We start from the raw sequence: 112,844 nt of genomic DNA, 5'->3' as shown, positions 1-112,844 counted from the left end.
GCCGGCGGTCTTGCCGTCCACGGGCGTGCTGACCTTCGCCAGCATCGGCCCGGTGTCGAGACCCTTGGCCATCGCCATGATGGTGACTCCGATGCGCTCGTCGCCTGCGAGGATGGCACGCTGGATCGGTGCAGCGCCGCGCCAGCGGGGGAGCAGGGAGGCGTGGACGTTGAGGCTGCCGAGCCGCGGGGCATGGAGGACCGGGATCGGCAGGATCAGCCCGTAGGCGGCGACCACGGCGACGTCCGCCTCGAAAGCATCGAAGACGTCCTGTTCCGCCGCGTCATTCAGGGAGAGGGGCGTTCGCACCGGCAGGCCCAGCGCCTCCGCTCTGGCTTGCACCGGGCTCGGGCGAGGCGCCTTGCCCCGACCTGCCGGCCGGGGTGGCTGCGTATACACCGCCACGACGGAATGGCCGGCCGCGGTCAGCGCATCGAGCGTCGGTACCGCGAAATCCGGCGTTCCCATGAAGACGATCCGCAAAGGCTCTTTCATGCGGCCCTCTGAAACGCTTGTATCATCGCAGCGCAAGCCCTTATTTGGCAGTCATGTCCTCGCCAGAGATCGACGCGCTCACGCAGGCGCTTGCCCGGCTGCCCGGCCTTGGCCCCCGTTCGGCACGGCGGGCGGTGCTGCATCTGCTGCAGCGGCGCGATGCGGCGATGGTGCCGCTGCTGCGCGCGCTGGAAAGCGTGAGCGAGCGGATGGTGCATTGTTCGGTCTGCGGCAATGTCGACACCATCGATCCCTGCGCCATCTGCGCCGATCCCCGCCGCGATGCCCGCGCTTTGTGCGTGGTGGAGGATGTGGCGGACCTCTGGGCGCTGGAAAAGTCGCGCCTGTTTCCGGGGCGGTTCCATGTGCTGGGTGGCCGGCTCTCCGCGCTGGATGGCGTGCGGCCGGAAGACCTGTCGATCGCCAGCCTTGTCCAACGCGTCGCCGATGGCGGCATCGATGAAGTGGTGCTGGCGATGAACGCCACGCTGGAGGGGCAGACGACGGCCCATTACATCGCAGAGCGGCTGGAGTCCTATCCGGTGCGGCTGACGCAACTGGCCCATGGCGTGCCCGTCGGGGGCGAACTCGATTATCTCGATGAGGGCACCCTGGCGCAGGCGCTGCGGGCGCGGCGGCCGATCAGTTGAGGGGCGGATACGCGGGCAGATCCTGCCGCGTTCGATCAGCCTGATCGGAACAAAGCGTTAACAACGGCTTGATCTCGCGCCTTGGCTTCCATATCTGGACAGCATGGCCATTAGACCGATCCTTGAGACCCCGGACCCGATTCTGCGGACGATTTCGACGCCTGTCGAGGCGATCGACGATGATTTGCAGACGCTGATCGATGACATGTTCGACACCATGTACGATGCGCCGGGTATCGGGCTGGCGGCTATACAGGTCGGCGTGCCCAAACGGGTGCTGGTCATCGATCTGCAGGAGCCCGAGTCCGATGAGGAAGGCGCACCGCCGGTCAAGAATCCGCTGGTGTTCATCAATCCGGAGATCCTTGATGGGTCTCCGGAAAGCTCGGTCTATAATGAGGGCTGTCTCTCCGTGCCGGATCAATATGCCGAGGTCGAGCGGCCAGCGCGCATCCGCGCCAGCTGGATGGATCGGCAGGGGCGGATTCATGAGGAAGAGCTGGAAGGGCTGCTCGCGACCTGCCTGCAGCACGAGATGGACCATCTCGAAGGCATTCTGTTCATCGACCATCTGTCTCGCCTGAAGCGGGACATGCTGCTCAAGAAGCTTGCCAAGACCCGCAAAGCCGCCTGAGCTTCCGCGCCCATTGCGGCGCGGCTTGGTTTTCGAAATTGACCGGCAAGAAAAAAAGGGGCGCTTCGGGCGCCCCTTTTACTAATCCGTGAATAAGCCAGCTGAGGCTCAGCGCTTGTCCATCGGGACATAATCGCGCTGCGTCGGGCCGGTGTAGAGCTGACGGGGACGGCCGATCTTCTGCTCTGGGTCCGAGATCATCTCGTTCCACTGCGCGACCCAGCCGACGGTGCGGGCGAGGGCGAAGAGCACCGTGAACATGTCCGTCGGGAAGCCGATCGCCGACAGGATCACACCCGAGTAGAAGTCCACATTCGGGTAGAGCTTCTTCTCGATGAAATATTCGTCGTGCAGCGCGATCTGCTCCAGCTCGCGGGCGACGTCGAAGATAGGGTCGCTGACGCCAAGCTTGTCCAGCACTTCCTTGGCGGTCGCCTGCATCACCTTCGCGCGGGGATCGTAGTTCTTGTACACGCGGTGGCCGAAGCCCATCAGGCGGAACGGATCGTCCTTGTTCTTGGCGCGTGCGATGTAGGACGGGATGCGATCCACGGTGCCGATCTCGCGGAGCATGTTGAGCGCCGCTTCGTTGGCGCCGCCATGCGCCGGGCCCCACAGGCAGGCGATGCCCGCCGCAATGCATGCAAACGGATTGGCGCCCGAGGAGCCGGCCAGGCGCACGGTCGAGGTGGAGGCGTTCTGCTCGTGATCGGCATGCAGGATGAAGATCTTGTCCATCGCCGCCTCTACGACGGGATCGACCACATATTCCTCAGCCGGGACCGAGAAGGTCATGCGCAGGAAGTTGCCGGTGTAGCTCAGGTCATTGCTCGGATAGACGAAAGGCTGACCGACCGAATATTTGTAGGCCATGGCCGCGAGCGTCGGCATCTTGGCGATGAGACGGTGGCTTGCGATCATCCGCTGGTGCGGATCGGTGATGTCCGTGGAGTCGTGGTAGAAGGCCGACAGCGCGCCGACCACGCCGCACATGATCGCCATGGGGTGCGCATCGCGACGGAAGCCGCGGAAGAAGGTGGAGAGCTGCTCGTGCACCATCGTGTGGCGGGTGATCGTCCGCTCGAACAGCTCGAACTCGTCCTTTGAGGGGAGCGAGCCGCGCAGCAGCAGATAGGCCACTTCCATGAAGCTCGACTGCTCGGCGAGCTGATCGATGGGATAGCCGCGGTGAAGGAGCACGCCCTCATCACCATCGATATAGGTCAGCGCCGAATCGCAGCTCGCCGTAGAGGTGAAGCCGGGATCATATGTGAACATGCCCGTTTGGGCATAGAGCTTGCGAATGTCGATGACCTTAGGGCCGACGGAACCTTCGACGACCTTACATTCGAGATCCTTGCCCTCGACGGTCATTTTGACTGTGCTGTCGCTCATTCCTTCACCCCTTATTGCTCAAATTTGTGGTCCGGACCCGGAAGCCTGGAGGAGTCCGGCCTGATCCTGCAGGCGGCCCAAGGTTTCGTCCCGACCAAGATGGAGTAGCACGTCGAAAATACCGGGCGACGTCGTGCGACCCGTTAACGCAACGCGCAGTGGCTGTGCAATCTTTCCAAGGCCAAGGCCAGCCTCTTCCGCGATTGCGCGGATGGCGGCCTCAAGCGCCTCAAGCGACCAATCGGGCAGCGCATCCAGCCGCTCGACCACAGTGCCGAGCAGGGCGCGGGCATTCTCGTCGAGCAGTTTGGCGGCAGCCTCTTCGACCGTGAGCGGGCGCTTGGCGAAGAGGAAGGCGGCGCCGTCGGTCAGTTCCACCAGCGTCTTGGCGCGGGGCTTGAGCGCGGGCATGATCGCCGCAAGCTGGTGCAGCCGGGCCTGGGCCGCCGCATCGTCGTCCAGCGGATCCATCCGCTCGGCGACGAGCAGAGCGAGGCGACCGTCATCGGCCTCGCGAATGTAATGGCCGTTCAGATTTTCGAGCTTCTTGAGGTCGAATCGCGACGGCGAGCGACCCACGCCCGGCAGATCGAACCACTCGACGGCCTGCTCGCGGCTGATGATCTCATCATCGCCATGACCCCAGCCGAGTCGCAGCAGATAGTTGTTCACCGCCTCGGGCAGCATGCCCAGCTCGTCACGATAGGCATCGACGCCCATGGCGCCATGCCGCTTGGATAACTTGGCACCATCCTGCCCGTGAATCAGCGGGATGTGCGCATAGACCGGCTCGGGCCAGTCCATCGCGCGGATGATGCCGAGCTGGCGGAAGGCGTTGTTGAGATGGTCATCGCCACGGATCACATGAGTGACGCCCATGTCATGATCGTCCACGACGACGGCCAGCATATAGGTGGGCGTGCCGTCCGAGCGGAGCAGGATCATGTCGTCCAGCTCGGCATTCTGCACGACCACACGGCCCTGCACGGCATCTTCGATGACGGTTTCGCCCTCGCGGGCCGCCTTCAGGCGAATGACATAGGGGGCATCACCGCCTTCGGAGGGATCGCGGTCGCGCCAGCGCCCGTCATAGCGCATCGGCTGACGCGCGGCGCGTTGCTGCTCGCGCAGGGCTGCCAGCTCTTCGGGAGTCGCGAAGCATTTATAGGCATGGCCGGCATCGAGCAGGGCGTTGGCGACCTCGGCATGGCGTGCCGCACGCGCGAACTGGAAGACCGGTTCGTCATCGCCTGCAAGGCCCAGCCAGCTCAAGCCATCGAAGATCGCCTCGATTGCGGATTCGGTCGAGCGGGCGCGGTCGGTATCCTCGACGCGCAGTAGGAACTTGCCGCCGTGGTGACGGGCGAAAAGATAGTTGAACAGCGCCGTGCGTGCGCCGCCAATGTGGAGATATCCCGTAGGCGAGGGGGCAAAGCGGGTGACGACCGTGCCTGTTTGTTTCCGTCCTTCTGCCACGCTATGCCTGCTTTTCCCTTATGTCGCGGGTGGGTTTCCTAGTGAACGAGAATGCCCCTAGCACGCCTTTTCCGGCTCGACAAATACCGTTGTTGCGCCGCAGCAGTGTCTGGTTGGGACGGCTTCATGCCCGAGCGGAATCGGTGCTGGAGGCTGAGCGGGCGCAACTCCCACTGTGGGTGCCGATCCTGCTGGGCGCCGGGATTATCGCCTGGTTCACCCTGCCTGCGCCACCGCAGTGGATGGCGTGGATCGCCTTCTGGCTGGGCGTCGCCGCCGCCTTTGGCGCCGTGGGGCGCGGAGGACGCTTGCCCGCTGCGCTCGCCGTTGGCGCGGTGCTGCTGGCGGCGGGCTGTCTGCTGATCTGGGCCAAAGCGCTTCTTGTTGCGCAGCCGCCACTTGCGCGCGCCGCGGTGGTGGAGATGGAGGCTCGAGTCCTCTCGGCAACGCCCTTGGCTGCCCGGGGACTGGTGCGGCTGGAGGTCGCGCCGCTGTCGCGGCCCGATCTGCCGGCGCGGGTCCGCATCAACGCGGCGCCCGATCAGATGGCAGAGGAGATTGCCGCAGGGGACCGCATTGCCGTCCGAGCGCGGCTAATGCCGCCTGCACCGGCTGCCCTGCCGGGCGCTTATGATTTTGCGCGGACGGCCTATTTTTCCGGCCTCGGCGCTACCGGGCGGGCACTCGGCAAAGTGCAGCGCCTCGATGCGGCAACCGCTGGCGGGGATGCGCGCGCGACTCTCGCCCACCACATCGCCGTGCGGTTGCCGGGACCGGAAGGGACGATCGCGATCACGCTCGCCACGGGCAATCAGAACTGGATCAGCGAGGCGGATGCGGACGCGATGCGGCGCAGCGGGCTTGCCCATCTGCTCTCGATCAGTGGCTTGCACGTCTCCGCGCTGATCGGCGGCGTGATTCTCATCATGGTCAGTCTGCTTGCGCTGTCGCCGGCCCTCGCGCTGCGCTGGCCGGTGCTGATGATCGCCGCCTGCGTGGGCGGCGCGGCGGGCATCGGCTACACTGTGTTCACCGGGGCGCAGGTGCCGACGATCCGCTCCTGCATTGCCGCCTTGCTGGTGATCGCGGGCATGGCTCTGGGCCGCGAGGCAATCGGGCTGCGCTTGATCGCGACCGGCGCGCTGATCGTGATGATCTTTTGGCCTGAGGCTGTCATCGGCCCCAGCTTCCAGATGAGCTTCGTTGCCGTGACCGCAATCGTGGCGCTTTACGAATATCCCCCCGCACGGCGGCTGTTCGAGCGACGCGACGAGGGGCGGATAAAGCGCTGGACCCGCAGCCTCGGCGCCTTGCTGGCGACCGGGCTGCTGGTCGAGCTGGTGCTGACGCCGATTGCCTTTGCCCATTTTCATCGCTCGGGCCTGCTTGGCGCGGCGGCCAATATGATCGCCATTCCGCTCACAAGTTTCGTGGTGATGCCGGCTGAGGTGCTCGCGCTGGTGCTCGACGCTGTGGGGCTGGGGGCGCCGGTCTGGTGGGTGGTCGGTGTGGCGCTCAAGTTCCTGCTGTGGATTGCGCATACTATCGCCAGTCAGCCCTTTGCGACGCTATCGCTGCCCGTCTCCAGCGGACTGGCCTTTGCGCTCGCCATGATCGGCCTCTTGTGGCTGATGCTCTGGCACACGGCGCTGCGTTGGTGGGGCCTGCCTCTGACGGCGCTAGGCTTTTTCCTGACATTTCTGGCACCGTCCGCCGACGTGCTCGTCACCGCCGACGGCCATCATGTGGCGGTGCGCCTGCGCGATGGGCGCATGGCACTGCTGCGGGACCGAAGCGGGGACTATGTTCGCACGACTCTGGCTGAAGCGAGCGCCTATGACGGTGAGTTTGCGTCCCTCGCGCAGGCGCCGGACACGGGATGCACGCGGGACATGTGCGCGATGACATTGCCGGGCCGTGCTGACCAGCCGCCGGTTCACCTGCTGATCAGTCGCTCGCGCCTGCTCGTTCCCTATCCCGAGTTGGTGGCCGCCTGCGCGCAGGCCGATCTTGTGATCGCTGACCGGCCCCTGCCGCCGGGATGTGTGCCGCGCTGGGCAAAGCTGGATCGGCCTGCGCTGAATGCCATGGGCGGTGCACTGATCCTGCTCGACAGTCGGGAGATCGTGCCGGGCCACGACCCGCGCAGCCGCCATCCCTGGATCGCGGGCACCGGCTCGCGCTAGAGCCGGCGTCCCATATCGCCCGCCTCAGTTATAGCGCCGCAAGAGCCCTGCGAGCCGGCCCTGAATGCGCACCTGCCGCGCCTCATAGGTTTGGGGCTCATGGTCGCGATTGGCAGGATCGAGCCGCACCTTGCGGCCGTCATGATGGAAATATTTGAGCGTCGCTTCATTCTCGTCGATGAGGGCCACGACGATCTGGCCATCGCGCGCCGTTTCGGTCCGCTGGATCAGCGCGAAGTCACCGTCAAAAATCCCTGCTTCGATCATCGAGTCACCGGAGACTTCTAGCGCGTAATGATCGCCGGCGCCCAGCAACGCGGCCGGGACCGGCAACATGGTGTCGCTCTCCATCGCCTCGATGGGAAGACCGGCAGCGATGCGCCCATGCAGCGGAATTTCGATCACGTCATTGGCGGCGATGGAGATCGTCCGCGCCGGCGCGGTGGCCGCCTTGCGCAGCGGGGTCACGTTGGTGGCCGCCGCCGGCTCTTCCGTCCGCTCTGCCACGGGCATACCATCCGGCAGTTTGAGGATTTCGAGCGCCCGCGCGCGATTGGGCAGCCTGCGGATGAAGCCGCGCTCTTCCAGCGCGCTGATCAGCCGATGGATGCCGGACTTCGACTTGAGGTCCAGCGCCTCCTTCATCTCCTCGAAACTGGGCGAGACGCCACCCTGATCGAGATGCTGCTTGATGTAGCTGAGCAGTTGCTGTTGCTTGGCGGTCAACATGAGTGGTTCCCCAATATGGAACGGACGGAGAACGTTTAGGAAACGAATCGAGCCACGTCAACACGGATCGGCCAAATATCTCAGGTCTCGGTGGCTGGCGTGTCGTCCCACGCACGGGCGAGCGATCAGGTCAGGATGTGCTGGTCAGGCGCGATGGGTGCGGGAAGATCGGTCGCGCCGAGGCGGGCGAGCATTTCGCGTTCGACCGTCCGTGTCATCGCATCGAGCGGCAAGTCGTTGGGATCATAGCCGAACGGGTCTTCCAGCTGATCGCCCAAGGCGTCCAGCCCGAAGAAGGTATAGCTCGCCACCAGCACCGGAATGAGGGCCCACCAGCCCAGCGAGCCCGCCAGCGCGAAGGGCAGCAACAGGCAGAAGACGTAGGTCGTGCGGTGGAGAATGAGCGAATAGGTGAACGGAACCGGCGTGCTGGCGATCCGCTCACAGGCCGCCTGCACATCGCTGAGCGCCTTGAGTTGGCCCTCGATGAGCGAATGATGGATCGGGTTGATCCGCCCGTCTGCGGACAGGCGCAGGCAGTGCGCGCCCATCTCGTAGAGTACGGTGTCGGTCGGGTTCGGGGAGGTGCGCCACGGTCCATCGTTCACCCACCGGCCGATCGCGGCAGCCTCGTCGTGCTGACGCAGGCGGGCAGCAAGACCGTTGGTGAAGCCGCAGACGCCGCGGAGCAGCGGGGCGCGCTCCTCCTCAGGCAGCGAGGACGTGAGCCGTGCGAAGGAGCGGCTCGCGATGATCAGCGCCCCCCATTGCTTGCGGCCCTCCCACCAGCGATCATAACAGGCACTGTTGCGGAAACTCATGAAGATGGAGAGCGACAGGCCGATCAGGGCGAATGGAATGCCGCTGATCTGCGCGAATAGCCCTGGCCAGGCGCGCGCTGCCAGAATGGCCGCCACGCTGGCCACGGCGATGCCTGCCAGCCGATGCTGGATATGCGGCATGATCGTGCCGCGATAGGCGAACAGCACTTCGAGCAAGCCAAGGCGGTTGCGAACGATCACGGGCGGACATCTCCTGCCAGGGCACGCGGCCACCGGACATGGGCCGGGCACCGGGCGCGCTCGCCATGCGGAGGATGCGCGCGCAGATCAAGGATTAAGTGGCCGCAAGGGGAAGCGCGCAATGGGCGCTGAGGGAACCGGCGGGGAGGGCAGCGGTTCAGCTTGACAGACGATCACTACAAGAGGACCGTGCCATGCCCCTCAAGCTCGAAGGTTCCTGCCGATGCGGCGCCGTGCGCTTTTCCGTCGACAGCCATGCGCCGGTGCCCTTTCTGCGCTGTTATTGCTCGATCTGCCGCAAGACCGCCGGCGGTGGCGGCTATGCCATCAATCTCCACGCCGACAAGCGCACGCACAAGGTGGAAGGCGAGACCGCCGTCTATCACGCTGCGCTGGACGATGGCGGCGGTGGGGGCGAGGGCGGATGCCGCGTCAGCACCGGCGAGCGGCACTTCTGCCCGGCCTGCGCGAGCGCGCTCTGGGTGTTCAGCCCAGAGTATCCCGACCTGCTCCACCCTTTCGCTTCCGCGATCGACAGCGATTTGCCCAAGCCGCCGTCGCTGGTGCACATGATGCTCGGATCAAAGGCGAATTGGGTCGAGCCGCAGATCGGGTCGGATGACCAGTGCTTCGACGGCTATCCAGACGAGGGGCTGGAAGACTGGCACCGGGCGCATGGGCTATGGATTGAGTAGGACGGCTCGGGCGGGACGCTTCCAGGGGCGGCCGTGAAGTGGGTTGGTGGCAAGAACGTCAGCTATCATCGGCAATCTTAAAACCTGCCTGTCCAGATACCATGTCATTGCAGTCAATATTGAATCCCTTATTTGACGTTAAATGCACTCTGCACCTCGCCCTCTTAAGCCTGAAGAGCGGGCGTTGGTTGCCTACCTTTGGGAGGTGAACGAGTGCAGTAACGCCCTACCGCCTGAGCTTCTCGTTGAGGAGATGGATGATGGCGGGATGGGAAGCCTGTCATTTGTATCGCAAAAGCTCGAACGCACATATGGAGGCGAGGCTGGCTCTTGCGGCTTTTACGACGAAGATGGGATGCAAGTTAGGGTTGGGTTGATTCTGGACCAAGACGGGGATCTGTACGAACTTGATCTTTGGACGGTTGATTTCAGCCCACTTATCAAAATCCCTGAGCCTTGTTCATTCTTCGACAAACGCGCTCCGGCTTGAGCGGCCGCTTCCCACGCTAGAACATGTCGTTCACCGATCCTTCGTCACCGCTTCAAAGCGGCTACGGCTGTGGTCCGACGTTGGTGTTGAACACGGACTAATCAGGCGCGACGCCATTGTCGGAATTCCCTCCGTTCGTCCTGAGTAGCTGCTGAGCTTGTCGAAGCGGCGTATCGAAGGACCGGCCCGTGCACTGGGATGCTTCGATACGGCTCTTCGATACGCGCCTGCTGCGCACCTCGGATCCTACTCAGCAGGAACGGTGAAGCTAGAAGAAGGCCGGCATCTGCAGCTTTTTTCTATCGATAGGAGCCATGATGACTCCTCAGCGTCGAGGAAAGCTGCCCAGCCGGTGTCTCTGCTTCGACCCTCCGGCGCCGTCCCGTTACATGCCCCACATCGCGCGCTTTCGCGCTAATCCGCCCTTCACCCAATACTCTTTGCCAACCCCTGGCTCAGCTTCAGCGCCCCATTCAGCCGTGCCTTGGGGTCGCCCCAGGCGCGCTGGATGACGAGTTTGCTGTCGGGCCGCAGCTTGGCGATGACGCCGAGTTTCTGAACGTAGCCGATGAGGCCCGGGAGATTGCGGCACTGGTCGTTCTGGAAGCTCACCAGCGCGCCGCGCGGGCCGATGTCGATCTTGGCGATGCCCGCCTTGCGGCAATTGAGCTTCACGTCGATCAGCGTCAGCAGATTCTGGGTCGGGTCCGGTAGGGGGCCGAAGCGGTCGATCAGTTCGGCGGCGAAGGCCTCGATGGCGCCCTTGTCCTCCAGCTCGTTGATGCGGCGATAGAGGCCCATGCGCAGGTCGAGATCCGGCACATAATCCTCCGGGATCATGATCGGCGCCTCGACATTGATCTGCGGTGAGGACTTGTCCGGTGCCGGGGCGAGCGCGGCACCGCCCGCCTTGGCTTCCATGATCGCCTCTTCCAGCATCGACTGGTAAAGCTCGAAGCCGACCTCCTTGATGTGGCCGCTCTGCTCGTCACCGACGAGATTGCCCGCGCCGCGAATGTCGAGATCATGGCTGGCGAGCTGGAAGCCGGCGCCCAGCGTATCGAGATCGGACAGGACTTTCAGCCGCTTTTCGGCGGTTTCCGTCGTCAGCCGGTCGGCCGGGGTTGTCATATAAGCATAGGCGCGCGTCTTGGATCGGCCCACGCGGCCGCGCAACTGGTAGAGCTGGGCGAGGCCGAAACGGTCCGCGCGATGGATGATGATGGTGTTGGCGCTCGGGATGTCGAGACCGGATTCAACGATGGTCGTTGAGAGCAGCACATCATATTTGCGCTCGTAGAAGGCGGACATGCGCTCCTCGACCTCGCTGGCCGACATCTGGCCATGGGCGGAAATGGCGCGCACTTCGGGCACCTTTTCTCGGAGGAAATCCTCCATGTCCGGCATGTCCGAGATGCGCGGCACGACGAAATAGGTCTGCCCGCCGCGATAATGCTCGCGCAGCAGCGCCTCGCGAAGCACCACGTCATCCCACGGCATGACATAGGTGCGCACGGCGAGGCGATCCACCGGCGGCGTCTGGATGACGGACAGCTCGCGCAATCCGCTCATCGCCATTTGCAGCGTGCGTGGGATCGGCGTGGCGGTGAGGGTGAGGACGTGGACGTCCGCCTTGAGCTGCTTGAGCCGCTCCTTGTGAACGACGCCAAAGCGCTGCTCCTCATCCACGATCACCAGCCCGAGCCGCTCGAACTCCAGCCCCTTGGTCAGCAGGGCATGGGTGCCGATCACGATGTCAATGGTGCCGTCGGCCAGGCCATCCTTTGTCGCTTTGGTCTCGGTGGTGCCGACAAGGCGGGAGAGGCGCCCGACCTTGAGCGGGAAGCCGCGGAACCGCTCCTCGAAATTGAGGTGATGCTGGCGGGCGAGCAGGGTTGTGGGGCAAATGAGCGCGACCTGCGCGCCGGCCATCGCGGCGACGAACGCGGCGCGCAGCGCGACCTCCGTCTTGCCGAAGCCGACATCGCCGCAGACCAGCCGGTCCATCGGCTTGCCGGCGGCCAGATCGTCCAGCACATCGCTGATCGCGCGATCCTGATCTTCGGTTTCCTCATAGGGGAAGCGGTCGACGAAGGCGGGATAGCCGGCGCTCTCCGCCTCATAGGCAGGGGCGGCCCGCAAGGCGCGCTGGGCGGCGGTGGCGAGCAGCTCTCCGGCGATCTCCCGGATGCGCTCCTTCATCCGCGCCTTGCGGCGTTGCCAGGCCTCGCCGCCAAGCTTGTCGAGCGACACCGCATCCTCGCCCGAACCGTAGCGCGAGAGCACGTCGAGATTCTCGACCGGCACGTAGAGCTTGTCGCCGCCGGCATAAGCCAGCGCCACGCAGTCATGCGGCGATTTGCCGACCGGGATCGAGGTCAGGCCCTCATAGCGCCCGATGCCATGATCGACATGGACGACAAGATCGCCTGGGGTGAGCGTGGCGAGTTCCGCGAGGAAGGCGTCCGCGCTCTTGCGCCGCTTCTGACGCCGCACCAGACGATCGCCGAGCATGTCCTGCTCGGTCAGCACTTCCAGTTCGGTATTGGCAAAGCCGTGATCGAGCGGCAGCACGGCCAGCGCCACGCGGCCCGCGGGCGCGCCGAGCGCTTCCTGCCAGCTATCGACCAGTGTGACCCCCCGCACGCCGTGGTCTTCCAGCAAGCCCTTCAGCCGCTCGCGCGCGCCGATGGAGTAGCTGGCGATGATGCGCTTGCGGCCCTTGCGCTGGCTTTGTTCCAGATGCTTGGCCACCGCCTCATAGACATTGCCGCCCTGCGCCCGCTCCGGCGCGAAGTCGCGGGCGCTGTCCACGCCGAAATCGAGCACATGGGCGCTCTCGGGCTCGTGGAAGCTGGAGGTGAGGTGGATCGGTAGCGCCTCGATACTTTGCGCCCATTGATCGGCAGTCAGATAGAGCTGGTCGGGCTGCAGCGGGCGATAGCTGCCCGGCGAGGCCGCCGCGGCGGTTGTGCGATTGGCGTGATAATCACGGATCGCCTCGAAGCGAGCCTCGGCCGCGCCAGCAGTGCCGGCCTCGCGAATCCACAGCGTGCCCTCCGGCAGATGTTCGGCGAGCGGGACGAGCCGCTCCTCGAACAGCGGCAGCCAATGCTCCATGCCGGCTAGACGTCGGCCATCGCTCACCGCCTGATACAGCGGGTCACCCGTGGCGGTCGCGCCGAACATCTCGCGATAGCGGCTGCGGAAGCGCTTGATGCTCTCCTCATCGAGCAGCGCTTCGGAGGCGGGCAGCAGCATGAAGCCATCGACCGCCCCGGTGGTGCGCTGGGTCGCGGGATCGAACCGGCGCAGCGTCTCGATCTCGTCGCCGAAGAAATCGAGCCGCAGCGGGCCGGGTTCGCCCGAGGGATAGAGATCGACGATGCCGCCGCGCACCGCATATTCGCCGGCATCATGCACCGTATCGGTGCGGACATAACCGTTGGATTGAAGCAGGCTGACCAGCCGGTCGATGGCGATCCGCTCGTTCGGAGCCAGGCGGGCGACCATCTGGCGGATGCGGAAAGGCGTCAGCGTCTTCTGCGTGACAGCGTTGACGGTGGTGATGACCAGCTGCGGCCCTTTAGGCGTGCCCTGCAGGGCGTGCAGGCCGGCCAGCCGCTCGGATGCCGCGCGCAGCGAAGGCGAGGCGCGGTCGTAAGGCAGGCAATCCCAGGCCGGAATGCTCACCACCTCCAGCTCTGGCGCGAAATAATGCACGGTCTGCGCTATCGCGTCCGCCATCTGGCCATCGGCGGCGATGAAGCAGGTGCGCTCCTTCGCCGCGCGGGCGAGGTCCGCCAGCAGAACCGGCAGGAACCCCGCAGGCACGCCGGACAGGGTGAGCGGCGCCTTGGCCGAGAGGATGCGGGATATGTCAGTCATTAGTGTGTTCGACTCTGCCTTCCGTTCGTGTCGAGCCCTTCGACTGCCCGCAGGGCGGGCGCTCAGGATAAACTTCAGCCAGAGGCTGAAGTCGAGACACGGGTAGCACTATAGGGGCGGTATTATCCTGGGGGTTCTCGACTACGCTCGAACCGAACGGAGGTGGCGGGGCATGAGAGAAATCTCACTTCGCAATCGGAACATAATCAAGCCTGCGCATCGCTTCCATCATCGCGCCTTCGTAACGCGCGGGGCAGGGAAGAGTGCCGATGGCCCAGGCCATGATGTCGACATCCTCTTCCTCGAGCAGCGCCTCGAACAGATCGGCCTGCGCCTGCGTGAAGCTGGCGGCGTGGGCATCGAAGAACCCGCCGATCATCAGATCCGCTTCCTTCGTGCCTCGGTGCCAGGCGCGGAATTTGAGGCGGCGCAGGCGGGTCTCGTCGATCATGTCCGGTCCTTTTCGCGCGGCGCTCGGGTGCGCGTTTTATCATGATTGGCCGGCGGGGACTTTTCCGGCCCTCCAGCTTCGACTAGGGCAGATAGCGATGCGGCCCGACATTCTCAATCCGCTGTTCACGGAAAGCACGGCGCTTAAGGGCGTGGGGATCGCTTCGGCCAAGCCGCTGGAGCGCTTGGGCCTGAAGCGCGTGGTCGACCTTGCCTTCCACCTGCCGGTGAGCTGGATCGAGCGGCAACGCGTGCGGCGGCTCGCGGAAGCCGAGACGGGGCGTATGGTCGCCCTGGTGCTGACGGCGCAGGACTATCGCGCCTCGGGCACGGCACGGGCGCCGTTTCGCATCCGCGCCGTGGATATGGCCGGCGATCCGGTGAGCATCGTCTATTTCGGCAAGAACAGCGGATGGCCGCGCAAGCTCTTCCCGCTCGGGGAGCCGCGCTTTGTCTCCGGCCGCCTCGATCAGTTCGGGGACGAGTTGCAGATCGTCCACCCCGATCATGTCGTGCCGGTGGAAGAGGCGGGGCAGATTGCCGATTGCGAGCCGGTCTACGGGCTTTCGGAAGGCATCACCAATGGCCGGCTGCGCGATCTTGTCGCGCAATCGGTCGAGCGCGGGCCGGCTCTGGATGAGTGGATCGAACCGGGGCTGCGCGCCCACAAGGGCTGGCCGAGCTGGCAGGAAGCGCTCAAGGCCACGCACGAGACGCCCGGCGCAAAGCCCGCGCGCGAGCGGCTGGCCTATGACGAGGTGTTCGCAAGCCAGCTTGCGCTGATGCTGCTGCGGGCCTCGACCCGTCGCCGGCGCGGGCTTCCCCTGGCCGGAGACGGACATTTGCGCGACGCCTTGCGCCTGCCATTCGCCCCCACCGGTGCTCAGCGCCGGGCTTCTGCCGAGATCGAGGGGGATATGGCGCAGGCCGTGCCGATGCTCCGGCTGCTGCAAGGCGATGTCGGCTCCGGCAAGACGCTGGTGGCGCTGATGGCGTTGCTCAATGCGGTGGAAGCCGGCGCGCAGGCGACCTTTCTGGCGCCGACGGAAATTCTCGCCCGCCAACATTATGCCAGCCTCCAGACGATGCTGGCCGGCCTGCCGGTGAATGTCGCGATCCTGACCGGGCGGGACAAGGGCAAGGCGCGCGAATCGACGCTGATGGGGCTGGCCGATGGCAGCATCCATATCCTCGTGGGCACCCATGCGATCTTTCAGGAGGCCGTGACCTATCGCAACCTCGGCCTCGCGGTCATTGACGAGCAGCATCGCTTCGGCGTGTCGCAGCGGCTGATGCTGACGGCCAAGGCGGAACGGACGCCGCATCTGCTGGTGATGACCGCCACGCCCATTCCCCGCACGCTCTGCCTCGCGCAATATGGCGATATGGATGTCTCGCGGCTGGATGAGATGCCGCCGGGCCGCCAGAGCATCGACACGCGGGTCATCGGGGACGATCGGCTGGAGGATATCGTCTCCGCGCTCGGCCGCCATATCGCGGCGGGTCGGCAGGCTTACTGGGTGTGCCCGCTGGTGGAGCAGAGCGAGGATGGCGACGAGGCAGCGGCGGAAGCCCGCGCAGCGATGCTCAAGGCGCGGTTCGGCGCGGATGTCGTCGGCATGGTCCACGGGCAGATGCCCGGCCCGGAGAAGGATGCGGTCATGGAGGCCTTCTCGCGCGGGCAGCTCAAGCTGCTGGTGGCGACGACGGTGATTGAGGTGGGCGTGGACGTGCCCAATGCCACGCTGATGATCGTGGAAGCGGCGGAGCGCTTCGGCCTCGCGCAGTTGCACCAGTTGCGCGGGCGCGTGGGGCGGGGCGATCAGCGCAGCTTCTGTATGTTGCTGCACGGGAGTAATTTGTCGGAAACGGCGCGCTCGCGTCTCGCCCTGATGCGGGAGACCAATGATGGCTTCCGCATTGCCGAGGAAGATCTGAAATTGCGCGGGGCCGGCGAAATCCTCGGCACGCGCCAATCGGGCGAGCAGCGCTTCCGGCTGGCCAGCCCGGAACAGATCCAGTCGCTGCTGGATGCAGCGCACGACGATGCCCGGCTGCTCATGGACCGCGATGGCGGGCTGGCCTCCCCGCGCGGGCAGGCTGCGCGGCTGTGCCTCTATCTCTTCGAGCGCGATGCGGCGATCAGTCTGCTGGCCAGCGGCTGAGCGTCAGCCCTCGGTTTGGGGCCGGGTGATGCATGCCAGAATATCGAGATAGGCCCGCGCATCGATGGGCTGGAGGAATTGCGCGCCAAAGCATCCCCGCAGGCTCCAGCGGATTTGCGCATCCTGCGTGGTGATGAGCGGCAAGCGAAGGGCGACCGGTTCGCCGCGTTCGAAGCGTGCGAAACCGCAGCGGGCCTGAAATCCCCAGACCGAAAAGTCTATCAGCTCGACCTCAATGGGGTCAGCGCCGCGCGGCCGCGATACATGGGTCTGGAAGGAGATGGCATCGCGTGAAACGACGCGGCGCCGGCTGTGACTCAGCTCGGATCGGACAGCCCGGCTCCATGCTTCGTCGCCCATCGTTCAGGCTCCGGCGCGGCTGGCATGAGGGTCAGCGGCCGGGATGATCGGGGCCCTTCAGCCGCAGGAGCATGATGTCATACTCCTTGTCCGCGATCGCGGACTCGAATTCGACACCGAGGCGCGCACTATTCGCCCAGATCGCGCGCCCCCGCAACATGCCGATCTGCGGCACATCGATGGTGAGGCTTTCGCCTATCGACACCAGTTGATCGCAGCGGATCATGCAGCCGCTGGGTGAAATGTTGATGAGCGTGGCCGGCGATGGGGGGAGGGTGCCGCCCCAGATCTGCACGGGGCTTTCCACGGCGTCCCGTTCGTAGCGGCGCGGCTCGTCCATCGAGAAGGCAAACGTCATGGATCAGACTCCCAGTCGGAGTCTGATCCTGTCAGGGACCGGTAAACATCTGATAAACTCGGCGTAATCGAGGCGCGAACGCCCCGCTCCGGCAGCTTAGCGGCTGAGCAGAGCGTGCCGCTTCTTGCCGAGGCTGAGCTTCACCGGCGTCTCGCCAATCGCGATCAGATGCTTTTCGTCGCGCACCGGCTCGTCATCGACGCGGACAGCGCCTTCGGCGATCTTGCGGCGCGCCTCGCCATTGGAGGCAGCCAGCCCGGCCTGGGTGAGGGCGGCAACCAGGGCGATGCTGCCTTCCGAGACGTGAACGGTCGGCAAATCCGCAGCCGCCGCCGCGCCTTGCTCGAAGGTGAGGCGGGCGGTTTCGGCAGCGCCATCCGCAGCGGCCCGGCCACGGCAAAGCGCCGTTGCCTCATTGGCGAGGATCTTCTTGGCCTCGTTGATCTCCGCGCCTTGCAGCGCTTCGAGCCGCCGGATTTCGTCCATCGGCACATCGGTGAACAGGCGCAGGAACCGCCCGACATCGCGATCATCCGTGTTCCGCCAGAATTGCCAATAGTCGAAATGCGGCAGCATCGCCTCGTTCAGCCAGACGGCGCCCGCCATCGTCTTGCCCATCTTGCCGCCATCGGCCGTGGTGATGAGCGGCGTGGTGACGCCGTAGACTTCCGTGCCATCCACCCGGCGCGAGAGCTCGATGCCGTTGACGATATTGCCCCACTGGTCCGATCCGCCCATTTGCAGCCGGCAACCCGCCCGACGGGAAAGCTCGAGGAAGTCATAGGCCTGGAGGATCATGTAATTGAACTCCAGGAAGCTCAGCGACTGCTCGCGATCCAGCCGCAGCTTGACCGAATCGAAGCTGAGCATCCGGTTGACCGAGAAGTGCTGGCCGTAATCCCGCAGGAACGGCAGATATTCGAGCGCGTCCAGCCACTCGGCGTTGTCGGCCATGATCGCGTCGGTCGGACCATCGCCGAAGGTCAGGAAGTTCTCGAACACCGTCTTGATGGAAGCGATGTTGCTGTTGATCGTCTCGACGGTCATCAGCTTGCGCGCTTCATCCTTGAAGCTGGGGTCGCCGACCTTGCCGGTCCCACCACCCATCAGCACGATGGGCTTGTGGCCGGTCTGCTGCATGCGACGCAGCAGCATGATCTGCACCATCGAGCCCACGTGCAGCGAGGGCGCGGTGGGATCAAAGCCGATATAGCCCGGAACGACCTGCCTGGCGGCGAGCGCATCCAGCGCGCTTGCGTCAGTAATCTGGTGGATATAGCCCCGCTCTTCGAGCAGGTTCAGCAGGTCGGACTTGTAGCTTGTCATGATCGCCCTTTGGGAAGCGCGGGGTTATTGAAACGCGGGGGCGCTTAGCATGGGATGGGAAGGATGAGTAGTATTTTGGCCCGCGCCGCTCTGGTCTGCCATCCGGATACGCCCTGCGATGCACTGGCGGCGCTGGGCATGCAGATTGAGCTGACCGACGATCATGGTTGGGAGATCGGCTTCGTGGCGATGGGTCGGATTGCCGATCTGCGTCTGCCCAAGGCCGCGCCAGGCATTCATACCGATGAGCTATGGCGCACCACCTGCTTCGAGCTGTTCGTGGCGCAGGACGATGATGCCTATGCCGAGTATAATTTCTCGCCTTCCGGCGCCTTCGCGGCCTATCATTTCGACCATTATCGCACCGGTATGAGGCCCTTCGAGATCCCCGCGCCGCGTATCCTGCAGGCGGCAGATGCCGAGCGGCTGTCGCTGTCCATCCGCCTTCCCGAAGACGCGCTGGTGTGGGATCGATCAGGGCCGATCGGCGCCAGCGCGGTCATTGAGGAGGCGAACGGCTCTCTGAGCTATTGGGCGCTGGCGCATCCACCCGGACGGCCAGACTTTCACCACCGGGATTGCTTCGCGCTGCGGCTTCCGCCAGTGGACCGGGCATGAGCTTTCTCACCGGTCTCGATCGCCTGCTGGCCGACCCCGCGCTGCGTGCGCCGCTTGCCGGCCAGCGCGTCTGTCTGCTGGCGCATCCCGCTTCCGTCACCGCGGACCTCACCCACGCGCTCGATGCACTGGCGGCCTGTGGCGACATCCGGCTGACCGCCGCCATGGGGCCGCAGCATGGCCTGCGGGGCGACAAGCAGGACAATATGATGGAATCGCCGGATTTCATCGATCCTGCTCACGGCATCCCGGTGTTCAGCCTTTATGGCGAGGTCCGCCGGCCGACGGCGCAGATGATGGACTCGGCCGACATATTCCTCGTCGACCTGCAGGATCTGGGGTGTCGCATCTACACCTTCGTGACGACTTTGCTCTATCTGCTCGAAGCGGCGGAAAAGGCCGGCAAGAGCGTGTGGGTGCTGGACCGGCCCAATCCCGCCGGGCGGCCCATCGAGGGTCTGACGCTGAGGTCAGGCTGGGAGAGCTTTGTCGGTGCCGGGCCGATGCCCATGCGCCATGGCCTCACCATGGGCGAGCTGGGGCACTGGTTCATCGCACATTTCGGGCTGAACGTGGATTATCGCGTGATCGCGATGCAGGGCTACGCGCCCGAGGCGGCGCCGGGCTTCGGCTGGCCCACTGAGCGCATCTGGGTCAATCCCAGTCCCAACGCGCCCAATCTCAACATGGCCCGCTGTTATGCCGGCACGGTGATGCTGGAAGGCGCGACGCTATCGGAAGGGCGCGGCACCACCCGCCCGCTGGAGCTGTTCGGCGCGCCCGATATCGACGCGCGCAAGGTGATCGGCAAGATGCAGGCGCTGGCGTCGCACTGGCTGGCAGGATGCATCCTGCGCGACTGCTGGTTCGAGCCGACCTTTCACAAGCATGTCGGCACTCTGTGCGCCGGCGTCCATATCCATGCCGAAGGGCCGGCTTACGCACATCAGACCTTCCGCCCATGGCGGGTGCAGGCACTGGCCTTCAAGGCGATCCGGGCACTGTACCCGGACTATCCGCTCTGGCGCGATTTTCCCTATGAGTATGAGCTTGGCAAGCTGCCCATAGACGTCATCAATGGATCGCCCTTGCTGCGCGAGTGGGTGGACGATGGTGCGGCGACGCCAGCGGACCTCGATGACCTCGCGGGGGCTGACGAACGTGCCTGGGCGGAGACCCGCGCGGCCCATCTGCTTTACTGAGCGGTGGGAGGATGAAGGGTGGCTCAGAACCGGCGGCGGGGCTGGCGCTGTTGCCGGTGCTGGCTGTGGTGGGTTCGACGGCTTGTTTCCAGTTCGGGGCGGCTTTCGCCAAGGGACTATATCCCTCGGTCGGGCCGATCGGCGCGTCAGCCCTGCGCATCTTGTTCGCGGCGCTGATTCTGCTGGTGTTGGTCAGGCCGTGGCGGGCGTGGCCCGCGCGGCCGGACTGGCTGGCGCTGCTTGGCCTTGGTACCTGTGTTGCGGGGGCTATTCTCTTTTTCTACCTCGCCATCGCGCACCTGCCGCTGGGCATCGCAATCTCCATCCAGTCTCTAGGGCCATTGACGCTCGCCGCCTGCATGGCGAAGCGTGCCCTCCACTTGTTATGGGTCGCGCTGGCGGGCCTCGGCATCTGGTGCCTGGTGGGTGCCGATGGCGCAAAAGGCGCGCTGGAACCGGTGGGACTGTTGTTCGCGCTCATCGCTGCAGCCTGCTGGGCAGGCTACATCCTGTGCGGCCGCAGGGTTGCAACATCATTCGGCGCCGGCGGTGCGGCCTTGTCGCTCTGCGTGGCCGCGCTTCTCGTCGTACCGGTGGGCATGATGCAGAACGGGGTGGGGCTCTTCGCGCCCGCCTTGCTTCCGCTCGCGCTGCTGGTGGCGATCCTGTCCGCAGCCATTCCCTTGTCGCTGGAGCTTTATGCGTTGCCGAGGTTGCCAGCGCGTAACTTTGCGGTGCTGACTAGCCTCGAACCGGCCTTCGCCGTTCTGGCCGGGCTGTTCATGCTGGGCGAACGTCTCAGCGCCATCCAACTCGCCGGCATCGCAATGGTGGTGGCCGCCAGCATGGGCTCGGTGATGAGCAGGAGAAAGACCACGCCAGCATAAGCCCGGCGTTCACTCGATCTTACTGGCTGCTCTGTCGCGCGCCGGCCCTGGCCTTGAGCAGGTTCCACATGCCGCGATGCTGCACGAGCAACTGATCGGCGCCGAATTGCACGGCGCGCGAGAAGCGCTCGATCTGGGGAAGGTCGTCCAGCAGAGCCACTGTATCGGACTGGCTGGGGAGGGCGGTTTCGGCCGGCTCAATGCCGAGGCTGAGCGCGCCCACGTCGAGAACACTGCGGATGGCCTGCCATTCCAGCACCAGCGTGATCGCCGTGCCGAGCGCGCAACCGCGCCGTTCCGACTGAGCAAGCATCTCGATGGCGTGGCTTTGCTGGGCGATGGCCGCAGTCGCCTCACTATGGCGCGGCGTGCTCGGCACCGGCCCGGCCGCAGCGCAGAGGCGATGCATATAGTCCCGCTCTTCAGCGAAGGCGCTGGTCGAGCGGATCAACCAATCGCGGGCGACCGGCTCAGCTGTGTGGACAGCGGCGTGATCGACAACGCCCGGGATCTGGCCGTGGAGCAGGACGAGAAGGTGGATGAAGTCCGCAAAGTCCGCCGAGTGCCGCGCAAAGGATATCCGCTCGCCGGCCAGCACGGGCGCGCAGTAAGAATGTGTCGCGGACCCTTCGCTCCCCACGAGCGCAAGCACTCGGGCGGAAAGGCCGGTCTCAACGAAATCAAGCGGGCGCGGGTCCATATCAAGCCTTAGAATGCCGAACCGACGGGCCGGCAATTTTCCCCGCCGCGATGTAACGCGCAGGAAGTTAACAAGATGTTGAAAACGCTCCAACCAAGCAACGCGAGCCTGTTTTATTTCAGAGTATTAGCTCGGCCGCACAGATCGCGCAGGTGCATGCTAGGGTTCTTGCGACTGGCAGGTATTGCGCGCACGAAAAAGGCGGCGGAAGCGCGCAACACCTCCGCCGCCTGATTTGATTTCGGACCTTACTGGTCCAGGAAGCTGCGCATCTTGCGGCTGCGGCTCGGGTGCTTGAGCTTGCGCAGTGCCTTGGCCTCGATCTGGCGAATACGCTCGCGCGTCACCGAGAATTGCTGGCCGACCTCTTCCAGCGTGTGATCGGTGTTCATGCCGATGCCGAAGCGCATGCGCAGCACGCGCTCCTCGCGCGGGGTGAGGCTTGCCAGGACGCGGGTGACCGTTTCCTTGAGGTTCGCCTGGATCGCGGCGTCGACCGGGATGATCGCGTTCTTGTCCTCGATGAAGTCACCCAGATGGCTGTCTTCCTCGTCGCCGATCGGCGTTTCGAGCGAGATCGGCTCCTTGGCGATCTTCATCACCTTGCGCACCTTCTCGAGCGGCATGCTCAGGCGCTCGGCCATTTCCTCCGGCGTGGGCTCGCGGCCCTGCTCGTGGAGGAACTGGCGGCTGGTGCGGACCAGCTTGTTGATCGTCTCGATCATGTGCACCGGAATACGGATGGTGCGCGCCTGATCGGCGATTGAACGGGTGATCGCCTGGCGGATCCACCAGGTCGCATAGGTGCTGAACTTGTAGCCGCGGCGATATTCGAACTTATCCACCGCCTTCATAAGGCCGATATTGCCCTCCTGGATCAGATCCAGGAACTGCAGGCCGCGATTGGTGTACTTCTTGGCGATGGAAATCACGAGGCGCAGATTGGCCTCGACCATCTCCTTCTTCGCGATACGTGCCTCGCGCTCGCCCTTCTGCACCATGTTCACGATGCGGCGGAACTCGGGCAGGGACGTGCCGGTCGACTGCGCGATCTCGGAGACTTCCGCGCGGATGCGCTCGACAGCATCGACCTCATTGGCCGCAAAGGCCGCCCATTTCTTGTCGAGCTTGCTGACCTTCTCCAGCCAGCCATCGTCCAGCTCCTGGCCGACATACTGGTCGAGGAAGTCCTTGCGCGGCACCTTGTGGCGCTCGGCGAGGCGCAGCATCTGGCCGCCCAGCGTGGTCAGGCGCCGGTTGAAGGCGTAGAGCTGATCGACGAGATATTCGATCTTCTGCTGGTGGAACTGGACGCTCTCGACTTCCGCCGTCAGGTCTTCGCGCAGCTTGTGGTAGGTAGCTTCGTCCTTAGCCGGGAATTCCATGCCATTGCCGAGCGCGACCAGCCGGGCCTGCTGGATCTTGCCGAACTTGCCGTACAACTCGGTGATGTTGGCGAACTTTTCGAGCGCGGCGGGCTTGAGCAGCTCTTCCATGGCGGCGAGCGAGAGGGTGTTATCCTCCTCGTCGTCCTCTTCCTGGCGCGCCGTGCGGCGTTCGACCATGGAATCATCGTCGTCACCGTCGGCTTCCGGCTCATCCTTCACCTCGTCCTCGTCCTTGAACGAGGGACCCGCGGTCTTTTCGGAAATCTCACCGTCGTCGTCTTCGCCGTCTTCCGACAGGCTTTCCGGCGCCGGGTCTTTGGAAAGCATGGCGTCGAGATCGAGGATCTCGCGCAACTGCATCTCGCCATTGTTGAGCGCAGTTGACCAGCCGATGATCGCGTTGAACGTCGTCGGGCTTTCGCACAGGCCGAGGATCATGGTGTCGCGACCGGCCTCGATGCGCTTGGCGATGGCAATCTCGCCCTCGCGGCTGAGCAGTTCCACTGCGCCCATTTCGCGCAGGTACATGCGCACCGGATCGTCGGTGCGGTCGGTCGTCGTCTGCTTCTTCTCGGCGACATTGCCGGAGCCGTCCTCCTCGTCCGAACCATTGTCGATGGACTCGACTTCGGATTCGGGCTGCTCTTCGCCGTCATCGCCCTGTTCTTCGTTCTCGACGATGTTGATGCCCATGTCGCTGAGCGCTGAGGTGATGTCCTCGATCTGGTCGGAGGACATCTCGCCTTGCGGCAGGGCGCTGTTCAGCTCGTCATAGGTGATGTAGCCACGCTTCTTGGCACGGGCGATCAGCTTTTTGATGGACGCTTCGTTGAGATCGAGAAGGGGGGCATCGCCGCCTTCTTCGCCACTCTCCGGGTTTCCAGCGTTTCCATTGATCTTCGTCGCCATGCGTTGCCTTGCTCCGGGCCAAGCGCGGTGCCGCGCGGGCCAGTTATTCAATCTTCGAGGGGTTGGGCCAGCTCGGCGGCTCGTGCCGCCAGGTCTTCCTTGAGCTTGCGCAGGGCTTGCTGGCGGGCGAAACTCGCCTCGTCCAGATTCTCCGCCATCGCTCTCGTCGCCGCCGCCAGCTCCGCTTCGATTCGCGGCATTGCCACCAGCACCCCGATGGCTTCCGCCAGATCGCGCTGTGCACGCCATCCGTCGGCTTCGGCCTGGGTGAAGGTGAAATGCAGCGCGTCGGCGCGGAGCAACCCCTTCGCCATATTATACAGCTCAGTGCTGCCCAATATGGTAAGGAGCGCCTCGGTTTCAACAGTTTCTTGGCGATCGGCCGCTTTGAGCAGCGCGTCCAGCAACTTTGCCAGCCCGGAGTCGGGTGGCGACAGGCTGTCCAGTGCCTCACGGTGGACGAGGATCTCGCCGGGAAAGCGCAGGAGGCCGGCCAGAACGGCGCGGAGAAGCAGCATGTCTCCGCCGGTTTCTCGGATCGCCTTGGCATCCTGTGTAGCCGGCGGGGGCGGGGCGATCCAGCGCCCCCCTTTCATCGTGCCGCCGCCGCGACCGGCCGATCGCCCCTCGAAGCGGGCGTTGGACGCGGCGCGCGGCGCGAAGAACAGCGCGTCGTAACGCTCCTTGAACAGGCGAGAATAGAGTGCCCGGATATCGCTATCGGCGATCGTGGCGGCGAGCGCATTGAGACGCTGCTTGAGGCCAGCGCGTTCTTCCGGCGTGGCCAGCGACGCGGCATCATGCTCGCTGCGCCAGATGAGGTCCGCCAGCGGGATCGAGCTTGCGAGCACAGCCTCGAAGGCTTGGAGTCCCTCGGCCCGCAACAGATCATCAGGATCCTGCCCGGCGGGCAGTGTCGCAAAAGCGAGACTATGACCGGGGCGCAGCAGCGGCAACGCGCGGTGGGCAGCGCGGATTGCCGCGCGCTGGCCGGCGCCATCGCCATCGAAGCAGAGGATGGGCGTCTCCACCATGCTCCACAATTTCTCGATCTGAGCCTCCGTCAGGGCCGTGCCGAGCGGCGCCACAGCCTCGGCAATGCCGGCCTGGGCAATGGCGATCACGTCCATATAGCCCTCGACGACGATGATGCGGCCCGCTTTGCGCGCGGCAGGCGCCGCCTTTTCGAGGTTGAAGAGCGTGCGGCCCTTGTCGAAGAGCGGGGTCTCGGGGGAGTTGAGATATTTGGGCTCGCCCTGGCCCAGAATCCGTCCGCCAAAGGCGATCACGCGCCCGCGCTGGTCGCGGATGGGGATCATCAAACGCCCGCGAAAACGATCGTAACTGTCTCGCTCGCTGTCTTCCGGCCGGATGAGCATGCCGGCCTCGACCAGCATATCCTCGGGGAAGTCGCGCAGCGCGGTCTTGAGCTTGCCGCGACTATCCGGCGCGAATCCCAGGCCGAAGGCGCGGCGCGTGGCATCGGTCAGCGCACGCTTGTGGAGATAGGCACGCGCCTCGGCGCCATCGAGGCCGCCAAGCTGATCCTCAAACCAGTTCTGCGCCGCGGCGGTCACGTCATGCAGCGATTTCGCCTGCTCGGCTCGTTTGGCGGCACGAGGATCGGGCGCGGGCACCTCCATGCCAGCGGCGGCGGCAAGCTCCTTGACCGCATCCAGGAAGGGCAGGCCGCGCTGATCCGTCATCCAACGGATCGCGTCACCATGCGCCCCGCAGCCGAAGCAATGGTAGAAGCCCTTCTCGTCGTTGATCGTGAAGCTGGGCGTCTTTTCATTGTGGAAGGGGCAGCAGGCCTTGTATTCGCGCCCGGCCTTCTGGACCTTGATCGTCTTGCCGATGAGCGTGGAGAGGGTGGTGCGGGCGCGGAGTTCGTCCAGCCATTGCGGGGTGAGGCTCATGGTATTTGCCCCTGAGCGCCGAGCTGCTCCCCTCCACGTGCCCCTAAAACTCCGTTCGTGTCGAGCGAAGTCGAGACACGCTCTGAGGGCGGGCGGGAGAAGTGCGATAATCTGGCCCAGTCGCTGGCGGCCAAAGCCTCCTTTTTGGCGCGCGACCATTTTTTCACGATCAGTTCCGCTTGTAGGGCTTCTTCACGCGATCCGAAATCTTCCGACCAGATCAATGTCACCGGGCGACGTGGGGACGTGAACGCGCAAAAGCCACCTGTCTGATGCTCGCCAATGCGACGCTCAAGGTCGTCGGTATGCCCCGTATAGTATCGGCCGTCGCGGCAGCGCAGAATGTACGTCCAGAAGGCCATCCAAAACCTCTATCCGTGGTGCCCAACTCTTCCCGTTCGTGTCGAGCGAAGTCGAGACACCTCAGCGCCGTGCCAGCCGTGTCTCGACTTCGCTCGACACGAACGGGGAGGGGAGTAATGTCAGAGAGAGCAGGTTGAAACTCCCGTCCCCCCAATCACCCCAGCGCCGCCTTCACCAAGCCGCTGGCCTTGCTCATGTCCAGCACCGTCCCATGGCGGTCCTTGAGCACGGCCATCACCTTGCCCATGTCCTTTACCGACGACGCGCCGACTTCGGCCTTGATGGCCTCGATCGCGGCGCGGGTTTCGTCCTCGCTCATCTGCTTGGGCAGGAAGCCTTCGATCACCTCCAGCTCGGCCTGCTCCTGCGCGGCGAGTTCGGCGCGGCCGCCCTGTTCGTACATGGTGATCGATTCGCGGCGCTGCTTGACCATCTTCTGCAGCACATCGACGACAATCACGTCGTCATCGGGCGTGCTGGCGGCGGTGCGCAGTTCGATGTCGCGGTCCTTCAGCTTGGCCAGGATCAGGCGCACAGCGGCCAGCCGGGGCTTGTCGCCGGCCTTCATCGCCTCAATCTGGGCAGCCTTGATGCCGTCGCGAATCATCACGTAATCTCCGAGTCACCGTGCGGGAAAGGATCAGATATAGCGGCGATGCGGAATTTTTAATAGATTGACCGTGCATGTGCGAACCCATAGTGAGCCGGCCGTTTAGCCGGGCGCTTGGGGCGCCTGCCAGAAAGCAAAAAGCGAAGGATCAGACAGCCATGGCGAACGCCAAATACCCGACCGTGCCCAAAGGAGCGACGGGGGTATTGGTTCTAGCCGATGGCACCGTCGTCTTCGCGCGCGGCTTCGGTGCCGAGGGAGATGCGGTCGGCGAGCTGTGCTTCCACACCGCGATGACCGGATATCAGGAGATCATGACCGACCCGAGCTTTGCCGGGCAGATCATCACCTTCACCTTCCCGCATATCGGCAATGTCGGTACCAATGCCGATGACGTCGAATGCCAGCAGCCCTGGGCGCTTGGGTGCATTGTGCGTGAGGATGTGACCGCGCCATCCAACTTCCGCAACGTCCAGCCCTTTGATGCCTGGCTGAAGGCCAATGGCCGGATCGGTCTCGCAGGTGTCGATACGCGGGCACTGACCCGCCTGATCCGCGAGAAGGGCGCGCCCAATGCGGTGATCGCCCATAATCCGCAGGGCCAGTTCGATCTCGCGGCGCTGCATGAGAAGGCGAAGGCCTGGCCCGGGCTGGAAGGCATGGACCTCGCCATCGAGGTGACCGGCGCCCAGCGGGAGTGGACAGGCGGCGCCTGGCGCCTCGGCTTTGGCTATGAGGCGATGGAAGCGGGCGAGCGGCCCCATGTCGTCGCCATGGATTTCGGCGCGAAAGACAATATCTTCCGCAACCTCGTTAAGGCCGGTGCGAAAGTCACGGTGCTCCCCGCCACGGCCTCCTACGATCAGATCAAGGCGCTCAACCCCGCCGGTGTTTTCCTGTCCAACGGTCCTGGCGATCCCGCGGCGACAGCCGACTATGCCGTGCCGGTTATCCGAAAGCTGCTCGACGAGAATGTGCCGATCTTCGGCATCTGCCTTGGTCATCAGCTGCTCGCGCTGGCCGCCGGTGCGAAGACCACCAAGATGCATCAGGGCCATCGCGGGGCCAATCACCCGGTCAAGCGGTTGGAAGACGGCGTGGTAGAAATCACCTCGATGAACCACGGCTTTGCGGTTGATACTGCCACGCTGCCGGCCAATGTCGTCGAGACCCATGTGAGCCTGTTCGATGGCTCCAACTGCGGCATCGCCTTCACGGACAAGCCGGCTTTCGCCGTGCAATATCACCCCGAAGCCTCGCCGGGGCCGCAGGACAGCTTCTACCTGTTCCAGCGGTTCGTGGAGGGGCTAAAGTGATTGCGCTCGCGCTCCTTGCGGCGGGCGCGGCAGGCGATCAGAGCCAGTTGCAGCGTCAGCTCGATCATATGGTCGCCACCTGCGGCGCCGACCAGGTCGTCCGGCTGGTGGCCCATGGTACGGATCGGGTGAGCTTTGACATGCTGCGACGCGAGGCCCTGCCATCGGTCAGCGAGACCAACGCCCTTCAATGCGCGCTCGACAAGGTGCGATCGCGCAAGGATCTTAAAATCGGTTCCACCGGGAACGAGGCTCGGAACAAATAATGCCAAAAAGAACAGACATCTCCTCGATCCTCATCGTCGGCGCTGGCCCGATCATCATCGGCCAGGCGTGCGAGTTCGATTATTCGGGCACGCAGGCCTGCAAGGCGCTGAAGGAAGAGGGCTACCGGATCATTCTGGTTAACTCCAATCCCGCGACGATCATGACCGATCCGGAAATGGCCGATGCGACCTATATCGAGCCGATCACGCCGGAGATCGTCGCCAAGATCATCGAGAAGGAGCGCCCTGACGCGATCCTGCCGACGATGGGCGGGCAGACCGCGCTCAACACGGCGCTGGCGCTGTTCAACGATGGCACGCTGGAGAAATATGGCGTGCAGATGATCGGCGCCGATGCCGAGGCGATCGACAAGGCGGAAGACCGGCTCAAGTTCCGTGACGCGATGGACAAGATCGGCCTCGAAAGCGCCCGCTCGCGCATTGCGCACACCATGGACGAAGCCATGGCCGCGCTGGAGTTCACCGGCCTGCCGGCGATCATCCGCCCCAGCTTCACCATGGGCGGCACCGGCGGCGGCGTCGCCTATAACAAGGAAGAGTTCGTCCGCATCGTCACGTCCGGTCTCGACGCGTCGCCAACCACCGAAGTGCTGATCGAGGAATCGCTGCTCGGCTGGAAGGAATATGAGATGGAAGTGGTTCGCGACCGCGCGGACAACTGCATCATCATCTGCTCGATCGAGAATGTCGATCCGATGGGCGTCCACACGGGCGACTCAATCACTGTCGCGCCGGCGCTGACGCTGACCGACAAGGAATATCAGATCATGCGCAACGCCAGCATTGCGGTGCTGCGCGAAATCGGCGTGGAAACAGGTGGTTCCAACGTACAGTTCGCAGTCAATCCCAAGGACGGGCGGCTGATCGTCATCGAGATGAACCCGCGCGTGTCGCGCTCATCGGCGCTGGCATCCAAGGCCACTGGCTTCCCGATCGCCAAGGTCGCGGCCAAGCTGGCGGTCGGCTACACGCTGGACGAGATCACCAATGATATCACCGGTGTTACGCCGGCAAGCTTCGAGCCGACCATCGATTATGTCGTGACGAAGATCCCGCGCTTTGCGTTCGAAAAGTTCAAGGGCGCCGAGCCGCTGCTTGGAACCGCCATGAAGTCCGTCGGTGAAGTGATGGCAATTGGCCGCAATATTCACGAATCCATGCAGAAGGCCCTGCGCGGGCTCGAGACAGGCCTCGCCGGTTTCAATCAGGTCGATCATCTGGTCGGGGCGCCCAAGGAGCAGATCGTTGCGGCGCTGGGTCAGCCGACGCCGGACCGGCTGTTGATCGCGGCACAGGCGCTGCGTGAAGGGCTGAGCGTGGATGAAATCCATGCCGTCGCCAAGTTTGACCCCTGGTTCCTGCAGCGCCTTGCCGAGATCGTCGAGGCAGAGAAGGGCGTGCTCGCCAATGGCCTGCCGCGCGATGCGGAGGCCATGCGCAAGCTCAAGTCCATGGGCTTTTCGGACAAGCGCCTTGCCTGGCTGGCGCTGCAGTCGGCCAACATCCCCGGTGGCATGGACAACGCGATCAAGCGCGGCTCGGGCCTCGTCCGCGATGCCGTGGTGGCGATGACCGGCGGCGTCACCGAGAAGGAAGTGCGCGCGCTGCGCCACAAGCTCGGCGTGCGTCCGGTGTTCAAGCGGATCGACACCTGCGCGGCCGAGTTCGAGGCCAAGACGCCTTATATGTACTCGACCTATGAGGCGCCGAGCTTCGGCGAGCCGGAGGACGAGAGCCAGCCGAGCGACCGGCGCAAGGTCGTGATCCTGGGCGGCGGACCCAACCGCATAGGCCAGGGCATCGAGTTCGATTATTGCTGCTGCCACGCCTGCTTCGCGCTGGAAGATGCGGGCTATGAGACGATCATGATCAACTGCAACCCGGAGACGGTGAGCACCGATTATGACACGTCCGACCGGCTATATTTCGAGCCGCTGACGGCGGAAGACGTGCTGGAGATCCTGCATGTCGAGAAGTCGAAGGGCGAGCTAGTCGGCGTGATCGTGCAGTTTGGCGGGCAGACCCCGCTCAAGCTGGCGCAGGCGCTGGAAGAGGCCGGCATTCCTATCCTCGGCACCTCGCCGGATGCCATCGACCTTGCCGAAGATCGCGAGCGGTTCGCGGCGCTGATCGAGAAACTGGGCCTGCTGCAGCCGGCCAACGGCATTGCCCGCAGCCGGGAAGAAGCCATCGCGGTGGCCAATCGCATCGGCTATCCGGTGCTGATGCGCCCGAGCTATGTGCTGGGTGGCCGGGCGATGGAGATCGTCGACGGGCAGGCGCAGCTTGAGGAATATATCGCCACGGCGGTGCAGGTCTCGGGCGACTCGCCGGTGCTGATCGACCAGTATCTGCGCGACGCTGTCGAGGTGGACGTGGATGCGCTGTGCGATGGTGAGGATGTCGTCGTCGCCGGCGTGCTCCAGCATATCGAGGAAGCCGGCGTGCATTCCGGCGACAGCGCCTGCTCGCTGCCGCCTTACAGCCTCCCCGATTATCTCATCGCCGAGATCGAGCGGCAGGCCGATGTGCTGGCCCGCGCGCTCTCCGTGCGGGGCCTCATGAACATCCAGTTCGCGGTCAAGGATGGGTTGGTCTACCTCATCGAGGTCAATCCGCGCGCCTCGCGCACAGTGCCGTTCGTGGCCAAGGCCATCGGCACGCCGATCGCCAAGATCGCCGCGCGGGTAATGGCCGGCGAGAAGCTTGCGAGCCTGCCGAAGATCGACCGCAATGCGATCCGCCACATCGCGGTCAAGGAAGCCGTGTTCCCGTTCAATCGCTTCCCCGGTGTCGATCCGGTCCTTTCCCCGGAGATGAAGTCGACCGGGGAGGTCATGGGCATCGACAGCGATTTCGCGACTGCTTTCGCCAAGGCGCAGATCGGCGCGGGCACGGTGCTGCCCAAGCAGGGGACGGTCTTCATCTCCGTTAAGGATAGCGACAAGAGCGTGATCCTGCCCGGGGCCCGCAAGATTGCCGATCTTGGCTTCAAGATCGTCGCAACCGGCGGAACGGCCGATTTCCTTGCGGAGAACGGCCTGCCGGTGGAGAAGGTGAACAAGGTCGCGCAGGGCCGCCCGCATATTGTCGATCGCATTGCGGATGGCGAAGTGGACCTGATCTTCAACACCACGGAAGGCTGGCAGTCGCTCAAGGACAGCAAAGCGATCCGCACGAGCGCGTTGCGTGGCAAGGTGCCGAGCTTCACGACCGCGGCGGCAAGTCTGGCTGCCGTGGACGCAATTGAGGCTTTGCGTGCGCGTCCTCTTGAAGTGAAGTCGCTGCAATCCTATTATCAGGCGTCGCACGACTGATCTTCCAGAACACAAGAAATCAGTTGCGGGCCGACCGGATCCCCGGCGGACTAGGGAGTTCGCGCATTGTTGCGCTGGAAATAGGGAGTCGAGATGGCGACCGTTGAGAAGATGCCGATGCTGCAAGTCGGTTATGACAAGCTGACCGACCAGCTCCGCGCGCTCAAGGCCGAGCGTCCCAAGATCGTGGATGCGATCGAGGAGGCACGCGCCCATGGCGATCTTTCGGAAAACGCCGAATATCACGCCGCCAAAGAGCGTCAGGGCCAGGTCGAGGCGACCATCGCCGATCTAGAAGACAAGCTCTCCCGCGCGCAGGTTATCGACCCCACCACGCTGTCGGGCGACAAGATCATCTTTGGCGCCACGGTCACCTTGCTGGACGAGGATGACAAGCCGGTGCGCTACCAGATCGTCGGCCAGGCCGAAGCGGACGCGAAGCTGGGCATGATAAGCTACAACAGCCCCCTTGGTCGCGCCCTGATCGGGCGTCAGGTCGGCGAGGATGTCGAGGTGACGGTGCCGTCCGGCGACAAGTTCTATCTGGTCAACAAGATCGAATTCATCTGATCCGCAGCCGCGCCATGATTATGTCGTTTCTGGTTGCCGCACCGGCAGCGTTCACGCTGTCGGTTCGCGCCGCAGTCGGCTGACATCGCGATGCAGCTTCCCAAAGGTCCGGCGACCAACATTCTGGCGGCGATCATCGTCATCGTCTTCCTGCCGTTGTATCTCACCGGGGAGATGGGGCGGGCGGCGCTGATTGCCGGGTTCATTTCCGAGCGCGTCACGTTGCTCTCGTCGTCCGAAGCGCTGACCTTCAACGTGCCGTGGCTGCCGCTGTGGATCACGCCGCTCACCGCCACGCTGCTGCATGGCGGGTGGATGCATCTGGGCTTCAATGTGCTGATGCTGATCTTCTGCGGCCGCTTCGTTGAAAATCTGCTCGGTCCAGGCCGGCTCGTGGTGATCTACGTCGTCGGCGCCTACGCCGCAACGCTCGGGCAATGGCTTTCGAGTTTCTTTTATGCGCAAGGGGAGGGCTGGGTGCCGATGATCGGCGCAAGCGGCGCGATTTCCGCCGTGCTCGGAACCTATGCGTTCATCTACAGCCAGCGCGGCGTGAAGGCGATCGGGCCTGTCCCGGCCTATATCGTGCGCATGGTCTGGCTTGGCGCGGCGTGGACCATCCTGCAATTGCTAATCGCGCTGGCCGGCGGGTTCGACAGTTTCTTCGGCGGGATCGCCGTGGGCGCCCATATCGGCGGCTTCATCGCCGGCCTGCTGCTCGCGCGCCCCTTGCTGGCCCGACGGTTCCGGGCGTCCTGACGGGCGTGGCAGCGCTGGTCTAACACCGCCACCCGTACCAGTCTGTCAGTGAGCGTGATCCTCGGCATCATCCGCGCTCGGATCGAGCAAGCGATGCAGATGGACGATCACATAGCGCATTTCGGCGTCGTCCACGGTCCGCTGCGCCGCGCCTCGCCACGCCGCTTCGGCACTGGCGTAGTTCGGGAAGATGCCGACGATGTCGATGGCGTTCAGATCTTCGAATTCGAGTTTCTGCGGGTCTTTGACGCGACCGCCCATTACGAGGTGCATGAGGCTCAAGAAAGTGCTCCGGATTTATGCCCGGCAAGAGGCGCCTGGGCGTTTTCGATTTGCTAGCAGCCTCGGCCGGTTCTGCCAAGAATGGCGATACTGGCCTTGCGATCCTAGGCGTTCGATTTCTTGTCCGAACGCGGCTTCTTGATGCGCTTGCCGATCAGGCGGGCGGCTTCGACCGCCGCCGTTTGAAGCGCGGCCTTTTCCGTCTTTGCAAGATTGGCGAACATGGTCTGCGCCGCTTGGCGCGCGCCGGAGTTTCGCACGGCCTGCTGCGCCGCCCGTCCGGCCTTGCCCGCAGCTGATCCGATGGCGAGCTTGGGCAGGAAAATGGCGATGACGGCCCCGGCTGCTGCAGCCGCGGCTACTGCCGCGATGGGATGTTCCTGAAACATCCGGTTGGTTTCATTGGCCGCGCGATAGGCCTTCTCCCGCGTGTCGGCGACCACGTCCTCGCCCCGCTCGCGCACCGTGGCAAGCGTGCTCCCGACCTTGTCCTTCACCTGGTCAAGCGTAGAAGCCGTTGGGCGGCCTTCCTTCGTCTTCGGGGCGGTCATCGTCTGATCAACTGTCCTCTTTCTGGCTCCACAGAGCGCGATTCAACCAGACGAGCCAAGCACCACGCATCACGTAGAGCAAGATGAATCGCACAGGGCGCCAGAAGAGAAGGCCGACCGCACCGGTCGCGCCCAGCGTCGTCAGGACGGGATGGCGACGCAGCGTCCCCCGCGCGGCCTGTTTGGCCTGCGAAACTTTGTGCTGAACCGCCTCGACGGCGTCGTCCTTCAAGTGCGCCGGGCTCAACCGCTCGCGAACCCCGTCCAGTGCAGAGCGGAAGCGCTCTCTTGCGCCATCCGCGCGCTGGCGGGCCTCGGCCAGCTCGAGGGGGGAGGGCGCGCTGCTCATGGCCGGTCTGCCTTGCTGAGGGGGGAGAGGGCACGCTTGACCATCAGGCCGCAGAGTAAAGCGAGCAGCAAGAGAACGCCGGCCACGATCAGAGCTGCGCCGAGCCAACCCACGGAGGGCGCGAGCGCAATCACCGCCGCCGCGACCAGCGCAACAAGCGCCAGACTGACGAACAGAAAGGCGAGGACGCCGAACAGCGCCGCGCGGCGGGCCGCCGCGGCAATCAGTCCCGCTTTGAGCTTCGCCCACGTCAGTTCCGCCTCGGCGAGTTCGCGGCCCGATGCAATCAGCCGCGAAAAGCTCTCGCCAATGGTCTCCTTTTCAAGCGCGTCTTCAGGGTCCGGCGGGGTGCCCGCCGCAGTGTGCATGGTGTCGGGATCACTCATCGATCAATGCCGGCCGGTCCTTCCAGCCTCAGCTGTCACTCGACGAGCCCCGCATCATGCGCATGAGCACAAAGCCAACCACAGCCGCCGCACCGATCGCCACCGCAGGGCTCTTGCGCACGAAGTTGCGCGCTTCCTCGGTGAGCTGGTCGATATCCTTGGCGTCCAGCGAGTCCGCCGCGCCGGCGACGGTTTCCGCAGCCTTGCGGGCATAATCGCCATACTGCGGGCCGAGCTTGGAATCGACGGTCTCGGCGGTCTCGGCGATCAGCTTCGAGAGGCCATGAAGGGCATCGCCTGTCGTGTTCTTAGCCGTCGTGGCGGCACCGCGTGCGGTGGCCTTAGCCTGCTCGGCAAATTCGCCGGCCTGCTCGCGCCAGTCGGTGCTCGATCCGGTCTCCGCGCCCCGCGCCTCTGCTGCCGTGGACAGCGCAGCCGACTTCGCGCTCGCCGCATCAGATGCAGCCTTGCGCGCCGACGTCGCCTTCGACGTGCTCTTGCGGGTCGTTCCAGTGCTATTGGTCTCGGCCATGGCGGGTTCCTCTTTTGATACAGAACAGGCTTGCCTGTTATAGCAAGGCTCGCCCTCTTTAACAGACCTGCGGCGGCAAATGTTCCCGCCATTGCACAGAAACAGCAAGATAAGCCGAGCCGCCCGCCATTGCCATGAGGGAGTGCGCTCGCTAATCCGCGCCGATAATTTGCCAGACGGAAGGGGAAGGCACAGCCATGACCGCAATTCTCGACATTCACGCCCGCCAGATCCTGGACAGCCGCGGCAACCCGACGGTGGAAGTCGACGTGTTGCTGGAAGACGGCAGCTTCGGCCGCGCCGCCGTTCCCTCGGGTGCATCCACCGGCGCTTATGAAGCGGTCGAGAAGCGTGATGGCGACAAGTCCGTCTATCTCGGCAAGGGCGTTCTTCAGGCCGTCGATGCAGTGAACGGTGAGATCGCCGAGGCGATCACCGGCATGGATGCCGAGGACCAGGGCGATGTTGACGCCGCGATGATCGAACTGGACGGCACGGAGAACAAGGCGCGGCTCGGCGCCAACGCCATTCTGGGCGTGAGCCTCGCGACGGCCAAGGCGGCTGCCGATGCGCGCGGCCTGCCGCTGTATCGCTATGTCGGCGGCGTCTCCGCCCATGTGCTGCCGGTGCCGATGATGAACATCATCAATGGCGGTGAACATGCCGACAATCCGATCGACTTCCAGGAGTTCATGATCATGCCGGTGGGGGCGGAGAGCATCGCCCACGCCGTGCAGATCGGCTCGGAAATCTTCCACACGCTCAAGAAGGGCCTGCACGACAAGGGTCTTGCGACCGGCGTTGGCGACGAGGGTGGGTTTGCGCCCAACATCGCTTCAACGGTCGAAGCGCTCGACTTCATCATGCAGAGCATCGAGAAGGCCGGTTACAAGCCGGGCGAGAATGTCGTGCTGGCGCTCGATTGCGCAGCGACCGAGTTTTTCAAGAATGGCAGCTATGTGATCTCCGGCGAGGGCAAGACGCTCTCCCCGGCTGAAATGGCCGACTATCTCGCCGATCTCGTCGCGCGCTACCCGATCAAGTCGATCGAGGACGGCATGAGCGAGGACGATTTCGAGGGCTGGAAGATCCTGACCGACAAGATCGGCGACAAGTGCCAGCTGGTGGGCGATGATCTTTTCGTCACCAACCCCAAGCGCCTCGCCATGGGCATCGAGAAGGGGCTGGCCAACTCCATGCTCGTCAAGGTCAACCAGATCGGCTCGCTGACCGAAACGCTCGCCGCCGTCGATATGGCACACCGGGCGCGCTACACCAATGTGATGTCGCACCGCTCGGGTGAGACTGAGGACGCGACCATTGCCGACCTGGCGGTCGCCACGAACTGCGGCCAGATCAAGACCGGCTCGCTGGCGCGCTCCGACCGGCTCGCCAAGTACAACCAGCTCATCCGCATCGAGGAAGAGCTGGGTGACCGCGCTTATTATGCGGGAACGTCGATTTTCCGCTAAGGCGTTTTAACCGTCCGGGTGGAGGCGAACGATCCGTTGCGCATCCCCCGGGCCGACGGCTTGTCTACAAAGTTAATGCAATTTGTCGCATTCGTTCATTTTGGACTTGCATTGAAGCGGTCGGCGTGATTCCAAGGGCCCATGGCGCATCTGGCAAAATTGAGGTTTCTTCTTGGTTCGGCGTTCACGCCGGCCATTGCCATTTTCCTGCTCCTGCTCTTCATTGGCTATGCCATCATTGGCCCGAACGGCATTCTCGCCTGGTCCGATTACAGCCGGCAGCTCAAGCAGCGGCAGGCCGAGTTGTCGGCGCTGCACAAGCAGAAGGCCGCGCTGGAGAATCGGGTGAAGCTGCTCGATCCGCGCCATGCCGATCCGGATATGGTCGATGAGCTGGTCCGCAAGCAGCTTGGCGTCACGCACCCCGATGAAGTCGTCGTTCCGATGAAATGAACATGGGCGCGGTCGACTAACCAGATTTCGCCACCCATTTAACCTATCTGGACATTGCGCTCCTGCCAGTGCCGTGCCTATAGCTGGCTGTAACAGCCACGCGAGAAGGACCTGAAACATTGGCGAAGCCAGCTTCCAGACGCGCGCAAAATGCCCCTGCATCCACTGCCACGGCGCCGTCTGCGGACCATAACCGGGAGCGCCCCGGTGAGCCCAATCCCTATGACGCGAGCCAGGAAGAGCTGCTCGAATTCTACCGTCAGATGCTGCTCATCCGCCGCTTCGAGGAGCGGGCCGGGCAGCTTTACGGTCTCGGCCTGATCGGCGGCTTCTGCCACCTCTATATCGGCCAGGAAGCGGTTGCGGTCGGCATCCAGTCGGCACTGACGCCCGGCAAGGATAGCGTGATCACCGGCTATCGCGACCATGGCCACATGCTCGCTTACGGCATCGATCCCAAGATCATCATGGCCGAGCTGACGGGCCGCGAGGCCGGCATTTCGCGCGGCAAGGGCGGCTCGATGCATATGTTCAGCGTGGAGCACAAGTTCTTCGGCGGTCACGGCATCGTCGGCGCGCAGGTCAGCCTCGGCACCGGTCTCGCATTCGGTCACAAGTATAATGAGGATGGCGGCGTGTGCGTCGCGTACTTCGGTGACGGCGCGGCCAATCAGGGCCAGGTCTATGAGAGCTTCAACATGGCCGAGCTGTGGAAGCTCCCGATCATTTATGTGATCGAGAACAACCAGTACGCCATGGGCACCTCCGTGGCGCGCTCCTCCGCCGAGGATCAGCTCTATCGTCGCGGCGAGAGCTTCCGCATTCCGGGCATCCAGGTCGATGGCATGGACGTGCTGGCGGTGCGCGGCGCCACCGAGGCGGCGCTGGAATATGTCCGCTCCGGCAAGGGGCCGATCCTGCTGGAAATGAAGACCTATCGCTATCGCGGTCACTCGATGTCCGATCCGGCGAAATATCGCTCGCGCGACGAAGTGCAGCACATGCGCGACACGTCCGATCCGATCGAGGGCCTCAAGAAGATTCTCGCCGATGCCGGCGTGAAGGAAGAGGATTTGAAGGCCATCGATACGAAGATCCGCAAGGATGTGAGCGAGGCGGCCGACTTCGCGGAAACCTCGCCCGAGCCTGACATGGCCGAACTTTATACCGATGTGCTGGTGGAGCAGTATTGATGGGTCTCGAGATCAAGATGCCGGCCCTCTCGCCGACGATGGAAGAGGGGACGCTGGCCAAGTGGCTCGTCAAGGAAGGCGATGAGGTCAAGGCCGGCGACATCATGGCCGAGATCGAGACCGACAAGGCGACGATGGAGTTCGAGGCTGTCGATGAAGGCACCATCGAGAAGATCCTAATTGCCGAGGGCACCGACAATGTGAAGGTCGGCACTGTGATCGCCATGCTGTCCGGCGAAGGCGAAGAAGCGCCCGCACCGGCTGCGCAAGCTCCCAAGGCCGAAGCGCAAGCTGCGCCCAAGGCTGCGGACGAGGCTGAGGCGCCCAAGAAGGCCGAGAGCGGCACCGCCAATCTCTCGGGTAGCAAGGCGAGCGCGGTGACGGACCCGGCGATCCCCGAAGGCACGCAGATGGTCAAGACGACTGTCCGCGAAGCGCTGCGCGATGCCATGGCCGAGGAAATGCGGCGCGATCCGCGCGTATTCCTGATGGGCGAGGAAGTCGCCGAATATCAGGGCGCCTACAAGGTTACCCAGGGCCTGCTGGACGAGTTCGGCCCCAAGCGCGTGATCGACACGCCGATCACCGAGCATGGCTTTGCCGGCATCGGTGCCGGCGCTGCGATGGGCGGTCTCAAGCCGATCGTCGAGTTCATGACCTTCAACTTCGCTATGCAGGCGATGGACCAGATCATCAACTCGGCCGCCAAGACCAATTACATGTCCGGCGGCCAGATGCGTTGCCCGATCGTGTTCCGTGGTCCCAATGGCGCGGCGAGCCGGGTTGGCGCGCAGCACAGCCAGAATTACGGCCCGTGGTATGCGGCCGTACCGGGCCTGATCGTGATCGCGCCCTATGACAGCTCGGATGCCAAGGGCCTACTCAAGGCGGCGATCCGCAGCGAAGATCCGGTGGTGTTCCTTGAGAATGAGCTGGTCTATGGGCGCAGTTTCGAGGTGCCGCAGCTTGACGATCATGTCCTGCCGATCGGCAAGGCACGCATCGTCCGTCCCGGCAAGGATGTGACGCTGGTGAGCTACTCGATCGGCGTTGGCGTCGCGCTGGAGGCAGCGGAAACGCTCGCCGCCGACGGCATCGATGCCGAGGTGATCGACCTGCGCACGCTGCGCCCGCTCGATACCGCGACGGTGCTGGAAAGCCTCAAGAAGACCAACCGCCTCGTGGTGGTCGAAGAGGGCTGGCCGGTCTGCTCCATCGCCAGCGAGATTGCGGCGGTCTGCATGGAGCAGGGCTTCGACGATCTCGATGCGCCGGTGCTGCGCGTGACCAATGAGGATGTGCCGCTGCCTTATGCGGCCAATCTCGAAAAGGCGGCGCTGATCGATGCGGCGCGGGTCGTGAAGGCTGCCCGCAAGGTCTGCTATCGCGATTGAGATAGGGCGGGGCGCTCATTACGGGCACCCCGTTTCACTCAGCACAGTCATCGCGTGGCTGCCCTGGGCTCCTGCCTTCGCAGGAGCCCAAATGTGATGACATGTTTATGGCAGCCGCGCCGCCCGTCCCGGATTTTCGGCGCCGGCGCGACGGCTCGGTAATTGTTCGTTGAAAATCTTGCGGCTGACGAACTTCCAGGCGCCATCCACCTTGCGCATCCTGTCCTCATAATGGCCGTAGCTGCCGATATGCGGGGTATGTCCCGTGCCGTTATTGGCTACCTCGAACCAGTAGATCACGCCCTTGGCCGTATCGCCATGCACATAGATGGCCTGATTGGTGATGAAGTGGCGCAGCGTGACAGGCTGGCCTGAGCCGTCGTCGCCATAATATTGCTTGATGGCTTCCTTGTAGACGCCGATTTCCTTGTAGATTTCCTCCGGCCCGACGGCGGTGCCGCCTGCCCATTCCAGCACGCCTTCGGGCGCGAACAGGGCGGCGTAGCTTTCGGCATCGCCCCAATCGAGCGCCATGAGATACTCGGCTTCAAGCTGCATGATCGCGGCGCGATCGGCGGCATAATCCTCCTGCGCCGCTGTAGGGCGCCCGGTTTCGTTCGGCATAATGATGTCCTCTCCTCTGCCTGTGCCATGGCGCAGGCTCGCAAGAGGTTAGACGAGGGGCTTCGCCTGTGCAATTAAAGCTGGACAGAATCAATCTCAGCGGTTGAAACTGGCAGGATAACGAGCCGCAGGAAATGGAACCGGTGCGGCGCCAGGGCGAGCAGAGAGGAATTCACGACATGGCAATGGCACCTCAGGCGGCACACTCCGTGCCGGGCGACGATGCTGGGGCCGCGTCGCAGCAATGGCCCTCCAGCCCGCGTGCCTATTTCGCGCTGACTGTCATCATTATCGCCACCTTCCTGAGCTTCTTCGATGCCACCGTGTTCGGAATGCTGGCGGAGCGGATCAAGGTCGATTTCGGCCTGTCCGATACGCAACTTGGCATATTGGGCGGCCCGGCGAGCATCATCTTCTACGTGTTCGTCGGCATTCCGCTGGCCCGGCTCGTGGATATCTATCCGCGCAAGATGATCCTCGCGATCAGCGCGGCGGTGACGGGCGGTGTCACCATGCTGAGCGGTCTGGCGCAGGGCTTCGGCCAGTTCATCGCGGCGCGGATGCTGCTGGGCGCGGGCGGATCGGCCCATGGCCCCGGCTCCTATTCTCTCATCGTCGACATGTTCCGGCCGAAGAAAATCCCGATTGCCTTCGCGCTGCTGCAGTTCGGTTTCATCGGCGGCACCACGCTTGGCGTGCTGTTCGGCGGGATGATGATCGGCGCGGTATCGCATTGGGATACCAGCTATGTGTGGGGCCTGCGCATCTTCAACTGGCAGTGGATCTTGATCGGCCTCGGCCTGCTGTCCTTCCCGGCGGCGCTGCTGTTCCTGCTGGTGAAGGAGCCGGCGCGCCGTGCCGCGGTCGCCGACCCGATCGCAGTGCCGCAGAAAGCCAGCTTCGGCCGCAAGATCGCCACGTTCATGGGCTTCGACGCCATTCGCGGCATTCAGGCGAAGGGCATGGTCTATTACCCGTTGTTCATCGCGCTGGCGCTCAGCGCGACGGAAAGCCAGGGTATCGGTTTCTGGCGCGTTCCCTTCCTCGTGCGCACCTATGGCATGGACGAGGCGCAGATCGGCGCGGTGCTCGCGCCCATGCTGCTGGTCGCGCAGCTCGCCGGCCTTGTGCTGGGCGGCCTGATGGTCTCGTGGTTCGGCCGCAAGTATAAGGACGCGAACGTTCGCACGGCAGCGATCTGCTTCACCGCGGTCACCATCTGCACGCTGGCCGCGCCGCTGATGCCGACCGGGCACCTCGCCATGGGCGCGATGGCTGTGGCGACGCTCTTCGGCCTTGCGGGCGCGCCGGCGCAGAATGCCGCCGTGCAGCGCGTCGCGCCGCAAGCCATGCGCGGGCAGGTGACGGCGCTGTACCTGTTTATGTTCACCTTCTTCGGCGCGATGGGCAGCCTCGTGATCGGTGTGGTGGCGCAATATGTCGTGCGGGATGAGGCACGGCTGTGGCAGGCGATCTTCATCACCGCGCTCGTGCTGCTGCCGCTCGCCACGATCAGCATGTGGCGTGCCTGCAAGCCCTATCGTGAGGAAATCGAGCGCCTGGAGGCAGCAGAAGCTGCGGCTGTGAGCAAAGCAATGCCTGCGGGGAGTTGACGACTCATCATTGAGTTCTCACAGGGGATATTGCGCGACGCCGGGCTTTGGTCCGGCGTCACTCTGTTTTGCTGAGAGTCCCGAGAGGATGGCTATGACCAATTATCCTGCCCTGCACATGATCATCGATGGCGAGGCCGTGACCGGCGGTGATCGCCGAACGCAGACCATCGTCAATCCTGCGACGGGCGAGACCCTGGGCGAGCTGCCACTGGCCACCGCGGCGGATCTCGACCGCGCGCTGGAAACCGCGCAGCGCGGGTTCAACCGCTGGCGCAACTCCACGGCGCAGGAGCGTGCTGCGGTGCTCTCCGGCGCGGCGCGTCTGCTTATGGAGCGGCAGGAGGCGCTGGCTCGTATCGCCACGATGGAACAGGGCAAGACCCTGCCTGAATCGCGCATCGAAGTGATGATGGTTGCCGGCCTGTTCAATTTCTACGCCGGCGAGGTTTCGCGCCTTTATGGCCGCGCTCTGGTGCGCCCGGCCGGCATGCGCTCGACGGTGACCTATGAGCCGGTCGGCCCGGTTGCGGCCTTCTCGCCGTGGAACTTCCCGCTCGGCAATCCTGGCCGCAAGTTGGGCGCGCCGATCGCGGCGGGCTGCTCGGTGATCATGAAGTCGGCCGAAGAAACCCCGGCGTCCGCTCTTGGTGTGCTGCAGTGCCTGCTCGATGCCGGCCTCCCCAAGGACGTCGCGCAGGCCGTGTTCGGCGTGCCCGATGAGGTGTCGCGCCACCTGCTGGCCTCGCCGATCATCCGCAAGCTCAGTTTCACCGGCTCGACCGTGATCGGCAAGCATCTCGCCAAGCTGGCGGCCGAAGACCTGAAGCGCACCACCATGGAACTCGGTGGTCACGGCCCGGTACTGGTGTTCGACGATGTCGACGTGGACCGCGTGCTGGATGTCATGGTCGGCCACAAATATCGCAACGCCGGCCAGGTCTGCGTCTCGCCGACCCGGTTCATCGTGCAGGAAAATGTCTACGAGCGGTTCCGTGACGGGTTCGCCAGCCGCGCCAAGGCGCTCAAGGTCGGCAATGGCCTTGAGGATGGAATCCAGATGGGCCCGATGGCCAATGAGCGTCGCCCGGATGCCATGGAGCGCCTTATCGGTGGCGCGGTCAGCAGCGGCGCAAAGCTCAATGCGGGTGGCGAGCGCATCGGCAATCAGGGCTTCTTCTATGCCCCGTCCGTGCTCAGCGAAATTCCGCTCGATGCCGAGATCATGAATGAGGAGCCGTTCGGTCCGGTCGCGCTGATCAACCCGTTCGGCAAGGTCGACGACATGATCGCGGAAGCTAATCGCCTGCCTTATGGTCTCGCCGCTTACAGCTGGACGGACGACGTCAAGCTGCAGCGCCGCGTGGCGCGGGAAGTCGAGACCGGCATGCTCGGCGTCAACAGCGTTGCCATCGGCGGTGCGGACTCGCCCTTTGGCGGCGTCAAGTGGTCGGGCCACGGCCATGAGGATGGCCCCGAGGGCCTCCACGCCTGCCTCGTGACCAAGGTCGTCCACGAAGGCTGATCCAGAATACAAGCCCCGGTGCCCGTGCAGGTGCCGGGGCTTTCTTTTCCCATTTCTCAGGAGAGTAACATGACTCACGCGCTCAACACCGGCGGCGATCGCGGCTATCTTCGCATTGCGACCGAAGAGGCTTTTGCGACGGCCGAACAGCTCGACGCCTTTCTGAAGCTGGTCAAAGAGGGCCGGGCCGACAAGGCGACCACGTCGCTCTGGGGTTTCTACGGCACGTCGCCTTCCGAGCGGACCCAGTTCATTCGCGACCGGCTGCTCGATCTGGACGATCTGCGTATTCAGGCGATGGACGAGACCGGAATCGACGTCGCCATTCTCTCCCTGACATCGCCCGGTGGACAGGCATTCGAGACCGATGAAGCCAAGACGCTGGTCCGCAATGCCAACGACGTTCTGAAGGCCGCTTGCGAACGCCACCCGTCGCGCTATGTCGGCATGGTCTCCATCGTCCCTCAGGACGTGCAGTGGTCGGTCGAGGAAATCGCGCGCGGCAAGAATGAGCTGGGCTTCAAGGGCGTGATGGTCAACAGCCACACCAAGGGTCACTATCTGGATGAAGAGCAGTTCGACCCGATCCTGAAGGCCTGCGCCGACAATAATCTGCCGCTGTACATCCACCCGCAATCGCCGCCGGATGCAATGATCGCCGGCATGGTCGAGGCTGGCCTCGATGGCGCGATCTTTGGCTTCGGTGTCGAGACCGGCTATCATCTGCTGCGCATCCTGACGACGGGCGTGTTCGACCGCTATCCCAACCTGACCGTGTGCGTCGGCCATGGCGGCGAGGCGATCCCCTACTGGCTGTTCCGCATGAACTACATGCATCAGGCTGGCGTCCGCTCGAAGCGCTATGAGCGCCTCAAGCCGCTCAACCACGACCTGTTCCACTACATGCGCAACAATGTCTGCGTGACGACCAGCGGCATGGCCTGTCCGCTGGCGATCAAGCTGTGCATCGATCAGCTCGGTGAGGACCGAGTGATGTACGCAATGGATTATCCCTATGAATATGTCGCCGATGAGGTGCGCACGCACGACAATCTCGACATTTCTGCAGAAGCCAAGAAGAAGCTGATGCAGACCAATGCCGAGCGGGTCTTCAACCTGTGACGACTCCGCCGGTGTCGGGCCGGGTGACCGGCACCGCCTGGTATGCGCTGGCGTTGGTGGCTCTCACCAACGCCATGTCGCTGCTGGATCGCAACATCCTCGCCATTCTCGCGCCGCGCATCAAGGCGGACCTGCAGATTGGCGATGCCGAGCTGGGGCTGCTGTACGGAACGGTGTTCGCGCTGTTCTATGCGCTGTTCTCCCTGCCGCTCGGTCGCCTGTCGGACGGCTGGATTCGCACGCGTATCCTGGCCATCGCCATCGCCTTCTGGTCCTTCTCGAGCGGCCTCGCGGCCTTTGCGAGCGGCTTTGCGATGCTGGCGATTTCCCGGCTGGGCGTGGGCATCGGCGAGGGGGCAACGTCCCCCGCCGGCACATCCTTGCTGTTCGATTATTTCCCCAAGCACCGGCGCGGTCTCGTGATGGGCACGATTGCTGCCTCCATTGCCGTCGGCCTCGGCATGTCAAATGTCGTCGGTGGTGTCGCGGCGCAATGGTGGGAGACGCTGTATCCGGCGGGGCAAGCGCCGCTGCGCCTGGCAGGCTGGCAGTTCGCCTTTCTGGTTGCGTCCATTCCGGGCCTCGTCCTGGCCCTGCTGCTGTGGCACCTCAAGGAGCCTCAGCGCGGCGCGATGGATGGCATTGCGTCCCGGCCCGATCCGGCGCCGTTCCGCTCGAGCCTCGCGCTGCTCGGTGCGGTGACGCCCGGCACCAATTTGCTGAGCCTTGCCGCCAGCAAGGCCAGTGCCCGCCACTGGACCGCCAATATCGGCGTCATGGTGCTCGTGGTCGGCCTGATGACGCTGTTCGTGCATCTGGCTTCGGCCTTCTCGCCGCGCCCGGCGCTCAGTTTCGGTGGCGTGCCGCTCAATCCCCACATCCTGCAATGGGGTGTGATGGGCTTTGGCATCATCGTGATCTTCAACCTGTTGCAGCGGCTGGCGCTTGCCGATCCGCCGACCTATCAGGTGACGGTGCGCTCGCCGGCGCTGATGATCGCCATCGCGGTCGGTGCGCTGCAGACGGTGATCAATTACGGCATCATGGGCTTCACGCCCGCCTTCATCATGCAGACCTATGGCACATCGCCCGCAGAAACAGGCGTCACCTTCGGCCTGCTCTCGCTGGTGATCGGTGTGATCGGCCCGATGATTTCGGGGCCTCTGGCTGACTGGTTCGACAAGTCCATGCCGGCGACCGGGCGCGTGTATCTCACGCTGTTCGCGCTCGGCGTCTCGCCACTCATCGGGGTCTGGACCTATCATGCGCCGGACGCGTTCGGCTTCTACAGCCGCTTCGTGCTCTACAGCGTCATCCTCACCTGCTGGATGCCGCCGCTCTACTCGCTGATCTACGGACTTGTGCTGCCTCGCATGCGCGGCATCACCGCGAGCACCTATCTCATCATCTCCACCATTTTCGGCCTCGGCATGGGGCCTTATCTGGTCGGGATGATCTCGGATGCCACGGGTGATCTGCGCACCGCGATCCTCAGCGTCAACTGGATGGCGATTCCCATCATCATCCTGCTCGTCATTCTCCTCACCCGCATCCGCAAGGACGAGAGCCTCATTCTGGTCCGCGCCCGGGATGCAGGGGAGCCTGTCTGATGCTTTGGCCTGCTCACCATCCTCTCATTGTTGACTTTGTTCGAAATGGCGCTTTGTGTCATAAGAACTGAGTCGAGCCGCGCGGGGGACGTGCGCGGTGCAATGAGAGGATGACAAGAGCATGACGGACGAGAGAACTGTCGATTACGTGATCGTCGGAGCGGGCAGCGCGGGATGCGTTCTCGCCAACCGGCTCTCGGCGGATCGGGGCACGGAAGTCGTCCTGCTCGAGGCTGGCGGCGATGACCGCCCGACGCGGGAATTGAGCCAGTTCCGCTCCAACATGATGATCCATATCCCGATCGGTTTCGGCAAGACGCTGAACGATCCCAAGGTCAACTGGCTGTATGAGACCGAGGTCGACGAGGGCTCAGGCGGTCGCCCCCACAAATGGCCCAAGGGCAAGGTGCTCGGCGGCTCGTCTTCGCTTAACGGCATGCTCTATGTGCGCGGCCAGTCGGCTGACTATGATGGCTGGCGCCAGATGGGCAATGAGGGCTGGGCGTGGGACGACGTGCTGCCCTATTTCAAGAAGAGCGAAGACCAGACCCGTGGCGCCATGGAAGGTCATGCGCAGGGCGGTGAGCTGGCTGTCTCCGACTTCCCCGAGCATCACCCGATCAGCAAGGCGGTCATCGATGCCTGCGTCGAGGCCGGCTATGCCTATAAGGATGATCTGAACGACGGCGATCAGGAGGGGACCAGCTGGTTCCAGATGACCGCGCGCAACGGCAAGCGTTGCTCGACGGCGGTGGGCTTCCTCCATCCGGTCATGGACCGGGTCAATCTCACGGTCGAACTGCGCGCCATGACGACGCGCATCCTCTTCGAGGGCAAGCGCGCGGTGGGGGTTGAGTTCGTCCAGCATGGTCGCCTCCGCCGCGTGAAGGTGCGCAAGGAAGTGATCCTTGCCGCCGGTGCGGTCGAGAGCCCCAAGCTGCTGGAAATCTCCGGCATCGGGCAGGGCGGGGTCGTCCGGGAGCTGGGCGTGAAGCTGGTGCACGAGCTGCCCGGCGTCGGCGAGAACCTGCAGGACCACTATATGATCGGCTGCCAGGCGCGGCTGAAGCCGGGCACGCCGTCGGTCAATTCCATGGCCAGCGGCCTGCCGCTGATCGGCCAGGTGCTCAAATATGGCATGACCCGCAAGGGCCTGCTCTCCTACGCGGTGGCGCATGGCTGCACCTTCCTGCGCTCGCGCGAAGGGCTGGAGACGCCGGACATCCAGATCCACACCATGGCGGCGTCCATGGATCTGGAAGTGCTGAACGCCAAGCAGCAGCTGGCGTTGGAGAAGGAGCCGGGCATGGCCTCCAACCCCTGCCAGCTTCGCCCGGAATCGCGCGGGCACATCCACGCCCGCTCACCCGATGGCACGCAGGCCCCCAAGATCACGCCCAATTATCTGCAGGACCCGATCGACCAGCAGATGGCCGTCACGCAGCTCAAGATCATTCGCGAAATCTGGCAGCAGCCGGCGATCGCGAAATATCTGGCCGGCCCCGACCCCTTCGGCGAGACGGACGATCAGATGTTCTTCTATGCGCAGGTCGCCGGCGGCACGCTGTATCACGCGGTCGGCACGGCGCGCATGGGCAGCGACCCCAAGGCGGTGGTCGATGCGCGCCTGCGCGTCCACGGCGTTCAGGGCCTGCGCGTGGTCGATGCCTCGATCATGCCCAAGATCGTCTCCGGCAACACCAATGCCGCGACGATCATGATCGGCGAGAAAGGATCGGAAATGATTCTGGAAGACGCGAAGGAACTCGCACCAGCCTGAACGGGCCAGCGTGCGGCTTCAATGCTGAACGAAAAACGAAGCCGCCTGCGCGTCAGGCGGCTTCGGTCATTTCATGGAAGGCTTGCGCGATCAGCGTGAGCGACTTGGTGCGGGCCTGCGGATCGAATGCGGGGCTGTGGACGATCACCTCATCCACCCGCGTCCGCTGGACGAACTGGCGCAGGCCACGCGCGACATCATCGGCGGTGCCAAAGGCGCTGCATTGCATGACATGCCCCAGCATCGCGCTGAGCGATGGATCGAGGCTCGCGACATAATTCTCCACCGGCGGGGGTAGCTTGCCGGGGCGGCCGGTGCGCAGAGCGACAAAGTTCTGCATCATGGAGCTGGCGACATATTCCGCCTCCGCCACCGTGTCGGCAGCAACGACGCTCATCGCCGCCGCCGCATAGGGTTCGCGCAGAGAGGCGGAAGGGCGGAAATCGCGGCGATAGATGGTCAGCGCTTCATCCAGCAGATCGGGCGCGAAATGCGAGGCGAAGGCGTAGGGCATCCCCAAGGCCGCCGCGAGTTGCGCCCCGAACAGGCTGGAGCCCAGAATCCACATATCGATCTGCGCGCCGCGCCCGGGCACGGCGAGCAGGCCGAGGTCCGGCTGGCCGGTAAAGTGAGCGCGCAATTCCACCACGCTGCGGGGAAACTCCTCGGCCTCCTGCCGGGTGTCATGGCGGATGGCGCGGGCCAGTCGCCCGTCGGCGCCTGGCGCACGCCCGAGGCCGAGATCGACACGGCCGGGGAAGAGCGCGTCCAGCGTGCCGAACTGCTCGGCGATGATATAGGGCGAGTGGTTTGGCAGCATGATGCCGCCCGAGCCGACGCGGATGGTCTTGGTCGCTCGCCCGGCCTCGGCGATGATGAGCGCGGTGGCCGCTGCCGCCACGCCGGCCATGCCGTGATGTTCGGCGATCCAGTAGCGATGATAGCCGAGCGCTTCGGCATGGGCGGCGAGCGGGCCGACGCGCTTGATCGCATCGCCGGCGCTTTCGCCTTCGACAACGTTGACGAGGTCGAGGAAGCTGAGTTTGGTCATCGATCCAAGATGGGATCGGCATCCCCGCTACGCAACCGGTGGCAGGCGGGGCGTGTGGGAGTCAGGTGACGCGCCAGACCCACAATTTGATGCCCGCCTTGTAGCGCGCGCCCGAGCAGACGAAGATGCTGCGGTTCATCCAGTCATATTTGCCTTCCGGCGCGATGAATTCCGGCACGGTGCGGAAATAATAGTCCGCCGGATCGACCTCATCGCCCGCCGCCAGCCGCGCCATCACGTCGGGCGGGCCGTGGCGCAGGCCACGATTGCGGATCTGGATGACCACGCCGTCATCGGTTTGCAGCGCGTAAAGGGCATCGGCGACGGTGACGCCGTCCGGCCGGGTGAGCTGGAAGTCGGCGGCGTTGCCGAGCAGCTTGCCCTTGATTAATGGCCCTTCGACACGGCCGCCCTCGAAGATCGGGATGATGCGGCGGGTGCCGTCGACGGTGTTGCCGAGCGGCACCGGCGCGCCGAGATCGCCGCCGGCTTCATAGACGAATTCCAGGCCGGGCTGAATCATGAACGTGCTTCCTTGAGACTTGAAGTGTGAGGCGGCAGCCCCGGCGCCTAAATGCGCGCCGGGGCTGTGGCTGGATGATCGCTAGGGTCAGGCGGCTTCGCGTTCCAGACCGATCTGGTCCGCGCTGGCCCAGTTGCCGTGCAGGCCAAAGCGCAGCGCGAAGGGGATATGGATCGTGGCGACCGGTCCCTTCTCTATGTCCAGCGCTTCGAAGATCAGCAGGTCGCTCTTGTGGTCGGCCAGGCGATTGCAGACCTGCACGATCCAGCCGTCGCCTTCCGGCGCGTCCTTGGAGCGCGGCACGAAGGCAGGCTCCTGCAGCGAAGAGGTGGGGCCGCACCACCAGTGCTGCTCCTTGCCGGTCTGGTGGTCGATCAGGAACAGGCAATTCATCAGGAATCCGCCGGCGCTGCCGCCCTTGAGCTCGACCGGACGCTTCATGTCCATCTCCAGCATCCAGCCATAGCGATAGGGCAGGCCGGTGACGCGGTCGTCAATGCGGGGGAATTCGCCCGACGTTTCCGTGAGGCGAGTGACGCTGTCGAACTCGTCGCTATTGGACGCCATGTCGACCGTCCAGCGGGTGAGGTAGCTCGCCGCCTGCTGCGGGTTGAAGGGCGCACCATGCACATCCGGGAAGAAGGGGAACATGTTGTTTGCCGCTTCCGGCACGTCGATGTGGACCTTGGTGCCGTCCTGATAGGCGTTCATCACATGCGACGCGAAGCAATTGTCGCGCTTGAACCAGCGGATGTCTTCCTGCTTCACATCATCACGGCGCGGGATGATGCCGAGGTAGACGGGCAGGGTGGTGTCGAAGCCGAAGTGTGGAAGGCCCTTCTCCAGGCGCTCCCAGCTGCCGATTGAGGGCACGATGTGAAGGACCAGATAATCCTTGGTCACGCCGAAGTCGTGCATCATGCAATAATAGGGCGCCTTGAACCACAGTTCGCGGACCAGTTCGCCCTCAGGGCTGACCTCATACAGGCACACATCGTCGGAGCACAGGCCGCTTGCGGCATAGCCGATGGCGACCATGTTGCCCGTGTGCGGGTCGATCTTGGGGTGCGCGGTGAAGGTCTGTCCGGTCATCTTGCCGCCGAACTTCTCGAACCCGATGGTCTCCATCGTGTCCGGCTCCATGACGAGGGACGGGCTGTCCTCCTTCATGGCCCAGAGCTTGCCGGCGAACACGAAGGCGTTGGTGTTCGCGGTCGAGCGATACTCGCCCTTGACGGACTCATCGTCCGTCAGCGGATTGCGATAGGCACCGAAGAGCGCCTTGCCGGCTTCGTTCTCCAGCTTCCACTTGGCGGTCTTGGCCCAGCGCTGCTTGATGTCGCACTGGCCATCATGAATGTGGAAGCGCGTGATCATGCCATCGCCGTTGAAGCTGATGTCATCGCCCAGGCGGGGCGGGAATTGCGGGTCCGGCTGCACGCGGAAGAAGGCGCCATTCAGCTCGGGCGGAATCGTGCCCTCATGCACGAGATTCGGAATGTCGCATTCGATGCGCGACGGGCTGTTGAAACCTGTGAAAGCGGGGGTATTGGGGAATTGCGCCATAGCTTGCTCCTCTTGCGCAGGTTTGTATGCTATGCATACCAATTGGGCAATTCCCATTGCTTAATCAATGGCCGAACCGTTCCGGTTCTCGGGGGTAAAGATCTTGGAAGCACGCGCACGTCAACGTCCTCTTGTGGCCGCCAAGGGTGGTGGAAGTGCGACGCCATCGCCTGCGCCCGCGCAGATCGACGACGATATCGGCGCGATCGACGACATTATCGGGTTCCACATCCGCCTTGCCCATGGCGCGGCCTACCGCCATTTCACCGAGACTTTTTCCGAGCTTGGCCTGACGCAGAAGATGGTCTCCGTCCTCTGGCTGATCAGCGATCATCCGCACATCGCGCAGGCCGATATCGGCCGCCGTCTGCAAATGGACCGGGCGACGACGATGGCGATCATCAACCGGTTGGAAGCGCGCGGCCTGCTGGTGCGCGGCGCGTCCACGCTGGACCGGCGCCGGCAGACGCTCACGCTGACTGCGGACGGGCAGGCGGCCCTTAGCGAGGCGCGGCGCTGCATCGACGAGCATGAGCAATGGCTCAAGTCCCGTTTCACCAAGAAAGAAGCCACGTTGCTCATCGAGTTATTGCGCCGTATTCACGAGTAGATTCGGCCTTTGAGATCGCCGATGCGGTCCACTGCCTGGAGAGGAAAGCCCAACCATGTCATCGTCTGATCCTGTTGAGATCATTAATGAGTCGCCGATGTCCGTTCGGCAGTGGATTGTCGTGGTCTTGATGATCCTGCTGAACGCGCTGGACGGTTTCGACGTGCTGTCGAGCGCCTTTGCGGCGCCGGGCATTTCGGCGGAATGGGGCATCCCGCGCTCGGCGCTGGGCATCGTCCTCTCGGCCGAGCTGGTCGGCATGGGCTTCGGCTCGGTCATCCTCGGTGGTGTCGCAGACCGCATCGGCCGCAAGGACACGATGCTGATCTGCCTCGTCGTCATGGCGATCGGCATGTATCTGGCCCATGCCGCGACCGGCGTGACACTCCTGACAGTGTGGCGCTTCGTCACCGGCCTCGGCATCGGCGGGATGCTGGCAGCGACCAACGCCGTGACGGCGGAATCCACCAGCAAATCCTCGCGCAGCCTCGCCATGGCGCTTTACGTCATCGGCTACCCGATTGGCGGCGTGGTGGGCGGCTTTGCCGCGCAAAGCTGGCTGCTGGTGGAATATGACTGGCGCGCGGTGTTCATGTTCGGCGCCGTGGTGACCGCGATCATGATCCCGCTGGTCTTCTTCCTCGTGCCGGAGACGCCCGCATTCTACGCTGCGCGCCGGCCCGCAAACGCGATCGAGAAGGTCAACCGCTCGCTTCGCGCGCTGCGCAAGCGGACCATCGAGGCGCTGCCGCCATTGCGCACGGAGGGCCCGCAGCCCAAGGTGACCGACATCCTGTCCAAGCCGGGCCTGCGCAAGGTCACCTGGTTGCTGGCCTTCGGCTACATGTTCCACACGCTCACCTTCTATTATATCCTCAAGTTCGCAGTGCAGATCGTCGCGGATTCCGGCTTCTCGCAGGCCGATGCCGCCAGCACGCTCACCTGGGCCAATATCGGCGGTGCGATTGGTGGCGGTCTGTTTGGCTTCCTGCTCAAGAAGTGGGACATCAAGGGGCCGACGATTGCCATGATGATTGCCGGCGTGGTTGCGGTGGCATGGTTCGGCATGGGGCATGGCGAGCTGGGCGAATGGCGCGTGGCGGCATTCCTGTCGATGTTCTTCCTCAACGCGGCCATTGTGGGCTTCTATGCCGCCTTCGCGCGGGGCTTCCCGGCTTATGCCCGGGCCACGGGTACGGGCTTTGTCCTCGGCGTGGGGCGCGCTGGCGCGGCTGGCTCGCCCATCGTGGCTGGCCTGCTCTTCGACGTGCTTGGCAAGGGCGAGTTGCTCACCGTATCGCTCATCATGAGCCTTGGCTCGGTGTGCGCCATCTTCATGCTCCTGCTGCTGCCGATGCGTGATGGCGATGCGATTGCGCAAGCCGAAGCCAAGGCCTGAGATATGGGTCCGCCGCCCCCGTCTATGCGGGGCGGCGGATCGTCAGATACTGATGATGTGGCGAGAGCAGGCGGTCGAGACGGTCAGTCCGCCGTGACGCGGAGCACTTCATCCGGCCGGGCCAGCGCATAGAGCGAGAGGCCCGCAGCCTCAGCCCGGGCTGCCGCCATGCTGGTCGGAACCGAGATGGTTACAAGGGTGTGCGCGCCGGCCCGGACCGTTTTCTCCACGATCTCATAGCTGCAGCGCGCCGTGGAAAGCACGAAGCCGGCGTCCATCGTCCGCCCTGCGCGGGCCATGGCGCCGACGAGCTTGTCCAGCGCATTGTGCCGACCGACATCCTCGCGGGCCATCAGGATCGCCCCATCCGGTGCCACGAAGGCAGCGGCGTGCATCCCGCCTGTGACACGATTGCCCGGCTGATGCGCACGCAGGCCCTCCAGCGCGGCGAAGATCGCCGCTGGTGCGAGCGCCTCATGCGCGGCGACCCGGGGGAGGGCGCGCGAAACGGCTTCCAGATTATCGATGCCGCACAGGCCGCAACTCGACTCGGCCACGCGCGTGCGCACGCGCTCTTCAAGCTTTTCGAGCGCCAGGGAGGTGATGGTCGCACGCGCAATCCAACCGAGATCGGTCTCCACGATATCGATGCCGGTGACATCGCCCGGTTGCGCGGCCAGGCCCTCGGTCAGCGCGAAGCCGGTGATGAAGTCGTCCAGATCAAACGGACTGGCCATCATCACGGCATAGGAAAGGCCGTTATATTCCAGCGCGACCGGCACTTCCGGCGCAAAGGGGCGCGCGACCGGACGGCTGGAGCCATCCGGTCGAAGGGCGACGAGGTCAGCCGGCGTCGTTGTAGCCAGGATCGTTTTCATCCGCGCTCGCGAATTCGGTGGCCCGCGTCATGTGCGGCACCGGCCCATCCACCATGGCGATGGCGCGCGCGGCGAGCGGCGACATGTCGGCGGGGTCGACGGCCTTGATGCCCGCGAGCATCCGCGGATCCCAATACATCTTGATATGGTCGGCGGTGGCGAGGGCCGCCTGGTCGTGGCCCAACGCTTCAAAATTCCGCGCGATCTGGTTCGCCATGTAGATGAGGCGGCTGGCTTCCATGATGCTTACTCCGCCGCTTCAGCCGTGAGGCTGGCCACGATCCGCCGCGAGCGCTCGGACCAGCTGTTATAATCCTCCTGCCAATCGGTCGGGCCGTTGGAGGGCGTGATCTGGACAGCCGTCACCTTGTACTCGGGGCAGTTGGTGGCCCAGTCCGAATATTCGGTGGTCACGACATTGGCCTGCGTGGCGGGGTGGTGGAAGGTGGTGTAGACCACGCCCGGGGCAACCCGTTCGGTGATCGTCGCCCGCAGCGTCGTCTCGCCGGTGCGGCTGGAGAGCTTTACCCAGTCGCCATCCTTGAGGCCGCGATTCTCGGCATCCGTCGGATGGATTTCCAGCAGATCCTCAGGGTGCCAGGCGGTGTTGCCGGTGCGCCGTGTCTGGGCGCCGACATTATACTGGCTGAGAATGCGGCCGGTGGTCAGCAGCAGCGGGAAGCGCGGGCCGGTCTTCTCGTCCGTCGGTACATAATCGGTGACGACGAACTTGCCCTTGCCGCGCACGAAACCGTCCACATGCATGATCGGCGAACCCTCGTGGGTCTCGTCCTTGACCGGCCACTGCAACGATCCCTCGCGCTCCAGACGCGCCCAGGATACGCCTGCGAAGGACGGGGTGAGACGGGCGATCTCGGCCAGGATTTCGCTGGGATGCTCGTAGTTCCAGCCAAGCTCCATGGCATTGGCGAGAAGCTGCGTGATCTCCCAGTCGGCATAGCCATTGGCGGGCTCCATGACCTTGCGGACCGGCTGGATGCGCCGCTCTGCATTGGTGAAGGTGCCGTCCTTTTCAAGGAATGTCGAACCGGGCAGGAAGATATGCGCGTAGTTCGCCGTTTCGTTCAGGAACAGGTCCTGCACGATGACGCACTCCATCGCCTTAAGGCCCGCCGCGACATGCGCGGTATTGGGGTCGGACTGAAGGATGTCCTCGCCTTGGATATAGATCGCGCGGAACGTACCGTCGATCGCGGCGTCCAGCATATTGGGGATGCGCAGGCCCGGCTCGGCATCCAGGGTCACGCCCCAGTCCGCCTCGAACAGCTCGCGCGTTTCATCGTCGCTGATGTGGCGATAGCCGGGCAATTCGTGCGGGAAGCTGCCCATGTCGCAAGCGCCCTGCACGTTGTTCTGACCACGCAGCGGGTTCACGCCTACGCCGCGGCGCCCGATATTGCCGGTTACCATCGCAAGGTTGGCGATGGCCATCACCGTCGAGCTGCCCTGGCTATGCTCGGTGACGCCAAGGCCATAATAGATGGCGCCATTACCGCCAGTCGCGAACAGGCGGGCCGCGCCGCGCAATTCCTCGGCGGGCACGCGGGTGACGGGCTCCAACGTCTCAGGGCTGTTGCGCTCCTGCGAAACGAAGGCGGCCCAGTCCTGATACTCGTCCCAGTCGCAGCGTTCACGGATGAACGCTTCGTCGGCCAGGCCTTCGGTCACGATCACATGCGCCAGGGCGGTGAGCACGGCAACGTTGGTGCCGGGCTGCAGCGCGAGATGGTGCTGCGCGGCGATGTGCGGCGACTTGACCATGTCCGTCCGGCGCGGGTCGATGACGATCAGCTTGGCACCCTGACGCAGGCGGCGCTTCATCCGGCTTGCGAACACCGGGTGGCCGTCCGTCGGGTTGGCGCCGATGATCAGGATCACGTCGCTGTCCATCACGCTGTCGAAATCCTGCGTGCCGGCGGACGTGCCAAAGGTGGTCTTGAGGCCATAGCCGGTCGGCGAGTGGCAGACACGGGCGCAGGTGTCGGTATTGTTGGAGCCAAAGCCGGCGCGGATCAGCTTCTGGACGAGGAAGGTTTCCTCATTGGTGCAACGCGACGACGTGATGCCGCCCAATGCGCGCGCACCGTGGGCGGCCTTGATGCGCTTGAGTTCAGATGCGGCATAGGAAATCGCCTCGTCCCAGCTCACCACCTGCCAGGGATCGTCCACGCTCTTGCGGATCATCGGCTGGGTAATGCGGTCCTGATGGTTGGCATAGCCCCAAGCGAAGCGGCCCTTGACGCAGCTATGGCCGCGATTGGCCTTGCCGTCCTTCCACGGCACCATGCGCACCAACTGCTCACCGCGCATTTCCGCGCGGAAGGTGCAGCCGACGCCGCAATAGGCGCAGGTGGTGACGACGGCCCGCTCGGGCTTGCCGATCTCGACCATCGCCTTTTCCTGAAGCGTGGCGGTGGGGCAGGCCTGCACACAGGCGCCGCACGACACGCATTCGGAAGAGAGGAAATCGTCGGACGCGACACCCGCAGACACCATGGAGCCGAAGCCGCGGCCATCGATCGTGAGCGCGAAGGTGCCCTGCACCTCGTCACAGGCGCGCACGCAGCGCGAGCAGACGATGCACTTGCTGGGGTCGAAATCGAAATAGGGGTTGGACGTGTCCTTCTGGAGACCCAGATGATTATCGCCCGTGTAGCCATAACGTACATCGCGCAGACCGACGGCGGCCGCATTGTCCTGCAGTTCGCAGTCGCCATTGTCCGAGCAGGTCAGGCAGTCCAGCGGGTGATCGGAGATGTAGAGCTCCATCACGCCCTTGCGCAACTTCTGCAGACGCGGAGTCTGGGTGTGAACGGTCATGCCGTCCATCGCCGGCGTGGTGCAGGAGGCGGGGGTGCCGCGCATCCCGTCGACTTCGACCAGGCAGAGGCGGCAGGAGCCGAAGCTCTTCACGCTGTCCGTGGCGCAGAGTTTGGGAATGTCGCCGCCGCATTCGGCAGCCGCGCGCATCACGCTCGTGCCTTCCGGGACGGTGACGGAGCGACCGTCGATGGTCAGCGTGACCATCTTCTCCGATGTGGAAGCGGGCGTGCCGAAATCGGCCTGAGGTTCATAGCCCATGACGTTCAACTCTCTCCAGGTCAGCAGCAGTGTTGATATTAACAGGTTCGCGCGGCAATTGCACGGCGCGCGCGGAAATACGGTTGGCGAAGGCCTTCATCGAATGCACGCCCTCGCTCTTGAGGATGTCCAGCGCGTCGCCGGCCGCCGAGGCGGGCCACAGGCCGATCACCGGCAGGCTCTCGACATAAGCTGGGTATGGCGACAGGCGCTGCAAGAGGTCTTGCGGCAGATCGATGGCATCGCACGGCACGCTCAGCACGGCGGGGAGCCCGCGCGCCTGCGCTTCGAGCAAGGCCGCAGCGAGTCCGGCAAGCGGCCCCATATGCGGTGCGGGCTGGTCGGCAATGCTGGCCACACCGTCATGCTCACGCCCCACCACGATGGTCTGCGCGCTGTGAACGGCCACGGCGTCGATGGCATGGTCGATCAAAGCGCGACCATGGAAGGTCGCCACAGCCTTGTCGCTGCCAAAGCGCGTCGACTTGCCGCCAGCGATCACTGCGCCGAGAACGGCCGCGCGATCGATGGGAAGCAGGCCGACGCAGCAGCTCATTCAGCCGCCTCGGGGAGGCTCTGGCGGGCGCCGAAATCCTCGGGCCAGTGCTTGAGCGCGCTCATCACCGGATAGGGCGTGAAGCCGCCTAGAGCGCAGAGCGAACCGAACTTCATCGTCTCGCACAGATCTTCCAGCAGGACGATCTCATCCTCCAGGCTGCGCGGCGCGGTGGGGGCGTTGTGCATCTGCGGCAGACCCTCGAGCGTATCGCGCTGGCGCGGCACGCGCGCCATGATCCGGTCGATCAGTTCCTTGCCGCGTACCGAGCCGATGCGGCAGGGCGTGCACTTGCCGCAGCTTTCCGCCGCGCAGAATTCCATGGCGAAGCGCGCCATGCCGGCCATGTCGGCGCCCTCGCCGAACACGGTGATACCACCATGGCCGATCAGCGCATCGACGGCGGCATAAGCCTCATAGTCGAACGGAATGTCGAACTGGTCCGGGTGCAGATAGGCGCCGAGCGGGCCGCCGACCTGCGCGGCCTTCACCGGCGAGCCGTCGTCCGTGCCGCCGCCAATCTCGTTGACGAGCTGGCCGAGCGTGATGCCGAACGCCGTTTCGTAAAGGCCGCCATGCTTGATGTTGCCGGCAAGCTGGATCGGCATCGTGCCCCGCGAGCGACCCATGCCATAATCGGCATAGGCCTTGGCGCCCTCGGCCAGAATGTAAGGCACAGCCGCAAGGCTGAGCACGTTGTTGACAATGGTGGGCTTGCCAAACAGGCCGACCAGCGCCGGGATCGGCGGCTTGGCGCGCACTTCGCCGCGCTTGCCTTCCAGGCTGTTGAGCAGCGAGGTTTCCTCACCGCACACATAGGCGCCGGCGCCGACGCGAACTTCCAGCACGAACGGCGCAACGAGATGCGCGCTGCGGCGGATCGCTTCTTCCAGCTTGGCGATGGCGTGGGGATATTCCGAGCGGACGTAGATATAACCCTTGGTCGCGCCGGTCGCGAGGCCGGCAATCGCCATGCCTTCGATCAGGCAATAGGGGTCGCCCTCCATCAGCATACGGTCGGCGAAGGTCGCGCTATCGCCTTCGTCGGCATTGCAGACAATGTACTTCTGGTCCGCTACCGCAGCCGCGACGGTGCGCCACTTGATGCCGGTGGGGAAGCCGGCGCCGCCGCGACCGCGCAGTCCCGAGGCCACGACTTCCTCGACCGTCGCCTCGGCGCCGATCTCGCGGGCGCGGGCGAGGCCTTTCCAGCCGCCGGTCGCTTCATAGTCCGCAAGCTCGGTCGGGCGCGTCTTGCCGGCGCGGGCGAACGTCAGCCGCTGCTGCTTGGCAATGAACGGATGCTCGGCAATCACGCCGATGCCGAGCGGCGAGGAGCCGTCCAGAATCGCCGCAACATCATCGGCCGTCGCCGGGCCGAAGCCCTTGCCGTCGATCTCCACCAGCGGCTCCAGCCACTGCATGCCCCAGCTCGAAACCCGCTCGACGGTGGCGCCGGCCCTTGCGAAGGCATCGGCAACCGCGTCGGCACCGCAGGCGATGGCCAGCGCGTCGTCAGAAATGCGCACCATGACCATGTCAGGCAATCTCCCGGATCAGCTCGTCGAGCTTGGGCGCGTCCAGCCGGGCGTGAACGGCATTGCCGATCATCGCATTGGGGCCGACGCTGCACAGGCCGAGGCAATAAATGGTTTCGATCTTGACGCGCTCGCCGGCCGCGGCAACCGCGCCATCGACCAGAGCTTCGACGCCGCGTGCCTTGCAGGATTCCGCACGGCACAGCTTGAGCACCGGCGCTGCCTTGGGCTCGGCGGTGAAATCATGATAGAAGCTCACCACGCCATGCACTTCGGCGCGGCTCAGGTTGAGCGCGAGGGCGATCTGGCGCTTGGACGCCTCGTCCACGCAGCCGAACTCGGCCTGCACGTCATGGAGGATGGGGAGAAGAGGCCCTTCGCGGCGGCTATGGCTCGCGATGATCTCGTCCAGCCGATCGGCTTTGGCGTCTCTCATGCGCGCGGGTCTCCCAAGTCTTCTTTCGTTGCTGAAATTCGTTTGTGTTACTGCCTATTTTTTGCGCGGCTGGCAAGCGCAAACCGCTGGATCGCGTTGTTGCGAGAGGCTTGCAAAAGGCGGCGGGCGCGCATGGCCCGCGCGCTGGTCAGACTGGTGATGTGACGATCATGCCGGTGTAATCACGCGGCCGCTTTCAGTCCCGCCAGCCAGTCGCCGAGCATGGCGCGCCCGGCGGAGACGGCCCGAGGTCCGAGCCGATCATGGGCGGCGCGCAGGCTCACGTTGCAGCCGCCGGATTCCATCGCAGCTTCCGGCCATTCCTCCATCCATTGATAGAAGCGCGCATCCTCGCCCATTTCGGCATGGAATTGTAGGGCAAGTACATGTTGTCCGCGCCGGAAGGCCTGATGCGTGTAGCGGTCGCTGGACGCAAGCAGTTGGGTGCCTTCCGGCAGGGTGAACGTGTCGCCATGCCAATGCAGAACCTGCACGTCGACAAGATGAGAGAGCGGGCCGGTGCGGCCAGCATCGTTGACCTTGACCGAATGGAAGCCGACCTCCTTGACCGGACCGGGATAAACCTTCGCGCCGAGCGCCGCCGCGATCATCTGCGCGCCGAAGCACACGCCGAGCGTGGGGCGGTCGGCCGCCAGCCGCAGCGCCAGGCGGCGCAGCTGGCAGGCGATCCACGGATAGCGATCCTGCTCATACACCCCCATCGGCCCGCCCATCATGATGAGCAGATCGGGTGCTCGCAGGTCGAGCGTGGCGAAGGCGGGGTCGGTCACATCGATCCGATGGATCGCATAGCCGGCCGTTTCCACCGGCTCCCGATATCCCGCCATGCCCTCATGGGGGACGTGCCGAATCACAAGCGCGCGCTTCATCGTCATTGGCCTCTCGAAATGAGCGTCAGAGGCCGAGGCGCGACCAGAAGTCACTGGCACTGGCGAGGGGCGGCGAGTCGTGCGGGGCCGCAGGCGCCAGTCGCCAGCTTGGATGCGGAAGGGGCGTCAGCGCGCGGCCGGCTCGCTGGGCATGATTACGGTTACGGCGCGGGATGGAACGGATAGCCATATCGTTTCTCCAGTACGGAGCACGAAGCCGGCGTTGTCGCGTGGGATTCGTGCGCTTTAGCGGTTGGTGACGCGGAGCAAGCTGACAAACATCAAAAGCCGCGTTCCGGGCTGGAGGCGGCAGCGCCGCCCGTCATTCCGGACAAAAGGGGTTTAAGCCGGGAGGTGCGGCACCGGCAATCAAGCGATCTTTGCAGGGGTGATAGTTTAGCTCGGCAGGCCGCGCGGTCGTCTGCGCGTCAAAGCACGCCGAAGGTCCAGCCTTCCGTCCGCGCCAGTTCCGGCGTCAGCGCCTGTGGTGCCCACAGGGCCGGCTCGCGATGCACCAGCCGCAGCCAGGCCGCGCTGAGCAGCGCATCAGTCGCATGGTCGCTGTACCGGCCTGCGAACGGTACATGCGGCCCGCTGGCGAGACGCGCAAGGCAGGCATCCAGTTCGGCCTCGCGAACCTTGGTTTGGCCCTTGCGCTTGCCGGCGGCGAGCGCGGCAAGGCTGGTGTAAATTTCCACGATCAGACTGCCTGAGCCGGGGTCGGCGTCGAACGGCCAGATCGGCATGTCCGTCTGGATACGGTGCAGCACCCGCATCCCGGTCAGGCTGGATTTGCCGACCTGCGCGGCACCGACGAGGTTGAGGTTGCTGCAGGGATTGAGGCCCTGTGCCTGCTGGGCCAGCTCCGTCTGGCGCAGCCGCCCGCGTCCGCCGCCGAACAGATCGCCTTCCCGGCCCCCATGGCGCCGGAAATGTCGCGCGGCCTCCGCGTGATCGACAAAGGCGCCGGCCTCCAGATGGGGCTCTTCGGCACAGATGTCCTCGACCAAGGCCCAGAGCTGGCGGGCATCGTGTGGAGAACGATCCCAGCCGGGGAAGAAGGCACCCTTGTCTGCGAAGGGCAGGGACGGGCCGAGGTCGAGGCCGACGAGCGTGTCGCGTGGCATGTCGCGGCGCATCCAGTCGAGCACATCTTGACGTGACCAGATGTGGCCGGGGCGGACCAGCGCCGGGCCGGCATTGCTATCCGCGTCGCAGATGGCGACGGCGATGCCCGGCTGTCGCGGCCCCTGTGCGCCCGACCAGTCGATTGCGGCGAAATGGCGAAAGCGGCTCACGGGTGGCTGGCGGGATCAGTCACCGCGCAAGTCGCGCCGACGCTCATCCCACCAAGCGATGCGCTCGGCGATCCGCTTCTCGAATCCACGCTCGGTGGGGGCGTAGAAGGTCTGCGGCGCCATCTCCTCGGGCCAGTAATTGTCGCCGGAGAAGCCGCCTTCCACATCATGATCGTAGCTATAGCCCTTGCCATAGCCGATCTCCTTCATGAGCTTGGTCGGCGCATTGAGGATGTTCGCGGGCGGCATCAGCGATCCGGTTTGTTTGGCGCTGGCAAAGGCCGCCTTCTGCGCCTTGTAGGCGGCGTTGGATTTGGGCGCGGTCGCGAGATACAGGCAGGCCTGCACGATCGCCAGTTCGCCCTCAGGCGAGCCGAGGAATTCATAGGCGTCCTTCGCGGCGAGGCATTGGGTGAGCGCCTGCGGATCGGCCAGGCCGACATCTTCGCTGGCGAAGCGCACCAGCCGCCGCAGGACGTAAAGCGGTTCTTCGCCCGCGACCAGCATCCGCGCGAGATAATAGAGCGCGGCCTGCGGATCGGACCCGCGCAGCGCCTTGTGGAGCGCGGAAATCAGATTGTAATGCCCGTCGCGATCCTTGTCATAGACCGGCATCCGGCGGTGGAGCAGGGCGGCGAGACCCGCCGGATCGAGCGGCTCGGTCAGGCCGATGCCCTGCAGCGTCTCCACCTGATTGAGCAGGAAGCGGCCATCGCCATCAGCCGAGGCGACAAGCGCCGCGCGCGCATCGTCGGTCAGCGGCAGCGGTGCGCCGGTCAGGGCTTCCGCGCGGGAGATCAACGTATCGAGCGCGGTCTCGTCCAGCCGGCGCAGGATGAGCACCTGCGCGCGGCTGAGCAGCGCCGCGTTGAGGGCGAAGCTCGGATTTTCGGTGGTGGCGCCGACCAGCGTGACGGTGCCATCCTCGACATAAGGCAGGAAGCCATCCTGCTGAGCGCGATTGAAGCGGTGGATTTCATCCACGAACAGAAGCGTGCGCTGCCCGGCGCGGGCGGCGTCGCGCGCGGCGGCAAAGGCAGCCTTGAGGTCCGCCACGCCGGAAAAGACCGCGGAGATCGGCGCAAAGCGCATGTCCACCGCTTCGGCCAGCAGTCGCGAAAGCGTGGTCTTGCCGGTACCCGGCGGCCCCCACAGGATCATTGAGGAGAGCCGTCCCGCCGCGACCATCCGCCCGATGGCACCGTCAGTACCGGTGAGATGGTCTTGCCCGACCACGTCATCGAGCGTGCGCGGGCGCAGACGGTCGGCCAGCGGCGCATCCGCACGAGGCTCGGCAGGGCTGGAGGCGGCGGCAAGGCCGCCGAAGAGATCAGACATGCGGACTCATATAGGTCGGCCCCTCACCGGTTGCACGGGCCAGCGTGCATCGGACTGCAGGCCATTCGCAGGCACGCTCAAAAAAAATGAAAACGGGGCCTTGTGGAAATCAGTCTAAGATATATCTTAGATCAATCTGAAATTTAGAAGGATTGAATCTTTGATGTTTGACACAAGTACACATGGACGGTGCGGCCCGAATGGGCACCGTCACGCGCTCAAGGCCATGATGGGCCGGGGCGGTCGTTTCGGCGGCGGCTGGGGCGGCGCAGAGTGGGACGGGCAGGGCGGCCATGGCGGTCCGCGCGGCGGCCGTCGCGGACGCGGACGCCTGTTTGATGGCGGCGAGTTACGACTCGTGTTGCTCAAGTTGATCGGCGAGGGGCCGCGCCACGGCTATGACCTCATCCGTGCGATCGAGGAGCTGACCGGCGGCGCTTATGCGCCCAGCCCCGGCGTCGTTTATCCCACGCTCACCCTGCTGGCGGAAATGGACCTCATCGCCGACAGCGAGAGCGAAGGGGCGCGGAAGCTGTACGCGATTACCCCCGCAGGAGAGGCCCATCTTGCCGAGAAGGCTGACGAGATCGGCGGCCTGATGGACCGGTTGGCCGGCCTCGGCGCCGAGCAGCATCGATCGAACAGCGGCCCGGTCCGCCGCGCCATGGGCAATCTCAAGACGGCTCTGATGGGCCGGCTGCGCGAAGGCGAGACCACAGACGATCTGCCGCATGAGATCGCCGCGATTCTCGATGAGGCAGCGCGGAAGATCGAGCGGTTGTAAGACTGCACAGCATAATTCCAATCGCCCCACCGCCGGACGGTGGAGCCACCAACAGAAAGACAATGTCATGAACAGCGCAACAGCCAAGGTGCCCACGCAGAGCGGCAGCCGCTACCTCCAGCAACTGTGCAAGCACTGGTCGCACAACCTCAAGGTGGAGTTCACACCCGAGCGCGGCACGATCGTGTTTCCGCGCGACGCGCGCGGCGCCGATTGGCCTGCCGACGCTCTGGTGACGATGGTCGCGCAACCCGACACGCTCGACGTGACCATCGACGCCAGCAGCCCGGAGCATCTCGAAGGCCTCAAAAACACGGTCGCCCGCCATCTCGATCGCTTCGCGTTCCGTGAGGCGCCGCTCAGCTTCCCCTGGTCTTGAGAGTTCGAACCGGCGCGATCAGTCCGCCGGTTCGGTCTTCAGTTCTGCAAGAGCGGCTGCGATCTGCGCCGTGCCATAAGGCTTGGTGACGATCGGCACGGCGTGGAAGCGCGAGGAATCCAAGCCGCTGCCATAGCCTGTTGCAAAGACGAACGGGATGCCGCGCTCGGCGAGAGCCCTGGCGACCGGCTCGCTGGTCTCCCCGCCCAAATTATAATCGAGCATGGCGACGTCGAGCGGGACGGTCGCACAGGCGCGCAGGGCAGCGGTGACGCTGGAGGCGACCTCGACCTTCTCGGCGCCGAGTTCCATCAACGCGTCCTGCCCGTCGAGCGCGATGATGAGGCTGTCTTCCACCAGCAGCACGCGCTGTCCGGCCAGCGGCAGCTTCGCCGGCTCGCGCAGATCGGCAGACGCGCCGTCCGTCGCATCGGTCCGGTCCTCAGGCGCGACGCCGGCCACGAAACGGGAGGGAATGCAGAAATGCGCCTTCACACCGCTCAGTCGGTAGTGAATCTTGGCATCGCCCCCGAGATCGTGAGGGACGGTCTTTTCGATCACCGTCGATCCAAAGCCGCGGCGCGAGGGCGGGGTGACCGCCGGCCCGCCGAGTTCGGACCAGTCGATCAACAGGCTGCCATCCTCGTCCTGCTGCCAGCTGATCAGCACCGTGCCGCTATCGGAGAGCGCGCCATATTTGGCGGCATTGGTCATGAGCTCGTGGAAGACCAGCGACAGTACGGTGAAGGCAACCGGCTGCAGCAGGATGTTGGAGCCTTTGGTCTCCACATTGGTCCGCTTGTCGCGCAGGAAGGCATTGGCCTCGATGTCGATAAGATCCCGCAACCGCGCCGGACACCAGCGATCGCGCGTCACCTGATCGTGCGCACGGGCGAGCGCCTGCAGGCGATCGTCCAGATTGCGCGTGAAATCCTCAACGCTGGCCGCCCCGTCGCGGGTCTGCGACACGAGGCCGCGAATGAGCGAGAGGATATTGCGCACGCGGTGATTGAGCTCGGCGATCAGCAGCTCCTGCCGCTCCTGCGCACGCTGCCGCTCCTCGCCTGCGCTCTCGGACAGGCGGATGAGCACTTCCAGCATCCCGACCCGCAGCGCTTCGGCAACGCGGCGCTCGACCGTGGTGAATGGCAGGCTGCGGCCCTTCACCAGTTGCGACCAGCTTTCGAAGCTTTTGCGCGGGGTGAGCCGGTCGCCATTGGGTCCGAGTTCGACCGGCTTCTCCGGGTTGCCGCCCCAGCGCACCGAGCGCATCTGTTCGCTGCGGAAGAAGACCACATAGTCACGCGGCTTGCGTGACAGCGGGATGGCGATGAGGCCGGCGGCGACATCCGCATAGGCAGTCGCCTCGGGCAGGACGGATGAAATGCAGTCCGTCGCGAAGACCTCGCCGTGCGAAAGCTGATTGAGGATGGAGACGAGGCTTATGAACTGCTCGCGCGAGGGCGTCAGGCCACTCAGCGAGACAGAGCCGTCAACATAAGCCCCGACGCCATCGGCGGGAATGGTATCGAACACAACCTCGCCGAGCCAGTCCGCGTCCCGCAGCAGGTCGCCATCCTGCGCGATGGAGGCCATCAAGCGATCGGTGGCGCCGCGTGCGCGCGACTCATAGCCGGCATTCTCGCTGCGTTCCCGGCTCTCGAGCATCAGCGAGAAGATCTGGCCGAACAGTTCGGCGGCCGTACGCATGGCGAGGCCAGGCAGGCGCGGCTGATAATGGTGGCAGGCGAAGAGCCCCCAGAGCTTGCCTTCGACGATGATCGAGATCGATAGCGACGCGCTGACGCCCATGTTGCGCAGATACTCGACATGGATGGGCGAAACCGCGCGGAGCAGGCAGAGCGACTGGTCGAGGACCGCGCCGCTGGGATCGGTCTGCGGCACGATCGGCACCGGCTCTGCATTCACATCAGCGATGATGCGGAACGGATTGCGCACATAGAGCTGGCGCGCTTGTGCCGGAATATCCGACGCGGGGTAATGCAGGCCAAGGAAGCTGTCGACGCCAGCGCTCAGCGCCTCGGCAACGACCTCGCCCGAGCCTTCGGCATCGAAACGATAGACCATAACGCGGTCGAAACCGGTGATCGCCTTCACCTGCCGGGCGCTCTCGCGAATGAAGGAGGTGAGCGTATCGGCCTGGGCGAGGCGCGACATGAGCGTGCGGACCAGCGTCGCCGCTTCGCCTGGATCTTCGAGCGCGGGCTCGCATTCGATGACGATGCTGTTGCCCGAGAAATGCACGGCGACATCGTAGAGCTTGCCATCATCGAACAGCGGCTGCGAGAATAGGCGCTCCACGGAATCATTGCCGCGCAGCATCGAGATCCGGTTGCGGATGTCATGCTGAGCAGCGGGCGTAATGAGATCGGTGAGCTTGGAACCCAGCAGCGCATCCGCCGATTTGCCCGTGAACGCGGCGATATTGTCCGAGACGCGACCGATCATCCAATCGGCGCTCACCGCGAGCAGGAAACCGAATGGCTGGATCGTCCCGAGAATATGGATCGGTTCGCGGTCGCAGTTGGTGAGATCGACCCGAAAGCCGGCAGGATCATTGGCCAAGTCTGGCTCCCATCGCGATGGCGCAATTTCGGTAAAGGGCGAAGGTCCGGGTCGCTGCTGCGCGGGTTTCCCGCTGCCAGACGGGGCCGTGAGTCAGGGCCTGATCTTCCAGAGCGGCGATGAAGGCGCGCCACGCGCCTTGGGGATGCACGGCGCTCAGATATTCACGCGGAAGATCGTCAGGCACGCGGCGTGCGAGCATCGCGCCGCCAAGGCGGGAGCCTTCCGTCACATAGGCGGCACCCCAATGAGCCGCCGTGCTCGGGGCCCATGTCAGCGGCTCGGCCTCGGGAACGGCCTGGCCCAAGGCGTTCAAGTCGGTTGTAAGGGCCTGTACGCGCGCGGCCGTGTCGATACTCGGCGAGGCTGAGCGCAGCCAGCGCTCGAGCGGCACCAGCGCCGCTGCATGGGCTGACAGAAAACGGCCGTAACTCGCACGGCTCGTCAGATCGAACTGGCTGAACAGGCTGTCGACTTCGTCGTGGTCAGCACGCGTCTCTTTCTTCAGGACTTGATGGAAGGCCACTGGCTGAGCCGCGGCTGTTGTCGGGATTTCCGCCACGCCGGGATCAGTATCGAAAGACATTGCCGTGAATTTACAGCGCGTGCCGGCAATATACAACGCGTGATCTTGCGAGCCGCGGCGAAAGGAATGGCGCAATTCGGGGCAGGGGCGGCCTTTGTCTCATCGGACACATAACGCGCCGAGAGATGAACGGTTGCAGGCCGTCACACTCGGTCTTCGTCGCCGTGTGCTCAGCCGGCCCGGCGTTTCGCCAAGCCGCAATATGTTTCGATCATCGCGGCGTTCACCTGATCCCATTTGTAATCCTGCACCCGCAGATGCCCGGCTTGCCCCGCCGTTGCGCGCAAGGCAGGATCTTCGATGAGACGCTGGATGGCGTCGGCATAAGCCTGCACGTCGCGCGGCGGAACGAGGAAGCCGGTCTCACCGTCCGCGACCAGATCAATCGCGCCTGTGGCGCGGGCAGCGACCACCGGCACGCCCGCCGCCATGGCTTCGGTCGTCACATTGCCAAAAGTCTCGGTGACCGAGGGCATGAAGAAGATATCCATGCAGGCGGCCGCCCGACCGAGATCGTCGCCGCCCTGAAAACCCGCAAACACCGCCTCCGGCACCCGCTCGGCAAACCACTGGCGCGCGGGTCCTTCACCGATCACCAGCACCCGGTGGCGAACGCCGCGCGCCTTGAGCGCCGCGATCACATCGGCAAAGACGCCCAGGCCCTTTTCCAGAACAAGCCGCCCCAAGAACCCGATGGCGATCTCGTCATCGGCGATGCCGAGCGAGCGCCTCCAGCCATTGTCCCGCCGCTGCGGGTTGAACCGGGCATGATCGATGCCGCGCGACCAGATGCCGATCGGCGTCGTCACGCCCCATTCGCGCAGCAGCGTCGCCATGCTGCCGCTCGGCACCATCACCTGATCGACGCGATTGTAGAAGCGGGTCTGCAGGCGCACCAGCAACGGCTCGATGAAGCCAAGGCCATAATAGCGCGGATAGGTTTCAAAGCGGGTGTGCAGGGAGGCGACACAGGGAATGCCCTCCCGCCGCGCCCAACTCGATGCGCGATGCCCCAGAATGTCCGGCGCTGAGACGTGGACGATATTGGGGGCGTAAGCCGCAAGGTCCGCCCGAGTCTGCGCTGAAAGCCCCTTGGCGAGCCGATATTCGCCCCGGCCGCCCGGCATGGACCAGCTCGGCACCGACACCAGCTCGCCAGCCGGCTCGAACGCCGGCGGATCGATGGTGGGCGAATAGACACGCACGCTGGCGCCGCTCGCGAGCGCAGAGGCCATCAGATTGTTGAGAGCCTGATTGGCGCCATCGCGGACGTAATTATAGTTGCCGCTGAACAGGGCAATGCGGAGGTCGCTGGGGAGCATCGAGGCCCTATAGCGAGGCGGGCCGCGCGGTCAAAGTGCCGCCGCACGATCGGCAGGAACTTGTCCGTCCGTTGTTGCACTGGCGCGACTCATCGGTGTCGTGCCATGACAGGACATGGACGAACCCTTGCTTTCCCTTTCCGTCGATGCGCTGCTGGTCGGCGCGCCCGCCTTGCTGGCGCCGGGCGTGATGAGCGCCATGGGCAAACGCGCGGTGCGCGGGCCTGTCCGGATCGGCTGGCTGGGGCTGGAGGGCGATAGCGTCGCCGACCCCCTTCGTCATGGCGGGCATGACAAGGCCGTCCATCTCGTGCCGCACGAGCATTATGCCTGGTGGCGCGGCGTGCTGGACGATCATCCGCTGCTCGACGCACCGGGTGCGTTCGGCGAAAATCTCGCGACGCGCGGGGCCACCGAAGCCAATCTGTGCTTGGGAGACCGGTTCGCGCTGGGCAGCGCTGTGCTGGAGATCAGCCACGGCCGCCAGCCCTGCGCCAAGCTCAACGCGCGCTTCGGCCGCAAAGACGTGCTGGGTCAGGCCATCGCGAGCGGCCATTGCGGACTCTATCTGCGCGTGATCGAGCAGGGTGAGGCCAAGGCGGGCGATGCGATGATCCTGCTGGAGCGCCCCTTGGAAGACTGGCCGATTGCGCGGGTGTTCAACCTGCTGATCGCAGGCGGACATAAGGCCGATCCGGCAGGCGTCGCACAATTGGCCGAGACCCGCGTCCTCGCCGACGCGTGGCGGGTGCGGGCGGAAAAGCTGGCGCGCTGAGCGACGCGTTGGAGCGCACGCCTGATTCATGCTGGCTGTGCGAGCGGCCATTGGGCGCATGCATCGAATGGCATCATCCCGTGCCCAAGGCCAAGGGCGGCCGAGAGACGGTGCCGCTGCACCCGATCTGCCATCGCGCGATCCACGCGCATTTCAGCAATGGCCAGCTGGCGCGCATGGGGCGCGATCAGGCGGCGTTGCGCGGCGATCCCGCGCTCGCCGCGTTTCTGCGCTGGGTCGCCGGCAAGCCGGCGGACTTCCACGCGCCGACGCGCAAGCCCCGCCGTTAAGGGGCGAGGCCTGCACCGGCTCAGCGCATCGCCTTGACGTCATCGGCGGTGATCGCATCCTCATAATGATTGCCGAAATGCGTGCGGACATAGTTCACCACATTGGCGACCTGTTGGTCCGTCATCATCTCCCCCACCGGCGGCATGCCGTTCAGGCCCTTGAGCGTCACCAGCATAGGATAGCCACTGGCGGCGAGATTGGGGTTGTTGGCGAGCGCGGGATATTTGCCAGCGCCCGTTGCGCCGGCTGCGTCCGGCATGTGGCAGGCGGCACAGACCCTCCGGTACAATTTTTCGCCGTCGGGTTCGCTGAACCGCCCCGGCATCACGAACGCTCCGTCGGCATCCCCTTGCTGGGCGACCAGAGCGGCGGGATCGCCCTGGCGTGGCTGGGCAGCATCCTGCGCGAGTGCGACGGAAACCGAGCCGGTGAGAATGCCGGCGGCGAGGCCAAAGGCCAATGTGCTGATCTTCATGATATTAGCTCGCGGTGACACGTTGATGGAGCCGCGTGATCGCATCGATGGCGGAGGTGATGCCGCCTTCCTGCCATCCGCCGATATAGGAGGTATGCTCGCCCGCCAGGACGATCCGCCCGTCGAATTCGCACATATTCCGGTAGTGCTCGGCGCGCGCTTCCTCCGTCCACTGCCCGAAGCAGCCGAGCACCCAGGGCACCCGGTGCCAGCCGACGGCCACGCCGTTCATGAACTCGGCCTTATATTGCGGATGGATCTGCGCGCCCCATTCAAGCGCGCGCTTGACCCGCTCTTCCGGCGGCAGCGCGGTCAGTTCGAACCCTGTCGAGCCGCCGGTATAAGCGCCCAGAAGCACGCCCGGGCCGCTGGCGCCATAATTGCTGCTGGGGTAGCTGATCTGCGAGATCGGCAGATCCGTGGTGGTGATGCCGCCATAGATCTGGTCGTCCTGCTCCCAGAAGCGCCGCTTGAATTCCAGCCCGACCTTGACGCTGGTCGAGTAGGGCACGGCACGGATCGCCCCAGCCAGCTTGGGGCCGACATTCATGTCGATCTGCGCGAGGATGGGCAGCGGGATCGTGCAGATGCACCAGTCAGCCTTGGCCTGCGCAGTGGCACCGGATTTGGTGTCGACATAATCGACCGTGACGCCTTTCGCGCCCTGCTTGATCGCCGTGACCTTGCTGTTGAGGCGAACCAGATGGCCGACCGCCCGCTCAAAGCCCTTGGCGACCATTTCCATGCCGCCAACCGGCTGGAAGATGGCGAACTCATGATCCCAGGTGAGGTTGCCCCCAATCGAGCGCCACAGGCGTGAGCGGAGCACCGTTTCGGCGGTCATCGGCTCGGAGGGGATGGGCTCGGCAGTCAGGCCGCCGCCTGGCTGCTTCTCCCAGCCACGGCGGTTGCTGGACTCGCGGCCCTTCACATAGCGCATATCCTTGTCGAGCGCGCCCCAGCTTCGCAGGGATTCCAGCAGGATGTCGCCATCCTCCTTGCTGAGCGTATCCGCCAGGGCATTCTTGTTGACGGCCTTGGCGAGCAATTCGCTGACATGGCCGTAGAAGTCCGCCTGCACATGCCGGTAGCGCTGCGGGGCGCCGCCGAACGCCTTGGTCGAGTGGACATAGGCGTTATAGTTGACCTGCATGAACGGCTCGAGGGCCACGCCCAGTTCGCGGCAATAATGCATGATGCCATGGTGGTGCCATGGAATGCGCCACGGGCCGGGATTGATGTAGTTGCCGGGCGCGAAGTCGCACTTCTGCGTCGCGCCGCCGAGTTCAGTGTAGGTATCGCCGCCCTTGAGCGTCCAGGAGCGGCCGCCCACGCGGTCGTTATACTCCAGCACCTGAACCTTGTAGCCGGCGCGGCTCAGCTCCAGCGCGGCGGTCATCCCCGCGACGCCGGCGCCCAGAATGAGCACGCTCGCGCCCTTCGCGCCGCCCTCCAGCTTGATCGGTCCCTTGAACGTCGAGGCCTGAGCCTGGCCGAGGCTCGACATCGCCATGTACATCGCCGATGCGCCTGCCGTGGTTCCAATGAGCGCCAGCAGATCACGCTTGCTCATGCGCAGCGCGTTAGTGTCTGTCATATGTGGTTATATCCCATGTCACCCCTTTGCGTGAGGGGAGCCATGGTGGGCGAACCGGGCATTGACCCGACTCGCACCAACCTGTGCAGCACCTCGTCGCGAAGCCAGTGATCGGCCTGCGGCTCGCTGCTGTTGATACGAGGTTTTGCGTATTTGCCGTGGAACGCGGCTCGGGCAAAGGGCCAAATCTACGCCGGAGTCGTGGGCGACGATGGCCGTGCTGCCCAAGCACATCCCGCTGTTGAATTACGCGAAGTATTCAGGGCCGGATTTAGCCCCTCCTCTTCAGAGGAGGGGTTGGGTGGTGCAGCAACCTCGCGGTTGTTCACCGGTAGAGCGATGCTGCGCATCGCCACCACCCCTTGGCCCCTCCTCTGAAGAGGAGGGGAGTATGTCGTCTGTCGCCTAAAGCGTCGCCTCGATTTCGCGCGCCGCCATATCAGGCTCGGGCGCCTGAGTGATCGGGCGGCCAATGACCAGCAGCGAGGCGCCGGCATCCACCGCTTCACGCGGCGTGACCGCGCGCTTCTGGTCGCCCTTGCTGGCGCCGCTCGGGCGCACGCCGGGCACGACAAAGAAGCCGGCCGGCCACAGCTTGCGCGCGCGGGCGACCTCATTGCCGGAGCAGACGATGCCGTCGAGACCGGCCTCCTTGGCGAGCAGCGTCAGCCGCTCGACCTGTTCCTGCGTACCGCCGTGGACGCCGGTTTCCTCCAGATCGGTCTGGTCAAGGCTCGTGAGCGTCGTCACGGCGACGACCTTGGTGTGGACCCCGGCCGCAGCCTTGGCGTCTTCCAGCATCGCCCGTCCGCCAGAGGCATGGACGGTGAGGATCGACGGTTCGAGCGCGTGCAGGGCCTGAACCGCCTTGGCGACCGTGTTCGGAATGTCGTGCAGCTTCAGGTCGAGAAAGATCGGCAGGCCGAACTTGCGCATCTCATGCACGCCATGGTGGCCATTGGCGCAGAAGAATTCCAGCCCCAGCTTGATGCCGCCGACATGGTTGCGGACCTTCTGAACCAACTCCTGCGCATGGGGCAGGGACGGCGTGTCGATGGCGATATAGATGATGCTGGTCATGGAGTGTCGGTTCTGCCTGCCGGTTTGAGATCGTCGTCCACCCGCACATCGATCGTGCGAACGGGCGGTGCGGGGTCGAATCCCGCTGGGGTGATGTGATCGGGCGTGGCGGTTGGCGCGGGGTGGTCCTGGGTGTGAACCACTGGCGCCGTCGCCGCCGGCGCAGAAGCCGCGAGGGCACGCTCGGCGCTATCGAGCCGCCGGCGCATCCGATATTTGGTGGCCTTATGCAGCGCCCAGAAGGGCAGCGAACCGGCGAGAAATGCGACGATCACGAGAACCGGCAGCTTGGTTTCAAGCTGGAGACCGCCCCACAGATTGATCATCACGGGGGTCCAGTTGGCGAAGCTGAAAATGACGATGATGATCGCCAGTACGACCCAGAAGGCTGTCCGGAGGAACTGCATGGCTTCTCTTCCTCTGCTTGGTCCGTAGAGCCTGACCATAAGCGCCCCGCGACGGCTTGCCTAGGGGCGCAGTTCAACGCCTCCCTGCGGACATGGGAGCTTCCGGAACGGGCGTGTCAGCCAGCGGTTCCGAACACCCGCGTGAAGATCGTGTCGACATGCTTCAGATGATAGTCGAGGTCGAACAGTGCCTCGAGCTGCGGACCGGAGAGATGCGCGGAAACGGCCGGGTCGGCCTTGAGCAGATCGAGTAGCGATTGCGCGCCGTCCGACTGCCACACCTGCATGGCGTTGCGCTGGACCATCGCATAGCTGTCCTCGCGGCTCACACCCGCCTGGGTGAGGGCGAGCAGCACGCGCTGCGAGTGGATGAGGCCGCCCATCCGGTTCATGTTCTTCATCATCCGCTCGGGGTAGACGAGCAGCTTGTCGATCACGCCGGTGAGTCGACCGAGGGCGAAGTCGAGCGTGATCGTGGCGTCCGGGCCGATGAAGCGCTCGACCGAGGAGTGGGAGATGTCCCGCTCATGCCACAGCGCGACATTCTCGAGCGCGGGCAGGGCATAAGCGCGCACCATGCGGGCCAGGCCGGTCAGATTCTCGGTGAGCACCGGGTTGCGCTTGTGCGGCATCGCCGACGAGCCCTTCTGGCCCGGCGAGAAATATTCCTCGGCTTCCAGCACCTCGGTGCGCTGCAAATGGCGCACTTCGACGGAGAGCCGCTCAATGGAGCCCGCGATCACGGCCAGCGTCGAGAAGAACATGGCGTGGCGATCGCGCGGGATGACCTGCGTGCTGACCGGCTCGACCGTGAGGCCGAGCTTGGCCGCGACATGCTCTTCTACCTTGGGATCGATATTGGCGAAGGTGCCGACCGCGCCGGAGATCGCGCAGGTGGCGACGTCTTCACGGGCCGCGATCAGGCGCGCCTTGCAACGGGAGAACTCGGCATAGGCTTCCGCCATCTTGAGACCGAAGGTCACCGGCTCGGCGTGGATGCCGTGGCTGCGGCCGATGGTCGGCGTCAGCTTGTGCTCGAACGCGCGGCGCTTGATCGCCTCCAGCAGCGCATCGAGATCGGCGATCAGCAGATCGGCCGCGCGGGCAAGTTGCACGTTGAGGCAGGTGTCCAGCACGTCCGAGCTGGTCATGCCTTGGTGCATGAAGCGGGCTTCATCGCCGACCTGCTCGGCGACCCACGTCAGGAAGGCGATCACGTCATGCTTGGTCACGGCCTCAATGGCATCGATGGCGGGCACGTCGATGGAGGGATTGGTCGCCCACCAGTCCCACAGCGCCTTGGCGGCGCTCTTGGGCACCACGCCCAGTTCGGCCAACGCTTCGGTCGCATGAGCCTCGATCTCGAACCAGATGCGGAAGCGCGCTTCCGGCTCCCAGATCGCGGTCATTTGCGGGCGGGCGTAACGAGGCACCATGGGGCGGGTTCCTGATGAGACAGATTGGAGACGGGCTGCCCCTAGCAGGCTGCGGCGAAACGGGCAAATCGCGCGGGTGAGGGCGGTGGCTATGACTCAAGCTACTGAGATATAGCGATAAAAATCAATGCTGTTCGTGGTGGGTGGTCGCGGCGACATGAAGCGAATCGTTCGCAGATGGGTGCGCGTCGACCGATTGATCAGAGCCTCGTCCGCGTGCCGCAACCTCAGATCAGTCCCATGGCCCGCATCGAACGGTGACCTTCGGTCGCGACAATGACATGATCGTGGACGGTCACGCCGAGGGGCTTAAGCGCGGCGATGACGTCGCGAGTCATGAGGATGTCCTGCCGGCTCGGCTCGGGCAGGCCGCTGGGATGATTGTGCACGAGGATGACGCCCGCAGAGCCGAACTCCAGTGCGCGACGAGCAACCTGTCGGGCATAGATGGCCGCTTCATCCACCGAGCCGTCCCCCATATGATCGTCACGCAGCAGGATGTTGCGGGCGTTGAGATGAAGCACGCGCACGCGCTCGATCGAGAGATGGGCCATGTCGGCGCGCAAATAATCGAGCAGGGCCTGCCATGATGCCAGCACCGGCCGCTCCGCCACCTCGTTGCGCAGCATCCGCAGGGCGGCGGCCTGTGTCGCCTTGAGCGCGGCGGTCGTGGTCTCGCCCATGCCGTCGACCTGCATCAGCGTGGCCCAATCGGCGCTGAGCACGGCGCCCAACGAGCCGAAGCGGGCGATCAGGGCCTTTGCCAGCGGCTTGGTATCCCGGCGCGGCAGGGCGAGCGCGAGCAGATATTCGATCAGTTCATGGTCCAGCAGCGCATCCGGTCCGGTTGCGAGTCGCTGGCGCAGGCGGGCACGGTGGCCCACCCCATCATGGCTGGCACCATCAGGACTGGCACCATCATGGCCGGGGCCATCATGACTCGTCTCGCTCTTGCCCCGGGATCGCCCTTCGCCCATGAACATTGTAGCTAAGCGCGAGCCGGCAGAGCGGCAAGCGGGAATGACGGGGATGATCGTCTGACCGATTGGGTCGAAGAGGATGACGAGCTGGAGGCAGGTGCGGCAGATCGGCTGCACCGGCGCCGTCAGCGCGTGCGCAGGATCGCCGGCGGGAGTGCAATGGCGCTGCTGCTGGTCGCTGGCGGCCTCTGGCTGGCGCGCGAGCCGATTGCCGACAGCTTCATCGCGCGGGAACTGGCCAAGCGGGGCGTACAGGGCCGATATGAGATCACGCGGATCGGTCCGCAGCACCAGCGGCTGGACAATCTCGTCATTGGCGACCCGAAATCGCCCGATCTCACGGTCCGCTTCATCGAGCTCGAACTCGCCTGGGGCCTGACCGGGCCTTATATCGATCGGCTCGAGGCCAGCGGCGTTCGGCTGCGCGGGCGGATTGCCGATGGGGCGCTGGACTTGGGTCAGGTCAGTCGCCTGCTGGAAGGTGGCACAGGCGATCCCAAGCTGCCCGACTGGACGGCGGTGATCGAGGATGCACAGGCGCGGATCGTTACCGACAACGACACGGTCGAGCTGGGGCTGGATGGCAGCGGGCCGTTATCGTCGGGGTTCAATGGTCAGCTTAATCTCGCGAGCCCGGCGCTAGCCTTTGGCGATTGCAGGCTGCGGGCGCTGCGGGCACCGGTGGACGTAGCGACCGAGAATGGCGAAATTCACCTCAAGGGCCCTGCCCATGTCAGCGGTGTTGGATGCGAGGCGGCGAAGCTCAGGCTGACGGCGCCCACGCTCGATCTCAACATCCGCACAAACCTCGCCCTTGAACCCTTGGGCGGTGCGGTGAGCCTTGCCGCGCCATTGGCCGAGCAGGGGGACGGGCGGGGCAAGCGCGAGTTCAAGGAACTGTCCGGGCTCATCACCTTTAAAGGCGAAGGCGATACCCTGCGGGGGAGCGCTTCGCTTGCCGCCGTTAGCGCGCTTGTCGACGGCCTTGAAAGTGACGCGGCAAAGCTGGGCGGCAATTTCGCGGTGCAGCTCGATTCCCGCAATCGCGCTCTGGCGTGGCAAGGCACCGGGACCATCGAGAATGCCCGGCCGGCTCGCGGGATCAATCTTTCGCGCCTCGCTTCGGCGGCCGATGGCAGTCCGCTGGAACCGATCGCGAACAAGCTTGCGCGCGCAGTCGAGGCGATCGGCCGGCGCAATCACATAGAACTGGCGGGCCAGGTCAATATGCTCGGCGCGCAAGGTAACGCTCGGCTTGACCGCTTCGCGCTGCGCTCGGCGAGCGGCGCGCGGATCGAGAATTGGGAAGGCAGCGCGGTGCGCATCGACTGGCCCGGCGGCCTGCGCGCGTCGGGACGGTTGGACATCGCCGGTGGCGATCTGCCGGAGGGCCGCATCGAGTTCGCCACGCAGGAGCAAGGCGGTGTGCGCGGCACCGCCACATTGAGGCCTTATGATGCCGGCGGGGCGCGGCTTGCGCTCACCCCGCTGCGCTTTGCCGTGGATGGCGCGGGGCGCGGCAGCGTCCAGACGCAGGTGACGCTGGACGGCCCCTTGCCGGGCGGCGCGGTCAAGGGCCTGCAGATGCCGCTCGACGCCCGCGTAGGGGCAGGCGGGGCGATTAGTCTATCAGGGACTTGCGTGCCGTTGCGCTGGGCTTCGCTCAGCATGTCCGGCCTCGTGCTCGATCCTGCGGCGTTACAGGTTTGCGGGCTGGGCGAGGGCACGGCCGCGATCCGCGACGTGGCATTGCGCGGCCGGCTGGGCGACAATCCCTTCGCATTTGATGCAAGCGCAGCGCGTTACGGCCTCACCACCGGCCGCTTCGAAATCCAGCAACCGGACGTGCGCATTGGCGCGGCCGAAGCCCCGGTCCGGCTCGCTGCCGATCGCCTGACGGGCGGACGTGGGTCGGCGGGTGGCCTCGCCGGGACGATTTCGGCAGGCCGGGGCCGGATCGGCTCTGTGCCGCTCGATCTCACCGCCATGGAAGGGCAATGGCAGTTCGCCGACGGACGTCTGGCCGTCGATGGCAATCTGCGCGTCGCGGACACGCAGGCCGATCGGCGGTTCAATCCGCTGGCCGGCGAGCAGGTACATCTGACCCTGGCCGACAATCGCATCGAGGCGACTGGTGTGCTGGTGCATTCGGAACGAAAGGCCAAGGTCGCCGATGTGGTGATCCGGCACGACCTCAGCCGTGGCGCAGGCCGCGCCGATCTGACCGTGAACGGCCTGCGCTTCGGCAATGCGCTTCAGCCGGACGATCTCACGCCGCTCTCGCTGGGCGTGGTCGCTAACGTGGTCGGGATGGTGAACGGCGCCGGCCAGATCCGCTGGACCGGCGACAAGGTGACCAGCGACGGGACCTTCTCGACGGAGAACATGGCTTTCGCGGCCGCCTTCGGCCCGGTCGCCGGCCTGTCGACGACGATCCGCTTCACGGACCTGCTTGGCCTGCGCACCGAACCCGGCCAGGTGGTGACGGTGGAGAGCGTCAACCCGGGCATCGAGGTGCGCGACGGCACCATACGCTATCAATTGCTCTCCAGCGAGGTGGCGGAGATCGAGGGCGGGCGCTGGCCGTTCTCTGGCGGTATGCTGGAGCTGATGCCCGCGCCCCTCGCGCTGGATTCACGCCAGCCGCGCAATCTCACCTTCCGCGTCGTCGGGCTGGATGCGGGCGCCTTTATCAACACGCTGGAGCTGGAGAACATCTCCGCGACGGGCACCTTCGATGGTCTGCTGCCCATGGTGTTCGACAAGGATGGCGGGCGGATCGTTGGCGGCCTGCTGGTTGCGCGGCAAGAGGGAGACGAGCCACGCTACCTCACCAGCACGCAGGGCCTGACGATCCCGTGCGATCCAGAGCGCCGGGCCGGACGCCTTTCTTACGTGGGTGAGGTGTCCAACGCGCAGCTCAACGCGATGGCGCGGCTGGCCTTCGATGCGCTCAAGAATTTGGGCTATCGCTGCCTCGCAATCCGGCTGGACGGCGCCATCGATGGCGAGTTTGTCACGCAGGTCAGCATCAACGGGGTCAATCAGGGCACGGAAGAAACGCGCCGCAGCTTCCTGGCGCGACCGTTCCTTGGCCTGCCCTTCCTGTTCAATGTGCGGATCCAGGCGCCCTTCCGGGGGCTGCTCAACACTGCGACCGGGCTTGCCGATCCGACCAAGCTCATCAATGGCAGTCTGGGCGACCAGTTTGTGCCCGTCGGCAGCGGAGCATTCACGCGGGGTTCCGGGGTGGTCGTTCAGCCGGCGGACAGCGACAAGAGGATAGAAGGGGACAGGAAATGAGGCACCGACGATGGATATCGCGCGCAACGCGACTGGGCTTGGGGCTGGCGCTTGCCGGAGCGGCAGGCGGCTGCATTCAGGTGCGCGCGCCCGAAAAGCCGATTGAGATCAATCTCAACGTGAAGATTCAGCAGGAAGTGGTCGTGCGCCTTCAGCAGGACGCCAAGGACCTCATCGAGAACAATCCGGAGCTTTTCCCGAAATGACATATATGCACAGCATTCGCGCCGCAGCGCTTGCGGCAGTTTTCGGTCTCGGCGTCGTCGGAGCGGCTCCGGCCATCGCGCAGGACGCGGTGGTGAGCGCCGCCAAGTCGGCCGGTACGGTCGGCGAGCAGTCGGACGGCTATCTGGGCGTCAACGGCTCGGTCAGCAGCGATGTGCGCGCCGCCGTGGATGCGCTCAACATCAAGCGCCGCGCGGCCTATACCGATCTGGCGGCCAAGCGTGGCGTGACCGTACAGGACATGGCGGCCGTGACCGGTTGTCAGACGCTGGCCGGGCGCGTTTCGGAAGGGCAGATCTATCGGATCGGCAATGGTCCGTGGCAGACCAAAGGCGCCGGGCCGATTGCGCTGCCGGATTATTGCGCCACCGCCACACGCTGAGCGATTCGCGCCACTGAGGGCCTAATTTTCCTCGAAAATCCGCCTGATCCCTCCGGCGCGGTCACCAGTGTTGACTTGCACGCCAACGCTTTCTACACGGGCCGCGCCTTGACGGGGGCGGCTCAGGCACGTCATGCAGCGCTGGTTTTTACGTCTCTTGGCGTGAACGGGAGTTGGCATGATGACAGAGACCGAACCTGGGCGAGACCCGATTGCCGAAGATGAACGCATCAAGTCGCTCAGCGAGCGGTTGGAACGTGCCGAGGCAGTCGAAAAGGTCAGGACCGGAGCGGACCGGGAAGTTGGCGGCGATAAGAACTATCGCCTCGGCAACCGGGTTCTTGCGGAGCTGATCGGCGGTCTTGTCGGCGGCGCGCTGATTGGATGGGTCCTGGACCGGTTCATCGGCACATCGCCCTGGCTCCTGCTGGTTTTCCTCTTTCTGGGGATCATCGTAGCCTTCAGGAATATTTGGAAGATTTCGATGAAGCGTCCTGAGAAGTAAGGGCGCTTTCGTCATAATCGCAGACGGCTTTTTGGGAATCAGACGTGGCAGAACCCGGCAAGATCGATCCTATGCACCAGTTCGCCATCGAGCCGCTGTTCGGTACCGAACAGTGGAGCCTCGGTGGTTACAACATTGCGTTCACCAACAGCGCGCTGTGGATGGTGATCACGGTCGTCGTTCTGTGGGGCTTCATGCTGCTCGGCATGAAGCGCGATCTGGTGCCGGGGCGCTGGCAGGCGGCTGTAGAGTCGATGACCGGCTTCATCGCGAAGCTGACCGATGACAATATCGGCAAGGGCGGGCGCAAATATGTGCCCTATATCTTCTCGCTGTTTATGTTCATCCTCTTCGCCAACCTGCTTGGCCTGCTGCCCATCGGCATTTTCGGCCTGCATCCCTTCACCTTCACCAGCCACTTCACGGTCACTGGTGTTCTGGCGATCCTGAGCTTCTCGATCGTGCTGATCGTCGGCTTCTGGAAGCATGGCCTCAAGTTCTTCTCGTTGTTCGTGCCGCACGGTACCCCGCTGTGGCTGATCTGGCTGATCCCCATCATCGAGTTCGTCTCGTTCATGGTGCGCCCCTTCTCGCTGGGCCTGCGACTGTTCGTCGCGATGATCGCCGGTCACATTCTGCTCAAGGTGCTTGCCGGCTTCGTGATCAACGCTTCGGCTGCTGGCGTGGCGCCCGGCCTTGGCGTCGGCATCCCCAGCTTTGCCCTGATGGTCGGCATCTCTGCGCTGGAGATCCTGGTCGCTGGCATCCAGGCCTATGTTTTCGCACTGCTCACGTCGCTGTACATTCACGACGCCGAGCATCTGCACTGAGTTTCAACCAACGACCAAATCGAGTTTCAGAAAAGGAGTTAAGTAACATGGACGCAGAAGCCGCAAAGCTGATCGGTGCCGGTCTGGCTGCTATCGGTGCCGGCGTGGCCGCGCTCGGCGTGGGTAACGTCTTCGGCTCGTTCCTTGAGAGCGCGCTGCGCAATCCGGGCGCTGCCGACGGCCAGCAGGGCCGTCTGTTCATCGGCTTCGCCGCCGCAGAGCTTCTCGGCCTGCTGGCGTTCGTCGTCGCGATGATCCTGATCTTCGTCGCCTGATCGCCCGCAAGACGACAGACGATGATGTGGAGCCGGCGGCTGCCCAATGACGGGCTGCCGCCGGACCGCGCAAACGGACAGGTGATATGCCTCAGATAGCCCAGCTCGCCGCAACCTACTCGTCGCAGATCTTCTGGGTTCTGCTGACATTCGGGTTCGTGTTTTTCGTGATCGGTCGCGGCATGGTGCCGAAGATTCAGTCCACGGTGGATGCGCGCGACAAGAAGATCGCCGACGATCTCGAAGCGGCCCGTGCGAATTCGGCCAAGGCCGATGCGCTCGAAGCCGACTGGCGGGCGAAGGAAAATGAAGCGCGTGCCGCTGCGCAGGGCCGTCTGGCCCAGGCAAAGGCCGAAGCTGCTCGCAATCGCGAGGCTGCGCTGGCCAAGACCGACGCAGCGCTCAGCGAAAAGCTGGCCGCAGCGGAAGGCGAGATCGAGGCCGGCCGCGTGAAAGCGCTGGAGCAGATCGAAACCGTGGCGGCAGATGCAGCGGCGGACATCGTGCAGAAGGTCGCCGGCACGCAGGTGTCGCCGGATGCGGCGCTCAAGGCAGTGAAGGCGGTACTCTGATATGGCAAACCAGACCATGACACAGGTTGCCGAGACAGCCCCGGCAAGCGACAACGGCTCCGGCGCCGTGCAGTTCAATCTCGAAAACGCCGACAAGGTCCAGAATCTGGACGGCGACATCCACGCGGCCACGGAAGCCGTGGGCGGTCCGGAGCACCATGTACCGGACGCGACCGCTTTGGGGATGGACGCGACGGGCTGGGTCAGCCTCTCGATGCTCGTGTTCGTTGCGGTGCTGATCTGGAAGAAGGTGCCGGCGCTCATCGCCCGGTCGCTGGACGCCAAGATCGCGACGATCCGCAATCAGCTCGACGAAGCCGCGCGGCTCCGGAAGGAAGCCGAAGCGCTCAAGGCCGAGTATGAAGGCCGGATCGCCTCCGTCGCCAAGGAAGCCGATGCGATGCGCTCGGCGGCCGAGCAGGAAGCTGCCGATCTCATCACTGCAGCGCAGGCGGAAGCCGAAGCGCTGGTCGTCCGTCGCCAGAAGATGGCGGAAGACAAGATCGCTGCTGCCGAGCGCGCGGCCATTGCCGATGTGCGCGCCAAGGCGGCTGCAGCGGCGACGGCAGCAGCCGGCGTGCTGATCCGCGAGACCCACAGTGCCGCGGCCGACAAGGGCCTCGTCGACGACGTGATCGGCAAGCTCGCGCACTGAACGACCTGCAGATTGATGGCTTTAGAAAGGCCGGGCCGAGCGATCGGTCCGGCCTTTCTGCATTTGAAGGGCCATGCTTCGGCCGGTTGAGGCAGGAGGCCGTTGTCCTGTCCGCCTCTCGCCCCTAAATGGCGCGGATGACCGAGCGGCCATCGTCCCCCAATCGCTTCAACGAAGAAAAGGCGACCTCCACAATCCGTGGCAGTGAATTGCCGGACGTGGACGCTGGCGTCGCGGCGATTCGCGAAACGCTCAAGACCTTGGGCACGCGGCCGGGCGTCTATCGGATGCAGGATGCGCGCGGCGACGTGCTGTATGTCGGCAAGGCGCGGGCGCTCAAGAATCGGGTCTCCAACTACACGCAGGTCGATCGCCTGCCGCGCCGGTTGCAGCGCATGGTCTCGCAGACCCGCTCGATGACGATCGTCACCACCCAGAGCGAGGCCGAGGCGCTGCTGCTGGAAGCGCAACTCATCAAGCGCTTTCGGCCGCCGTATAATGTGCTCCTGCGCGATGACAAAAGCTTCCCATTCATCCTGCTGCGCGAGGATCACGCCTTTCCGCGCGTGCAGCTTCACCGCGGCGCGCGGCGCTACAAGGGGCAATATTACGGGCCGTTCGCCGGGGCAGGGCAGGTGCGCAAGACGCTCAACGCGCTGCAGAAGCTGTTCTTGCTGCGCAGTTGCACGGACAGCTTCTTCGCCAATCGCTCGCGGCCCTGCCTGCTGTATCAAATTCGCCGCTGCTCCGCGCCCTGCGTCGGGCGGATCAACGAGGCGGATTATGCGGCCCTGACCCAGGACGCGCAGGACTTTCTCGGCGGCAAGTCCACGGCGGTGCAGGCGCGGCTCGGTGAGGCGATGAATGCGGCGGCGGAGTCGCTCGATTACGAGATGGCTGCCGTCTACCGGGACCGGCTCAAGGCCCTGACCTTCATCCAGGGCAGCCAGGCTATCCACGCCGAGGGGCTGGGCGATGCCGATATCTTCGCGCTCGCCAGCCGCAATGGCGGCATGTGCATCCAGGCCTTCTTCATTCGCGGCGGCCAGAATTGGGGTCATCGCAGCTTCTTCCCGGTCCACACCGCCGAGGTGGGGGAGGATGAGGTGCTGATGCAGTTCATGGCGCAATTCTATGAGGATGTGCCGCCCGCGCCGCTGGTGCTCTGTGACCGCGAGCCCTCCGAGACGCTGCTGCTCGCCGAGGCGCTGAGCCAGAAGCTGGAGCGCAAGGTGCGCATCGAGGTGCCGCAGCGTGGGAGCCGTGTGAAGCTCATCAAACAGGCCCAGCGCAATGCCGAGGAAGCGCTGGAGCGCCGTCAGGCCGAGAGCAGTGCGCAAGGCAAGATTCTCGCCGACATGGCCGAGCTTTTGGGTCTGGAAGGTCCGCCCAATCGCATCGAGGTTTACGATAACAGCCATATCCAGGGCACCAGTGCGCTGGGTGCCATGGTGGTGGCGGGGCCGGAGGGGTTCCGCAAGAGCGGCTATCGCAAGTTCAACATCAAGCGGCCGGAAACGGTCGCCGGCGACGATTATGGCATGATGCGCGAAGTGCTCGGCCGCCGCTTCGGCCGCGCCGCCGAGGAAGATCCCGATCGCGAATCCGGGGAATGGCCGGATCTGGTGCTGATCGACGGCGGCCGGGGCCAGCTCAACGCGGCGCGCAAGGCGCTGGAAGAGATGGGCATCGAGGATGTGCCGATGGTCGGCGTCGCCAAAGGACCGCATCATGGTCGCGAGGGGCGGGAGGTCTTCCACCTGCTCGACGGGCGGGATTTCCAGCTACCGGTCAATCACCCGGTGCTGTTCTACCTGCAGCGCCTGCGCGACGAGGCCCATCGCTTTGCGATCGGCGCACACCGGCAGAAGCGAGCCAAGGCGATCACTGTCAGTTCGCTGGACGAAGTGCCCGGCATCGGGCCCGCCCGCAAGAAAGCGCTGCTCATGCATTTCGGCACCGCCCGCGCCGTGCGCAACGCGAGCCTTGATGACCTCCAGCGCGCGCCCGGCGTTTCATCGGCGGTCGCGCAGACAGTCTATGATTATTTCCATGGCTGAGCGGATTTGCTCCGGCCTGCCGCAAAGGTTGATGCCCGGCGCAATGCGCGCTAAGGGCGCTGCTTCAACACCCGTCGGGATGTCCTAACCGCTCATGCTGTTCACCTTTCTCCTTGTCGTCCAGGCGATCATCGCCTTCGCGCTCGTCACTGTCATTCTGATGCAGCGGTCCGAGGGTGGCGGGCTCGGCATGGGTGGCGGTGGCAGCCCGTCTGGTCTGATGTCGGCGCGCGGCGCGGCGGATTTCCTCAGCCGGGCGACCAAGATTCTCGCGACGTTGTTCGTGGGCATGAGCATTGTGCTGGCTGTGATTGCCGCCACGCAGCACCGGGCCGCGACGATCGATACCTCGCTGGTCGGCCAGTCCGGCACCAGCGACATGTCGGCGCCGATTGCGGATGGCGATGGCATTTCCGGCGCGGCCAACAGCGCGGCGGCACCGGCCGGTCCGGCTTCGGCGCCTGCCAATGGTGCGGCCGGCGCCCCGCTCGCGCAGTAACGATCCACCAGTTTTTTTCACCGGTGGCGGATTCGTCCGCTTGCCCTTCCGTTCGAGTTCAGCGTAAGCCTCCTCTCCCATGGCGCGGTTCATATTCATCACCGGCGGCGTGGTCTCCTCGCTTGGAAAAGGCCTTATGGCTGCGTCGCTTGCGGCGCTCCTCCAAGCGCGTGGCTACAAGGTCCGCACCCGTAAGTTCGATCCCTACCTCAATGTCGATCCCGGCACGATGTCGCCTTATCAACATGGCGAAGTCTATGTGACGGATGACGGGGCGGAGACCGATCTCGATCTTGGCCATTATGAGCGCTTCACGGGCGTTGCGAGCCGGCAGGCCGACAACGTCACGCAGGGACGCATCTACCAGACGATCATCCAGCGCGAACGGCGCGGCGATTATCTCGGTGCCACTGTGCAGGTGATCCCGCACGTGACGGACGAGATCAAGCGCTTCGCTCTGGCCGAGACGGACGATGTCGATTTCGTGCTGTGCGAGATCGGAGGCACGGTGGGCGACATCGAGAGCCTGCCGTTCATGGAGGCCATCCGCCAGCTCCGCAATGAGCTGGGCCACGGCCAGACCGTGCTCGTGCATGTGACGCTGGTGCCCTATATTGCGGCGGCGGGCGAACTGAAGACCAAGCCGACCCAGCACAGTGTGCGCGAGTTGACCTCGCTCGGCATTCAGCCCGACATTCTGCTCTGCCGCACCGAGCATCCGCTGCCGGACAGCGAGCGGGCGAAAATCGCCTTGTTCTGTAATGTGCGCACGGAAGCCGTGATTCCCGCGCTGGATGCCAGCAGCATCTATGCCGTGCCGGTGCAGTATCACCGTGAAGGGCTGGACCGGGCCGTGCTGAGCGCCTTCGGCATCGAAGGTTCGCGCGAGCCGGACCTGACACGCTGGTTCGACATCATGGACCGGCAGGTCCACCCCGAAGGGGAAGTGACCATCGGCGTCGTCGGCAAATATGTCGGCTTGCCGGATGCCTACAAGTCGCTGCACGAGGCGCTCGTGCATGGCGGGTTGGCCAATCGGGTGAAGGTGAAGGTCCAGTGGCTCGATGCCGAGCTGTTCGAGGCCGAAGACAGCGACATCGCGGCCCAGCTCGAGCCGATGCATGGCATTCTTGTGCCTGGCGGCTTTGGCGTGCGCGGCTCGGAAGGAAAGATTGCCTCCGTGCGGTTCGCGCGCGAGCGGGGCGTGCCCTTTTTCGGCATCTGCCTCGGAATGCAGATGGCCTGCATCGAGGGTGCGCGGAACACCGCCGGGATCGAGCGCGCCTCGACCACCGAGTTCGGCGAGACCAGCGAGCCGGTCGTGGGCCTCATCACGGAGTGGATGAGCGCCGAGGGGCTGCAGACCCGCAATGTCGATACCGACCTTGGCGGCACCATGCGCCTGGGCGCCTATCCGGCCAAGCTGAGCGGCAACAGCGTCGTTTCCAGCATCTACGGTGCCGAGGATATCAGCGAGCGCCATCGCCACCGCTACGAAGTGAACGCGGCCTATCGCCAACCGCTCGAGCAGGGCGGCCTCATCTTCTCGGGCATGTCACCGGATGGCACGCTGCCGGAAATCGTCGAGCGGCCGGATCACCCATGGTTCATCGGCGTGCAGTTCCACCCGGAGCTCAAGTCCAAGCCGTTCGATCCGCACCCGCTGTTCGCCAGCTTCATTGCGGCGGCGCTCAAGCAGAGCCGGCTCGTCTGATCCTGCACCAGCCATGGACGGCCCGTTTCCGGATCGTTCATGGTGAAGGGCGTAGACGAACCGCTTGCCGCATCCTATGTGGGGTGCGTCTTACCGGCCGGGATGCCTGCGACTTGCAATTGATGATCCTTCTGTCCGCGCTTCTTGCGTCGCTCTCCGGCCTGATGGTCGGCGAGAGCCGCGTGGCGCCTGCACAGGTGGAACTCAGTGCAGAATCGCAGCAGGCTCCCTCCAGTGAGCAGGCGATTGCAGTCGCGCGGGTCTTGATCAGCGCTGACACGCGGGCCGAGGCCGTCCTTGTACGGGCCGATCAGGCTACGGCGCTGGCGCTGCCGGCCCGCAGTGGCCGCACCCACCTTTCCCTGAAGCAGAGCTGGCTGATCTAAGCCCGCCGCAGGCCGCCATGTTGCCGGTCTGCCATTCTGCTGTTCGCGCGCTGGCTCCCGGCGCGTTCGCTTGCCGGTGTGTGAACCGGCGCCCGACCTTTCCGTTTTCAGACAGGAATTTCCGATATGCTCGGCGGCGTTGCCAAATTCTTCTTCGGCTCTTCAAATGAGCGTTACGTCAAGTCTCTCAGCAAGACGGTCAATCAGATTGCCGCATTCGAGCCGACGATGGTCGCCATGAGCGATGATGAGCTGAAGGCGCAGACGGCCAAGTTCCGCAGCCAGCTCGCTGACGGCGCGACGCTCGACCAGATCCTGCCCGAGGCGTTCGCGACGGTGCGTGAGGGCGCGAAGCGCGCGCTGGGCCAGCGCCATTATGACGTTCAGATGGTCGGCGGCATCGTGCTCCACCGCGGCGAGATCGCCGAGATGCGTACCGGTGAAGGCAAGACGCTGGTCGCGACGCTCGCGACCTATCTCAACGCGCTGCCCGGCAAGGGCGTCCATGTCGTCACCGTCAACGACTATCTCGCCCGGCGCGACTGCGAATGGATGAGCCAGCTCTACAACTTCCTGGGACTGACCACGGGCGTGATCGTGCCCAACCTCTCCGAGCCGGAGCGCCGCGCGGCTTATGATGCGGACATCACCTACGCCACCAACAACGAGCTTGGCTTCGATTATCTGCGCGACAACATGAAATATGAGCGTGACCAGATGGTCCAGCGCCCGTTCAATTACGCGATCGTCGACGAGGTGGACTCGATTCTGATCGACGAGGCGCGCACGCCGCTGATCATTTCCGGCCCGACGGACGACAAGTCCGAGATGTATATGTCCGTCAACGCGCTGGTGAAGAACCTCGCGGATGAGGATTACGAAAAGGACGAGAAGCAGCGCTCCATCGTGCTGACCGAGGACGGCACCGAGAAGGTGGAGCGGATGCTGGAGGACGCAGGGCTGCTCCAGGGCGCCAATCTCTACGATTTCGAGAACACACAGGTCGTCCACCATGTGAACCAGGCTCTGCGCGCCAACTTCATGTTCCGGCGCGACATCGATTATATCGTGAAGGACGGCAAGGTCGTCATCATCGATGAGTTCACCGGCCGCATGATGGACGGGCGCCGCTGGTCTGACGGTCTGCACCAGGCCGTGGAAGCCAAGGAAGGCGTGAACATCGAGCCGGAGAACCAGACGCTGGCTTCGATCACCTTCCAGAATTATTTCCGCATGTATCCCAAGCTCTCGGGCATGACTGGTACGGCGGCGACCGAGGCGGCGGAATTCTACGACATCTACAAGATGAACGTGGTGACCATCCCGACCAACCTGCCGGTGCAGCGTCAGGACGATCAGGATCTCTTCTACAAGAGCCTTGAGGACAAGTTCAAAGGCATCGCCAAGACCATCGGCGAACATGCCGCCAAGGGCCAGCCGGTGCTGGTGGGTACCGTCTCCATCGAAAAGTCTGAACTGCTCTCCAGCTTCCTCAAGGAAGAGGGCGTCAAGCACTCGGTGTTGAATGCGCGCTTCCACGAGCAGGAAGCCGGCATCGTGGCTCAGGCCGGGCGGCTCGGCGCGGTGACCATCGCGACGAACATGGCCGGCCGTGGCACCGATATCAAGCTGGGCGGCAACCTGGAATTCCGGGTTGAGGATGAGCTCAAGGACATGCCGGAAGGCCCGGAGCGCGATGCCGCGATTGCGCGGATCGAAGCGGAAATCGAGGCCGAGCGCCAGCAGGTGCTCGCCGCCGGCGGCCTGTTCGTGCTCGGCACGGAGCGGCATGAGAGCCGCCGTATCGACAACCAGCTGCGTGGCCGCTCGGGCCGTCAGGGCGATCCGGGCCTGTCCCGCTTCTACCTCAGCCTCGATGACGATCTGCTGCGCATCTTCGGCCCGGACACGCTGTTCGCGCGCATGATGCGCTCCAGCCTGGAGGATGGCGAGGCGCTTCCGCCCTCCAAGTGGATGAGCAAGGCGATCGAGACCGCGCAGAAGAAGGTCGAACAGCGCAACTACGAAATCCGCAAGCAGGTCGTCGAGTATGACGACGTGATGAACGACCAGCGCAAGGTGATCTACGAGCAGCGCAGCGAGATCATGGATGCCGAGACGGTCGGCGACGTCGTCACCGAGATGCGCCATGAGACGATCAACGACATCGTCGGCGCCGCCTGTCCTCCGGGCACCTACCCCGAGCAGTGGAACATTCCGCAGCTCAAGGAGCGCCTTGAGGCGGTGATGAGTCTGACGCCGGACATCGATGGCTGGCTGACCGAGGACGTGGTCGATCCGGAGCTGTTCGTCGAGCGCCTCACCGTGCTGTCCGATGCCGCGCTGGCGGAGAAGGTCAATGATCTCAAGCCCGAGACCTGGGCGCAGATCGAGAAGAGCATCCTGCTGCAGAATCTCGACCATCACTGGAAAGAGCATCTGGCGACGCTCGATGCCCTCCGTCAGGTCGTCCACCTGCGCGCTTATGCGCAGAAGACGCCGATCAACGAGTATAAGCAGGAGGCGTTCGCGCTCTTCGAGCGGATGCTCGAGAACATCCGCGAGGATGTAAGCCGCACGGTCAGCCATGTCCAGTTCCAGATGCAGGACCCGGCGCCGCCGCCGCTGCCGGAACTGCCGGACTTCCTCACCAGTCATATCGACCCGTTCACGGGCGAGGATAACAGCGCGGACATCGATGCCGGCACGCGCGGGTTCATCACCACCACCATTCCGCGCGCCGCGACGGCTGCGGCGGTGGGTGAGGGCAATCCCTATGCGGGTGAGGAAATCAGCCGCAACGCGCCGTGCCCCTGTGGTTCCGGCGAGAAGTACAAGCATTGTCACGGCGCCTTGGCCTGACAACGACCCTGACGAGGATCTGATGGCCGGGCGAAAGCCCGGTCACGTCCGGCCCGGCGGCCTTCAGCCGGGCTGCGAGGCCCTCGGCGCCAGCCACACCAGTCCGATGAGGCTGATCACCGCCGCGCCGGAGAGGTAGAGGCCCACAGCGCTCACCCCGTGCGTGCTCACCAGATATTGCGCGGCAATGGGTGCCATGGCCCCGCCGATGATCCCGCCCACGTTGAAGGCGAAGGATGAGCCGGAATAGCGCACGCGCGGCGGGAAGAGGGCGGTCAGCCATTCGCCGAGCGGGCCGTAGGTAAAGCCCATCAGCAGCAGCGACATGGCGAGGATGAGGAAGAGCGCCAGCGGATTGGCGGCATCGAACCCGGCGCCGAAGACGATGCCGAGCGGCACCGTCGCGGCGCATCCGGCGATCAGCACACGGCTCGCCGAGCGCATGTCCGACCACCAGCCGGCCACGATGATCCCCAGCGCGAGCATCAGGATCGCCGCAAGCTGGATGGTCAGCACCTCGCTGCGCGCCATGCCGATGTTCACCGTGGCGTAGCCCAGCGCGAAGGCCGTGGAGATGTAGAACAGCGCGAAGCAGCAGACGACGGCGAGCGTGCCGGCCATGGTCGCGCGCACATGGCGGGTGAGCAGTTCCGCCAACGGAATGGCTGCCGGCGGCTCGGCCTCCAGCGCCGCCTTGAACTCGGGCGTCTCGCCCATCTTCAAGCGCACCCACAGGCCGATGATGACCAGCAGCGCGCTGGCAAGGAAGGGAAGGCGCCAGCCCCACGCCATGAATTGCGCATCGCTGAGCCAAAGGCCGAGCAGCAGGAACAGGCCATTCGCGGCGACAAAGCCCAGCGGTGCGCCAAGCTGCGGCATCATGCCGAAGCGCGCGCGCCAGCCCGGCGGGGCATTCTCCACCGCCAGCAGCGCAGCACCACCCCATTCGCCGCCCAGGCCGAAGCCCTGGCCAAAGCGCAGGATACAGAGCAGCAGCGGCGCGACCCAGCCGATCATCGCATAAGTCGGCAGGAAGGCGATGAGGAAGGTCGAGCCGCCCATCAGCATGAGCGAGGCGACGAGCGTCGATTTGCGGCCGATCCGATCGCCATAATGGCCGAACACGGCGGCGCCGAGCGGGCGCGCCAGAAAGGCGAGGGCGAAGCTGGCATAAGCTGCCATCAGCTGCGCGGTGGGCGACGTGGCGGGGAAGAAGAGCGGGCCGAAGACGAGGCTCGCCGCCGTCGCATAGATATAGAAATCGTAGAACTCGACCGTGGTGCCGGCCAGACTCGCGACGAGCACGCGGCGGTGCTTCACCATGGCGGACAGGCCGCTGGGCGCCGGCGTTCCGGCGGTTGCTGCGTCGTTCAAAGTCGGCCCCCCTCACATATGACGGCGATGCCCTAGCTCAATTCCGGGCAGCAGCGCTAGATGGCGCGAATGGGGGGTGACAGGAGAGGGATCAGCGCCGGCGCTGCTGGTTCAGCACTTCATAGGCCATCACGGCCCCGGCGACGGAAGCATTGAGGCTGTCCGCACGGCCCATCATCGGGATTTTGACCAGCAGGTCGCAGGCGGCCTCATAATCGGCGGGGAGGCCGCGCGCCTCATTGCCGATTACGAGAAAGGTCGGGGCCTCGTAGCGCGGCGCCTGATAATCGTGCTCAGTGTTGAGACTGGTGCCGACAAGCTGGCCCGGCCCCGTGCGGAGCCAAGTGAGGAAGTCAGCCCAACTCGCCTGCGCGATGGATTGGGTGAAGAGGGCGCCCATCGAGGCCCGCACCGTCTCGACGGAAAACGGATCGACACAGTCATCCACAAGAATCACGCCGCCGGCACCGACCGCGTCGCCGATGCGCAGCAGCGTCCCCAGATTGCCGGGATCGCGCATGGCCTGTGCGACGAACCAGATCGGCGCCGCGCTGCGATCGAGCGCGGGGAGGGGGGTCAGCCGGTCGGGATAGACGCCGACGAGCGTCTGCGCATTGTCCTTGCCGGAGATCTTGCCGAGAATATCCGCGCTGGTGAGGATGACATCGCCGCCTTTCGCCTCGACCGCCACGATCAGCTCGTCGGCCAGCGGATGCGGGCGGGCATCGCTCGCCATGAACAGCATCTCGGGCAGAATGCCGCGCTCGCGCGCTTCAGTGAGGATACGCAGGCCCTCGGCCAGAAACAGGCCTTCGCGCTTGCGCAGCTTCTTTTCCCGCAAGCCGCGCACGCGCTTGACGAGCGGGTTGGAAAAGCCGGTGATTTCGCGGGGCATGGTCAGCAGGGCCGCACAGGATCAGTCTTCGCCGAAGCGATTTTCGACCAGCTCGATGACGGCAGCCAGCGCCGCTGGGGCATCGTCACCGCTCACCGAGACGGTGATATCATCGCCCATGGCGGCGCCCAGCATCATCAGGCCCATGATCGAGGTGCCGACCACTTCTTGCCCATCCTTGCGTACCATGATGGTCGCCGGCAGGCTGCTCGCCAGCGTGACGAACTTGGCGCTGGCCCGCGCGTGCAGGCCACGCCGGTTGGCGATGCGCACGGTTGCGCTGGCTGTCTCGCCGCTCAAGTGGCGTCTCCCAGCAGCTCGGAGGCGACGCTGATATATTTGCGGCCCGCTTCCCGCGCGGCGGCGACCGCTTGCGTGACGCTCATGTTGCGGCGGGCGCTTTCGAGACGGATCAGCATGGGAAGATTGACGCCGGCAATCACTTCCACGCGCCCGGCGTCGAGCAGGGAAATGGCGAGGTTGGAGGGGGTGCCGCCGAACAGGTCGGTCAGCAGGATCACGCCTGAGCCATCATCGACGCGCTGCACGGCGGCGGCGATGTCGGCGCGCCGCACCTCCATATCGTCATCGGGGCCGATGCAGACGGTTTCTATGGCCTGTTGCGGCCCTACGACATGTTCCATGGCGACGCGAAATTCCGTCGCGAGCCCGCCATGGGTTACGAGCACGAGTCCAATCATGGTGAGTGTGCGCCCCGCCCTTCGATTTCCGTTGGTACGATTTCTTTTTTGCCTTGGCGCCGGTTCTCATAGGCGTCCAACTGGACTGAATCCAGATTGCGGTGCGCAATGGTGGGCGAAAAGCCCGCCCGGCGCAAGCGTTCTGCGATCTCTTCCGTCACGCACACCGAGCGGTGGCGACCGCCGGTGCAGCCAAAGGCGATGGTGACATAGGCTTTCCCTTCCTCGCTGTAGCGAGGAAGGATGGTGACCAGCAGCTTCTCGATCTGGCCCACGGCCGCCTCGAACAGCGTGTCCGCCATCACATAATCGCGGACGTCCGGATCGAGGCCGGTCAACGGGCGCAGCGTCTCGTCCCAATAGGGATTGCGCAGGAACCGCATGTCGAACATCAGGTCGGCATTGCGCGGAACGCCGCGCGCAAAGCCGAAGGACAGCAAGGTCAGGGTCGATTCGAAACTGCCCGCAAAGCGCTGGCGGATCGCCTGCTGCAGGCCGTTACTGGTGAGGTCCGAGCTATCGACGACATGCTCGGCCGCGCGGCGCAGCGGTTCCAGCAGCTCGCGCTCCCGGGCAATCCCGTCCGCCGCCGGGCGGTCCAACGCCAGAGGGTGGCGCCGCCGCGTCTCGGCATAACGCTGCTCAAGCACCGTGCCCGAGCAATCGAGGAACAGCATCTCGACCTCATAGCCGGTGCGCTCGCGCCCATCCCCTTGGCGCAGGGCGGCGATGGCCGAGAGGATCGTATCCGCCGCGAAACCGCGCGTGCGGCTGTCGATGCCGATGGCGACCGGGCGGCCCGCCTGTTGCTCATGACCGGCCGGCAGCGGCGCGGCGAGCAGCCGGTCGAGCAGCACCAGCGGCAGATTGTCGACCGTTTCCCAGCCGGCATCCTCCAGCGTGCGCAGGCTGGTCGATTTGCCGGCGCCCGAAAGGCCGGTGACCACCAGGATGCGCTTGGCGCCGGGAGCATGGGGGACAGGTGACAGGGCAGGGGGCTGGTCCATGCCTACCCCTTCGCCTGCCCGTCGAGACGAAGCAATGCCCATTCGGCCTTGATCGGGGCGGAAGGCTCCAGACCGGCCAGCACGACCAGCGGCAGTTCGACACCCAGAAGGGAAAATGTGGACCCGATGTCAGGCATGCGCACGGGCGCTTCATCCAGTCTGATCGCAAGACACGCAATCACGCCACCGACATGGGGCGTTTCGACAATGCCAAGGTGGCGAATTTCCAGCTTGCCCGCAATGGTTTCCGGCGCGTCAAGGATCAGCTTGCCGTCCCGCTTTGAGGCGCGGGTGTAATCGTCGCTGATCAGCATCGCGCCGCGATCGATGAGGCGCAGGGCAAGGTCTGACTTGCCGGACCCGCTGCCGCCGATCAGCAGCACGCCCTTGCCTCCGATGGCGACGCTGGTAGCGTGGATGGTTTGGCAATGGGCGGGATCGTCGCTCATGTGCCGCTGCGCGCCTTCGCGCTGTTTGGCGGGGGCACATCCTGCTCGGCCAGGGGCAGGGTCACGACAAATCGCGCACCGGTCTTACCATCGAGGCGCGCCTCGACATAGATGGAGCCGTGGTGGCCCTCCAGAATCGTGCGGGCGATGGCAAGTCCCAGGCCGCTGTGATTGCCAAAGCCGTCCCGCTCCGGGCGCACGCTGTGGAACCGCCGGAAGATCGCTTCCCGCTCACTCTCCGGCACGCCTGGGCCTTCGTCTTCCACCGCCACGATAGCCTTGCTGTCTTCGGCTGACAGCGTCAGGCGAATCCGCCCGCCATCGGGTGAGAAGGAGCGGGCATTGTCGATGAGATTATCCACCACGCGGACCAGTTTCTGCGGGTCACCGGAGACGAACACGGCGCCACGGCCCGGCCCTGCATAGCTCAGCCGAACGGCGGGACCATCCTCCCGCGGGCCATGGTTGCGCACCATCCGTCCGATCATCCGCCCGAGATCGATGGTCTCGAACGGCGTGCGCGAGAGCTGGGCGTCGATGCGGGTTGCCTCGGCAATGTCGCTGACCAGCCGGTCGAGCCGGCGCACATCGTCCTGTGCGATGGCGAGCAACTTGGCCTGCAGGGCCGGGTCCTTGATCTGGGCCAGCCCCTCGAGCGCCGAACGCAGCGACGCGATGGGGTTCTTGAGCTCATGGCTCACATCTGCCGCGAAGGCATCGGTCGCATCGATGCGCTGGCGCAATGCCTGGCTCATGTCGGAGACGGCGCGGGCCAGCATCCCGATTTCGTCGCGCCGATCCGGCAGGCGCGGCACGATGACTTCCCGCGCGCGCCCCAGGCGCACGCGCACCGCAGCGCGGGCGAGGCGACGGAGCGGGAGCACGATGGTCCGCGCAAGAAAGAGCGAGAGCAGCACGGACACGAGAATTGCCGCCGCAAAGACGAGCGCAATGCGCAGGCGCTCCGCCCGGACGATATCCGTGATGTCCCGCGTGTTTGCGGTGGCGAGCAGTACGTCGCCGCGCCCGGCTTCGTCGAGCGGGCGGGCGACGCTGAGGAAAGGCGTGCGGTCCGGCGCGAACCGATAGGCCGAAGCTGGCGCGCGGGTGCGGGCGGCCTCGCGGGCTTCCGGCCAGGCATCGCGGCGATCCTGCGCCGGCTCCTTCACATAGGCTGGGCGGTCCGCCAGCGCGATGGTCTCGACAATGCGGTCCAGCACGCGCGCCAGCTTGATGTGGAGCGGATCGCGCATCGGATCACGCAGCGTGTAGCTGGGTGGGATGAGGCGAAAGCTGTCGGCCAATTTCGTGCCGTCCGCATCATAGATGCGCAGCCGCAAACCCGTGGTCTGCGCTGTGCGCAGCAGTAACCGGGCGCGATCGCTGGCCGGGGCAGTCTCCATCGCAGCGGCGATCAGCGCGGTTTCCCGGCTGATCGACACCAGCCGGCCGTCGATCAGCCGCGCCCGATAGCTATCGAGATAGAAGAAGCCGCCAGCCAGAATGGCAAGCGCGAAGATGTTGACCGCGAGGATCCGCCGGGTGAGCGAGATGCGCGTGGTCCATTCGCCGCTCGCCAGGCGCTCCTCATTCCTCGTTGAAGCGATATCCGGCGCCATAGAGCGTATCGATTGCGTTGAACTCGGGAGCAACTTCGCGGAATTTCCGGCGCAGGCGCTTGATGTGGCTGTCGATGGTGCGGTCGTCCACATAGATGTCGTCCTGATAGGCGGCATCCATCAGTTGATTACGGGTTTTCACAATGCCTGGCCGCTGGGCGAGCGCTTCGAGAATCAGGAACTCGGTGACGGTCAGCGCGACGTCCCGGCCATCCCATTGCACCCGGTGGCGGGCGGGGTCCATGCTCAGCCGGCCGCGTGCGATGGTTTCGGTCTCGCCTTCGCCGCCATTATCATCGCGCGGCTGGCTGAGTGCCGTGCGGCGGAGCAGCGCCCGCACCCGCGCAATCAGCAGCCGCTGCGAGAAGGGCTTGGCGATATAATCGTCCGCGCCCATCGCAAAGCCAAGTGCCTCGTCCAGCTCGTCGGTCTTGGAGGTCAGGAAGATGAAGGGCAGATCGCTCTTCTCCCGCAGCCGGCGGAGCAGCTCGATGCCGTCCAGATTGGGCATCTTGATGTCGCACACCACGATATCCGGCGGGTTCTCGATCAGCGCCTTGAGCGCGGCCTGACCGTCCGGATAGAGTCGCGTCATGAACCCTTCCGCGATCAGGGCGATGCTGAGCGAGGACAGGATGTTCCGATCGTCGTCGACCAGGGCGATGGTAGCGCTCATCGAGCTTTGCGCCGATCCTCTGACTATTGCTGGTCATTCGGCCTAGACGAACGCGGGACCGGGCGCAACCTGGGCCGGGCGGACGATAGGGAATCCGCTGTTTTGTCCCGCCACCGGACGAAAGCGACAGATGCGCGGCACTGCACAACGGGTGGCGTTTGACGCTGGGCCATCAAACCCTTATGCGCCGGGGACGGGGCTGAATTTGAAGTTTTCTCGCGGAGGACGGCCGTAGGAGCCCGCCCTGCGTTTTTGCTTAGGAGACAGGTGTGCAGGTTATCTCTTCCTTTGGTCTTGGCGACCAAGGCATATCGACGTCGGCTGACGTCAAATGGAATCTTCTGACCGCGCCTTTGGTGGAAGAAGCGGTTCGCAACGGCGAGGGCGTGCTGGCCAAGGATGGGCCGCTGGTTGTCGAGACCGGCAAGCACACCGGCCGCAGCGCGAAAGACAAGTTCATTGTGCGCGATGGTACGACCGAGGACACGGTCGCCTGGGGCGACGTGAACGTGCCGATGACGCCGGCGCAGTTCGCCACGCTCAAGGCGGATTTCTTCGCCGCGCTGGGCGAGAAGAAGCAGCTTTACGTCGCCGACCTGTTCGGCGGGTCGCAGCCCGAGCATCGCGTCAACGTGCGCGTGATCAACGAGTTTGCCTGGCACAATCTGTTCATCCGCACGCTGCTCGTGCGCCCCGAGCGCGATGAGCTGGCCGGCTTCAAGCCCGAATATACGATCATCGATCTGCCGACCTTCCGCGCGGACCCCGCCAAATATGGCTGCCGCAGCGAGACGATCATCGCGGTCAACTTCACCGAGAAGCTGATCTTGATCGGCGGCACGGCCTATGCCGGCGAGATGAAGAAGTCGGTCTTCTCTATCCTCAACTATCTGCTGCCGGCCAAGGGCATCATGCCGATGCACTGCTCGGCCAATATCGGCCCGAATGGCGACACTGCGGTGTTTTTCGGCCTGTCCGGCACCGGCAAGACGACTCTCAGCGCCGACGCCAGCCGCACGCTGATCGGTGACGACGAGCATGGCTGGTCGGATACCGCCGTCTTCAACTTCGAGGGCGGCTGCTACGCCAAGATGATCCGCCTCTCGGCCGAGGCCGAGCCGGAAATCTACGCGGTTACGAAGCGCTTTGGCACGGTGCTGGAAAACGTCGTGATCGATCCCGACACGCGCGAGATCGATCTGGACGATGCGACGCTGGCGGAGAACAGCCGCGGCTCCTACCCGATCGACTTCATCCCCAATGCCTCGGCCGACAATCTCGGCCCGGTGCCGAAGAACATCATCTTCCTCACCGCCGATGCCTATGGCGTGCTGCCGCCGATCGCGCGTCTCACGCCCGATCAGGCGATGTATCACTTCCTCTCGGGCTATACCGCGCGCGTCGCGGGTACGGAAATCGGCGTGACCGAGCCGCAGGCGACCTTCTCGACCTGCTTCGGCGCGCCGTTCATGCCGCGTCGCCCGAGCGTCTACGGCAATCTGCTCAAGGAGCGGATCGCCAAGGGTGGCGTGAAGTGCTGGCTGGTCAACACCGGCTGGACCGGCGGCAAGGCAACCGATCCGGGCATCAGCCGTATGCCGATCAAGGTGACGCGTGCGCTGCTCAACGCAGCGCTCGACGGCAGCCTGAACAACGCCGAATTCCGCATCGATCCCAATTTCGGGTTCGAGGTGCCGGTGGCGGTTGGTGATATCGACCCCAATATGCTCGATCCGCGCGCCGCGTGGAGCGACAAGGCGCGCTATGACGAGACGGCCGCCGAGCTGGTCGGCAAGTTTGTCGCCAACTTCGCGCAGTTCGAGGCCGACGTGGACGCGTCCGTCCGCGACGTGCTGAAGGCTCCCGTCGCGGCCTGACGCGCGCCGATTGACGCCTTTCGAGGCTTATGAGCGGCGGCTGCCCATGCTAGGGTGGCCGCCGTTCTCATATCTGCGGGGGGTACGCATGAGCATATGGAATGGCCTGTCGGTCGCAAATGATGCCGCGCAAGCTTAGGGCGCCGTCGTGACGACAGATAACAATCATCGCTTGTTCGGCGATGCCGCCCCCATCCACGCAATTGGAGCGGGGCTTCTGGATTGCACCTTGCCGCGCGAGCGCTGGACGCATGAGGCGCACCTCGCTGCCTGTTTCTGGCTGATGGTCGAGCGACCGGACATCGATCTGGATCATGAGATCGCGCCGATCATCCGTCGCTACAATGCCAGCGTGGGCGTGCCGAACGATGATCGCCACGGCTATCATGAAACGATCACGCGCGCGTTTCTCGGGGGAGTGCGGCTTTATCGGGCCGAGCATGTAGGCGGTGCCCTGCTGGATCAGGTCAATGGCCTGCTGACCTCAGCACAGAGCGCACGGGACTGGCCGCTCAATTTCTGGTCGCGCGAGCGTCTCTTCTCGGTCGAAGCGCGGCTGTCCTACACGCCGCCGGACCTGGAAAAGCCTGCGCTGGCGGACTTGCTTCCCTACCTGCCGCGGGAACCGGATCGCGCCTGAGCAGTAAAAGGGACATGTTTCCCGAGCATTGGACCCTGCCGCCATTACTGGAATCGCTGATGCTGGGCGTTCTCGCCGTCCTGGCGGCCCTGGCTCTGCACTGGATCAGCGTGCGGGTGCTGCGCCGTCTGCTGACCCATGCGCATTCTGAAGGTGGCCTCGCCTTGCTCCGCCGGGCGCAATGGCCGTCGCGCTGGCTGCTGGTCGCCTTCGCGCTGGCGTTCCTCCGTCCGTCGCTAACGTTGGGAGAGCGCGGTCACCTGATCTGGAGCCAGGCGGCGGCCATGATCGTACCGGGATTGATCGGCTGGCTGGCGGTTGCCCTCATTCGCGGCACGCAGGATGTGGTGGAGCAGCGGACGGATATCAGCGTAGCCGACAATCTCCGCGCCCGGCGAAAGCGCACGCGGACGGGAATTCTCGGCAGGATCGCCGTGGTGCTGGTGATCTTCATCACCCTGTGCCTCATGCTGTTCAGCATCCCCTCGGTGCGGGCGGTGGGTGTGACGCTGATGGCCTCGGCCGGCCTTGCGGCCTTGGCGGTCGGCGCGGCTGCGCAGCCCTTGCTCAAAAACGTAATCGCGGGCATCCAGCTTGCCTTCACCGAGCCAATCCGCATCGATGACGTTGTCATCATCGAAGGCGAATGGGGCAAGATCGAGGCGATCTACATGACCTATGTGGTCGTGGCGGTGTGGGACGAGCGACGGCTGGTCGTGCCCATCTCCCGCTTTCTCGAAGACAGTTTCCAGAACTGGACTCGCTCAACAAGTCAATTACTTGGCTCGGTTTTCTTCCATCTCGACCCAACGGCCGATATCGATCAGCTGCGGGTCCGCTATGAAGCGATCGTGGCTGCCTCGCCGCTCTGGGATGGGCGGGTGAAGGTGCTTCAGGTGACGGAGGTGCGCCCGGACGCTATCGAGGTGCGCGGCCTCGCCAGCGCGCGCAATGCGGGCGAGGCCTTCGACCTGCGCTGTGAGATTCGTGAGAAGGTGCTGGCCTTCATCCGCGATGAGATGCCTCAGGCGCTGCCCCGCCACCGCGGCCTGCTGGCGCGGGATGTCACTGAACGGGCGCATGCCGGGTGATCGCTAGGCTGTGCGTGGCCCGAAGACGATGATCGCGGCGCCGCACAAACAGACTGCGCCGCCCAGCAGATCCCAGCGATCCGGCCTGGTGCCCTCTGCAAGCCAGAGCCAGGCAAGCGCGCTGGCAATATAAACACCCCCATAAGCGGCGTAAGTCCGCCCCGCATAATCGGCTTCCACCAGCGTGAGAAGCCAGGCAAAAACCGCCAGTGAGGCAAGGCCCGGGAGCAGCCAGAGCGGTGATTTGTCGAGCCGCAACCATGCCCAGAATGCAAAGCAACCGGCGATCTCTGCCAGCGCCGCGCCGATAAAGGCAAAGGCTGTCATTCCGGCTCCGGCACGTCCTTGCCGTCACGGGCCAAGCCGGGCGGGGCGAGGGGAGTGGGCAGGGGTTCGACAATCAGCGCCGCGCCCTTGGTCCCCGTCACCCGCACATAGCTGCCGGCATCTGCATCCGGTCCGGTCGCCGTCCAGCTTCCGTCATCCACCTTCACCCGGCCGACCCCATGATTGATCGGTTCGACCACCAGCAATTCGCGGCCAACAAGGCGCGCGGCCCGGTCATTGAGCATCGGGTCTTGGGATGCGACAGGGCGGGCGAGATACCAGAGCCGTCCGCCGCTCACCGAAATCGCGGTGAAGATGGCAAAGGCGAGCAGCTGGAAGGCCGGGTTGATCGGCAGGACCAGGCTGAGCCCGGCCGTCAGCGCCGCAGCTACGCCCAGCCAGATCAGAAAAACGCCGGGCACGATGATCTCCGCCCCGGCGAGGATCACCGCGAACACACCCCAGAGGATGGAAGGATGCATGCCGTCGAGCATCGGCGTCACGGCGTCCGCGTGTGAGGCACGCCGGTGCCGGACACGGGCCGTGCAGGCGGCGTTGCACCATGATCTCCCAGCGCTTCCTTGGCGAGCTGGCCGATGCCGCCGAGCGTGCCGATGAGCTGGGTGGCTTCCACCGGGAAGAGGATGGTCTTGGCGTTGCTGGAGGTCGCGAACTTCTCCACCGCCTCGACATATTTCTGCGCCACGAAATAGTTGATCGCCTGGGCATTGCCGCCCGCGATGGCCTCGCTCACCACTTGCGTCGCTCGCGCCTCGGCCTCCGCCTCGCGCTCGCGGGCCTCGGCGTCACGGAACGCTGCCTCACGCCGGCCCTCGGCTTCGAGGATCTGCGCCTGCTTGGCGCCTTCGGCCCGCAGGATCTCGGCGCTCTTGAACCCTTCGGCATCGAGGATATTGGCGCGCTTCTCACGCTCGGCCTTCATCTGCCGGGCCATCGCGTTCACGATGTCCTGCGGCGGGCGGATATCCTTGATCTCGACGCGGGTGATCTTGACGCCCCAGGCATTGGTAGCGTGATCGACCACGCTCAGTAGCCGGGCGTTGATCTCATCCCGCTTGGAGAGGGTCTCGTCCAGATCCATCGACCCCATCACCGTGCGCAGATTGGTGGTCGAGAGCTGGAGCAGTGCCGTATTGAGGTGGCTCACCTCATAAGCGGCCTTGGCGGCATCCAGCACCTGGAAGAACACCACGGCATCCACGGCCACCATGGCATTGTCGCGGGTGATGATTTCCTGAGACGGGACATCAATCACCTGCTCCATCATATTGATCTTGCGGCCGACCCGGTAGAAGAAGGCGGGATAAATGTTGAAACCGGGAGACGCGACTTCGGTGAACCGGCCGAACCGCTCAATGGTGTAGCGATGGCCCTGCCGGACGATCTTCACGCTGGCAAACAGATAGAAGATCACCAGAATGGCGATGAACATTGCGAACGTGACCAGATCCATGGTCGATAGCCTCCTGCGCTTGCGGTCGCTACTATGGCCCTTCAGAACAGTGCCGGAAAGCGGAATCGGCAGGATAAGAGGATTGAAAAGGCATGCAGAAGCGTCGTCCGGTCGAAAGAATTGATTTGCCGTTGCGCCTCGTTCGGACGCTGCTGTTCGTACCAGCCTCGCGCCCGCGCGCGATCGAGAAAGCGCGCCAGCTCGACTGCGACTTCATCATTCTCGACCTCGAGGATTCGGTGATCGCCGAAGACCGCGACGCGGCCCGGCAGCGCGCCGTGGAGGCTGTGCAAGCCGGGTTCGACGGACGCCCCTGCGCCATCCGCATCAATGCCGAGGGGCGGCCCGAGCACGGGCTGGACATGGTCGCGGCCCGCAGTGCCGGGGTGCCCTATGTCATCGTGCCCAAGGTGATCGAGGCGCGGCAGGTTCACGACGTCAATCGCGTGACGCAACGGCCGGTCATCGCGATGATTGAGAGCCCGGCGGGGATCATCAACGCCCTGTCCATCGCGCGCGAGCCGGGCGTCTCGGCGCTGGTCGCCGGCACCAACGATCTGCGGCGAGGCCTGGCCGTGCCGCCTGATGCACCGCGCAGCGCGATTTCCTACTCGCTCCAGTCCATCGTGCTGGCAGCGCGCGCCGCCGGTGTCGCCGCGTTCGATGGCGTCTACAACAATCTGGAAGATCCGGCCGGTCTGGCCGCCGAGTGCGACGAGGGGCGGCAGATGGGGTTCGATGGCAAGACCATCATCCACCCCAGCCATATCGATATCGCCAATGATGCCTTCTCCCCCAGCGGCCCGGCAGTGGAACAGGCCCGCGCATTGGTCGAGGCCTTCACCGGTGGCGCCCAGCGCTATGACGGGCGCATGATCGAGGCGATGCATGTCGAGGAAGCCAAGGCGATCATCGACCGGGCCGAGCATCTGCGCAGCTAGGCTTTGGATCGCGTCGTAACGGATCGCTAACCTGCTTTCTTTACGAAGCGCTACATGGATATTCCCGCCGCTTATGTCGCCCTGACGGAGGGGAGCCTGCGCTTTCTCGCCATTTCGCACGAGCGCGCGCACCTGATCGGCGGCTTGCTGCTCTATGCTATGGTCGCTGCCTGGCCGCTCACGCGCCGCCATCCGGCCTTGCCATTTGCTGTGGTGGCGCTGGCCGAGCTCGTCAACGAGAGCCTGCAAGCGGCCTATTACCGGTCGCTGCGCCTCGACGATACACTGTCCGATCTGGTCTGGACGCTTGCCGTGCCAGCCCTCCTGCTCGCGTTGACGCAGATGATCGCTAGCGATCGTGCGGAGCGCGGGGTGGTCCGTCCCGCCCTCGGATAGGCGCAAACCAGCCTTCGCGCCCTTCTCTTTGACGACCCCCTAGCCCTGCACGGGGGAAATGGTTACATGGGCCGCCACTGATTCCCCCAAGGGGTCTCTCCAGATCAGGTGGCGACATATATGGACATTCGGCTCGGCCTCACTTTCGACGACGTGCTTCTTCAGCCGGGCGAGTCCGATGTGCTGCCGAGTCAGGCCGATGTGTCCACGCGGGTCAGCCGCAACATTTCGCTGAATATCCCCATTCTTTCCTCGGCCATGGATACCGTGACTGAGGAAGACATGGCCATCGTGATGGCGCAGCTTGGCGGCATCGGCGTGTTGCACCGCAATCTCTCCATCGAGGAGCAGTGCGCGGCGGTGCGCGCGGTCAAGCGGTTCGAGAGCGGCATGGTCGTCAACCCGATCACCATCGGGCCGGATCAGCCTTTGTCCGAGGCGCAGGCGCTGATGGCGCGGCACAAGATCAGCGGCATTCCGGTTGTGGAGTCGACCGGCAAGCTGGTCGGCATCCTGACGAACCGCGACGTGCGCTTTGCCGAAAACCCGGCACAGCCGGTGCGCGAGCTGATGACGCATGAGAATCTCGCGACCGTGCGCACTGGCGTTTCGCAGGATGAGGCCCGCCGCCTGCTGCATCAGCGCCGGATCGAGAAGCTGCTGGTGGTCGATGATGCCTTCCGCTGCGTGGGCCTCATCACCGTCAAGGACATCGAGAAGGCCGTCACCTATCCGCAGGCCACCAAGGACGCTTCCGGCCGCCTGCGCGTCGCCGCGGCAACGACGGTCGGCGACAAAGGTATCGAGCGCACCGAAGCGCTGATCGACGCCGAATGCGACCTGATCGTGGTCGATACCGCCCATGGCCACTCCAAGATGGTGGCCGAGAGCGTCGCGCGTATTCGCAAGCTTTCCAATGAAATCCAGCTGGTTGCGGGTAATGTCGCGACCGCCGAGGCCACGCGCGCGCTGATCGACGCCGGCGCGGACGGCGTGAAGGTCGGCATTGGTCCCGGTTCGATCTGCACCACGCGCGTGGTTGCCGGTGTCGGCGTTCCGCAGCTCACCGCGATCATGGACGCGGCGCAGGAAGCGCTCAAGAGCGGTATTCCGGTGATCGCCGATGGCGGCCTGCGCACCTCGGGCGACGTTGCCAAGGCGCTGGCTGCGGGCGGCGCTGCGGTGATGATCGGATCGATGCTGGCCGGCACGCAGGAAGCACCGGGCGAGACGTTCCTTTATCAGGGCCGGGCCTATAAGAGCTATCGCGGCATGGGCTCCGTCGGTGCGATGGCGCGCGGCAGCGCGGATCGCTACTTCCAGCAGGACATCAAGGATCAGATGAAGCTGGTGCCGGAGGGGATCGAAGGCCAGGTGCCCTATAAGGGGCCGGCGCGCGATGTCATCCATCAGCTCGTCGGCGGTGTGAAGGCTGCCATGGGCTATACCGGCAGCAAGACGATCCGCGAGCTGCAGGAGCGCGCCCGCTTCGTGCAGATCACCAATGCCGGCCTCTCCGAGAGCCATGTGCATGACGTGACGATCACGCGTGAAGCGCCGAATTATCCGACACGATAAAGATATCAGCCCTGCATTGGGGGCAGCGGTATGACGCCCGCCGCGCGAGTGCAGGCCGCCATCGATCTGCTCGATGTCATCATCGCCAGTGCGCGCGATGATGGCGCCGCCGCCGATACGCTGATCGCCCGCTATTTTCGCGAGCGCCGCTATGCCGGATCGAAGGATCGCCGCGCGGTGCGCGACCTCGTCTATCGCGCTGTGCGAGCCTATGGCGATCCGCCATCCTCCGGCCGTGCGGCCATGGCGGGTCTGGCGCGCGAGGACGCGGCGCTGGCGGCGCTGTTTGATGGCTCGGCCCATGCGCCGACGCCCTTGGGCGAGGCGGAACGCGGGCCGGATGGCTCGCGCCTGCCGGGCTGGGTCGCCGCGGCCTTTGCCGGGCTGGTCGATGAGGCCGAGCAGGCGGCGCTGCTCGATCGCGCCCCTCTCCACGTTCGGCGCAACCCGCTGAGGGCGAGCGATGCGGATATTTTGGCGCGTTGGCCTGAGGCCCAGCCGATCAGGGCAACGACATATGGCTATGCGCTGCCGGCCGGCACGGACGTTCCGGATGATGGTATTGCCGAGGTGCAGGATGCCGGGAGTCAGCTGATCGCGCAGGCCTGTCACGCCATACCGGGCCTGACCGTGCTCGATCTATGCGCCGGGGCAGGGGGCAAGACGCTCGCTCTGGCTGCGGACATGATCAAGAACGGCGCTCTTGTTGGCCGCCTGATCGCGGCCGATGCTGTGCGAGACCGTCTCGCGCGGTTGACGCCGCGTGCCGAGCGCGCCGGCTATGGCGGGCAGATCGAAACGCTGCTGCTCGACTCTGGTCGGGAGGAAGCAGCGCTCAAGCCGCTCGCCGGGCAGTGCGACGTCGTCTTGATCGATGCGCCCTGCAGCGGATCGGGCACGTGGCGACGCAATCCCGAGGCGCGCTGGCGCCTGACGCCCGCACGGCTGGATCGGGTCGTTGCGCTGCAGGCGCGGCTGTTGCGGCTGGCGCTGCCGCTGGTGAAGCCGGGCGGGCGCCTGGTCTATGCGGTCTGCTCGCTGATCGACCGGGAAGGGCGCGATCAAATTCAGCAAATCGTCAGGACCGATCCCCTATGGCAGCCGGTACACTTTACCGGGTCGGAACAGGCGCCGGGGCGTTCATGGGGCGAGGGCACCTTACTCACGCCTGCACATGACGGAACCGACGGCTTTTTCTTCGCGGTGCTTGAAAAACCATGCTAGCGTCGTCGACCATGGCGTCTGTTGCGCAGGGCTCGATCTGGGAGACAATCATGCGGTTTACCCCCGCCTCCATATTACTTGCGAGTGCGCTTGCCCTGTCGGCGAGCAGTGGATTTTCCCAGCAGAGCGCGACGCCCGCGCCCAGCCCGCGCGCAGCCGAATGGATGGCAAAAGGCAAGGCCGCCGCAGATGCTGGCGATCTCACCAAGGCCCGCGATGCCTACGAAACCGCGCTTCTTCTGGCGCCCGATCAGCCCGGCATCTTCATGTCGCTGGCCAAGATCGCCCGCGCCCAGAAGCTCCCCGGCAAGGCCATCCGCTATTATGGTCGCGCGCTAGATCTGGAGCCCGGCAATCAGGCGGCCCTGCAAGGCGAAGGGCTCGCGATGCTGGACAAGGGCGCGGTGGAAAGCGCTCGCGAGACGCTCGCCAAGCTGCGCCTGCTCTGCAAGACGCAATGTGCCAGTGCGGATCAGCTGGCCTCCGCGATCGCCACGACCAAGCCGCCGGTGACCACGGCTGAGGCGGTGACCAACGCACCGAAGGTCGAGCAGCAGTAAATTTCGCGCTGTGAACTTGCTCAGCGCCCCATCAGGCGCGCGAGCATCACGAAATCGTCCACGCTGAGTGTCTCGGCGCGGCGGCTGGGGTCGATCCCGGCTTCCGCCAAAGCATCGAGCGCGCCCGGCAGCCCCTTGAGGCTCTGCCGCAGCATCTTGCGCCGCTGACCAAAGGCGGCGGCCGTCAACCGGCTGAGCGTTGCGACCTCGACCCCGCCGGGCGCGTCGGCCGGGACGAGATGGACCACAGCGGACATGACCTTGGGCGGCGGCGTGAAGGCCGACCGATGGACTTTCATCGCGATGCGCGCACGGCTGCGCCACTGGGCCAGCACCGCCAGCCGCCCATAGGCATCGCTGCCGGGCTGCGCGACGATCCGCTCGGCCACCTCAGCCTGGAACATGAGCGAGGCGGAGAGCCACCAGGGCGGCCAAACGCCGCTCTCCAGCCAGCCGACGAGCAGGGCTGTGCCGATATTATAAGGCAGGTTCGCGACGATATGCGCCGGTCCGCCGCAGGCCTCCACGGGGTCGACCCGCAACGCATCATCCTCGATGACGCGCAACTGACCCGGAAAGGCCGCCGCGACTTCGGCCAACGCCGGAATGCAGCGGGCATCACGTTCGACGGCCGTGACCTGCGCGCCGGCGCGGAGCAGCGCACGGGTCAGCCCGCCCGGACCGGGGCCGACCTCGAACACGCGCGCGCCGGTCAGATCCCCCGGAATCGCGGCGATGCGATCCAGCAACTGCTCGTCCAGCAGGAAGTTCTGGCCCAGCGCCCTGCTGGCCCGCAGGCCATGCGTGGCAATGACCTCGCGCAACGGTGGAAGCGGGGTCATGAGGGCTGGCAGGGATCGACCCAGGCGCGGCGATTGAGCTCGGCCTGCTGCGCCATGCGAATGGCGGCGATCATCGCGCCAGGATGCGCCCGATCCTTGCCCGCCAGATCGAACGCCGTGCCATGGTCGGGCGATGTGCGCACGATCGGCAGGCCCAGCGTGATGTTGACGCCCTCATCGAAGTCCAGCGCCTTGATGGGGATCAGCGCCTGATCGTGATAGCAGCACAAGGCCGCATCGTAGAGCGCACGGGCGCGGGGCGTGAACAAGGCATCCGGCGAATGCGGCCCGGAAATGTCGAGCCCGTCTTCGCGCAATTGCTCGAGCACCGGCGCAATCAGCGTTGTTTCTTCCGTGCCGAGCATCCCGTTCTCACCCGCATGAGGATTGAGGCCGGCCATGGCGAGGCGCGGGTTCTCGATGCCGAACAGCCGCTTGAGGCCGCGCGCGGTGGCCAGTGCGCGGGAGCGGATCAGTGCGGCGGTGAGCGACTCCGGCACCTCTGTATAGGGAATATGGATGGTGAGCGGCACCACACGCAGCGACGGGCCGGCCAGCATCATCACCACATTGCCGCGCGAGACGCCGCAGCGCTCGGCCACGAACTCGGTCTGGCCGGGGTGCGTGAAGCCGACTTGCGACAGCTGGGATTTGGAAACGGGCGCGGTCACCAGGGCGCTGGCGCTTTCCGCCCGCACCAGCCCCGTCGCCGCTTCCAGCGCCTGGAAGGCGCAGCGCGCGCCATCGATCGAGGGCTGGCCGGGGATGATCTCACCGGCATCGGCGACCTGCAGGCAGGGCAGCGCCTTGCCGAACACCGCATCGGCCTCGATCGGGTCGCCGATCATCGCCACCGGCCCTTGCCAGACCGCAGCGATGGCGGCGCTATCACCGACCGCAAAGAAAGGAGGGAGATTGTGCGCGTCCCGCGCTTCCCAGGCTTTCGCGGTGACCTCCGGACCGATCCCTGCGGGATCGCCCAGCGATATCGCGATCGGCCGCGGCAGCGCGGACGCGGAATACATCGTGCGGAAGACGTCAGTTATAGTCGATCACCGCATCGCGACGGAGGTCGCGCAGATATGTGCGTGCACGCTTGTTCACGCGATCTTCCTCCATCTGCGCCATGATCGACTCCACCGACGGTGCGCTGGCGTCCGGCGGATCGTCCCGACCGCACAAAACGAGCGCGCGGACGCCTTCCGTTGCCGAGCCGAAGGGCGGCGTGGATTCGCCGACCTGCATCGAGAGCAGAATGGACTGGAGCTGCGGGGGCAGGTTGCGCGCCTGAATATCGTTTTCGATGACCGTCGCGCCGACGCCCTTGGCCATCGCCTCGACCGATCCGCAGCCCTGAAGCTTCTTGAGCGCTTCCCCGAAGGCGTTGGCGCGCCGCTGGGCCTCAGCAGCCGTTGTGCCGGCGGGGAAGTCGATGGCGACCTGCTTGAGGCTGAGCACGGCGTCGCGCGCGTCGGCCATCAGCACCTGGCGCTTGTCGATCAGATAGACGAGCGAAAATCCGCCCGGAATGGCAATCGGGCCGGCGATCTGGCCGACCTGGAGCTGCTGGGCGGCTTCGGCCAGCGGCTCGGGCAGCTGCGCGGCGCGCACCCAGCCCAGATCACCGCCGACTGCAGCGGTCGATGCTTCCGAATATTGCCGCGCATAGGCCTGGAACGAGCCGCCCTGGCGAATCTGCGCCATGATCTTCTGGGCGTTCTCGGCCACCTGCTGGCTGTTCGACGGGTTGGCGGAGAGATAGATCTCGCCGATGTGGAACTCTTCCTTGCCCTTGGCTGCCTGGAGACGCTCATAGGTCGAGCGGACCTCGTCCTCGGAGACGTTCACGAAAGGCTGGACCTGACGCCGCAGCAGGCGGCTCCACGCGACCTCGCCTTCGATCTGGCGCCGGATGCTGCGCGCGGATGAGCCCTGCGCGGCAAGATATTTTGCGAAATTGTCCGGCGTGTAGCGGAAGTTCGCGGCGACGCGGGCGAAGTTCTCGTCAAGCTCGGCGGCGGGGACGCGAATATCCTTGGCCGCTGCCTCCTGAATCTGCAGCGTCTCGTCGATGAGGTTGCGCAGCACCTGCAGACGCAGACGGTCCTTTTCCTCGGCACTGACATTGCCGCCATTGGCGAGGACCACCAGCGCGAGCCGCTGCTCCACATCCGTCTGGGTAATGACCTCGCCGTTCACCAGCGCCGTCGCGGTGCGGACATTGGGGTCGCGCTTGCCGAAGAGCACCACCGAGGCGGGAATATCGAGCGCGGACGCGGTCGCACCGGCGGCATCCTCAGCCTGGCCTTCCGGCGCTTGAGCAATTGCTGAGCACGCCAAAAGGCCCGTCGCGGCGCCTGCAAGAATCCGGGCGGTGAAACGGGAGGAAATCCTTTTCACGCTGTTCACGTCAGTCAAACTTGCTCTCCATTCAGAAGCAGGCGGCCTCAAGAGGCCGCGGACCTGCCCGGCGGATTAATGCGCGGCGGCTGAACCGGGCCTGAGCGAGGATGACGCCCGGCCTTCACACCCTTTGCGAAGCTGGAGTCTTTACAGGCCGAGATTCTTAAATACCAGCCGCAGTTGAAACGAATTGCCGCGACGGGCATCGCCGACCGTCTGGTAATCGCGCCGCCAGGTGAAGCCGAGTTCCAGGCAGTCATCCTCATAGGCGATGCCGAGGCGGTGACGCACCGGCTCGAAGCCGGACAGGGTGCTCGTCGGATCGTCCCGCTGGCCGGTCAGATCGATGTTCGTCGAGCCGAAGACCGACCAGAAGCGCGCAAAGGCGACGCGCGCTGCAAGGCGGATTTCCTCGACATCGCGCAGATCCTCGACGCCGGACGTAATGTTCCGGTCCAGCCGCAGATAGCCGACCTCGGCATAAGTGCGGCGCGTTCCGACCGTCGCCTCGATCTCGTTGCGTCGGACGGCGAAGCCATCCTTGTCGAGCCGGAAGCGGTGGGTGAAGGACAGGAAATCCTTGTAGCGGATTTCCGACCGACCAACGATGTCCGACAGCCGATCGGACAGGCCGGTGCCATTGGGCAGCAGGGACGGGCGGTCATCGATGCGGTAGCTCTGGCCGACGGTGGTATCGAACGAGAAATTCGGCACGTCGAAGCGGTAGTCGAACCCATAGGTGATGCGGGTCGAATCCTCGAAGCGATCATAGCCAGGAAAGCGATTGAGCGCGAAGAGGTTGGAATCCTCCAGGTCAATCGCGCGGGCATCTTCGTTGGGTACATTCAGGTTGGCGAGGCGCGGCGCGGCAACCAGCTGGATGCGTGGTGTCAGGCGCTGGGTGCCGCCAAAAGCCTGCCCGATGAATGGCCAGCGCACATCCAGCGCCAACGCGGCGATTCCTCGCGTCTGCCAGCCTTCCTCACCGCGATAGACCACCGTTGGCGAGAGATCATTCTGCGCGCTGTTGTAGACATCGCCCCGCGCATAGGCGGTCAGCGAGACTTCCTGCCCCATGCCGGTCAGGCGGCTCTGCTTCCAGGTGAAGCCGACGAACGCGCGCTGGGTATCCTGCCCGTCTGTGCGGAGGATCGACAGGCTGTTGGCCTGCAGTTCCACCCGTCCGCCGAACAGCGGATCGGTGGTGCGCAAACGGTAGTCGATTGCGGGAATGGCGATGGGGACCTGACCGGCGCGGTCCCCCGAGCGCAACGACTGGAAGGCCCAACCGGCAATCGAGAGATAACTGCGCGTGCCGATCCGCTCAAGATTGAGCGTGGAGCGCAGACGATCCTCGTGGCTCAGGTCATAGCGATTGAGGAAGGTACGGTCGGACGCGTAACGCAGCGATCCGGTCAACGACCAGAGCGGGTCGAACTGAAACTTGCCGCTGGCAGCGATGTAGCCGCGCAGACGCTCATCGCTGGTGACATCGGTTTCGCCCGTGACCGGCGTAACGGCGCTGACCGTGCCATAGCCGGTGATCTGATAGGCACCCTTAGACAGCAGGGCGCGATAGCTGGCGCCGAGCATCGGCAGCACCGCGCTGTAGACATAGGGCGTGAGCGTCAGATCGCGATTTGGCGCAAGCCGCCAGTAATAAGGCTGCACATATTGCACCCCGTTGCGCCGATCATAGCCGATATCCGGCACCAGCAAGCCGCTGCTGCCTTCATCGCCAATGCTGTGGCGCAGGCCCGGCAGGGGAAGCAGGGGCAGGCCGAACATGCTGACGCGCGCATTCTCATAGCGCACCCGCTGGCGAGCCTCGTCCAGAATGACGCGATCGGCCTGAATCTGCCAGGTTGGCTCCTTGGGGCAGCCCTTGACCGTCTCGACCTTGCAGGGCGTGAATGCCGCCTTGTCCAGCACGTAGATGTTGTCGGTGCGCTGGGCCTTCACCGCCGCCAGCCGATTCTCGCTGTTGGTGACGATCAGCAGATTTTCGATGACGCCGTCCCGCAGGCTTTCGGTGACGTCCATCTCGTCGGCATAAGCGCGGTCGCCACGCTCATTGACGAGCAGCACGTCGCCGCGCGCGATGACGGTGCCGGCCTTGCGATCCCACTCCACCTGATCGGCGGACAGATTGGCATCCTGCCGGGCGACGCGGACGTTGCCGGAGGCGCGCACGATATCGGCATTGCTGTCGTAATCGATCCGGTCGGCCTGGAAATTGATCTCGTTCTTGGAGACCGGCGCTGCCGGCATGGGGACGGCCTCGGCCTCTTCCTTGGCAGGGCGGTCCTGAAAATCCGGTTCGGCGCCGGCGGGAATATCCTGCGGCGCCACATTGTCGATGGTGAGCGGCGGTTCGCCCTGCGTCGGCGGCTCGGCCTGCGTCTGGGCGTAGGCCGGCGCGGCCATGACCATCGCCAGAATCAGAGCTGGCGCGCTGATGCACAGGTGCACGCGCATCATGGTCCGCTCGCGCGTGTCACGGCTCATCGTGGCAACCAATCGTCATTCTCCCAGCGCGGCTCGCGGTCTGCGCGCGCCGTGTGCAACG

The 112,844-nt window shown here is 64.8% G+C and carries 108 protein-coding genes (1 of these 108 cut by a window edge); 50 read left to right on the top strand and 58 right to left on the bottom strand.

What is annotated here, in order from left to right:
- A protein-coding gene (gene fmt / locus M2336_RS14730) for a methionyl-tRNA formyltransferase (RefSeq protein ID WP_264574888.1) crosses the window boundary here: on the bottom strand, positions 1–483 show its 5' portion. It extends 426 nt beyond the left edge of the window; 483 of the gene's 909 nt are visible here — the first part of the coding sequence; its start codon is at positions 481–483; its stop codon lies beyond the left edge, outside the window.
- 65 nt (positions 484–548) lie between these two features.
- Between fmt and recR the strand changes: the two genes are divergently transcribed.
- Positions 549–1,145, top strand: coding sequence for a recombination mediator RecR (gene recR / locus M2336_RS14725; RefSeq protein ID WP_264573065.1), 597 nt, complete (start codon positions 549–551; stop codon positions 1,143–1,145).
- Between the two features lie 103 nt (positions 1,146–1,248).
- The gene (def, locus tag M2336_RS14720) at positions 1,249–1,779 is read left to right on the top strand and encodes a peptide deformylase (RefSeq protein ID WP_264573064.1); all 531 of its coding nucleotides are present in this window, start codon (positions 1,249–1,251) and stop codon (positions 1,777–1,779) included.
- A 108-nt stretch (positions 1,780–1,887) separates the two neighbouring features.
- Here def and M2336_RS14715 read toward each other — a convergent pair whose 3' ends face one another.
- Positions 1,888–3,174, bottom strand: a complete 1,287-nt coding sequence (locus M2336_RS14715; protein WP_264570636.1) for a citrate synthase — start codon at positions 3,172–3,174, stop codon at positions 1,888–1,890.
- Positions 3,175–3,192: 18 nt separating this feature from the next.
- Entirely contained in the window at positions 3,193–4,650 is a 1,458-nt protein-coding gene (gene gltX, locus M2336_RS14710) for a glutamate--tRNA ligase (RefSeq protein WP_264593165.1), read from the bottom strand.
- Positions 4,651–4,763: 113 nt separating this feature from the next.
- Between gltX and M2336_RS14705 the strand changes: the two genes are divergently transcribed.
- Positions 4,764–6,836, top strand: a complete 2,073-nt coding sequence (locus M2336_RS14705) for a ComEC/Rec2 family competence protein (RefSeq protein ID WP_264593164.1) — start codon at positions 4,764–4,766, stop codon at positions 6,834–6,836.
- Between the two features lie 24 nt (positions 6,837–6,860).
- Here M2336_RS14705 and lexA read toward each other — a convergent pair whose 3' ends face one another.
- A complete protein-coding gene (gene lexA / locus M2336_RS14700) occupies positions 6,861–7,565 on the bottom strand; it encodes a transcriptional repressor LexA (RefSeq protein WP_264573061.1) in 705 nt (234 codons plus the stop codon).
- Between the two features lie 125 nt (positions 7,566–7,690).
- Positions 7,691–8,587: a bestrophin family protein gene (locus tag M2336_RS14695; protein WP_264573060.1), complete on the bottom strand. Its 897-nt coding sequence runs from the start codon at positions 8,585–8,587 to the stop codon at positions 7,691–7,693.
- Between the two features lie 194 nt (positions 8,588–8,781).
- Here M2336_RS14695 and M2336_RS14690 point away from each other — a divergent pair, with 194 nt between their 5' ends.
- Together M2336_RS14690 and M2336_RS14685 are read left to right on the top strand one after the other, a co-directional pair.
- A complete protein-coding gene (locus M2336_RS14690) occupies positions 8,782–9,282 on the top strand; it encodes a GFA family protein (RefSeq protein ID WP_264573059.1) in 501 nt (166 codons plus the stop codon).
- Positions 9,283–9,424: 142 nt separating this feature from the next.
- Positions 9,425–9,772 carry a DUF6984 family protein gene (locus tag M2336_RS14685; protein WP_264573058.1) on the top strand — a complete coding sequence of 116 codons (348 nt, stop codon included), beginning with the start codon at positions 9,425–9,427 and terminating at the stop codon, positions 9,770–9,772.
- 426 nt (positions 9,773–10,198) lie between these two features.
- On the opposite strand, the gene mfd is transcribed toward M2336_RS14685, so the two are convergent.
- Together mfd and M2336_RS14675 are read right to left on the bottom strand one after the other, a co-directional pair.
- On the bottom strand, positions 10,199–13,660 hold the full coding sequence (mfd, locus tag M2336_RS14680) for a transcription-repair coupling factor (RefSeq protein WP_264593162.1): 3,462 nt from the start codon (positions 13,658–13,660) through the stop codon (positions 10,199–10,201).
- 184 nt (positions 13,661–13,844) lie between these two features.
- The gene (locus M2336_RS14675; RefSeq protein WP_264573056.1) at positions 13,845–14,111 is read right to left on the bottom strand and encodes a succinate dehydrogenase assembly factor 2; all 267 of its coding nucleotides are present in this window, start codon (positions 14,109–14,111) and stop codon (positions 13,845–13,847) included.
- A 97-nt stretch (positions 14,112–14,208) separates the two neighbouring features.
- Between M2336_RS14675 and recG the strand changes: the two genes are divergently transcribed.
- On the top strand, positions 14,209–16,275 hold the full coding sequence (gene recG, locus M2336_RS14670) for an ATP-dependent DNA helicase RecG (protein ID WP_264573055.1): 2,067 nt from the start codon (positions 14,209–14,211) through the stop codon (positions 16,273–16,275).
- 3 nt (positions 16,276–16,278) lie between these two features.
- Here recG and M2336_RS14665 read toward each other — a convergent pair whose 3' ends face one another.
- The 3 genes from M2336_RS14665 to tyrS all read right to left on the bottom strand — a co-directional run bounded on the left by M2336_RS14665 (position 16,279) and on the right by tyrS (position 18,319).
- Entirely contained in the window at positions 16,279–16,635 is a 357-nt protein-coding gene (locus tag M2336_RS14665) for a hypothetical protein (RefSeq protein WP_264573054.1), read from the bottom strand.
- A gap of 31 nt (positions 16,636–16,666) precedes the next feature.
- Positions 16,667–16,993 carry a PilZ domain-containing protein gene (locus M2336_RS14660; RefSeq protein WP_264573053.1) on the bottom strand — a complete coding sequence of 109 codons (327 nt, stop codon included), beginning with the start codon at positions 16,991–16,993 and terminating at the stop codon, positions 16,667–16,669.
- 96 nt (positions 16,994–17,089) lie between these two features.
- Entirely contained in the window at positions 17,090–18,319 is a 1,230-nt protein-coding gene (tyrS, locus tag M2336_RS14655) for a tyrosine--tRNA ligase (protein WP_264573052.1), read from the bottom strand.
- A gap of 63 nt (positions 18,320–18,382) precedes the next feature.
- On the opposite strand from tyrS, the gene M2336_RS14650 reads away from it, so the two are divergent.
- Genes M2336_RS14650 through M2336_RS14640 form a run of 3 tightly spaced genes read left to right on the top strand, consistent with a single transcriptional unit; the run spans position 18,383 to position 21,026 of the window.
- Positions 18,383–18,937 (top strand): DOMON-like domain-containing protein, encoded by a 555-nt coding sequence (locus M2336_RS14650; RefSeq protein ID WP_264573051.1) that lies wholly within the window; start codon positions 18,383–18,385, stop codon positions 18,935–18,937.
- Positions 18,934–20,139, top strand: a complete 1,206-nt coding sequence (locus tag M2336_RS14645) for a DUF1343 domain-containing protein (RefSeq protein ID WP_264573050.1) — start codon at positions 18,934–18,936, stop codon at positions 20,137–20,139. Before M2336_RS14650 ends, M2336_RS14645 begins: the two co-directional genes overlap by 4 nt.
- Positions 20,140–20,195: 56 nt before the next feature.
- Positions 20,196–21,026 (top strand): EamA family transporter, encoded by an 831-nt coding sequence (locus tag M2336_RS14640; RefSeq protein ID WP_264574887.1) that lies wholly within the window; start codon positions 20,196–20,198, stop codon positions 21,024–21,026.
- 19 nt (positions 21,027–21,045) lie between these two features.
- On the opposite strand, the gene M2336_RS14635 is transcribed toward M2336_RS14640, so the two are convergent.
- The 5 genes from M2336_RS14635 to M2336_RS14615 form a co-directional block, all read right to left on the bottom strand.
- Complete coding sequence (locus tag M2336_RS14635; protein ID WP_264573049.1) at positions 21,046–21,726, bottom strand: DUF6975 family protein; 681 nt, start codon at positions 21,724–21,726, stop codon at positions 21,046–21,048.
- Between the two features lie 248 nt (positions 21,727–21,974).
- A complete protein-coding gene (rpoD, locus tag M2336_RS14630) occupies positions 21,975–24,023 on the bottom strand; it encodes an RNA polymerase sigma factor RpoD (RefSeq protein ID WP_264570622.1) in 2,049 nt (682 codons plus the stop codon).
- Between the two features lie 47 nt (positions 24,024–24,070).
- A complete protein-coding gene (dnaG, locus tag M2336_RS14625) occupies positions 24,071–25,942 on the bottom strand; it encodes a DNA primase (RefSeq protein WP_264593161.1) in 1,872 nt (623 codons plus the stop codon).
- Positions 25,939–26,304, bottom strand: coding sequence for a GIY-YIG nuclease family protein (locus tag M2336_RS14620; RefSeq protein WP_264573047.1), 366 nt, complete (start codon positions 26,302–26,304; stop codon positions 25,939–25,941). Before M2336_RS14620 ends, dnaG begins: the two co-directional genes overlap by 4 nt.
- Before the next feature lie 155 nt (positions 26,305–26,459).
- On the bottom strand, positions 26,460–26,912 hold the full coding sequence (locus M2336_RS14615; protein WP_264574886.1) for a GatB/YqeY domain-containing protein: 453 nt from the start codon (positions 26,910–26,912) through the stop codon (positions 26,460–26,462).
- Positions 26,913–27,073: 161 nt separating this feature from the next.
- Between M2336_RS14615 and carA the strand changes: the two genes are divergently transcribed.
- The 5 genes from carA (at position 27,074) to M2336_RS14590 (ending at position 33,164) form a co-directional block, all read left to right on the top strand.
- Positions 27,074–28,231: a glutamine-hydrolyzing carbamoyl-phosphate synthase small subunit gene (gene carA / locus M2336_RS14610; RefSeq protein WP_264573046.1), complete on the top strand. Its 1,158-nt coding sequence runs from the start codon at positions 27,074–27,076 to the stop codon at positions 28,229–28,231.
- Positions 28,228–28,497: a hypothetical protein gene (locus tag M2336_RS14605; protein WP_264573045.1), complete on the top strand. Its 270-nt coding sequence runs from the start codon at positions 28,228–28,230 to the stop codon at positions 28,495–28,497. The genes carA and M2336_RS14605 overlap by 4 nt, the downstream gene beginning before the upstream one ends.
- Positions 28,497–31,835: a carbamoyl-phosphate synthase large subunit gene (gene carB, locus M2336_RS14600; RefSeq protein ID WP_264570617.1), complete on the top strand. Its 3,339-nt coding sequence runs from the start codon at positions 28,497–28,499 to the stop codon at positions 31,833–31,835. Before M2336_RS14605 ends, carB begins: the two co-directional genes overlap by 1 nt.
- A 93-nt stretch (positions 31,836–31,928) precedes the next feature.
- Positions 31,929–32,405: a transcription elongation factor GreA gene (greA, locus tag M2336_RS14595; protein WP_181559920.1), complete on the top strand. Its 477-nt coding sequence runs from the start codon at positions 31,929–31,931 to the stop codon at positions 32,403–32,405.
- 90 nt (positions 32,406–32,495) lie between these two features.
- A complete protein-coding gene (locus M2336_RS14590) occupies positions 32,496–33,164 on the top strand; it encodes a rhomboid family intramembrane serine protease (RefSeq protein WP_264573044.1) in 669 nt (222 codons plus the stop codon).
- A gap of 45 nt (positions 33,165–33,209) precedes the next feature.
- Here the strand turns inward: M2336_RS14590 and M2336_RS14585 are convergent, their stop codons facing one another.
- The 5 genes from M2336_RS14585 to M2336_RS14565 all read right to left on the bottom strand — a co-directional run bounded on the left by M2336_RS14585 (position 33,210) and on the right by M2336_RS14565 (position 35,264).
- Positions 33,210–33,446, bottom strand: coding sequence for a DUF4170 domain-containing protein (locus M2336_RS14585; protein ID WP_181559918.1), 237 nt, complete (start codon positions 33,444–33,446; stop codon positions 33,210–33,212).
- A gap of 104 nt (positions 33,447–33,550) precedes the next feature.
- A complete protein-coding gene (locus M2336_RS14580) occupies positions 33,551–33,997 on the bottom strand; it encodes a hypothetical protein (protein WP_264593160.1) in 447 nt (148 codons plus the stop codon).
- Positions 33,998–34,004: 7 nt separating this feature from the next.
- Positions 34,005–34,346, bottom strand: coding sequence for a hypothetical protein (locus M2336_RS14575; RefSeq protein WP_264573042.1), 342 nt, complete (start codon positions 34,344–34,346; stop codon positions 34,005–34,007).
- The gene (locus M2336_RS14570; protein WP_264573041.1) at positions 34,343–34,732 is read right to left on the bottom strand and encodes a phage holin family protein; all 390 of its coding nucleotides are present in this window, start codon (positions 34,730–34,732) and stop codon (positions 34,343–34,345) included. Before M2336_RS14570 ends, M2336_RS14575 begins: the two co-directional genes overlap by 4 nt.
- Before the next feature lie 28 nt (positions 34,733–34,760).
- Positions 34,761–35,264: a hypothetical protein gene (locus tag M2336_RS14565; protein ID WP_264573040.1), complete on the bottom strand. Its 504-nt coding sequence runs from the start codon at positions 35,262–35,264 to the stop codon at positions 34,761–34,763.
- Positions 35,265–35,461: 197 nt separating this feature from the next.
- Between M2336_RS14565 and eno the strand changes: the two genes are divergently transcribed.
- From eno to M2336_RS14545, 4 genes are all read left to right on the top strand, one after another.
- The gene (eno, locus tag M2336_RS14560) at positions 35,462–36,736 is read left to right on the top strand and encodes a phosphopyruvate hydratase (protein ID WP_264570610.1); all 1,275 of its coding nucleotides are present in this window, start codon (positions 35,462–35,464) and stop codon (positions 36,734–36,736) included.
- Positions 36,737–36,877: 141 nt separating this feature from the next.
- Positions 36,878–37,189, top strand: coding sequence for an FtsB family cell division protein (locus M2336_RS14555; RefSeq protein WP_181559912.1), 312 nt, complete (start codon positions 36,878–36,880; stop codon positions 37,187–37,189).
- A gap of 119 nt (positions 37,190–37,308) precedes the next feature.
- On the top strand, positions 37,309–38,382 hold the full coding sequence (pdhA, locus tag M2336_RS14550; protein ID WP_181559911.1) for a pyruvate dehydrogenase (acetyl-transferring) E1 component subunit alpha: 1,074 nt from the start codon (positions 37,309–37,311) through the stop codon (positions 38,380–38,382).
- Complete coding sequence (locus M2336_RS14545; RefSeq protein WP_264570608.1) at positions 38,382–39,776, top strand: pyruvate dehydrogenase complex E1 component subunit beta; 1,395 nt, start codon at positions 38,382–38,384, stop codon at positions 39,774–39,776. The genes pdhA and M2336_RS14545 overlap by 1 nt, the downstream gene beginning before the upstream one ends.
- A gap of 105 nt (positions 39,777–39,881) precedes the next feature.
- Here the strand turns inward: M2336_RS14545 and M2336_RS14540 are convergent, their stop codons facing one another.
- A complete protein-coding gene (locus tag M2336_RS14540) occupies positions 39,882–40,400 on the bottom strand; it encodes a nuclear transport factor 2 family protein (RefSeq protein ID WP_264570607.1) in 519 nt (172 codons plus the stop codon).
- A gap of 179 nt (positions 40,401–40,579) precedes the next feature.
- Here M2336_RS14540 and M2336_RS14535 point away from each other — a divergent pair, with 179 nt between their 5' ends.
- From M2336_RS14535 to M2336_RS14515, 5 genes are all read left to right on the top strand, one after another.
- Entirely contained in the window at positions 40,580–42,013 is a 1,434-nt protein-coding gene (locus tag M2336_RS14535) for an MFS transporter (protein ID WP_264573039.1), read from the top strand.
- 94 nt (positions 42,014–42,107) lie between these two features.
- Positions 42,108–43,538 carry an NAD-dependent succinate-semialdehyde dehydrogenase gene (locus tag M2336_RS14530; protein ID WP_264573038.1) on the top strand — a complete coding sequence of 477 codons (1,431 nt, stop codon included), beginning with the start codon at positions 42,108–42,110 and terminating at the stop codon, positions 43,536–43,538.
- Between the two features lie 69 nt (positions 43,539–43,607).
- The gene (locus M2336_RS14525) at positions 43,608–44,660 is read left to right on the top strand and encodes an amidohydrolase family protein (RefSeq protein ID WP_264570604.1); all 1,053 of its coding nucleotides are present in this window, start codon (positions 43,608–43,610) and stop codon (positions 44,658–44,660) included.
- Positions 44,657–46,270, top strand: a complete 1,614-nt coding sequence (locus M2336_RS14520; RefSeq protein WP_264573037.1) for an MFS transporter — start codon at positions 44,657–44,659, stop codon at positions 46,268–46,270. Before M2336_RS14525 ends, M2336_RS14520 begins: the two co-directional genes overlap by 4 nt.
- Positions 46,271–46,391: 121 nt before the next feature.
- The gene (locus M2336_RS14515; protein ID WP_181559906.1) at positions 46,392–48,050 is read left to right on the top strand and encodes a GMC family oxidoreductase; all 1,659 of its coding nucleotides are present in this window, start codon (positions 46,392–46,394) and stop codon (positions 48,048–48,050) included.
- 52 nt (positions 48,051–48,102) lie between these two features.
- On the opposite strand, the gene M2336_RS14510 is transcribed toward M2336_RS14515, so the two are convergent.
- From M2336_RS14510 to M2336_RS14500, 3 genes are all read right to left on the bottom strand, one after another.
- On the bottom strand, positions 48,103–49,101 hold the full coding sequence (locus M2336_RS14510; RefSeq protein WP_264573036.1) for an LLM class flavin-dependent oxidoreductase: 999 nt from the start codon (positions 49,099–49,101) through the stop codon (positions 48,103–48,105).
- 61 nt (positions 49,102–49,162) lie between these two features.
- A complete protein-coding gene (locus M2336_RS14505; RefSeq protein WP_181559904.1) occupies positions 49,163–49,624 on the bottom strand; it encodes a DUF3237 domain-containing protein in 462 nt (153 codons plus the stop codon).
- Between the two features lie 87 nt (positions 49,625–49,711).
- Positions 49,712–51,190: a carotenoid oxygenase family protein gene (locus M2336_RS14500; protein WP_264570600.1), complete on the bottom strand. Its 1,479-nt coding sequence runs from the start codon at positions 51,188–51,190 to the stop codon at positions 49,712–49,714.
- A gap of 67 nt (positions 51,191–51,257) precedes the next feature.
- On the opposite strand from M2336_RS14500, the gene M2336_RS14495 reads away from it, so the two are divergent.
- Together M2336_RS14495 and M2336_RS14490 are read left to right on the top strand one after the other, a co-directional pair.
- A complete protein-coding gene (locus tag M2336_RS14495) occupies positions 51,258–51,800 on the top strand; it encodes a MarR family winged helix-turn-helix transcriptional regulator (protein ID WP_181559902.1) in 543 nt (180 codons plus the stop codon).
- 97 nt (positions 51,801–51,897) lie between these two features.
- Complete coding sequence (locus tag M2336_RS14490; RefSeq protein ID WP_264573035.1) at positions 51,898–53,199, top strand: MFS transporter; 1,302 nt, start codon at positions 51,898–51,900, stop codon at positions 53,197–53,199.
- 83 nt (positions 53,200–53,282) lie between these two features.
- Here the strand turns inward: M2336_RS14490 and fdhD are convergent, their stop codons facing one another.
- From fdhD to M2336_RS14440, 10 genes are all read right to left on the bottom strand, one after another.
- On the bottom strand, positions 53,283–54,077 hold the full coding sequence (fdhD, locus tag M2336_RS14485; protein WP_264573034.1) for a formate dehydrogenase accessory sulfurtransferase FdhD: 795 nt from the start codon (positions 54,075–54,077) through the stop codon (positions 53,283–53,285).
- Positions 54,043–54,318: a formate dehydrogenase subunit delta gene (locus M2336_RS14480; RefSeq protein ID WP_264573033.1), complete on the bottom strand. Its 276-nt coding sequence runs from the start codon at positions 54,316–54,318 to the stop codon at positions 54,043–54,045. Before M2336_RS14480 ends, fdhD begins: the two co-directional genes overlap by 35 nt.
- A gap of 5 nt (positions 54,319–54,323) precedes the next feature.
- Positions 54,324–57,179, bottom strand: coding sequence for a formate dehydrogenase subunit alpha (gene fdhF / locus M2336_RS14475; protein ID WP_264573032.1), 2,856 nt, complete (start codon positions 57,177–57,179; stop codon positions 54,324–54,326).
- Entirely contained in the window at positions 57,169–57,735 is a 567-nt protein-coding gene (locus tag M2336_RS14470) for a molybdenum cofactor guanylyltransferase (RefSeq protein ID WP_181559898.1), read from the bottom strand. The genes fdhF and M2336_RS14470 overlap by 11 nt, the downstream gene beginning before the upstream one ends.
- Entirely contained in the window at positions 57,732–59,273 is a 1,542-nt protein-coding gene (locus M2336_RS14465) for an NADH-ubiquinone oxidoreductase-F iron-sulfur binding region domain-containing protein (RefSeq protein ID WP_264573031.1), read from the bottom strand. The genes M2336_RS14470 and M2336_RS14465 overlap by 4 nt, the downstream gene beginning before the upstream one ends.
- Before the next feature lies 1 nt (position 59,274).
- Positions 59,275–59,709: an NAD(P)H-dependent oxidoreductase subunit E gene (locus tag M2336_RS14460; protein ID WP_264573030.1), complete on the bottom strand. Its 435-nt coding sequence runs from the start codon at positions 59,707–59,709 to the stop codon at positions 59,275–59,277.
- A gap of 182 nt (positions 59,710–59,891) precedes the next feature.
- Positions 59,892–60,599, bottom strand: a complete 708-nt coding sequence (locus M2336_RS14455; protein ID WP_264573029.1) for a glutamine amidotransferase — start codon at positions 60,597–60,599, stop codon at positions 59,892–59,894.
- Between the two features lie 25 nt (positions 60,600–60,624).
- Positions 60,625–60,789 carry a hypothetical protein gene (locus M2336_RS14450; protein WP_264573028.1) on the bottom strand — a complete coding sequence of 55 codons (165 nt, stop codon included), beginning with the start codon at positions 60,787–60,789 and terminating at the stop codon, positions 60,625–60,627.
- Between the two features lie 238 nt (positions 60,790–61,027).
- Positions 61,028–61,897, bottom strand: a complete 870-nt coding sequence (locus M2336_RS14445; protein WP_264573027.1) for a hypothetical protein — start codon at positions 61,895–61,897, stop codon at positions 61,028–61,030.
- Positions 61,898–61,912: 15 nt separating this feature from the next.
- Positions 61,913–63,235: a replication-associated recombination protein A gene (locus M2336_RS14440; protein ID WP_264573026.1), complete on the bottom strand. Its 1,323-nt coding sequence runs from the start codon at positions 63,233–63,235 to the stop codon at positions 61,913–61,915.
- A 226-nt stretch (positions 63,236–63,461) separates the two neighbouring features.
- Here M2336_RS14440 and M2336_RS14435 point away from each other — a divergent pair, with 226 nt between their 5' ends.
- Both M2336_RS14435 and M2336_RS14430 read left to right on the top strand, forming a co-directional pair.
- A complete protein-coding gene (locus M2336_RS14435) occupies positions 63,462–64,019 on the top strand; it encodes a PadR family transcriptional regulator (RefSeq protein WP_413715977.1) in 558 nt (185 codons plus the stop codon).
- A gap of 67 nt (positions 64,020–64,086) precedes the next feature.
- Positions 64,087–64,398, top strand: coding sequence for a DUF2218 domain-containing protein (locus M2336_RS14430; RefSeq protein ID WP_264573025.1), 312 nt, complete (start codon positions 64,087–64,089; stop codon positions 64,396–64,398).
- A gap of 18 nt (positions 64,399–64,416) precedes the next feature.
- Here M2336_RS14430 and M2336_RS14425 read toward each other — a convergent pair whose 3' ends face one another.
- The 3 genes from M2336_RS14425 to M2336_RS14415 form a co-directional block, all read right to left on the bottom strand.
- The gene (locus M2336_RS14425; protein ID WP_264593159.1) at positions 64,417–66,984 is read right to left on the bottom strand and encodes an HWE histidine kinase domain-containing protein; all 2,568 of its coding nucleotides are present in this window, start codon (positions 66,982–66,984) and stop codon (positions 64,417–64,419) included.
- Positions 66,974–67,606: a biliverdin-producing heme oxygenase gene (locus M2336_RS14420; RefSeq protein WP_264573023.1), complete on the bottom strand. Its 633-nt coding sequence runs from the start codon at positions 67,604–67,606 to the stop codon at positions 66,974–66,976. The genes M2336_RS14425 and M2336_RS14420 overlap by 11 nt, the downstream gene beginning before the upstream one ends.
- A 134-nt stretch (positions 67,607–67,740) precedes the next feature.
- A complete protein-coding gene (locus tag M2336_RS14415) occupies positions 67,741–68,892 on the bottom strand; it encodes a glycosyltransferase family 4 protein (protein WP_264573022.1) in 1,152 nt (383 codons plus the stop codon).
- A 115-nt stretch (positions 68,893–69,007) separates the two neighbouring features.
- Here M2336_RS14415 and M2336_RS14410 point away from each other — a divergent pair, with 115 nt between their 5' ends.
- Positions 69,008–69,667 carry an MOSC domain-containing protein gene (locus M2336_RS14410; RefSeq protein WP_264573021.1) on the top strand — a complete coding sequence of 220 codons (660 nt, stop codon included), beginning with the start codon at positions 69,008–69,010 and terminating at the stop codon, positions 69,665–69,667.
- 8 nt (positions 69,668–69,675) lie between these two features.
- Positions 69,676–69,957 carry an HNH endonuclease gene (locus tag M2336_RS14405; protein ID WP_413715939.1) on the top strand — a complete coding sequence of 94 codons (282 nt, stop codon included), beginning with the start codon at positions 69,676–69,678 and terminating at the stop codon, positions 69,955–69,957.
- Between the two features lie 20 nt (positions 69,958–69,977).
- On the opposite strand, the gene M2336_RS14400 is transcribed toward M2336_RS14405, so the two are convergent.
- The 6 genes from M2336_RS14400 to radC form a co-directional block, all read right to left on the bottom strand.
- Positions 69,978–70,433 carry a c-type cytochrome gene (locus M2336_RS14400; protein WP_264573020.1) on the bottom strand — a complete coding sequence of 152 codons (456 nt, stop codon included), beginning with the start codon at positions 70,431–70,433 and terminating at the stop codon, positions 69,978–69,980.
- A 4-nt stretch (positions 70,434–70,437) separates the two neighbouring features.
- Positions 70,438–72,030, bottom strand: coding sequence for an NAD(P)/FAD-dependent oxidoreductase (locus tag M2336_RS14395; protein ID WP_264573019.1), 1,593 nt, complete (start codon positions 72,028–72,030; stop codon positions 70,438–70,440).
- A gap of 405 nt (positions 72,031–72,435) precedes the next feature.
- A complete protein-coding gene (gene pyrF / locus M2336_RS14390; protein ID WP_181559885.1) occupies positions 72,436–73,110 on the bottom strand; it encodes an orotidine-5'-phosphate decarboxylase in 675 nt (224 codons plus the stop codon).
- Positions 73,107–73,517, bottom strand: coding sequence for a LapA family protein (locus M2336_RS14385; protein WP_181559884.1), 411 nt, complete (start codon positions 73,515–73,517; stop codon positions 73,107–73,109). The genes pyrF and M2336_RS14385 overlap by 4 nt, the downstream gene beginning before the upstream one ends.
- Positions 73,518–73,633: 116 nt before the next feature.
- The gene (gene purB / locus M2336_RS14380) at positions 73,634–74,953 is read right to left on the bottom strand and encodes an adenylosuccinate lyase (RefSeq protein ID WP_264573018.1); all 1,320 of its coding nucleotides are present in this window, start codon (positions 74,951–74,953) and stop codon (positions 73,634–73,636) included.
- 227 nt (positions 74,954–75,180) lie between these two features.
- Positions 75,181–75,930 (bottom strand): RadC family protein, encoded by a 750-nt coding sequence (radC, locus tag M2336_RS14375; protein WP_413715976.1) that lies wholly within the window; start codon positions 75,928–75,930, stop codon positions 75,181–75,183.
- Between the two features lie 162 nt (positions 75,931–76,092).
- Between radC and M2336_RS14370 the strand changes: the two genes are divergently transcribed.
- The 13 genes from M2336_RS14370 (at position 76,093) to secA (ending at position 90,201) form a co-directional block, all read left to right on the top strand.
- Positions 76,093–79,236 (top strand): YdbH domain-containing protein, encoded by a 3,144-nt coding sequence (locus tag M2336_RS14370; RefSeq protein ID WP_264573016.1) that lies wholly within the window; start codon positions 76,093–76,095, stop codon positions 79,234–79,236.
- A complete protein-coding gene (locus tag M2336_RS14365; RefSeq protein ID WP_264570578.1) occupies positions 79,233–79,442 on the top strand; it encodes a YnbE family lipoprotein in 210 nt (69 codons plus the stop codon). The genes M2336_RS14370 and M2336_RS14365 overlap by 4 nt, the downstream gene beginning before the upstream one ends.
- 5 nt (positions 79,443–79,447) lie before the next feature.
- On the top strand, positions 79,448–79,843 hold the full coding sequence (locus tag M2336_RS14360; RefSeq protein WP_413715168.1) for a YdbL family protein: 396 nt from the start codon (positions 79,448–79,450) through the stop codon (positions 79,841–79,843).
- Between the two features lie 181 nt (positions 79,844–80,024).
- Positions 80,025–80,348, top strand: a complete 324-nt coding sequence (locus M2336_RS14355) for an AtpZ/AtpI family protein (RefSeq protein ID WP_181559878.1) — start codon at positions 80,025–80,027, stop codon at positions 80,346–80,348.
- Between the two features lie 44 nt (positions 80,349–80,392).
- On the top strand, positions 80,393–81,178 hold the full coding sequence (locus M2336_RS14350; protein ID WP_181559877.1) for a F0F1 ATP synthase subunit A: 786 nt from the start codon (positions 80,393–80,395) through the stop codon (positions 81,176–81,178).
- Positions 81,179–81,225: 47 nt separating this feature from the next.
- Entirely contained in the window at positions 81,226–81,453 is a 228-nt protein-coding gene (locus M2336_RS14345) for a F0F1 ATP synthase subunit C (RefSeq protein WP_014076610.1), read from the top strand.
- A gap of 86 nt (positions 81,454–81,539) precedes the next feature.
- On the top strand, positions 81,540–82,025 hold the full coding sequence (locus M2336_RS14340) for an ATPase (protein WP_264593158.1): 486 nt from the start codon (positions 81,540–81,542) through the stop codon (positions 82,023–82,025).
- A 1-nt stretch (position 82,026) separates the two neighbouring features.
- The gene (locus M2336_RS14335; RefSeq protein WP_264573015.1) at positions 82,027–82,680 is read left to right on the top strand and encodes a F0F1 ATP synthase subunit B; all 654 of its coding nucleotides are present in this window, start codon (positions 82,027–82,029) and stop codon (positions 82,678–82,680) included.
- Between the two features lie 137 nt (positions 82,681–82,817).
- Positions 82,818–84,740 (top strand): excinuclease ABC subunit UvrC, encoded by a 1,923-nt coding sequence (gene uvrC / locus M2336_RS14330; RefSeq protein WP_264593157.1) that lies wholly within the window; start codon positions 82,818–82,820, stop codon positions 84,738–84,740.
- Between the two features lie 97 nt (positions 84,741–84,837).
- Complete coding sequence (gene secG, locus M2336_RS14325) at positions 84,838–85,239, top strand: preprotein translocase subunit SecG (RefSeq protein WP_181561429.1); 402 nt, start codon at positions 84,838–84,840, stop codon at positions 85,237–85,239.
- A 79-nt stretch (positions 85,240–85,318) separates the two neighbouring features.
- On the top strand, positions 85,319–86,953 hold the full coding sequence (locus tag M2336_RS14320) for a CTP synthase (protein WP_264573014.1): 1,635 nt from the start codon (positions 85,319–85,321) through the stop codon (positions 86,951–86,953).
- A 122-nt stretch (positions 86,954–87,075) separates the two neighbouring features.
- Entirely contained in the window at positions 87,076–87,339 is a 264-nt protein-coding gene (locus M2336_RS14315; protein ID WP_264573013.1) for a hypothetical protein, read from the top strand.
- 126 nt (positions 87,340–87,465) lie between these two features.
- Complete coding sequence (secA, locus tag M2336_RS14310; protein WP_264573012.1) at positions 87,466–90,201, top strand: preprotein translocase subunit SecA; 2,736 nt, start codon at positions 87,466–87,468, stop codon at positions 90,199–90,201.
- A 63-nt stretch (positions 90,202–90,264) separates the two neighbouring features.
- On the opposite strand, the gene M2336_RS14305 is transcribed toward secA, so the two are convergent.
- The 8 genes from M2336_RS14305 to M2336_RS14270 form a co-directional block, all read right to left on the bottom strand.
- Positions 90,265–91,524, bottom strand: coding sequence for an MFS transporter (locus M2336_RS14305; RefSeq protein ID WP_264574882.1), 1,260 nt, complete (start codon positions 91,522–91,524; stop codon positions 90,265–90,267).
- A gap of 142 nt (positions 91,525–91,666) precedes the next feature.
- Positions 91,667–92,470 (bottom strand): TrmH family RNA methyltransferase, encoded by an 804-nt coding sequence (locus tag M2336_RS14300; protein WP_264573011.1) that lies wholly within the window; start codon positions 92,468–92,470, stop codon positions 91,667–91,669.
- Between the two features lie 21 nt (positions 92,471–92,491).
- A complete protein-coding gene (locus M2336_RS14295) occupies positions 92,492–92,770 on the bottom strand; it encodes an HPr family phosphocarrier protein (protein WP_181559870.1) in 279 nt (92 codons plus the stop codon).
- A complete protein-coding gene (locus M2336_RS14290) occupies positions 92,767–93,171 on the bottom strand; it encodes a PTS sugar transporter subunit IIA (RefSeq protein ID WP_181559869.1) in 405 nt (134 codons plus the stop codon). Before M2336_RS14290 ends, M2336_RS14295 begins: the two co-directional genes overlap by 4 nt.
- Entirely contained in the window at positions 93,168–94,178 is a 1,011-nt protein-coding gene (rapZ, locus tag M2336_RS14285) for an RNase adapter RapZ (protein WP_264573010.1), read from the bottom strand. Before rapZ ends, M2336_RS14290 begins: the two co-directional genes overlap by 4 nt.
- Positions 94,179–94,180: 2 nt before the next feature.
- A complete protein-coding gene (locus tag M2336_RS14280; RefSeq protein WP_264573009.1) occupies positions 94,181–94,627 on the bottom strand; it encodes an HPr kinase/phosphorylase in 447 nt (148 codons plus the stop codon).
- Positions 94,624–96,246 carry a sensor histidine kinase gene (locus tag M2336_RS14275; RefSeq protein WP_264573008.1) on the bottom strand — a complete coding sequence of 541 codons (1,623 nt, stop codon included), beginning with the start codon at positions 96,244–96,246 and terminating at the stop codon, positions 94,624–94,626. Before M2336_RS14275 ends, M2336_RS14280 begins: the two co-directional genes overlap by 4 nt.
- Positions 96,215–96,922 (bottom strand): response regulator transcription factor, encoded by a 708-nt coding sequence (locus M2336_RS14270; RefSeq protein ID WP_264573007.1) that lies wholly within the window; start codon positions 96,920–96,922, stop codon positions 96,215–96,217. The genes M2336_RS14275 and M2336_RS14270 overlap by 32 nt, the downstream gene beginning before the upstream one ends.
- 269 nt (positions 96,923–97,191) lie before the next feature.
- Here M2336_RS14270 and M2336_RS14265 point away from each other — a divergent pair, with 269 nt between their 5' ends.
- The 3 genes from M2336_RS14265 (at position 97,192) to M2336_RS14255 (ending at position 100,530) form a co-directional block, all read left to right on the top strand.
- Entirely contained in the window at positions 97,192–98,799 is a 1,608-nt protein-coding gene (locus tag M2336_RS14265; protein ID WP_264573006.1) for a phosphoenolpyruvate carboxykinase, read from the top strand.
- Positions 98,800–98,947: 148 nt separating this feature from the next.
- A complete protein-coding gene (locus tag M2336_RS14260; protein ID WP_264573005.1) occupies positions 98,948–99,439 on the top strand; it encodes a hypothetical protein in 492 nt (163 codons plus the stop codon).
- A gap of 14 nt (positions 99,440–99,453) precedes the next feature.
- Positions 99,454–100,530, top strand: coding sequence for a mechanosensitive ion channel family protein (locus tag M2336_RS14255; RefSeq protein WP_264573004.1), 1,077 nt, complete (start codon positions 99,454–99,456; stop codon positions 100,528–100,530).
- Positions 100,531–100,533: 3 nt separating this feature from the next.
- Here the strand turns inward: M2336_RS14255 and M2336_RS14250 are convergent, their stop codons facing one another.
- From M2336_RS14250 to M2336_RS14240, 3 genes are read right to left on the bottom strand one after another with little or no spacing between them, the layout of a single operon-like run.
- On the bottom strand, positions 100,534–100,857 hold the full coding sequence (locus tag M2336_RS14250) for a YnfA family protein (RefSeq protein ID WP_264573003.1): 324 nt from the start codon (positions 100,855–100,857) through the stop codon (positions 100,534–100,536).
- Entirely contained in the window at positions 100,854–101,339 is a 486-nt protein-coding gene (locus tag M2336_RS14245; RefSeq protein ID WP_264593156.1) for an NfeD family protein, read from the bottom strand. The genes M2336_RS14250 and M2336_RS14245 overlap by 4 nt, the downstream gene beginning before the upstream one ends.
- Positions 101,340–101,356: 17 nt before the next feature.
- Positions 101,357–102,331 carry an SPFH domain-containing protein gene (locus M2336_RS14240; RefSeq protein ID WP_181559860.1) on the bottom strand — a complete coding sequence of 325 codons (975 nt, stop codon included), beginning with the start codon at positions 102,329–102,331 and terminating at the stop codon, positions 101,357–101,359.
- Positions 102,332–102,423: 92 nt separating this feature from the next.
- On the opposite strand from M2336_RS14240, the gene M2336_RS14235 reads away from it, so the two are divergent.
- The 5 genes from M2336_RS14235 to M2336_RS14215 all read left to right on the top strand — a co-directional run bounded on the left by M2336_RS14235 (position 102,424) and on the right by M2336_RS14215 (position 107,030).
- A complete protein-coding gene (locus M2336_RS14235; protein ID WP_413715938.1) occupies positions 102,424–103,272 on the top strand; it encodes an HpcH/HpaI aldolase/citrate lyase family protein in 849 nt (282 codons plus the stop codon).
- Between the two features lie 54 nt (positions 103,273–103,326).
- The gene (locus M2336_RS14230; protein ID WP_264573002.1) at positions 103,327–103,668 is read left to right on the top strand and encodes a hypothetical protein; all 342 of its coding nucleotides are present in this window, start codon (positions 103,327–103,329) and stop codon (positions 103,666–103,668) included.
- Positions 103,669–103,788: 120 nt separating this feature from the next.
- Positions 103,789–105,246 (top strand): IMP dehydrogenase, encoded by a 1,458-nt coding sequence (guaB, locus tag M2336_RS14225; protein ID WP_181559858.1) that lies wholly within the window; start codon positions 103,789–103,791, stop codon positions 105,244–105,246.
- A 30-nt stretch (positions 105,247–105,276) separates the two neighbouring features.
- Positions 105,277–106,470 carry an RsmB/NOP family class I SAM-dependent RNA methyltransferase gene (locus M2336_RS14220; protein WP_264573001.1) on the top strand — a complete coding sequence of 398 codons (1,194 nt, stop codon included), beginning with the start codon at positions 105,277–105,279 and terminating at the stop codon, positions 106,468–106,470.
- A 50-nt stretch (positions 106,471–106,520) separates the two neighbouring features.
- Positions 106,521–107,030 carry a tetratricopeptide repeat protein gene (locus M2336_RS14215; protein ID WP_264573000.1) on the top strand — a complete coding sequence of 170 codons (510 nt, stop codon included), beginning with the start codon at positions 106,521–106,523 and terminating at the stop codon, positions 107,028–107,030.
- A gap of 20 nt (positions 107,031–107,050) precedes the next feature.
- Here M2336_RS14215 and rsmA read toward each other — a convergent pair whose 3' ends face one another.
- The 4 genes from rsmA to M2336_RS14195 all read right to left on the bottom strand — a co-directional run bounded on the left by rsmA (position 107,051) and on the right by M2336_RS14195 (position 112,783).
- Positions 107,051–107,872, bottom strand: a complete 822-nt coding sequence (rsmA, locus tag M2336_RS14210) for a 16S rRNA (adenine(1518)-N(6)/adenine(1519)-N(6))-dimethyltransferase RsmA (RefSeq protein WP_264572999.1) — start codon at positions 107,870–107,872, stop codon at positions 107,051–107,053.
- The gene (gene pdxA / locus M2336_RS14205; protein WP_264572998.1) at positions 107,869–108,897 is read right to left on the bottom strand and encodes a 4-hydroxythreonine-4-phosphate dehydrogenase PdxA; all 1,029 of its coding nucleotides are present in this window, start codon (positions 108,895–108,897) and stop codon (positions 107,869–107,871) included. Before pdxA ends, rsmA begins: the two co-directional genes overlap by 4 nt.
- Before the next feature lie 13 nt (positions 108,898–108,910).
- On the bottom strand, positions 108,911–110,281 hold the full coding sequence (locus M2336_RS14200) for a peptidylprolyl isomerase (RefSeq protein WP_413715975.1): 1,371 nt from the start codon (positions 110,279–110,281) through the stop codon (positions 108,911–108,913).
- Positions 110,282–110,422: 141 nt separating this feature from the next.
- A complete protein-coding gene (locus tag M2336_RS14195) occupies positions 110,423–112,783 on the bottom strand; it encodes an LPS-assembly protein LptD (protein ID WP_264572996.1) in 2,361 nt (786 codons plus the stop codon).
- Positions 112,784–112,844: the final 61 nt, after the last annotated feature.

It is taken from the genome of Sphingobium sp. B1D7B (assembly GCF_025961965.1).
Lineage (GTDB): Bacteria > Pseudomonadota > Alphaproteobacteria > Sphingomonadales > Sphingomonadaceae > Sphingobium.
This window is presented reverse-complemented; position numbering and strand designations above follow the sequence as displayed.

Coding starts and splice junctions, on each gene's coding strand:
- recR (WP_264573065.1), top strand. CDS start 549: ATGTCCTCGCCAGAGATCGACGCGCTCACGCAGGCGCTTGCCCGGCTG.
- def (WP_264573064.1), top strand. CDS start 1,249: ATGGCCATTAGACCGATCCTTGAGACCCCGGACCCGATTCTGCGGACG.
- M2336_RS14715 (WP_264570636.1), bottom strand. CDS start 3,174: ATGAGCGACAGCACAGTCAAAATGACCGTCGAGGGCAAGGATCTCGAA.
- lexA (WP_264573061.1), bottom strand. CDS start 7,565: ATGTTGACCGCCAAGCAACAGCAACTGCTCAGCTACATCAAGCAGCAT.
- M2336_RS14690 (WP_264573059.1), top strand. CDS start 8,782: ATGCCCCTCAAGCTCGAAGGTTCCTGCCGATGCGGCGCCGTGCGCTTT.
- M2336_RS14685 (WP_264573058.1), top strand. CDS start 9,425: ATGCACTCTGCACCTCGCCCTCTTAAGCCTGAAGAGCGGGCGTTGGTT.
- mfd (WP_264593162.1), bottom strand. CDS start 13,660: ATGACTGACATATCCCGCATCCTCTCGGCCAAGGCGCCGCTCACCCTG.
- M2336_RS14675 (WP_264573056.1), bottom strand. CDS start 14,111: ATGATCGACGAGACCCGCCTGCGCCGCCTCAAATTCCGCGCCTGGCAC.
- recG (WP_264573055.1), top strand. CDS start 14,209: ATGCGGCCCGACATTCTCAATCCGCTGTTCACGGAAAGCACGGCGCTT.
- M2336_RS14665 (WP_264573054.1), bottom strand. CDS start 16,635: ATGGGCGACGAAGCATGGAGCCGGGCTGTCCGATCCGAGCTGAGTCAC.
- M2336_RS14660 (WP_264573053.1), bottom strand. CDS start 16,993: ATGACGTTTGCCTTCTCGATGGACGAGCCGCGCCGCTACGAACGGGAC.
- tyrS (WP_264573052.1), bottom strand. CDS start 18,319: ATGACAAGCTACAAGTCCGACCTGCTGAACCTGCTCGAAGAGCGGGGC.
- M2336_RS14650 (WP_264573051.1), top strand. CDS start 18,383: ATGAGTAGTATTTTGGCCCGCGCCGCTCTGGTCTGCCATCCGGATACG.
- M2336_RS14645 (WP_264573050.1), top strand. CDS start 18,934: ATGAGCTTTCTCACCGGTCTCGATCGCCTGCTGGCCGACCCCGCGCTG.
- M2336_RS14635 (WP_264573049.1), bottom strand. CDS start 21,726: ATGGACCCGCGCCCGCTTGATTTCGTTGAGACCGGCCTTTCCGCCCGA.
- rpoD (WP_264570622.1), bottom strand. CDS start 24,023: ATGGCGACGAAGATCAATGGAAACGCTGGAAACCCGGAGAGTGGCGAA.
- dnaG (WP_264593161.1), bottom strand. CDS start 25,942: ATGAGCCTCACCCCGCAATGGCTGGACGAACTCCGCGCCCGCACCACC.
- M2336_RS14620 (WP_264573047.1), bottom strand. CDS start 26,304: ATGGCCTTCTGGACGTACATTCTGCGCTGCCGCGACGGCCGATACTAT.
- M2336_RS14615 (WP_264574886.1), bottom strand. CDS start 26,912: ATGATTCGCGACGGCATCAAGGCTGCCCAGATTGAGGCGATGAAGGCC.
- carA (WP_264573046.1), top strand. CDS start 27,074: ATGGCGAACGCCAAATACCCGACCGTGCCCAAAGGAGCGACGGGGGTA.
- carB (WP_264570617.1), top strand. CDS start 28,497: ATGCCAAAAAGAACAGACATCTCCTCGATCCTCATCGTCGGCGCTGGC.
- greA (WP_181559920.1), top strand. CDS start 31,929: ATGGCGACCGTTGAGAAGATGCCGATGCTGCAAGTCGGTTATGACAAG.
- M2336_RS14590 (WP_264573044.1), top strand. CDS start 32,496: ATGCAGCTTCCCAAAGGTCCGGCGACCAACATTCTGGCGGCGATCATC.
- M2336_RS14580 (WP_264593160.1), bottom strand. CDS start 33,997: ATGACCGCCCCGAAGACGAAGGAAGGCCGCCCAACGGCTTCTACGCTT.
- M2336_RS14575 (WP_264573042.1), bottom strand. CDS start 34,346: ATGAGCAGCGCGCCCTCCCCCCTCGAGCTGGCCGAGGCCCGCCAGCGC.
- M2336_RS14570 (WP_264573041.1), bottom strand. CDS start 34,732: ATGAGTGATCCCGACACCATGCACACTGCGGCGGGCACCCCGCCGGAC.
- M2336_RS14565 (WP_264573040.1), bottom strand. CDS start 35,264: ATGGCCGAGACCAATAGCACTGGAACGACCCGCAAGAGCACGTCGAAG.
- eno (WP_264570610.1), top strand. CDS start 35,462: ATGACCGCAATTCTCGACATTCACGCCCGCCAGATCCTGGACAGCCGC.
- M2336_RS14555 (WP_181559912.1), top strand. CDS start 36,878: ATGGCGCATCTGGCAAAATTGAGGTTTCTTCTTGGTTCGGCGTTCACG.
- M2336_RS14545 (WP_264570608.1), top strand. CDS start 38,382: ATGGGTCTCGAGATCAAGATGCCGGCCCTCTCGCCGACGATGGAAGAG.
- M2336_RS14540 (WP_264570607.1), bottom strand. CDS start 40,400: ATGCCGAACGAAACCGGGCGCCCTACAGCGGCGCAGGAGGATTATGCC.
- M2336_RS14535 (WP_264573039.1), top strand. CDS start 40,580: ATGGCAATGGCACCTCAGGCGGCACACTCCGTGCCGGGCGACGATGCT.
- M2336_RS14530 (WP_264573038.1), top strand. CDS start 42,108: ATGACCAATTATCCTGCCCTGCACATGATCATCGATGGCGAGGCCGTG.
- M2336_RS14525 (WP_264570604.1), top strand. CDS start 43,608: ATGACTCACGCGCTCAACACCGGCGGCGATCGCGGCTATCTTCGCATT.
- M2336_RS14515 (WP_181559906.1), top strand. CDS start 46,392: ATGACGGACGAGAGAACTGTCGATTACGTGATCGTCGGAGCGGGCAGC.
- M2336_RS14510 (WP_264573036.1), bottom strand. CDS start 49,101: ATGACCAAACTCAGCTTCCTCGACCTCGTCAACGTTGTCGAAGGCGAA.
- M2336_RS14505 (WP_181559904.1), bottom strand. CDS start 49,624: ATGATTCAGCCCGGCCTGGAATTCGTCTATGAAGCCGGCGGCGATCTC.
- M2336_RS14500 (WP_264570600.1), bottom strand. CDS start 51,190: ATGGCGCAATTCCCCAATACCCCCGCTTTCACAGGTTTCAACAGCCCG.
- M2336_RS14495 (WP_181559902.1), top strand. CDS start 51,258: ATGGCCGAACCGTTCCGGTTCTCGGGGGTAAAGATCTTGGAAGCACGC.
- M2336_RS14490 (WP_264573035.1), top strand. CDS start 51,898: ATGTCCGTTCGGCAGTGGATTGTCGTGGTCTTGATGATCCTGCTGAAC.
- fdhD (WP_264573034.1), bottom strand. CDS start 54,077: ATGAAAACGATCCTGGCTACAACGACGCCGGCTGACCTCGTCGCCCTT.
- M2336_RS14480 (WP_264573033.1), bottom strand. CDS start 54,318: ATGGAAGCCAGCCGCCTCATCTACATGGCGAACCAGATCGCGCGGAAT.
- fdhF (WP_264573032.1), bottom strand. CDS start 57,179: ATGGGCTATGAACCTCAGGCCGATTTCGGCACGCCCGCTTCCACATCG.
- M2336_RS14470 (WP_181559898.1), bottom strand. CDS start 57,735: ATGAGCTGCTGCGTCGGCCTGCTTCCCATCGATCGCGCGGCCGTTCTC.
- M2336_RS14465 (WP_264573031.1), bottom strand. CDS start 59,273: ATGGTCATGGTGCGCATTTCTGACGACGCGCTGGCCATCGCCTGCGGT.
- M2336_RS14460 (WP_264573030.1), bottom strand. CDS start 59,709: ATGAGAGACGCCAAAGCCGATCGGCTGGACGAGATCATCGCGAGCCAT.
- M2336_RS14455 (WP_264573029.1), bottom strand. CDS start 60,599: ATGAAGCGCGCGCTTGTGATTCGGCACGTCCCCCATGAGGGCATGGCG.
- M2336_RS14450 (WP_264573028.1), bottom strand. CDS start 60,789: ATGGCTATCCGTTCCATCCCGCGCCGTAACCGTAATCATGCCCAGCGA.
- M2336_RS14440 (WP_264573026.1), bottom strand. CDS start 63,235: ATGTCTGATCTCTTCGGCGGCCTTGCCGCCGCCTCCAGCCCTGCCGAG.
- M2336_RS14435 (WP_413715977.1), top strand. CDS start 63,462: ATGATGGGCCGGGGCGGTCGTTTCGGCGGCGGCTGGGGCGGCGCAGAG.
- M2336_RS14430 (WP_264573025.1), top strand. CDS start 64,087: ATGAACAGCGCAACAGCCAAGGTGCCCACGCAGAGCGGCAGCCGCTAC.
- M2336_RS14415 (WP_264573022.1), bottom strand. CDS start 68,892: ATGCTCCCCAGCGACCTCCGCATTGCCCTGTTCAGCGGCAACTATAAT.
- M2336_RS14410 (WP_264573021.1), top strand. CDS start 69,008: ATGGACGAACCCTTGCTTTCCCTTTCCGTCGATGCGCTGCTGGTCGGC.
- M2336_RS14400 (WP_264573020.1), bottom strand. CDS start 70,433: ATGAAGATCAGCACATTGGCCTTTGGCCTCGCCGCCGGCATTCTCACC.
- M2336_RS14395 (WP_264573019.1), bottom strand. CDS start 72,030: ATGACAGACACTAACGCGCTGCGCATGAGCAAGCGTGATCTGCTGGCG.
- pyrF (WP_181559885.1), bottom strand. CDS start 73,110: ATGACCAGCATCATCTATATCGCCATCGACACGCCGTCCCTGCCCCAT.
- M2336_RS14385 (WP_181559884.1), bottom strand. CDS start 73,517: ATGCAGTTCCTCCGGACAGCCTTCTGGGTCGTACTGGCGATCATCATC.
- purB (WP_264573018.1), bottom strand. CDS start 74,953: ATGGTGCCTCGTTACGCCCGCCCGCAAATGACCGCGATCTGGGAGCCG.
- radC (WP_413715976.1), bottom strand. CDS start 75,930: ATGGGCGAAGGGCGATCCCGGGGCAAGAGCGAGACGAGTCATGATGGC.
- M2336_RS14370 (WP_264573016.1), top strand. CDS start 76,093: ATGGCGCTGCTGCTGGTCGCTGGCGGCCTCTGGCTGGCGCGCGAGCCG.
- M2336_RS14365 (WP_264570578.1), top strand. CDS start 79,233: ATGAGGCACCGACGATGGATATCGCGCGCAACGCGACTGGGCTTGGGG.
- M2336_RS14360 (WP_413715168.1), top strand. CDS start 79,448: ATGCACAGCATTCGCGCCGCAGCGCTTGCGGCAGTTTTCGGTCTCGGC.
- M2336_RS14355 (WP_181559878.1), top strand. CDS start 80,025: ATGACAGAGACCGAACCTGGGCGAGACCCGATTGCCGAAGATGAACGC.
- M2336_RS14345 (WP_014076610.1), top strand. CDS start 81,226: ATGGACGCAGAAGCCGCAAAGCTGATCGGTGCCGGTCTGGCTGCTATC.
- M2336_RS14340 (WP_264593158.1), top strand. CDS start 81,540: ATGCCTCAGATAGCCCAGCTCGCCGCAACCTACTCGTCGCAGATCTTC.
- M2336_RS14335 (WP_264573015.1), top strand. CDS start 82,027: ATGGCAAACCAGACCATGACACAGGTTGCCGAGACAGCCCCGGCAAGC.
- uvrC (WP_264593157.1), top strand. CDS start 82,818: ATGACCGAGCGGCCATCGTCCCCCAATCGCTTCAACGAAGAAAAGGCG.
- M2336_RS14320 (WP_264573014.1), top strand. CDS start 85,319: ATGGCGCGGTTCATATTCATCACCGGCGGCGTGGTCTCCTCGCTTGGA.
- M2336_RS14315 (WP_264573013.1), top strand. CDS start 87,076: ATGATCCTTCTGTCCGCGCTTCTTGCGTCGCTCTCCGGCCTGATGGTC.
- secA (WP_264573012.1), top strand. CDS start 87,466: ATGCTCGGCGGCGTTGCCAAATTCTTCTTCGGCTCTTCAAATGAGCGT.
- M2336_RS14305 (WP_264574882.1), bottom strand. CDS start 91,524: ATGGTGAAGCACCGCCGCGTGCTCGTCGCGAGTCTGGCCGGCACCACG.
- M2336_RS14300 (WP_264573011.1), bottom strand. CDS start 92,470: ATGCCCCGCGAAATCACCGGCTTTTCCAACCCGCTCGTCAAGCGCGTG.
- M2336_RS14290 (WP_181559869.1), bottom strand. CDS start 93,171: ATGATTGGACTCGTGCTCGTAACCCATGGCGGGCTCGCGACGGAATTT.
- rapZ (WP_264573010.1), bottom strand. CDS start 94,178: ATGGACCAGCCCCCTGCCCTGTCACCTGTCCCCCATGCTCCCGGCGCC.
- M2336_RS14280 (WP_264573009.1), bottom strand. CDS start 94,627: ATGAGCGACGATCCCGCCCATTGCCAAACCATCCACGCTACCAGCGTC.
- M2336_RS14275 (WP_264573008.1), bottom strand. CDS start 96,246: ATGGCGCCGGATATCGCTTCAACGAGGAATGAGGAGCGCCTGGCGAGC.
- M2336_RS14270 (WP_264573007.1), bottom strand. CDS start 96,922: ATGAGCGCTACCATCGCCCTGGTCGACGACGATCGGAACATCCTGTCC.
- M2336_RS14255 (WP_264573004.1), top strand. CDS start 99,454: ATGTTTCCCGAGCATTGGACCCTGCCGCCATTACTGGAATCGCTGATG.
- M2336_RS14250 (WP_264573003.1), bottom strand. CDS start 100,857: ATGACAGCCTTTGCCTTTATCGGCGCGGCGCTGGCAGAGATCGCCGGT.
- M2336_RS14245 (WP_264593156.1), bottom strand. CDS start 101,339: ATGCATCCTTCCATCCTCTGGGGTGTGTTCGCGGTGATCCTCGCCGGG.
- M2336_RS14240 (WP_181559860.1), bottom strand. CDS start 102,331: ATGGATCTGGTCACGTTCGCAATGTTCATCGCCATTCTGGTGATCTTC.
- M2336_RS14235 (WP_413715938.1), top strand. CDS start 102,424: ATGCAGAAGCGTCGTCCGGTCGAAAGAATTGATTTGCCGTTGCGCCTC.
- M2336_RS14230 (WP_264573002.1), top strand. CDS start 103,327: ATGGATATTCCCGCCGCTTATGTCGCCCTGACGGAGGGGAGCCTGCGC.
- guaB (WP_181559858.1), top strand. CDS start 103,789: ATGGACATTCGGCTCGGCCTCACTTTCGACGACGTGCTTCTTCAGCCG.
- M2336_RS14220 (WP_264573001.1), top strand. CDS start 105,277: ATGACGCCCGCCGCGCGAGTGCAGGCCGCCATCGATCTGCTCGATGTC.
- M2336_RS14215 (WP_264573000.1), top strand. CDS start 106,521: ATGCGGTTTACCCCCGCCTCCATATTACTTGCGAGTGCGCTTGCCCTG.
- rsmA (WP_264572999.1), bottom strand. CDS start 107,872: ATGACCCCGCTTCCACCGTTGCGCGAGGTCATTGCCACGCATGGCCTG.
- pdxA (WP_264572998.1), bottom strand. CDS start 108,897: ATGTATTCCGCGTCCGCGCTGCCGCGGCCGATCGCGATATCGCTGGGC.
- M2336_RS14195 (WP_264572996.1), bottom strand. CDS start 112,783: ATGAGCCGTGACACGCGCGAGCGGACCATGATGCGCGTGCACCTGTGC.